General features: G+C 42.8%; 93 protein-coding genes and 2 tRNA genes (1 of these 95 running past the window's edge). 69 read left to right on the forward strand and 26 right to left on the reverse strand.

Annotated features, from left to right (window positions below; translation table 11 throughout):
* The first annotated feature begins 197 nt into the window (after positions 1 to 197).
* A complete protein-coding gene (gene dinB / locus IEY48_RS03235) occupies positions 198 to 1,277 on the forward strand; it encodes a DNA polymerase IV (protein ID WP_188917206.1) in 1,080 nt (359 codons plus the stop codon).
* A gap of 68 nt (positions 1,278 to 1,345) precedes the next feature.
* Here dinB and IEY48_RS03240 read toward each other — a convergent pair whose 3' ends face one another.
* Positions 1,346 to 2,809, reverse strand: coding sequence for an aminoacyl-histidine dipeptidase (locus IEY48_RS03240; RefSeq protein ID WP_188917208.1), 1,464 nt, complete (start codon positions 2,807 to 2,809; stop codon positions 1,346 to 1,348).
* Positions 2,810 to 2,972: 163 nt separating this feature from the next.
* Between IEY48_RS03240 and IEY48_RS03245 the strand changes: the two genes are divergently transcribed.
* The 4 genes from IEY48_RS03245 to IEY48_RS03260 all read left to right on the forward strand — a co-directional run bounded on the left by IEY48_RS03245 (position 2,973) and on the right by IEY48_RS03260 (position 9,240).
* Complete coding sequence (locus IEY48_RS03245; RefSeq protein ID WP_188917210.1) at positions 2,973 to 4,514, forward strand: M17 family metallopeptidase; 1,542 nt, start codon at positions 2,973 to 2,975, stop codon at positions 4,512 to 4,514.
* 870 nt (positions 4,515 to 5,384) lie between these two features.
* Positions 5,385 to 6,674, forward strand: a complete 1,290-nt coding sequence (locus tag IEY48_RS03250) for an NCS2 family permease (RefSeq protein WP_188917212.1) — start codon at positions 5,385 to 5,387, stop codon at positions 6,672 to 6,674.
* Positions 6,675 to 6,845: 171 nt separating this feature from the next.
* A complete protein-coding gene (proB, locus tag IEY48_RS03255; RefSeq protein WP_188917214.1) occupies positions 6,846 to 7,955 on the forward strand; it encodes a glutamate 5-kinase in 1,110 nt (369 codons plus the stop codon).
* Positions 7,956 to 7,965: 10 nt separating this feature from the next.
* Positions 7,966 to 9,240 (forward strand): glutamate-5-semialdehyde dehydrogenase, encoded by a 1,275-nt coding sequence (locus tag IEY48_RS03260; protein ID WP_188917216.1) that lies wholly within the window; start codon positions 7,966 to 7,968, stop codon positions 9,238 to 9,240.
* Positions 9,241 to 9,307: 67 nt separating this feature from the next.
* Here the strand turns inward: IEY48_RS03260 and IEY48_RS03265 are convergent, their stop codons facing one another.
* Positions 9,308 to 9,643: a hypothetical protein gene (locus IEY48_RS03265; RefSeq protein WP_188917218.1), complete on the reverse strand. Its 336-nt coding sequence runs from the start codon at positions 9,641 to 9,643 to the stop codon at positions 9,308 to 9,310.
* Positions 9,644 to 10,046: 403 nt separating this feature from the next.
* Between IEY48_RS03265 and dnaK the strand changes: the two genes are divergently transcribed.
* The 12 genes from dnaK (at position 10,047) to secF (ending at position 25,961) form a co-directional block, all read left to right on the forward strand.
* A complete protein-coding gene (gene dnaK / locus IEY48_RS03270) occupies positions 10,047 to 11,969 on the forward strand; it encodes a molecular chaperone DnaK (RefSeq protein WP_188917226.1) in 1,923 nt (640 codons plus the stop codon).
* A 111-nt stretch (positions 11,970 to 12,080) separates the two neighbouring features.
* Entirely contained in the window at positions 12,081 to 13,208 is a 1,128-nt protein-coding gene (gene dnaJ / locus IEY48_RS03275; RefSeq protein WP_188917228.1) for a molecular chaperone DnaJ, read from the forward strand.
* A 110-nt stretch (positions 13,209 to 13,318) separates the two neighbouring features.
* Entirely contained in the window at positions 13,319 to 14,551 is a 1,233-nt protein-coding gene (locus IEY48_RS03280) for a DEAD/DEAH box helicase (protein WP_188917230.1), read from the forward strand.
* A 97-nt stretch (positions 14,552 to 14,648) separates the two neighbouring features.
* Positions 14,649 to 15,455, forward strand: a complete 807-nt coding sequence (locus IEY48_RS03285) for a M48 family metallopeptidase (protein WP_188917446.1) — start codon at positions 14,649 to 14,651, stop codon at positions 15,453 to 15,455.
* Between the two features lie 81 nt (positions 15,456 to 15,536).
* Positions 15,537 to 16,154 (forward strand): BamJ family beta-barrel-assembly machinery protein, encoded by a 618-nt coding sequence (gene bamJ / locus IEY48_RS03290; RefSeq protein ID WP_188917233.1) that lies wholly within the window; start codon positions 15,537 to 15,539, stop codon positions 16,152 to 16,154.
* 73 nt (positions 16,155 to 16,227) lie between these two features.
* A complete protein-coding gene (gene dapB, locus IEY48_RS03295; protein WP_188917235.1) occupies positions 16,228 to 17,040 on the forward strand; it encodes a 4-hydroxy-tetrahydrodipicolinate reductase in 813 nt (270 codons plus the stop codon).
* Between the two features lie 173 nt (positions 17,041 to 17,213).
* Complete coding sequence (gene carA, locus IEY48_RS03300) at positions 17,214 to 18,371, forward strand: glutamine-hydrolyzing carbamoyl-phosphate synthase small subunit (protein WP_188917448.1); 1,158 nt, start codon at positions 17,214 to 17,216, stop codon at positions 18,369 to 18,371.
* A 22-nt stretch (positions 18,372 to 18,393) separates the two neighbouring features.
* Positions 18,394 to 21,615, forward strand: coding sequence for a carbamoyl-phosphate synthase large subunit (gene carB / locus IEY48_RS03305; protein WP_188917243.1), 3,222 nt, complete (start codon positions 18,394 to 18,396; stop codon positions 21,613 to 21,615).
* A gap of 226 nt (positions 21,616 to 21,841) precedes the next feature.
* Positions 21,842 to 22,318, forward strand: a complete 477-nt coding sequence (gene greA / locus IEY48_RS03310) for a transcription elongation factor GreA (protein ID WP_188917245.1) — start codon at positions 21,842 to 21,844, stop codon at positions 22,316 to 22,318.
* Positions 22,319 to 22,520: 202 nt separating this feature from the next.
* Complete coding sequence (locus tag IEY48_RS03315; RefSeq protein WP_188917247.1) at positions 22,521 to 23,069, forward strand: hypothetical protein; 549 nt, start codon at positions 22,521 to 22,523, stop codon at positions 23,067 to 23,069.
* Positions 23,070 to 23,209: 140 nt separating this feature from the next.
* Complete coding sequence (gene secD / locus IEY48_RS03320; RefSeq protein ID WP_188917249.1) at positions 23,210 to 25,033, forward strand: protein translocase subunit SecD; 1,824 nt, start codon at positions 23,210 to 23,212, stop codon at positions 25,031 to 25,033.
* A 4-nt stretch (positions 25,034 to 25,037) separates the two neighbouring features.
* Positions 25,038 to 25,961 (forward strand): protein translocase subunit SecF, encoded by a 924-nt coding sequence (gene secF / locus IEY48_RS03325; RefSeq protein WP_188917252.1) that lies wholly within the window; start codon positions 25,038 to 25,040, stop codon positions 25,959 to 25,961.
* A gap of 348 nt (positions 25,962 to 26,309) precedes the next feature.
* On the opposite strand, the gene yhbY is transcribed toward secF, so the two are convergent.
* A complete protein-coding gene (yhbY, locus tag IEY48_RS03330) occupies positions 26,310 to 26,609 on the reverse strand; it encodes a ribosome assembly RNA-binding protein YhbY (RefSeq protein ID WP_188917254.1) in 300 nt (99 codons plus the stop codon).
* Positions 26,610 to 26,699: 90 nt separating this feature from the next.
* On the opposite strand from yhbY, the gene rlmE reads away from it, so the two are divergent.
* The 14 genes from rlmE (at position 26,700) to rpsO (ending at position 39,843) form a co-directional block, all read left to right on the forward strand.
* Positions 26,700 to 27,329: a 23S rRNA (uridine(2552)-2'-O)-methyltransferase RlmE gene (rlmE, locus tag IEY48_RS03335; protein ID WP_188917256.1), complete on the forward strand. Its 630-nt coding sequence runs from the start codon at positions 26,700 to 26,702 to the stop codon at positions 27,327 to 27,329.
* Positions 27,330 to 27,374: 45 nt separating this feature from the next.
* Entirely contained in the window at positions 27,375 to 29,324 is a 1,950-nt protein-coding gene (gene ftsH, locus IEY48_RS03340) for an ATP-dependent zinc metalloprotease FtsH (RefSeq protein ID WP_188917258.1), read from the forward strand.
* A 69-nt stretch (positions 29,325 to 29,393) separates the two neighbouring features.
* Positions 29,394 to 30,227: a dihydropteroate synthase gene (gene folP / locus IEY48_RS03345; protein WP_188917260.1), complete on the forward strand. Its 834-nt coding sequence runs from the start codon at positions 29,394 to 29,396 to the stop codon at positions 30,225 to 30,227.
* Positions 30,228 to 30,305: 78 nt separating this feature from the next.
* On the forward strand, positions 30,306 to 31,643 hold the full coding sequence (gene glmM, locus IEY48_RS03350; protein ID WP_188917262.1) for a phosphoglucosamine mutase: 1,338 nt from the start codon (positions 30,306 to 30,308) through the stop codon (positions 31,641 to 31,643).
* A gap of 138 nt (positions 31,644 to 31,781) precedes the next feature.
* Entirely contained in the window at positions 31,782 to 32,564 is a 783-nt protein-coding gene (gene tpiA, locus IEY48_RS03355) for a triose-phosphate isomerase (protein ID WP_188917264.1), read from the forward strand.
* Positions 32,565 to 32,568: 4 nt separating this feature from the next.
* Positions 32,569 to 32,904, forward strand: a complete 336-nt coding sequence (gene secG, locus IEY48_RS03360) for a preprotein translocase subunit SecG (protein ID WP_188917266.1) — start codon at positions 32,569 to 32,571, stop codon at positions 32,902 to 32,904.
* 13 nt (positions 32,905 to 32,917) lie between these two features.
* A tRNA-Leu gene (locus IEY48_RS03365) sits at positions 32,918 to 33,004 on the forward strand.
* A gap of 82 nt (positions 33,005 to 33,086) precedes the next feature.
* Positions 33,087 to 33,162: transfer RNA gene (locus tag IEY48_RS03370), tRNA-Met, on the forward strand.
* 170 nt (positions 33,163 to 33,332) lie between these two features.
* Positions 33,333 to 33,788, forward strand: coding sequence for a ribosome maturation factor RimP (rimP, locus tag IEY48_RS03375; protein ID WP_188917268.1), 456 nt, complete (start codon positions 33,333 to 33,335; stop codon positions 33,786 to 33,788).
* A 31-nt stretch (positions 33,789 to 33,819) separates the two neighbouring features.
* The gene (nusA, locus tag IEY48_RS03380; RefSeq protein ID WP_188917270.1) at positions 33,820 to 35,319 is read left to right on the forward strand and encodes a transcription termination factor NusA; all 1,500 of its coding nucleotides are present in this window, start codon (positions 33,820 to 33,822) and stop codon (positions 35,317 to 35,319) included.
* Positions 35,320 to 35,344: 25 nt separating this feature from the next.
* Positions 35,345 to 37,996, forward strand: a complete 2,652-nt coding sequence (gene infB / locus IEY48_RS03385; protein ID WP_188917272.1) for a translation initiation factor IF-2 — start codon at positions 35,345 to 35,347, stop codon at positions 37,994 to 37,996.
* A gap of 65 nt (positions 37,997 to 38,061) precedes the next feature.
* Positions 38,062 to 38,493, forward strand: a complete 432-nt coding sequence (rbfA, locus tag IEY48_RS03390) for a 30S ribosome-binding factor RbfA (protein ID WP_188917274.1) — start codon at positions 38,062 to 38,064, stop codon at positions 38,491 to 38,493.
* Positions 38,493 to 39,440: a tRNA pseudouridine(55) synthase TruB gene (gene truB, locus IEY48_RS03395; protein WP_188917276.1), complete on the forward strand. Its 948-nt coding sequence runs from the start codon at positions 38,493 to 38,495 to the stop codon at positions 39,438 to 39,440. Before rbfA ends, truB begins: the two co-directional genes overlap by 1 nt.
* A 133-nt stretch (positions 39,441 to 39,573) precedes the next feature.
* Positions 39,574 to 39,843 (forward strand): 30S ribosomal protein S15, encoded by a 270-nt coding sequence (rpsO, locus tag IEY48_RS03400; RefSeq protein WP_188917278.1) that lies wholly within the window; start codon positions 39,574 to 39,576, stop codon positions 39,841 to 39,843.
* 185 nt (positions 39,844 to 40,028) lie between these two features.
* Here rpsO and IEY48_RS03405 read toward each other — a convergent pair whose 3' ends face one another.
* Positions 40,029 to 42,065, reverse strand: coding sequence for a putative bifunctional diguanylate cyclase/phosphodiesterase (locus tag IEY48_RS03405; protein WP_188917280.1), 2,037 nt, complete (start codon positions 42,063 to 42,065; stop codon positions 40,029 to 40,031).
* A gap of 397 nt (positions 42,066 to 42,462) precedes the next feature.
* Between IEY48_RS03405 and pnp the strand changes: the two genes are divergently transcribed.
* The 10 genes from pnp (at position 42,463) to deoD (ending at position 55,596) form a co-directional block, all read left to right on the forward strand.
* Positions 42,463 to 44,559, forward strand: a complete 2,097-nt coding sequence (gene pnp, locus IEY48_RS03410; protein ID WP_188917282.1) for a polyribonucleotide nucleotidyltransferase — start codon at positions 42,463 to 42,465, stop codon at positions 44,557 to 44,559.
* Positions 44,560 to 44,710: 151 nt separating this feature from the next.
* Positions 44,711 to 45,622: a lipoprotein NlpI gene (gene nlpI / locus IEY48_RS03415; RefSeq protein ID WP_188917284.1), complete on the forward strand. Its 912-nt coding sequence runs from the start codon at positions 44,711 to 44,713 to the stop codon at positions 45,620 to 45,622.
* Between the two features lie 76 nt (positions 45,623 to 45,698).
* Positions 45,699 to 47,279: a peptide chain release factor 3 gene (prfC, locus tag IEY48_RS03420; RefSeq protein WP_188917286.1), complete on the forward strand. Its 1,581-nt coding sequence runs from the start codon at positions 45,699 to 45,701 to the stop codon at positions 47,277 to 47,279.
* Positions 47,280 to 47,489: 210 nt separating this feature from the next.
* Positions 47,490 to 48,251, forward strand: coding sequence for a TatD family hydrolase (locus tag IEY48_RS03425; protein ID WP_188917288.1), 762 nt, complete (start codon positions 47,490 to 47,492; stop codon positions 48,249 to 48,251).
* A 177-nt stretch (positions 48,252 to 48,428) separates the two neighbouring features.
* Positions 48,429 to 49,688: a NupC/NupG family nucleoside CNT transporter gene (locus IEY48_RS03430; protein WP_188917290.1), complete on the forward strand. Its 1,260-nt coding sequence runs from the start codon at positions 48,429 to 48,431 to the stop codon at positions 49,686 to 49,688.
* Between the two features lie 357 nt (positions 49,689 to 50,045).
* The gene (locus tag IEY48_RS03435; protein WP_188917293.1) at positions 50,046 to 50,903 is read left to right on the forward strand and encodes a nucleoside-specific channel-forming Tsx family protein; all 858 of its coding nucleotides are present in this window, start codon (positions 50,046 to 50,048) and stop codon (positions 50,901 to 50,903) included.
* Positions 50,904 to 51,301: 398 nt separating this feature from the next.
* Positions 51,302 to 52,075: a deoxyribose-phosphate aldolase gene (gene deoC / locus IEY48_RS03440; RefSeq protein ID WP_188917294.1), complete on the forward strand. Its 774-nt coding sequence runs from the start codon at positions 51,302 to 51,304 to the stop codon at positions 52,073 to 52,075.
* A 146-nt stretch (positions 52,076 to 52,221) separates the two neighbouring features.
* Positions 52,222 to 53,553 (forward strand): thymidine phosphorylase, encoded by a 1,332-nt coding sequence (deoA, locus tag IEY48_RS03445; protein ID WP_188917296.1) that lies wholly within the window; start codon positions 52,222 to 52,224, stop codon positions 53,551 to 53,553.
* A gap of 11 nt (positions 53,554 to 53,564) precedes the next feature.
* Positions 53,565 to 54,782, forward strand: a complete 1,218-nt coding sequence (locus tag IEY48_RS03450; protein WP_188917298.1) for a phosphopentomutase — start codon at positions 53,565 to 53,567, stop codon at positions 54,780 to 54,782.
* A gap of 103 nt (positions 54,783 to 54,885) precedes the next feature.
* A complete protein-coding gene (gene deoD / locus IEY48_RS03455; RefSeq protein WP_188917300.1) occupies positions 54,886 to 55,596 on the forward strand; it encodes a purine-nucleoside phosphorylase in 711 nt (236 codons plus the stop codon).
* A gap of 65 nt (positions 55,597 to 55,661) precedes the next feature.
* Here the strand turns inward: deoD and IEY48_RS03460 are convergent, their stop codons facing one another.
* The gene (locus IEY48_RS03460; protein ID WP_188917302.1) at positions 55,662 to 56,348 is read right to left on the reverse strand and encodes an AhpA/YtjB family protein; all 687 of its coding nucleotides are present in this window, start codon (positions 56,346 to 56,348) and stop codon (positions 55,662 to 55,664) included.
* A 162-nt stretch (positions 56,349 to 56,510) separates the two neighbouring features.
* Here IEY48_RS03460 and serB point away from each other — a divergent pair, with 162 nt between their 5' ends.
* Positions 56,511 to 57,497: a phosphoserine phosphatase SerB gene (gene serB, locus IEY48_RS03465; RefSeq protein ID WP_188917303.1), complete on the forward strand. Its 987-nt coding sequence runs from the start codon at positions 56,511 to 56,513 to the stop codon at positions 57,495 to 57,497.
* A gap of 96 nt (positions 57,498 to 57,593) precedes the next feature.
* A complete protein-coding gene (locus tag IEY48_RS03470; RefSeq protein WP_188917450.1) occupies positions 57,594 to 58,502 on the forward strand; it encodes an alpha/beta fold hydrolase in 909 nt (302 codons plus the stop codon).
* 9 nt (positions 58,503 to 58,511) lie between these two features.
* Here the strand turns inward: IEY48_RS03470 and IEY48_RS03475 are convergent, their stop codons facing one another.
* Complete coding sequence (locus IEY48_RS03475; protein WP_188917305.1) at positions 58,512 to 60,905, reverse strand: PilZ domain-containing protein; 2,394 nt, start codon at positions 60,903 to 60,905, stop codon at positions 58,512 to 58,514.
* Between the two features lie 477 nt (positions 60,906 to 61,382).
* On the opposite strand from IEY48_RS03475, the gene radA reads away from it, so the two are divergent.
* Positions 61,383 to 62,762, forward strand: coding sequence for a DNA repair protein RadA (gene radA / locus IEY48_RS03480; protein ID WP_188917307.1), 1,380 nt, complete (start codon positions 61,383 to 61,385; stop codon positions 62,760 to 62,762).
* A gap of 133 nt (positions 62,763 to 62,895) precedes the next feature.
* Here the strand turns inward: radA and IEY48_RS03485 are convergent, their stop codons facing one another.
* From IEY48_RS03485 to ubiU, 4 genes are all read right to left on the reverse strand, one after another.
* Entirely contained in the window at positions 62,896 to 63,261 is a 366-nt protein-coding gene (locus IEY48_RS03485; RefSeq protein WP_188917309.1) for a PilZ domain-containing protein, read from the reverse strand.
* 169 nt (positions 63,262 to 63,430) lie between these two features.
* Positions 63,431 to 64,783, reverse strand: a complete 1,353-nt coding sequence (locus IEY48_RS03490) for a YjiH family protein (protein ID WP_373293689.1) — start codon at positions 64,781 to 64,783, stop codon at positions 63,431 to 63,433.
* Positions 64,784 to 65,219: 436 nt separating this feature from the next.
* Positions 65,220 to 66,155, reverse strand: coding sequence for a U32 family peptidase (locus IEY48_RS03495; protein WP_188917311.1), 936 nt, complete (start codon positions 66,153 to 66,155; stop codon positions 65,220 to 65,222).
* 8 nt (positions 66,156 to 66,163) lie between these two features.
* Positions 66,164 to 67,165, reverse strand: coding sequence for a ubiquinone anaerobic biosynthesis protein UbiU (ubiU, locus tag IEY48_RS03500; RefSeq protein WP_188917313.1), 1,002 nt, complete (start codon positions 67,163 to 67,165; stop codon positions 66,164 to 66,166).
* Positions 67,166 to 67,305: 140 nt separating this feature from the next.
* Between ubiU and ubiT the strand changes: the two genes are divergently transcribed.
* Positions 67,306 to 67,812 (forward strand): ubiquinone anaerobic biosynthesis accessory factor UbiT, encoded by a 507-nt coding sequence (ubiT, locus tag IEY48_RS03505; RefSeq protein WP_188917315.1) that lies wholly within the window; start codon positions 67,306 to 67,308, stop codon positions 67,810 to 67,812.
* Positions 67,813 to 67,872: 60 nt separating this feature from the next.
* On the opposite strand, the gene IEY48_RS03510 is transcribed toward ubiT, so the two are convergent.
* Together IEY48_RS03510 and trhP are read right to left on the reverse strand one after the other, a co-directional pair.
* Complete coding sequence (locus IEY48_RS03510) at positions 67,873 to 68,121, reverse strand: YfhL family 4Fe-4S dicluster ferredoxin (protein ID WP_188917317.1); 249 nt, start codon at positions 68,119 to 68,121, stop codon at positions 67,873 to 67,875.
* 6 nt (positions 68,122 to 68,127) lie between these two features.
* A complete protein-coding gene (gene trhP, locus IEY48_RS03515; RefSeq protein ID WP_188917319.1) occupies positions 68,128 to 69,492 on the reverse strand; it encodes a prephenate-dependent tRNA uridine(34) hydroxylase TrhP in 1,365 nt (454 codons plus the stop codon).
* Between the two features lie 249 nt (positions 69,493 to 69,741).
* Here trhP and IEY48_RS03520 point away from each other — a divergent pair, with 249 nt between their 5' ends.
* Complete coding sequence (locus IEY48_RS03520) at positions 69,742 to 70,584, forward strand: HDOD domain-containing protein (RefSeq protein WP_188917321.1); 843 nt, start codon at positions 69,742 to 69,744, stop codon at positions 70,582 to 70,584.
* 150 nt (positions 70,585 to 70,734) lie between these two features.
* Positions 70,735 to 72,216, forward strand: a complete 1,482-nt coding sequence (locus IEY48_RS03525; protein ID WP_188917323.1) for a putative bifunctional diguanylate cyclase/phosphodiesterase — start codon at positions 70,735 to 70,737, stop codon at positions 72,214 to 72,216.
* A 55-nt stretch (positions 72,217 to 72,271) separates the two neighbouring features.
* On the opposite strand, the gene IEY48_RS03530 is transcribed toward IEY48_RS03525, so the two are convergent.
* The 8 genes from IEY48_RS03530 to ettA form a co-directional block, all read right to left on the reverse strand.
* Complete coding sequence (locus IEY48_RS03530) at positions 72,272 to 72,712, reverse strand: thioesterase family protein (protein WP_283106150.1); 441 nt, start codon at positions 72,710 to 72,712, stop codon at positions 72,272 to 72,274.
* Positions 72,713 to 72,735: 23 nt separating this feature from the next.
* The gene (locus tag IEY48_RS03535; protein WP_188917325.1) at positions 72,736 to 73,548 is read right to left on the reverse strand and encodes a substrate-binding periplasmic protein; all 813 of its coding nucleotides are present in this window, start codon (positions 73,546 to 73,548) and stop codon (positions 72,736 to 72,738) included.
* A gap of 97 nt (positions 73,549 to 73,645) precedes the next feature.
* Positions 73,646 to 77,494, reverse strand: coding sequence for an EAL domain-containing protein (locus IEY48_RS03540; protein ID WP_188917327.1), 3,849 nt, complete (start codon positions 77,492 to 77,494; stop codon positions 73,646 to 73,648).
* 120 nt (positions 77,495 to 77,614) lie between these two features.
* Positions 77,615 to 78,088, reverse strand: coding sequence for a LabA-like NYN domain-containing protein (locus tag IEY48_RS03545; protein WP_188917329.1), 474 nt, complete (start codon positions 78,086 to 78,088; stop codon positions 77,615 to 77,617).
* A gap of 17 nt (positions 78,089 to 78,105) precedes the next feature.
* Entirely contained in the window at positions 78,106 to 81,210 is a 3,105-nt protein-coding gene (locus IEY48_RS03550) for a multidrug efflux RND transporter permease subunit (protein ID WP_188917331.1), read from the reverse strand.
* A complete protein-coding gene (locus IEY48_RS03555) occupies positions 81,210 to 82,313 on the reverse strand; it encodes an efflux RND transporter periplasmic adaptor subunit (protein ID WP_188917333.1) in 1,104 nt (367 codons plus the stop codon). The genes IEY48_RS03550 and IEY48_RS03555 overlap by 1 nt, the downstream gene beginning before the upstream one ends.
* Positions 82,314 to 82,517: 204 nt before the next feature.
* A complete protein-coding gene (locus IEY48_RS03560) occupies positions 82,518 to 83,753 on the reverse strand; it encodes a hypothetical protein (RefSeq protein WP_188917335.1) in 1,236 nt (411 codons plus the stop codon).
* A 321-nt stretch (positions 83,754 to 84,074) separates the two neighbouring features.
* On the reverse strand, positions 84,075 to 85,742 hold the full coding sequence (gene ettA, locus IEY48_RS03565; protein WP_188917337.1) for an energy-dependent translational throttle protein EttA: 1,668 nt from the start codon (positions 85,740 to 85,742) through the stop codon (positions 84,075 to 84,077).
* 263 nt (positions 85,743 to 86,005) lie between these two features.
* On the opposite strand from ettA, the gene glyA reads away from it, so the two are divergent.
* The 9 genes from glyA to IEY48_RS03610 all read left to right on the forward strand — a co-directional run bounded on the left by glyA (position 86,006) and on the right by IEY48_RS03610 (position 93,486).
* Positions 86,006 to 87,259, forward strand: coding sequence for a serine hydroxymethyltransferase (glyA, locus tag IEY48_RS03570; RefSeq protein ID WP_188917339.1), 1,254 nt, complete (start codon positions 86,006 to 86,008; stop codon positions 87,257 to 87,259).
* 107 nt (positions 87,260 to 87,366) lie between these two features.
* Positions 87,367 to 87,816, forward strand: coding sequence for a transcriptional regulator NrdR (gene nrdR, locus IEY48_RS03575; protein ID WP_188917341.1), 450 nt, complete (start codon positions 87,367 to 87,369; stop codon positions 87,814 to 87,816).
* 73 nt (positions 87,817 to 87,889) lie between these two features.
* Complete coding sequence (ribD, locus tag IEY48_RS03580; protein WP_188917343.1) at positions 87,890 to 89,032, forward strand: bifunctional diaminohydroxyphosphoribosylaminopyrimidine deaminase/5-amino-6-(5-phosphoribosylamino)uracil reductase RibD; 1,143 nt, start codon at positions 87,890 to 87,892, stop codon at positions 89,030 to 89,032.
* A 63-nt stretch (positions 89,033 to 89,095) separates the two neighbouring features.
* A complete protein-coding gene (locus tag IEY48_RS03585) occupies positions 89,096 to 89,752 on the forward strand; it encodes a riboflavin synthase (protein ID WP_188917345.1) in 657 nt (218 codons plus the stop codon).
* 63 nt (positions 89,753 to 89,815) lie between these two features.
* The gene (gene ribBA / locus IEY48_RS03590) at positions 89,816 to 90,919 is read left to right on the forward strand and encodes a bifunctional 3,4-dihydroxy-2-butanone-4-phosphate synthase/GTP cyclohydrolase II (protein ID WP_188917347.1); all 1,104 of its coding nucleotides are present in this window, start codon (positions 89,816 to 89,818) and stop codon (positions 90,917 to 90,919) included.
* Positions 90,920 to 91,042: 123 nt separating this feature from the next.
* Positions 91,043 to 91,519: a 6,7-dimethyl-8-ribityllumazine synthase gene (ribH, locus tag IEY48_RS03595; protein ID WP_188917349.1), complete on the forward strand. Its 477-nt coding sequence runs from the start codon at positions 91,043 to 91,045 to the stop codon at positions 91,517 to 91,519.
* Between the two features lie 13 nt (positions 91,520 to 91,532).
* Positions 91,533 to 91,937 carry a transcription antitermination factor NusB gene (gene nusB, locus IEY48_RS03600; protein WP_188917351.1) on the forward strand — a complete coding sequence of 135 codons (405 nt, stop codon included), beginning with the start codon at positions 91,533 to 91,535 and terminating at the stop codon, positions 91,935 to 91,937.
* A gap of 87 nt (positions 91,938 to 92,024) precedes the next feature.
* Complete coding sequence (gene thiL, locus IEY48_RS03605; RefSeq protein WP_188917354.1) at positions 92,025 to 92,981, forward strand: thiamine-phosphate kinase; 957 nt, start codon at positions 92,025 to 92,027, stop codon at positions 92,979 to 92,981.
* Positions 92,982 to 92,991: 10 nt separating this feature from the next.
* A complete protein-coding gene (locus IEY48_RS03610) occupies positions 92,992 to 93,486 on the forward strand; it encodes a phosphatidylglycerophosphatase A family protein (RefSeq protein WP_188917355.1) in 495 nt (164 codons plus the stop codon).
* Positions 93,487 to 93,696: 210 nt separating this feature from the next.
* Here the strand turns inward: IEY48_RS03610 and IEY48_RS03615 are convergent, their stop codons facing one another.
* The 6 genes from IEY48_RS03615 to barA form a co-directional block, all read right to left on the reverse strand.
* Positions 93,697 to 94,833 carry a hypothetical protein gene (locus IEY48_RS03615; protein ID WP_188917357.1) on the reverse strand — a complete coding sequence of 379 codons (1,137 nt, stop codon included), beginning with the start codon at positions 94,831 to 94,833 and terminating at the stop codon, positions 93,697 to 93,699.
* A gap of 67 nt (positions 94,834 to 94,900) precedes the next feature.
* Positions 94,901 to 96,559, reverse strand: a complete 1,659-nt coding sequence (gene recN, locus IEY48_RS03620) for a DNA repair protein RecN (protein WP_188917359.1) — start codon at positions 96,557 to 96,559, stop codon at positions 94,901 to 94,903.
* 128 nt (positions 96,560 to 96,687) lie between these two features.
* A complete protein-coding gene (locus IEY48_RS03625) occupies positions 96,688 to 97,656 on the reverse strand; it encodes an AEC family transporter (protein ID WP_188917361.1) in 969 nt (322 codons plus the stop codon).
* A gap of 185 nt (positions 97,657 to 97,841) precedes the next feature.
* Positions 97,842 to 98,015, reverse strand: a complete 174-nt coding sequence (locus IEY48_RS03630) for a DUF3319 domain-containing protein (RefSeq protein WP_188917363.1) — start codon at positions 98,013 to 98,015, stop codon at positions 97,842 to 97,844.
* A 114-nt stretch (positions 98,016 to 98,129) separates the two neighbouring features.
* Positions 98,130 to 98,729, reverse strand: coding sequence for a YjaG family protein (locus IEY48_RS03635; RefSeq protein WP_188917365.1), 600 nt, complete (start codon positions 98,727 to 98,729; stop codon positions 98,130 to 98,132).
* Positions 98,719 to 101,553: a two-component sensor histidine kinase BarA gene (barA, locus tag IEY48_RS03640; RefSeq protein ID WP_428847951.1), complete on the reverse strand. Its 2,835-nt coding sequence runs from the start codon at positions 101,551 to 101,553 to the stop codon at positions 98,719 to 98,721. Before barA ends, IEY48_RS03635 begins: the two co-directional genes overlap by 11 nt.
* A gap of 120 nt (positions 101,554 to 101,673) precedes the next feature.
* Between barA and rlmD the strand changes: the two genes are divergently transcribed.
* From rlmD to rpoS, 13 genes are all read left to right on the forward strand, one after another.
* Positions 101,674 to 103,041 (forward strand): 23S rRNA (uracil(1939)-C(5))-methyltransferase RlmD, encoded by a 1,368-nt coding sequence (gene rlmD / locus IEY48_RS03645; protein ID WP_188917369.1) that lies wholly within the window; start codon positions 101,674 to 101,676, stop codon positions 103,039 to 103,041.
* A gap of 183 nt (positions 103,042 to 103,224) precedes the next feature.
* Complete coding sequence (relA, locus tag IEY48_RS03650) at positions 103,225 to 105,432, forward strand: GTP diphosphokinase (protein WP_188917371.1); 2,208 nt, start codon at positions 103,225 to 103,227, stop codon at positions 105,430 to 105,432.
* A 93-nt stretch (positions 105,433 to 105,525) separates the two neighbouring features.
* The gene (mazG, locus tag IEY48_RS03655; RefSeq protein WP_188917373.1) at positions 105,526 to 106,347 is read left to right on the forward strand and encodes a nucleoside triphosphate pyrophosphohydrolase; all 822 of its coding nucleotides are present in this window, start codon (positions 105,526 to 105,528) and stop codon (positions 106,345 to 106,347) included.
* Between the two features lie 114 nt (positions 106,348 to 106,461).
* Positions 106,462 to 108,099 (forward strand): CTP synthase, encoded by a 1,638-nt coding sequence (gene pyrG / locus IEY48_RS03660; protein WP_188917375.1) that lies wholly within the window; start codon positions 106,462 to 106,464, stop codon positions 108,097 to 108,099.
* A 277-nt stretch (positions 108,100 to 108,376) separates the two neighbouring features.
* The gene (gene eno / locus IEY48_RS03665) at positions 108,377 to 109,678 is read left to right on the forward strand and encodes a phosphopyruvate hydratase (RefSeq protein WP_188917376.1); all 1,302 of its coding nucleotides are present in this window, start codon (positions 108,377 to 108,379) and stop codon (positions 109,676 to 109,678) included.
* 99 nt (positions 109,679 to 109,777) lie between these two features.
* Entirely contained in the window at positions 109,778 to 110,080 is a 303-nt protein-coding gene (gene ftsB / locus IEY48_RS03670) for a cell division protein FtsB (RefSeq protein WP_188917378.1), read from the forward strand.
* Positions 110,081 to 110,127: 47 nt separating this feature from the next.
* Positions 110,128 to 110,829 (forward strand): 2-C-methyl-D-erythritol 4-phosphate cytidylyltransferase, encoded by a 702-nt coding sequence (gene ispD / locus IEY48_RS03675; RefSeq protein WP_188917380.1) that lies wholly within the window; start codon positions 110,128 to 110,130, stop codon positions 110,827 to 110,829.
* Between the two features lie 36 nt (positions 110,830 to 110,865).
* A complete protein-coding gene (gene ispF / locus IEY48_RS03680) occupies positions 110,866 to 111,351 on the forward strand; it encodes a 2-C-methyl-D-erythritol 2,4-cyclodiphosphate synthase (RefSeq protein ID WP_188917382.1) in 486 nt (161 codons plus the stop codon).
* A 22-nt stretch (positions 111,352 to 111,373) separates the two neighbouring features.
* The gene (gene truD / locus IEY48_RS03685; RefSeq protein WP_188917384.1) at positions 111,374 to 112,471 is read left to right on the forward strand and encodes a tRNA pseudouridine(13) synthase TruD; all 1,098 of its coding nucleotides are present in this window, start codon (positions 111,374 to 111,376) and stop codon (positions 112,469 to 112,471) included.
* Between the two features lie 2 nt (positions 112,472 to 112,473).
* The gene (gene surE, locus IEY48_RS03690) at positions 112,474 to 113,223 is read left to right on the forward strand and encodes a 5'/3'-nucleotidase SurE (protein WP_188917386.1); all 750 of its coding nucleotides are present in this window, start codon (positions 112,474 to 112,476) and stop codon (positions 113,221 to 113,223) included.
* A complete protein-coding gene (locus IEY48_RS03695; RefSeq protein WP_188917456.1) occupies positions 113,220 to 113,855 on the forward strand; it encodes a protein-L-isoaspartate(D-aspartate) O-methyltransferase in 636 nt (211 codons plus the stop codon). The genes surE and IEY48_RS03695 overlap by 4 nt, the downstream gene beginning before the upstream one ends.
* A 244-nt stretch (positions 113,856 to 114,099) precedes the next feature.
* Positions 114,100 to 115,032 (forward strand): peptidoglycan DD-metalloendopeptidase family protein, encoded by a 933-nt coding sequence (locus tag IEY48_RS03700; protein ID WP_373293690.1) that lies wholly within the window; start codon positions 114,100 to 114,102, stop codon positions 115,030 to 115,032.
* A gap of 79 nt (positions 115,033 to 115,111) precedes the next feature.
* Positions 115,112 to 115,343 carry the 5' portion of an RNA polymerase sigma factor RpoS gene (gene rpoS, locus IEY48_RS03705; protein WP_188917390.1) on the forward strand. The gene runs 740 nt beyond the window's last position, so the window shows 232 of its 972 coding nt (coding positions 1-232); it begins with the start codon at positions 115,112 to 115,114; its stop codon lies off the right edge, out of view.

Below are 115,343 nucleotides of genomic sequence, written 5' to 3' on the forward strand. Positions count from 1 at the left end.
ATGATAGGACAGGGTATGTGTTCAGCAACTATGCTGAATGGAAGTATGCATGAGCCGTATACGAGGTCCGTACGTACGGTTCTGTGAGAGGGATGGGGCGGTGACGCCTCACCCTACTCGATGTTTCTGATCGATTGAATACTGTTTTTATATACAGTAATATGAAATCAGTTGAATTATTCAGTGATGGTTTAAGAATGCGTAAAATCATTCACATCGATATGGATTGTTACTTTGCTGCCGTTGAAATGCGCGATTTTCCGGAGTTACGAGGAAAGCCCATTGCCGTAGGTGGTAGAAGCGATCGCCGAGGCGTGATAAGTACCTGCAGTTATGAAGCACGCCAGTTTGGTGTGCGCAGTGCTATGTCGAGTTATCATGCTTTGCAACTGTGCCCGCAGCTAATTTTGGTGCCCGGACGGATGCATGTATATAAATTTGTGTCAGGGCAAATACGCGAAATTTTTCATCGTTATACCGATTTAGTCGAGCCTTTGTCATTGGATGAGGCTTACCTTGATGTCACCGATTGCACCGAACATAAAGGCAGTGCCACTTTAATTGCTAATGCAATACGCGATGAGATATTTGCCGTGACAGGTTTAACCGCATCTGCCGGTGTCGCGCCTATCAAGTTTTTAGCCAAAATTGCCTCAGATTTAAACAAGCCCAATGGGCAATATGTGATCACCCCTAACCAAATCAGTGACTTTGTTAAAGACTTACCGTTAAGCAAAATTCCCGGAGTGGGCAAAGTGACCTCGCAAAAGTTGGCTGATATCGGCTTAACAACGTGTTTTGATGTACAACAGTATCCGCAAGCCAAACTCATTGAGGCTTTTGGTAAGTTTGGTCATGTACTTATCGAGCGATCACAAGGGATTGATCATCGCCAAATTAGTCCGCACAGGGTTCGCAAATCGGTAGGCGTTGAAACCACCTTAGCCAAGGACATATTCACCCTAGAGCAATGTCATCAAGTACTGCCACAGCTTATCCAGGAGTTAAGTGCGCGGGTACAACGCAGCGCTAAAGATCGTATAGTGAACAAGCAAGTCGTCAAGCTCAAGTTTAATGACTTTAAACAAACCACCATTGAACAGCGCAGTGATGAGATATCGGTGAATGTGTTTTACCAACTGCTTGAACAAGCGTTATTACGTGCCGAAGGTCGTGGAATAAGGTTAATCGGTGTGAGTATAGGCTTAGCTGATATGACTGCGGCTAACAACAATGAGGCTGATGCCAATTTGACTCAGCTCGACTTAGCATTTTAGATTGCGCAGAAACAATAAAGGCGACATCAACGTCGCCTTTATTATTCAATTGAGTTATTTACGCATAATTAGGCATTTTTTGCTGGAATACGCGCTAGCACGGCTAATAATAATTCCCAGTATTGGCCAACAGTGGTGATGTTCACCATTTCATCAGGGCTGTGTGGGTAGCGAATGGTTGGTCCAATCGAGACCATATCCATTAGCGGATAAGGCTCTTTAAATAAACCACATTCAAGACCTGCGTGGATAACCATAATGGTCGGGTCTTTCTTATAAATATCATTATAAGTGTCACGCACAATGGCCATCACTGGTGAACTACTGTCAGGCTTCCAGCCCGGATAAGCACCACTTAAATCAATACTGGCACCAGCTAAGTTTGCCAATGCAGTGAGTGTACCGGCAATTTCTTCACGGCCAGAGTCGATTAATGAACGAATAAGGCATAACACTTCAACGCTCTCATCTTCGGTGCTAATCACACCAATATTAAGTGAGGTTTCAGTGACACCTTCCACTTCATCGCTCATGCGGATCACCCCGTTCGGGCTGGCATGAAGTAAATCGATTAAGGTGTTTTGTGCATCTTCGCCCATCACTTTTGCTGGTGCGGTAATTTCAGCTAAGGTCAGTAACATATCTGGGTCAGCAATGGCTAACTCTGCGCGCACTAATGCTTGAAAGCTTGCTATAGCCTCATTAAGCGCAGCAACATTTTCGCTTGGTAGCATAAATTCAATATTGGCTTCACGCGGTATGGCATTACGCAGTGAACCACCCGAGAAGCTGACTAACTCAAGTGCTAACTCGTCACTGTATTTAAACAAAAAACGGGCCAGTAATTTGTTGGCATTACCACGACCTAGGTGAATGTTCACCCCTGAGTGGCCGCCTTTTAAGCCCGACATAGTTAATGAGAAGCTCGCATTACTTTGCTCTGGAGCTTGCCATGACATAGGCACACTGATTTGTGCATCAACACCGCCAGCACACCCCATGTAGATTTCACCTTCTTGCTCTGAGTCGGTGTTAATCAGAATGTCGGCATCAAGGTAGCCGGCTTCTAAGCCAAAAGCACCGGTCATGCCTGCTTCTTCATCAATGGTAAGTAAGACTTCTAGTGGACCATGTTTAATGTCAGAGCAGCCAAGAACGGCTAACGCTGAAGACATGCCGATACCGTTGTCAGAGCCTAAAGTTGTGCCTCTGGCTTTAACCCAGTCACCATCAACATAGGCTTCGATTGGATCGGTTTCAAAATTATGCACTTTGTCGGCATTCTTTTGCGGCACCATATCAATGTGTGCTTGTAGCACCACGGTTTTGCAATTTTCCATGCCTGGCGTAGCAGGCTTACGAATAATTAAATTGCCTACTTTGTCTTCAACAACAGCAAGCCCTTGAGCTTTAGCCCATTGCTGGATATGTTGCGATAACGCCTGTTCATGTTTTGAAGGATGTGGAATAGCGCAAATTTGTTCAAACCATTGCCAAAGAGGCTGAGGATATAATTGAGTTAATGCAGTCACGAAACGCCCTCTATGAAGAATTCAGTCGGATACGACAGATGTAAGACTATTTTAACATATTCTGCGGTGTTACTTGATATTGCCACACCGATTTGCCAAGGTTTAGACCACAAATCTGTAAATAATTATGAACCAATAACGCTATTGTTGAATAAGGACTTTTATGACTCAAATAAATCAAACTGCGCAAGCATTTCAAGTGCCTTTCATTGATGTCACCAGTGACGAAGCCATTTTTGAAGGTGAAGGTTGGGATGCTGTGGTGGTTATTGCGCCGAGCCTTGCTGATATTAAGCAAGATGAAATTAATTTACTGGCAGCCCATGCTAGCCAAATTGATATGCGTGTTGGCCAAAGTGCCACTTTACTGTTTGCGCCAGGCCTAGCCGGTGGGCGTTTAATTATTTCACCAGTGGCAGATACTGATAATGCTTACCATGATGTACGTGTGTTTGCTAAAGCTGCGCGTGAGGGCATTGCTATTGCAAAAGCCGCAGGTGCGACTAAACCATTACTTGTAGTGCCAGCGGTAAGTGATACGCGCTTTCAAAATGCACAACAAGTTGCTGCATTAGCATGTGGGCAAGAGTTATGGCAACCACTAGAAGCGCGCGAAGCAAAGACATTAACCCCAAGCTTAACCGCTATAGGCCTGCTTAATAGCGCATCTCATAGCATGTTAATTAACGCAGCAGAATCAGGAAGAGTACTGGCGCGAGATCTTTGCGGCACCGAACCTGAGCGTATGTCTGCCATGGGCTTTGCCCAATATTGTGTGGATGCTTTTGCTGATAGCGGATTAGCGGTTTCTGTCATAGACCAGGTTGATCAGTTAACTACTGACTACCCGTTATTAAGCGCAGTGGGCCGAAGCTCGTTTGATGTTGCGCGCCATCACCCTCGAGTGGTGAAACTTGAATATGTCGGCGAGGGTACCATAACTAAGACCTTATTCTTTGCCGGTAAAGGGGTGGTTTACGATACGGGCGGCGCGGATATTAAAGTGGCTGGCTCAATGGCGGGTATGAGCCGTGATAAAGGCGGTGCCGCAGCTGTAGCAGGGTTGATGAAAGCATTATCCATTATTAAACCCAAAGGGGTAAAGGTCGTTGCGGAGCTTGGTTTGGTGAGAAACAGTATTGGTAGCGATGCCTTTGTAACAGATGAGATCATTACCAGTCATGCAGGCATGCGAGTGCGTATTGGCAATACCGATGCAGAAGGGCGTTTAGTGCTTGCCGATTTATTGTCGCATTTACGTATTCAAGCACAAAGCGCAATTAATCCTCAGTTGTTTTCGGTAGCAACATTAACGGGTCATGTTGTAAGGGCATATGGCGGTTATCCGGCATTAGTTGAAAATAGTGAGGCTAAAAACCAAGGTGTAGCAACGTTATTGGCCCAGACGGGTGAGCAATGGGGCGAGCCATTTGAAGTGTCACGCCTACGTCCTGAGGATTTTGCTAAAGTGGCAGATAAAAATGGTGCTGCTGATGTGGTGTCATCTAATAACGGTCCGTCATCCATTACTGCTCGAGGACATCAATATCCAGCAGCGTTTTTAATTAACGCATCGGGCTTAGGGCAAACGGCGTTGCCTTTTACCCATATTGATATTGCAGGTAGCGCTGTAGAGGGCGATCCTTTATATGGTAAGCCAACCGCTAGCCCGTTGGTTACTTTATTACAGTTTGCGGTCTTGTAGTTTTTTATGCTTTAAGTTGTTGTTTTTGTATGGGTAATGGTAATGCAAACAACTTTGCAACAATAGTTGTACATAGTTTTAATACGAAAGTTTGTAATAAAATCACTTTTAGAACGTTTTTTGTGAATTAAAGCAAATAATGCTTGTAATTAAATTACATTTTTGTATAATTCTTCTCGTCGACAAGCATTGTGATTGTCGACTCTAGTTAATCCAGGATGGATATAGCCTCCAAGGATCTGAGTGACAAGTTGTCTCAACGGATTTGAGAAATGTACGTTCCAAGGAACCGAGCCAAGCTTTACTAGGTTTATACAACTTAACTTTATTCAGGAGAAAGACTATGTCTTACACAGGTAACAGCAAAATTTATTGGCAAAACACTTGGTTTGCTGACGTAACCGTTTTACGTGGCGGTATATTCGCCATGAAACTTTAAGAATTGACCCTCTTAAAGTCGCTTTAATATCCATCAACCTTTTGTTCGTCTCGTTTGACGTTTTAGACAAGGTGGTAAATTAGTTAATTTATCGCCACATCACGTTAAGTGGTGCTAGCTTTCCTTTCCCCATATGGGATGCTTGTAACATGTCTGCCTACTCTTCTGAGTAGGCTTTTTTTTGCCTCAAATTTATTAATTCGCTGTATAAAAAACTGAAATCTTTGAATAAAAAAGCGGTTTATAGCTATCAGCGCGGTAAATAATTATAATCTCCCCCCTTAAAGTTGGCATAGCTTCACATTGTTGGTTTTATGATCCCGTTATACTGCTTTATTGTGTTGCGTGACAGCTTAATGACTTAGCTAACCCCACCTATTGCAATTAAAACAATTATTTAAATTTAACCCTTACCCAAGGAACCTTGTTCCATGTTAGAAAAATTATTTAAATTAAAACAAAACAACACCAGCCTAAAGCAAGAAGCTGTCGCCGGTTTAACCACGTTTTTAACCATGGCATACATCATTTTTGTTAACCCAATGATGTTAGCTGACGCCGGAATGGATCACGGTGCAGTATTTGTCGCAACCTGCTTAGCGGCTGCTGTGGGTTGTTTAATTATGGGATTATTAGCTAATTATCCTATCGCTCTAGCTCCAGGGATGGGATTAAATGCCTTTTTCACCTACACAGTAGTGGGTGAGATGGGTTATAGCTGGGAAACCGCATTAGGTGCGGTGTTTATGTCTGGCGTGTGCTTTTTGATTTTATCGTTAGTGAAAATCCGTGAGTGGATTGTCAACAGTATTCCAATGTCATTGCGTTTTGGTATTGCAGCCGGTATCGGTTTATTTTTAGCGTTAATTGGTTTAAAAAGTGCCGGTATTGTAGTGGCAAGCCCTGCAACCCTAGTCACTATGGGAGACATCACGTCTTTCCCTGCGATGATGGCAGCATTAGGCTTCTTTTTGATTATCGCTATGGTGCAACGCGGACTTAAAGCGGCGGTCATTTTCAGTATTTTGATTGTGACAGTTTTAGGCTTGTTATTTGGTGATGTGCAATATAACGGGCTGGTTTCAATGCCACCTTCAATTGCGCCAACCTTCATGAAAATGGACCTATCAAGCGTGCTTGAAGTGAGCATGTTGTCGGTTATTTTTGCCTTCTTATTTGTCGACTTGTTTGATACCTCTGGTACTTTGGTTGCCGTAGCTCAGCGTGGTGGTTTACTTGATGATAAAGGCCGTTTACCTCGCGTTAAGCGCGCGTTGACTGCCGACAGTGTTGCGACCATTACTGGCGCTGCACTAGGAACATCAACTACCACTAGTTATATTGAAAGTACTGCGGGTGTAAGTGCCGGCGGGCGTACCGGATTAACAGCCGTGGTTGTTGGTTTGTTGTTTATTGCGTCGCTGTTTATCTCACCATTGGCAGGAATGGTGCCTGCATACGCCACTGCCGGAACATTATTTTATGTCGCCATTCTAATGATGTCTGGTTTAGTGAACGTTGAGTGGGAAGATTTAACCGAAGCGGCGCCAGTTGTCGTAACATGTTTATTGATGCCATTAACCTTTTCGATTGCGAATGCGATTGGTTTTGGCTTTATCTCATATGCGGTAATTAAAATGATGACAGGTCGATTTAAAGATTTGAATTCAGGCGTATTGGTTGTAGCAGCGCTGTTTATTGCTAAATTTGCTTACAGTTAATGATCCGTTGATGAGTTGATTTATCAACAGTTGATCAACAAAAAGGGCCTTTGGGCCCTTTTTTGTTGTGCAATGATAAAAAAAGCCCAGTATTAGTGGCTTTCACTATGAATTAGTCACCGAATTGGGTATAAAAATAATTCGAATATTTTTAGTTAACTGAGTGACATAATGGGTTATCGCCGTGTAGTGGTTAAGTTAGGGACGAGTGTGTTGACATCGGGCAGTAAAAAGCTTGATAAAGCACACATGGTGGAATTAGCAAGGCAAATGACCCAGCTAATGCATGCGGGTGTTGAAGTCGTTTTATGCACATCGGGTGCAATAGCGGCTGGGCGCGAACACCTGCAATACCCCGTATTTCCCGACACTATGGCAAATAAACAATTATTGGCAGCAGTAGGCCAAAGTCAGTTAATTTTAGCCTGGTCACAACTCTTTAGTATTTACGGTTTACATGTGGGGCAGTTATTACTCACTCGCGCTGATCTGCATGATCGCGAACGCTATCTCAATGCGCGAGACACCTTAAATGCACTGCTAGCGAACAATATTATCCCGATTATTAATGAGAATGACGCGGTAGCCACTAATGAAATTAAGGTGGGTGATAATGACAATTTATCAGCCCGTGCAGCCTTATTATGTGACGCTGACTTATTGATTTTGCTAACCGATCAAAAAGGCTTATTTGACGCCGATCCGCGCACTAATCCAGATGCGCAATTGATTAAACAAGTGGTGAATATTGATGACAGTTTGCGCTTACTTGCGGGGGGGTCTGTATCGGGCCTAGGCACTGGGGGAATGGCGACTAAACTCGAAGCGGCTGATATTGCCCGTCGTGCTGGTATAGAAGTCGTCATCGCGTCGGGTCATCATCCTGATGTGATCACTAAAGTTGCAGACCGTGAATCTGTTGGTACTCATTTTAGTGCAATTGAAAACCCGCTAGAAAGCCGTAAGCAGTGGATTTTGGCTGGCCCTGCAACTCAAGGTAAGCTTGTCATCGATGCCGGCGCGTCTACCGCGGTGGTGGCCAATGGTCGCAGTTTATTGTCTAAAGGTATTGTTGCCGTTGAAGGTAAATTTGATCGCGGTGCCACGTTATTAATTATTGATCAGCAAGGTAAGGTGTTGGCCAAAGGCATGAGCCGTTATTGCGCCAATGACTTATCTAAAATTAGCGGTAAGCACTCAAATGATATAGAGCACTTACTGGGCTATGACTACGGAGATGCGGTCATTCATCGTAATGATATGGTCGTACTGAATAACTAAGGATAAGCATATGTCAGCCTCTGAAACAGAATATTTAACACAACTTGGCCAGCGTGCAAAAGCGGCAAGCTTTATTTTGGCCTCACTTTCCGCTAAACAAAAATCTGCTTTGTTGATGGAAATTTCTCATCAATTGGGTGAGCGTAAAGATGATATTTTACAGGCCAACGCCCAAGATGTGGCCAATGCCAAAGCGAATGGTTTAACCGACGCGATGATTGACCGCTTGATGTTGGATGAAGGCCGTCTCGCGGGCGTTATTGCCGATATCGACAATGTTATTGCACTTGCCGACCCTGTCGGTAATGAGTCTGAAAGCCGAGTGCTTGATAATGGCTTACGCCTTACACGTCGCAGTGTGCCATTGGGCGTCGTCGGGGTGATTTATGAAGCGCGCCCCAATGTGACTGTCGATATTGCCGTATTAGCCCTTAAAACCGGTAACGCAGTAATTTTGCGTGGTGGTAAAGAAACGATCACCTCAAACAAAGTGTTGAGCGAGGTGATACGTTCAGCACTCGCCATGCAGAAGTTGCCGCAAGATGCGGTGCAACTGATTGACTCGCCCGACAGAAGTATTGTTAGCGGTTTGCTGCGTTTAGATAAATATGTCGATATGATCATTCCACGTGGCGGCCAAAATTTGCAGCGCTTGTGTGCGGAACAATCAAGTATTCCGGTCATTTTAGGGGGGATAGGGATTTGCCACTTATTTGTCGATAAACACGCTGATTTAGTGCGTGCAATTGATGTTATCACGAATGCGAAAGTCCAGCGCCCGACGGTATGTAATGCATTAGATACCTTATTAGTACATCAGGATGTTGCTGCAGCATTTATTCCCAATATCGCCTCACATTTGCATTCGCTTGGTGTGCGTTTTCATGCCTGTGACAAAGCGGCAGGGCATTTAGATGGTTTGGGTTTTGATGTGACAGCGGCACATGATGAGTCATTTTCAACTGAGTGGTTATCGTTAACATTAGGCATTAAAGTTGTCAGTGATATCGATGTGGCTGTTGAGCATATTAGGCAATATTCAAGTGGTCACTCTGAGGCCATTTTAACCGATGATATACACGCCGCAGCACACTTTATGAACCAGGTAGACTCAGCGGCTGTGTATGTTAATGCCAGCACTCGGTTTACCGATGGTTCTCAATTTGGTTTAGGCGCCGAAGTGGCGGTGAGTACACAAAAATTGCATGCACGCGGCCCGATGGCGCTTGATGCATTAACCACTTACAAGTGGCTTGCCTGGGGAGATTATACCAGCAGGCCATAAATTATATTAATCATCACTTATAATAAGGGCGCCAATTAGCGCCCTTATTTTATGGTGCAATCACAGCTTATAAATTGTAAATAAGGTGGCTTGGGGCTGCAGGTAAGGTAAATCGCTCATAGGTGGTTAATAACCAAATAATGAAAAAAGCGCAGGTCATTAGAATGGCGACAATGCGAAAAGCTTGGGCGTATTCCATGACAAATGTGAAATAACGACGCTGAACAGAGTTTGTCATGATGGTTGCAATAAGGGCAAACACACATAAATACATTGCCGGGTATTGAGTACTACTTACCCCATAAAATTTCTCATAGGCCATGATTAAGCCTACAATCGTTAAGATAACAATGCGTATTTTACGTTCAGTACTGTCGCTAAAATTCCATCTTGGCAGTCCCATTGCCGATATCCCTCTATTTTACTTTCGTACTCAATTTATCGAAATATTGTTATAACACTTGATCGTGTTTTGTATCAAATATTTAGGTTGTTTTTTGTGCGTGTTAATCGTACGGCATTCGCGACCGTTAGTTGTGATTACGCCAGGTCTGCTGCAAAGGTAAACCCTATCATCTAGGTCTATTTTAGCCTGTATCTATATATATCAGCAAAATGGCATAAATTTTTTGATCTTGCCCTTGTATTTCACTTTGTTGTCCCAATATAGGTATCAAGGCTGATATGAGCGGCAAAACGTGAAAGGTAAGTTAACCAACTTAAAGGTTGAAAAGCACCAAGTTCACCCCCATATCAACATCAAATAACATATTTGTGACGACTAACGTCAATTTTTGGAGGACCCCATGGGCAAAATTATTGGTATCGACTTAGGCACGACAAACTCTTGTGTGGCTGTCCTTGATGGCGGCAAAGCACGCGTAATTGAAAACGCAGAGGGCGATCGTACAACTCCTTCTATCATCGCTTACACTGATGATGAAACTATTGTCGGCCAACCAGCAAAGCGTCAAGCAGTGACTAACCCTGCGAACACTTTCTTTGCAATTAAGCGTTTAATCGGTCGTCGTTTTAAAGATGACGAAGTTCAACGTGACGTAAACATCATGCCATTCAAAATTATCGCTGCAGATAATGGCGATGCTTGGGTTGAAGCGCACGGCAATAAAATGGCTCCACCACAAGTATCTGCTGAAATCTTGAAAAAGATGAAAAAGACTGCAGAAGACTTTTTAGGTGAAGAAGTCACTGAAGCGGTAATTACTGTTCCTGCTTACTTTAACGATTCACAACGTCAAGCAACTAAAGATGCTGGCCGTATTGCGGGTCTAGATGTTAAGCGTATTATCAACGAGCCAACAGCGGCTGCGTTAGCATACGGTATTGACAAGAAGCAAGGCGATAACATTGTTGCAGTATACGATTTAGGTGGTGGTACATTCGATATCTCTATCATTGAAATCGACAGCAACGATGGCGACCAAACATTTGAAGTATTAGCAACCAATGGTGACACTCACTTAGGTGGTGAAGACTTCGACAACCGTTTAATCAACTATTTAGCTGATGAATTCAAAAAAGACCAGGGCTTAGATCTACGTAAAGATCCGTTAGCAATGCAACGTTTGAAAGAAGCAGCTGAAAAAGCAAAAATCGAACTTTCAAGCACTAACCAAACTGAAGTAAACTTGCCTTACATCACTGCTGATGCAACAGGTCCTAAGCATTTAGTGGTTAAAATTACTCGTGCTAAGTTAGAGTCATTAGTAGAAGACCTAATTCAACGTTCTTTAGAGCCGTTAAAAGTCGCACTAGCTGATGCTGACTTATCAGTTTCAGACATCAACGAAGTGATTCTAGTTGGTGGCCAGACTCGTATGCCTAAAGTACAAGAAGCGGTAACTAACTTCTTCGGTAAAGAGCCACGTAAAGACGTAAACCCAGATGAAGCCGTAGCCGTAGGTGCTGCAATTCAAGCTGGTGTGCTTTCTGGTGAAGTGAAAGACGTACTACTACTTGACGTAACCCCGTTATCATTTGGTATCGAAACCATGGGTAGCGTAATGACTAAGCTTATCGAGAAGAACACCACTATCCCGACTAAAGCAAGCCAAACGTTCTCAACAGCAGACGACAACCAAAGTGCGGTAACGATTCACGTGCTTCAAGGTGAGCGTAAGCAAGCGAGCTACAACAAATCACTAGGTCAATTTAACCTAGAAGGGATTGAGCCTGCACCACGCGGTCAACCACAAATTGAAGTGGCTTTCGACATCGATGCAGACGGTATCTTAAAAGTATCTGCTACCGACAAGAAAACCGGTAAAGCACAAAACATCACCATTAAAGCTAACTCTGGTCTATCAGATGAAGAAGTAGAACAAATGGTACGTGATGCAGAAGCTCACGCTGATGAAGATGCGAAATTTGAAGAATTAGTGCAAGCACGTAACCAAGCTGATGGCTTAGTACATGCAACTAAGAAACAAGTTGAAGAAGCGGGTGACGATTTACCTAGCGACGAAAAAGAGAAGATTGAAGCTGCTATTACTGAATTAGAAACTGCTATCAAAGGCAAAGATAAAGAAGCAATGGATACAGCGACTCAAGCTCTTATTGAAGCGTCTGCTAAGTTAATGGAAATTGCCCAAGCTAAAGCACAAGCTCAAGGTGGCGCAGAAGGTCAAGCACAAGATGCCGGCCAATCAAAACCTGCTGATGATGTTGTTGATGCTGAGTTCGAAGAAGTAAAAGACGACAAGAAGTAATTAACAATTTCAGTTAGTTACCATTGAAGCGGGCGTTGGGGTTATCCTCACACGCCCGTTTGTATAAATTAAGTTTAGCGACTTACTCATACCTTCGAGAAACAGAACACTATGTCAAAGCGTGATTATTATGAAGTTCTTGGTGTCTCACGTGACACCAGCGAACGCGAAATTAAAAAAGCGTATAAGCGCTTAGCGATGAAGTTTCACCCTGACCGTAACCCGGGTGATAAAGCCGCTGAAACCAGCTTTAAAGAAATTAAAGAAGCGTACGAAATTTTAACCGACAGCGACAAAAAAGCCGCTTACGATCAATTTGGCCACGCAGGCGTTGATCCTAACCGGGGTGGACATGGCGGTGGCCAAGGTGATTTTGGCGATATTTTTGGTGATGTATTTGGTGACATTTTTGGTGGTGGACGTCGTGGCGGCCAACGTCAAGCAGCACGCGGCAGCGACTTACGTTACAACTTAGAGTTATCGTTAGAAGAAGCCGTCCGTGGCTTAACGAAAGAATTACGTATTCCAACACTGGCAACTTGTGATTTATGTGATGGTAGCGGTGCTAAAAAAGGCACTTCTGCAACCACATGTGGCACCTGTCATGGCCAAGGCCAGGTACAAATGCGCCAGGGTTTCTTTGCGGTGCAGCAAGCCTGTCCTACCTGTCATGGTCGCGGTAAAATTATCAAAGACCCATGCGGTAAGTGTCATGGCGAAGGCCGTGTTGAAAAGAGCAAAACACTGTCTGTTAAGATTCCTGCTGGTGTTGACACCGGAGACCGTATTCGTCTTTCTGGTGAAGGCGAAGCCGGTGAGTTTGGCGCACCTCCAGGCGATTTATACGTTCAGGTGAGTGTGCGTGAACACGCCATCTTTACCCGTGATGCCAACAATTTATACTGCGAAGTGCCGATTTCATTCAGTAAAGCGGCTCTGGGCGGCGAAATTGAAGTGCCAACACTTGATGGTAAAGTGAGCCTTAAAATTCCAACAGAAACCCAAACTGGACGTATGTTCCGTTTACGCGGCAAAGGTGTTAAGTCGGTCCGCAGTCACGCAGTAGGTGATTTACTGTGTAAAGTGGTCATGGAAACACCGGTGAACTTAAACGAGAAACAAAAAGAGTTGTTGCGTGAGTTTGAAGCCACATTAACTGGCGAATCAAAAAAGCACAGCCCAAAAGCTGAAGGTTTTTTTGATGGGGTTAAAAAGTTCTTTCAGGACTTAAACAGTTAATTACGTTAATTAGTACCTCTTTTAAAGGCTGTTTACTGTGGTAAGCAGCCTTTTTTATTGGCGTGTACAATAAGTCATCTTCGGTTTGTAGTCATTATTAGGCGTTATCCATGTTATTTTCTGATCTCTCACTCAGCTCGGCGCTATTGCAAGCTTTGCCAGCAATGATTACTGCACCAAGTCGGGTTCAGCAGTTGGCCATTCCTGCCATATTGAATGGCCAGGATGTGTTGGCTTTAGCGCAAACGGGTAGCGGTAAAACTTATGCTTATGGCTTGCCTATTTTACAGCGAATTAGCCAGACTTCAGCATTAAGTTTGGCTGCAGTGGTGATTGTGCCGACCAGAGAGTTAGCCCAACAAGTTGCCCAAAACTTGCAACCCTTAGCACAATCGCTTGGCTTACGTGTTGAGCATGCGTGTGGCGGTGAAGCGATTGAATGTCAAATAGAGCGATTAACCACTCCTGCCAAAATATTGGTGGCGACCCCCGGACGTTTATTAGCATTAGCTCAACAAGGTGTGGTGACGTTTAGCCAAGTGCAAAGTGTGGTGTTAGATGAGGCCGATAGGTTACTGGATATGGGGTTTATTAATGATATTAATACGCTTATCTCCATGATGCCTGTGGGACAAAGATTGTTATTGTCGGCTACCATGCCAGCTGTATTAAATGAATTGGCTCAGCAAATCCTGTCTACCACTCATAAGCGTATTGAAGCTCAGGTACTCAATAGTGCGGTTGATGATATTGCGCAAATCGTCTATCACGTCAATAAAGGCAGCAAAGCGCAAGCGTTGATTCATTTGGTACAAGTTAATCAATGGCAACAAGTATTAGTGTTTGTTAATGCTAAAGCCGATGCTGATGCATTGTGTAAAAAATTGCTTAAAGCAGGTGTCAAAGCGGCGGCGCTTCATGGGGACAAAGAGCAAGCGCTGCGCAGTCAAACACTTCAACAATTCAAATCGGGACCGCTTAATGTATTAGTGGCTACCGATGTGTTGGCTCGTGGTATTCATATTGATGCACTACCTGTGGTGATTAATTTTGATTTACCCTCACAAGCGGCTGTGTATGTGCACCGTATTGGCCGCACTGCGCGGGCAGGATTAACTGGGGTCGCACTGTCATTGGTGAGTCACTCAGAGATGGCTTACCTAGAAGCCATTAACACATTAACCATCCAAGCTTTGCCATTACATGAACTTGTTGGTTTTGCCGTTACAGATAAGCCTTTGAGCGGCAGTAGTAAACGTGCCCCACGTGATAAACAAGCTAACCGCCGCACCATGAATAAACGCAGTGCGAGTGATTTCGTTAAACGAAAGTCGACACGCTAGTCTAGCATGAGCAAGTAATGCATTCGCTAATGGGATGAGTATAAAATTAGTTAGATCATGGATTATGTTTAACGACTTAATGTAAAAGGAAGAGATGATGAAAGCTGTTGCACTAACCTTATTGGCTGCTACGTTATTGTCAGGTTGTGTTAATAACCAATCGCCGACTGGACGTGGGCAAACCTTGTTGTTTTCTGATGCGCAAATGCAGCAAATGGGCGCACAGTCGTTTGAGACCATGAAGCAAAGTGAAAAAATCAGTCAAAATAAAGCTCAGACTGATTATGTTAATTGTATCGCCGAGCGCATTGTGGCGGTGTTGCCCGATCAATCTCAGCAATGGAATGTGGTGCTTTTTGAGTCTGACCAAATCAATGCCTTTGCGCTGCCTGGTGGCCATATTGGGGTGTATACCGGCTTATTAAACGTGGCGGCCGATCAAGACCAGCTTGCGACGGTAATGGGCCATGAAGTGGCTCACGTGTTAGCGCAACATGGTAACGAGCAAGTGTCGCGCGCGCAGTTAACCGGTCTGGGCATGCAAGTTGCCGATGCGGCAATTGGTGCCTCTGGAGTAGCCAATAAAGATTTATACATGGCCGCACTGGGGTTAGGGGCCAATGTCGGGATCATTTTACCCTTTGGTCGTAGCCAAGAGTCAGAAGCCGACATCGTCGGGTTAGAGTTAATGGCTAAAGCGGGTTTTAACCCTGAAAAAAGTATTACTTTGTGGCAAAATATGGCTAAAGCAGGTGGTGATCAAGGGCCCGAGTTATTGTCTACGCATCCATCTCATAGTCATCGTATCGAAGACTTACAAGCGGCACAAAATCAAGTGATGCCACTTTATACACAGGCAAGAAAACAGTCTTTGACTGAGTGTAAAATTGCTCAAGTTAAATAATGTTTTTTGCCAACATGAGAGTAAATTATTGTGATAAACTCTCGTGCGAATTTTTAATGAATTATTGAGAGAAATTTAATTATGTCAGATTTGTTCAGCACGATGGAACAGCATGCAAGCTACGGTGTAGGTCGTCAAATGGGCGAGCAACTAGCTGCAAATTCTTTTGAAGGTATTGATATTCCTGCTGTCCAAGCTGGTCTTGCTGATGCATTTGCCGGTAAAGAAAGCCAAGTCACAATGGAAGAGCTACAAGTTGCTTTCACTGAAATCAGCCGTCGTCTACAAGAAGCTCAAGAAGTTGCTGCTGCAGCGGCTACTGCTGAAGGTGATGCATTCTTAGCTGAAAACGCAACACGTGATGGCGTAACTGTAACTGAGTCTGGTCTTCAATATGAAGTATTAGTACAAGGTGACGGCGAAAAGCCAACATACGATTCTACTGTGCGTACTCACTACCACGGTACTTTCCTTAATGGTGACGTGTTCGACAGTTCAGTGACTCGTGGTCAGCCTGCAGAATTTCCAGTATCTGGCGTAATTGCTGGTTGGACTGAAGCATTACAGTTAATGCCTGTAGGCACTAAGCTTAAATTATATGTACCACATCACTTAGCTTACGGTGAACGTGGCGCGGGTGCTTCAATCCCGCCATACTCGGCTTTGGTATTCGAAGTTGAGTTGTTAGACATTATCTAACAACACTAAAAACGCCTAAGTTAACTTAGGCGTTTTTGTATAAGCTGTTTTCAGTCAACACTGGGAGATATTTATGACTGCTAAAGTGAGAATTGCTGTAGTGGGTGCCAGTGGCCGTATGGGCCGTACTTTGATTGAGTCTGCTAAACAGCAACAAGTGATTAAACTGGGTGCCGCCATTGATAGAGTGGGCTCAAGCTTAATTGGTGTTGATGCTGGCGAACTTGCTGGTGTGGGTACCATGAATGTGGCTATCACTGATTCACTGGATAGCGTGGTAGATGATTTTGATGTGTTGATTGACTTCACCTCTCCTGAGGCGTCAATTGTTCACCTTGATTGGTGCGCTAAAAATCATAAAGCCATAGTGATCGGCACCACGGGTTTTAATCATGCTCAGAAAGAGCAAATTAATGCCTATGCTGAACAAGTTCCTGTTGTGTTAGCACCTAACATGTCTGTGGGTGTTAATGTGATGTGGAAGCTGCTTGAATTAGCCACACAAGTTATGGGTGATTATACCGATATCGAAATAATCGAAGCGCATCACCGCCATAAAAAGGACGCGCCTTCGGGTACGGCTTTAAAAATGGGTGAGGTGATTGCTGATGTGTTAGGTCGCGATTTAGAGCAATGTGCAGTGTATGGCCGTGAAGGTATCACTGGTGAGCGTGACCCTAATACCATAGGTTTTGCAACCGTTCGTGCTGGCGATATTGTGGGGGAACACACCGCAATGTTCGCAGATATAGGCGAAAGGTTAGAGATTACCCATAAAGCATCGAGTCGGATGACTTTTGCAAATGGGGCAATGAGAGCGGCTTATTGGCTCTCCGATCAAAATGCAGGTCTATACGACATGCAGCAAGTGCTTGGGTTACATTAACAATTAAAAACACCATTTATTGGTGTTTTTTTTTGAAAACAATCCCGCACAACATAGACGTTATTACCAATTTCTTATATAATCGACAGAATTTGTCAAAATTTCGTATTAAAGCGGAAGTTGGTATTTTAGCGCAAAATAAAAACTCATAATTTCAGTGGCTTGGCTCTTTTCTGGAGGTCGCGTTGACACAGTCTGCCTTACTCGTACTCGAAGATGGAACCGTTTTCTCTGGCACCGCTATTGGTGCTACCGGTATCTCTGTTGGTGAAGTGGTATTTAATACTTCAATGACAGGTTATCAAGAGATTCTGACGGATCCTTCATATTCACGCCAAATAGTAACATTAACCTACCCACATATCGGTAACACGGGTACCAATGATGAAGACACCGAATCGGATGCGGTTCATGCGTGTGGCTTAATCATTCGTGATTTACCGCTTTTGGCGAGTAATTTCCGCAATCAACAATCATTAAGCGATTATTTAACAGCGAATAATGTGGTTGGTATTGCTGATATAGATACTCGCAAGCTCACTCGAATTCTGCGTGAAAAAGGGGCTCAAGCCGGTTGTATTATGGTTGGAGACCTAGACGAAGCAAAAGCCTTGGCGGATGCAAAAGCATTCCCTGGCTTGAAAGGCATGGATTTAGCCAAAGAAGTCACTACCGATAAAGCCTATCAATGGCGCAAAGGTAGCTGGAAATTAGTCGGTGGTTTACCGTCTGATACGCCAGAGTCTGAGCTTAAATACAAAGTTGTGGCTTACGATTATGGTGTAAAACGTAATATTTTACGCATGCTTGTTGACCGCGGTTGTGACGTGACTGTTGTGCCAGCAAAAACTTCTGCTGCAGAAGTCCTGGCGATGAACCCTGATGGGGTGTTTTTATCAAACGGCCCAGGTGATCCAGAACCATGTGACTATGCCATTGAAGCTATTCAGCAAATCTTAAAAACTGATACGCCGGTATTTGGTATTTGTTTAGGCCATCAGTTACTTGCTTTAGCTTCAGGTGCAAAAACCTTAAAAATGAAATTTGGTCACCATGGTGCAAACCATCCTGTGAGCAATATTGAGCAAGGCAATGTAATGATTACCAGCCAAAACCACGGTTTTGCTGCTGACGAAGCGACATTACCTGCCAACATTAAGGTCACGCACAAATCGTTATTTGATGGTTCACTTCAAGGTATTCACTTAACCGATAAGCCAGCGTTTAGTTTCCAGGGTCACCCTGAAGCAAGCCCAGGCCCAAATGATGCCGCGCCACTGTTCGATCATTTCATCGAGCTTATTGAACAATATCGTCAGCACGTTAAGTAATTATCTGGGAGAAGACGACGCAATGCCAAAACGTACAGATATTAAAAGTATTCTTATCCTAGGCGCCGGCCCGATTGTCATTGGTCAGGCGTGTGAGTTCGACTATTCAGGTGCGCAAGCCTGTAAAGCCCTTCATGAAGAAGGCTACCGAGTCATTCTGGTGAACTCTAACCCAGCCACCATTATGACTGATCCAGAAATGGCCGATGCAACATATATCGAGCCAATTCATTGGGAAGTGGTACGTAACATTATTGCTAAAGAACGTCCAGATGCGATCCTACCGACGATGGGTGGACAAACTGCATTAAACTGTGCGCTTAAGCTTGAAGAAATGGGCGTACTTAAAGAGTTTGACGTTGAAATGATTGGTGCGACAGCTGACGCTATTGATAAAGCTGAAGACCGAAGCCGTTTTGACACTGCAATGAAAGCCATTGGCTTAGAATGTCCACGTGCTGGCATCGCACACACAATGGAAGAAGCCTACGGCGTATTAGACATGGTGGGTTTCCCATGTATTATCCGTCCATCTTTCACCATGGGTGGTAGTGGCGGTGGTATTGCTTACAACAAAGAAGAGTTTGAAGAGATTTGTTCTCAAGGCTTAGATTTGTCGCCAACCAACGAATTATTGATTGATGAATCATTAATTGGTTGGAAAGAATACGAAATGGAAGTGGTTCGTGACCGCAACGATAACTGTATTATCGTGTGTGCAATAGAAAACTTTGACCCAATGGGTGTGCACACCGGTGATTCGATTACCGTCGCTCCTGCGCAAACCTTAACCGACAAAGAATACCAGCTTATGCGTAATGCTTCTTTAGCAGTACTGCGTGAAATTGGTGTTGAAACGGGCGGTTCAAACGTTCAGTTTGGTATTTGCCCTAATACTGGCCGTATGGTGATCATTGAGATGAACCCGCGTGTATCGCGCTCATCTGCATTAGCCTCTAAAGCCACGGGTTTCCCTATTGCAAAAATTGCCGCCAAGTTAGCGGTGGGTTTCACATTAGATGAACTTAGCAACGACATTACTGGTGGTAAAACGCCTGCATCGTTTGAGCCTGCCATTGATTACGTTGTAACCAAAGTACCGCGCTTTAACTTTGAAAAGTTTGCCGGTGCCAATGACCGTTTAACCACGCAAATGAAATCGGTTGGCGAAGTGATGGCCATTGGCCGTACTTTCCAAGAATCGTTACAAAAAGCGCTTCGGGGCCTTGAAGTTGGTCGCAATGGTTTTGACTCAATCGTTGATTATAAGTCTACAGAAGGCTTACAGCGCATTCGTCATGAGCTTAAAGAGCCTGGATGTGACCGTATTTGGTATATAGCTGATGCATTCCGTGCAGGGTTATCGCGCGATGAAATCTTCAAGTTGACCAATATTGATCACTGGTTCCTCATTCAAATTGAAGACCTGATTGCTGATGAAGCCAAAGTGGCTGAGTTAGGTATGTCAGGCTTGAATGAAGCCATTTTACGTAAGTTAAAGCGTAAAGGTTTTGCTGATGCGCGTCTTGCTGATGTGCTAGGTGTTAGCGATGCTGAAGTGCGTAAACTACGTCACCGTCATGAAATCTTCCCTGTATATAAGCGTGTAGATACTTGTGCTGCTGAGTTTTCAACCGACACAGCTTACATGTACTCAACGTACGAAGAAGAATGTGAAGCAAACCCATCAAACCGCGACAAAATCATGGTGTTAGGTGGCGGTCCAAACCGTATTGGCCAGGGTATTGAGTTTGATTATTGCTGTGTACATGCTGCATTAGCTTTACGTGAAGACGGTTACGAAACCATTATGGTTAACTGTAACCCAGAAACCGTATCAACCGATTACGACACGTCTGACCGCTTGTACTTTGAGCCGGTAACCTTAGAAGACGTACTTGAAATTGTACGTATTGAAAAGCCAAAAGGTGTGATTGTGCAATACGGTGGCCAAACGCCATTAAAACTTGCTCGTGACCTTGAAGCGGCTGGCGTACCGATTATTGGAACTAGCCCTGATGCAATTGACCGTGCAGAAGACCGCGAACGTTTCCAACAAGCGATTCAACGTTTAAACATGATTCAACCACAAAACGCGACTGTAACAACAGTTGAAAGTGCTGTGATTGAAGCTGAAAATATTGGTTATCCGTTAGTGGTTCGTCCATCTTATGTATTGGGCGGCCGTGCGATGGAAATCGTTTACGACCAACAAGATTTGTTACGCTACTTCAACGAAGCCGTTAAAGTGTCTAACGCATCACCTGTATTGCTTGACCACTTCCTAGACGATGCGATTGAAGTGGATATCGATGCTGTGTGTGACGGTGAAACAGTGGTTGTTGGTGCAATCATGGAACACATTGAGCAAGCGGGTGTTCACTCTGGTGACTCTGGTTGTTCATTACCGCCTTATACCTTGAGTGCAGATATCCAAGCAAGAATGCGTGAACAAGTGTCTAAACTTGCGTTTGAGCTGGGTGTTGTTGGCTTGATGAACGTCCAGTTTGCAGTGAAAGATAACGAAATCTACATGATTGAAGTTAACCCTCGTGCTGCACGTACCGTACCGTTTGTCTCTAAAGCCACAGGCGTACCATTAGCTAAAATTGCAGCACGTGTTATGGCTGGCCAAAGCTTAAAAGCGCAAAACTTCACGAGTGAAGTTATCCCACCGTATTTCTCGGTTAAAGAAGTGGTTTTACCGTTTAATAAATTCCCAGGTGTTGACCCATTATTAGGGCCTGAAATGCGCTCTACTGGTGAGGTGATGGGTGTGGGCGATACGTTTGCCGAAGCGTATGCAAAAGCACAACTTGGCGCGACGTCTGAAGTGCCAAAATCGGGCCGTGCATTATTATCTGTGCGTAACAGTGATAAAAAACGTGTTGCAGATTTAGCCTCTAAGTTGATTGAATTGGGTTACGAAATCGATGCGACTCACGGCACTGCCATTATCTTGGGCGAAGCAGGTATTAATCCTCGCTTGGTCAACAAGGTACATGAAGGCCGTCCGCACATTTTGGACCGCATCAAAAACGGTGAATACACTTATATCGTCAATACCACTGAAGGTCGTCAAGCCATTGAAGACTCGCGTCAAATTCGCCGCGGTGCATTGCGTTATAAAGTGAACTATACCACCACACTCAACGCAGCATTTGCAACTTGCCTCGCGCACGCTGCCGATGACCGCGTAAAAGTGAGTTCGGTACAAGAGCTGCATAAGCGTATTGTTGGTTAAACCATAAAGCGTTACTAAAAGGTCGCCATATGGCGACCTTTTTTATGACATTTTGGTGATGGATCACTAGCAAGTCGGTAAAAGCTTAGGTAAGCTGTGAGCAATCATCGAAGAGATGCATCCCAAAGACGCAGCCAAACTCGATTGCGTATTTCCAATAGAATTTTCACTGTGTTGGCATTAGCTAACACGGGATGCTTTTGTTTTTAAAGGAGACAAAGACATTATGAGTAAGGTTCCAATGACAGTGGTTGGTGCGGATCAACTACGTAAAGAATTAGAAATTTTAAAGTTTGATCGCCGCCCTAAAATTACTGAAGCCATTGCATCAGCACGTGAATTAGGTGATTTAAAAGAAAATGCTGAATATCACGCAGCCCGCGAAGAGCAAGGCATTTGTGAAGCGCGTATCCGTGATATTGAAGGTAAGCTTTCAAATGCACAAATTATCGACGTAACAACAATGGAAAACACTGGTCGAGTGATATTTGGCACCACAGTGACCATTTTAAATGTCGATACAGATGCTGAAATGACTTACCGCATCGTGGGTGACGATGAAGCTGATATTAAACAAAATTTGATTTCAGTGAACTCACCTATTGCCCGCGGTTTGATTGGCAAAAGTGAAGGTGATGAAGTGTCTATCACCACTCCAGGTGGGTTAACAGATTACGACATCGTGTCTGTTGAGTATATTTAAGCCGTTATTTGGTTTGGACGATGAGATATCGTTAAAGCAATAATTAAAAAGCATTTATCTTTTAAGGTAAGTGCTTTTTTTATAAGCAAGATGTAAAAGATTTAATTTGCCTGTTACCAATAGTGCCGATACTATCTTAGGTAATGCTTGATTAGGGCTATTGGCTTAATTAAGGTCAATTGATATAGGTTACAAGGCGGTTATGACGTTTCCTTGGGTGCGTATAGTATTAATGCTGGTTATTGTAGGGTTGAGTTCATTCTTCCTGATCAATAGTCGTGTATTAATTTTACCGTCATCGCACTCTAGCACCCCACAACTAAGCTCTATCAGCTCACCAGTTTGTACTGCCATCCTTAATTGCGAGCCGACAAGCCTCAAGCAATCTACTGATGTCACTCAGGTAAGCTCAGTAGCAGTGATTGATATTAATGCCTCGCGACTTGGCTATGTTGGAAAGAACAGCCTTAACCCTGATATCACTCCCGTAACCGGCCCAAACGACATTCATTATGTGCCAACTTATTCGGCGCGTTATATTAATCTTGCTCAGCATCAAGCTGATGACGTTAATCCCAATTATGTATTAGCTTATGAGTTTGTTTCTCCGCCGATCCCAAGCTTGGAAATTGGCTATCAAATTAACTTCAGTCCGCAATTAGACTGGGTGTTATCTACGGCATCTGGTCCTTCTCGAATGTCCGCATGGAAAGAATCGAATCAACTCTTCGTGCTCGCTCATACCTGCTAGAACCTCCTTTCTTTGACTACAAATTTTATTAGCTAGGCTAATGGATTTCATTGCGAACAGATAATAGCCTTATGCTATATATCGTTTGCTATGCATTTTTTATCGTGAAGATTTGTCACGGTGTAGTGAGAGCAAGTGTTATGACATCAATATCAAAAAATAAACCGTTAAATAAGCAACTCAACAAATACGCTCAGTGGAAATACTGGGTGCTAATCGTTACGTTAATCATCCTGTTTTTAAGTGCTTTACCATCTTGGTATGGCGAAGATGCAGCAGTGCAGCTATCGACCAAATCCCCTAATACTATTTCGTCTGAACAGGTGTATCAGGTATTAAGTCACGCTGGGATCAGCAGTAAACGAATAGATCAACAGCAGCAAAATGTGTTGGTTGTGTTACAACAAGCTGATCAGCAAACCCAGGCTAAAAACATTTTGTCAGAATCATTTGCCGATCGCGCGCAAATCACATTGGCATTAGCGCCAGCGGCCCCAAATTGGTTATTAAAGATGGGCTTTGAACCCATCAAATTAGGTTTGGATTTACGTGGCGGTGTGCAATTTTTGCTCGATGTCGATCTGGATTTAGTATTTAAAAATCATGCGACGATGGTGAGTGACTCGGTAAAGCAATTTGTACGTAAGGAACACATTAGCACTGTGTTGGTACGTCAAGGTGATGGCGCAGAAGTGACGATTGAGACAACGCAAACCGACGCGAAAAGGCTGATAAGGCAGTTTATTGCCGAGCAATACCCCTTGTGGCAGGTCTCAGGGCATCAAGACATGCTGGTTGTTACATTGAATGAAAGTGAGCAAGTAAAGCTGACTAACCTTACAGTGCAACAAAACTTACAAATTATGCGCAGCCGAATTGAAGAACTCGGTATTACCGAAGCTTTGGTGCAACGCCAGGGCGAAAATCGTATACGCATCGAGTTACCTGGAGTGCAAGACCCTGCAACAGCTAAAAATGTCATTGGCGCGACAGCAAGCTTAGCATTCTACCCGGTAGCAGAAACCGGGTCAGTAAATGCCATCGTGCTGAAAGATGAAAGCGGTCAACCGGTTTATGTTGCTCGCAAGCCCGTATTAGGTGGCGATCATATTGTTGATGCTCGTGCCGCTGTGGGTGACTTTGGTATGTCAAAAGTGAATATCAGTTTAGATTCCGCCGGTGGCAAGCTAATGTCGGACTTTTCCCGTGACAATATTGGCAAACCCATGGCGACAGCGTATAGCGAATATAGCCGTAATGAAAAAGGCCAGGCGCAACAAACCACCAAGATTATTAGCGTTGCTACCATTCAAAGTCAGTTAGGTAATCAATTTGAAATTACTGGAGCGGGTTCTCACCAAGAAGCGCAACAATTAGCACTATTGCTTCGCGCAGGGTCAATGACTGCGCCAGTGACCATTGTAGAAGAGCGAACCATTGGGCCAAGTTTAGGTGCTGAAAACATTGCTAATGGTTTTGCCGCATTGGCATTAGGCATGGCGATCACCTTGTTATTTATGGCGTGTTGGTATCGCCGCTTAGGGTGGGTAGCTAACGTGGCATTGATGGCTAACATGGTGATGTTGTTTGGCTTATTGGGGTTAATTCCTGGCGCGGTTTTGACGCTACCTGGTATTGCGGGGTTAGTGCTTACTGTCGGTATGGCGGTTGATACTAATGTGCTTATTTTTGAACGTATTAAAGATAAATTAGCTGAAGGGCGAAGTTTTGCTAATGCAATTGATAACGGCTTTAACAGTGCGTTTTCAACCATTTTTGATGCCAACTTCACCACAATGATCACTGCAGTGGTGTTGTTTTCAATAGGTAATGGCCCTATCCAAGGCTTTGCTTTAACGCTGGGGTTAGGCTTATTAACCAGTATGTTTACCGGCATTTTTGCGTCTAGGGCAATCATTAATTTAGTGTATGGCCGTGACACTCGTCGCGCGATTAAGGTGTAATCACATGAACAATAATCAACAGAAACAATCAGCAAATAAGTTACAACGCTTAACTCAATGGCGTTATGCATCAAGTATTATTTCAATCGTGTTGATGCTGTTGTCATTAACCGTTATTGGCGTAAAGGGGTTTAATTGGGGCCTAGATTTTACCGGTGGCGTGGTGACCGAGATTCAAATAAATAAGCGTATTACCGCCAGTGAAATTCAACCACTAATGACCGCCGCCTACCACCAAGAAGTGAGTGTGATTTCTGCCAGTGAACCAGGGCGCTGGGTATTACGCTATGCCGACATCCCTGATGAAAACAAGCGCCCTGAATTACAGCAAGTCCTAGCGCCTTTAGCGTCTGAGTTGACGGTACTGAATAGCAGTATAGTGGGACCGCAAGTGGGGCAAGAGCTCATTGAGCAAGGTAGTTTAGCGTTGTTAGTGGCAATGCTCTGTATTATGGGGTATTTAAGTTACCGGTTTGAATGGCGTCTTGCATCTGGGGCCTTATTTGCGCTAGTACACGATGTGGTATTCGTATTAGCCTTTTTTGCCTTAAGCCAAATGGAATTTAATTTAACAGTATTGGCAGCCATTTTAGCGATTTTGGGTTACTCGCTAAATGATTCCATTATTATTGCCGATAGAATCCGCGAACAACTCATCGCAAAACCGCAATGGAGTGCATCTGATATTAACAATTTGGCGGTTCAATCTACTTTTTCTCGCACTATGGTGACATCAGGGACGACATTGTTAACTGTGGTTGCGTTATGGATGATGGGCGGCTCACCACTTGAGGGGTTTTCGATTGCGATGTTTATTGGGATTCTAACTGGGACTTGGTCATCGATTTCTGTAGGGGCGACACTACCTGAGTTTTTAGGGCTTAAAGCAGAGCATTATATTGTTGAACCTTTACCTGATACACCCTAGGGCCTGCTGACCTTTGCTGGTTAAATTTTGTTCGAGTTAAAAACGTTTTAATCGAGACGAATGGATTGATGCCTAGTCATCTAAGCAACCCTTTATTCACAAAGATGCATTCAACAAAGAGTAAAACGTTTTTAGCCGAACCCTTCGGGCAACGTTTGTTGGCCATTTTTACTGCGTTATCGACTTTTTATGTAGAATAACTACACCTCGAAGTCTCTGCCTTGTACAAATGGTCAACAATTCGCTGCAAAAACAACCTCGAAAGATCAACAGACCCTAGACATATTTAGTTAATCTTTATTTATAAAAAAGCCGCTGAAATCAGCGGCTTTTTTATTGAAAATTGTGTTACTTTGCTTTTGGCAAGGCAATCTTCATTTCAGGTGAATGACGGAAGATAACGAGTACATGACCAATAAGTTGCACTTTCGCAGACTGGGTTTCACGTACAATGGCGTCAACGATGGCATTTTTAAGCTCTCTGTCGGCAGAGGCTACTTTCACTTTAATCAATTCATGATGAGTAAGAGCGCTATCAATTTCAGCCAGAACACCTTCAGTCAGTCCGTTGCCACCAAGCAGCACCACTGGCTTTAGACTGTGCGCCAGACCTTTTAAATGCTGTTTTTGTTTGGTTGTTAAGTTCATTTGTACCAACTTTTGCTGAGTTACTGTTGAAAAACCGGTATTCTACCCTTATATAAAGCTTATGTAACTCTGAATCGTTGCGGAATTTAAATGGTAACCAAAAAACGTACGGCGAGTTCTGCTCGTTGGATGCAAGAACACTTTGATGATCACTATGTGAAGTTGGCGCAAAAGCGCGGACTTCGTTCACGTGCGGCATTTAAGTTAGAAGAACTTCAGCAAAAAGATAATTTAATTAAAACCGGCATGACGGTTGTTGATTTAGGCGCCGCTCCTGGTGGCTGGTCACAAGTTGCGGTGAAATTAGCAGGTGAAAAAGGTAAAGTTATTGCGTGTGATATTTTACCAATGGATCCGATTGTGGGTGTTGATTTTCTTCAGGGTGATTTTAGAGAAGACAAAGTATTACAAGCATTGCTTGACCGAGTAGGGCAAGATAAAGTGGATGTGGTACTATCAGATATGGCACCGAACATGAGTGGTTCGGATGCTGTAGACCAACCTAGGGCTATGTATTTAGTGGAATTAGCACTAGATATGTGTCATCAAGTGTTGGCGCCTAATGGCTGTTTTGCTGTTAAGGTCTTTCAGGGGGAGGGCTTTGACGAGTACATGAAAACAGTCAAAGAGGCATTCAAAGTAGTAAAAACCCGTAAACCAGACTCCTCTAGAGCTCGCTCTCGAGAAGTCTATCTAGTGGCGACTGGTTACAAGTTGTAGTAGTCTAACGTTAATAATCGCAGGACTGTTAAGAGGTCTAGTAATTTGAGTGACATGGCAAAAAATTTAATACTCTGGGTTGTCATCGCTGTTGTGTTGATGTCAGTGTTTCAGGGTTATTCCCCCTCTTCTTCGAATTCGCAGAAGATGGATTATTCCGCCTTTTTGGACAATGTTCGAAATGGTCAAATTAACACGGTCGAAGTTAAAAGCGACCAAAGAACGATTGAAGGTACCAAGCGTACCGGCGAGAAGTTCACCACAATCATGCCTATGTATGATCAAGATTTAATTAACGATCTTGACCGTAAAGGCATCACCATGAAGGGTCAAGAAGCTGAAGAGTCTAGCTTCCTAACCCAAATCTTTATTTCATGGTTCCCTATGTTACTGCTGATTGGTGTATGGATATTTTTCATGCGACAAATGCAAGGCGGTGGCGGTAAGGGCGCAATGTCGTTTGGTAAAAGTAAAGCCAAACTGATGAGCGAAGATCAAATCAAAACCACCTTTGCTGACGTTGCGGGCTGTGATGAAGCAAAAGAAGAAGTAAAAGAGTTGGTTGATTACTTACGTGATCCAACTAAGTTCCAAAAATTAGGCGGCCGTATTCCTACGGGCGTGTTAATGGTGGGACCTCCAGGTACGGGTAAAACCTTGCTTGCTAAAGCGATTGCTGGCGAGTCAAAAGTTCCTTTCTTTACTATTTCTGGTTCAGATTTCGTGGAAATGTTTGTTGGTGTTGGTGCATCTCGTGTGCGTGACATGTTTGAACAAGCTAAAAAATCAGCGCCTTGTATTATCTTTATTGACGAAATTGACGCAGTGGGTCGCCAACGTGGTGCCGGTGTTGGTGGTGGTCATGATGAGCGTGAACAGACATTAAACCAGATGTTGGTTGAAATGGATGGCTTTGAAGGTAACGAAGGTATTATCGTTATTGCAGCGACCAACCGTCCAGACGTATTAGACTCTGCATTACTTCGTCCAGGTCGTTTTGACCGTCAAGTGGTTGTAGGCTTACCGGATGTACGTGGTCGTGAGCAGATTTTAAAAGTGCACATGCGTAAAGTGCCACTATCTGACGATGTTAAAGCCAGTGTTATTGCCCGTGGTACTCCTGGGTTCTCTGGTGCTGATTTAGCCAACTTGGTTAACGAAGCCGCACTTTTTGCTGCACGTGGCAACCGCCGTGTTGTTGGCATGGAAGAGTTTGAGCGCGCTAAAGATAAAATCATGATGGGTGCTGAGCGCCGCTCGATGGTGATGTCTGAGTCTGAAAAAGAAATGACCGCTTACCATGAAGCTGGCCACGCAATTGTAGGATGTTTGGTTCCTGAGCATGATCCTGTGCATAAGGTGACCATTATCCCTCGCGGCCGTGCGTTGGGTGTGACCTTCTTCTTACCTGAAGCAGATGCCATTAGCCAAAGTCGTCGCAAGCTAGAGTCACAAATTTCGGTTGCTTATGGCGGACGTTTAGCAGAAGAGCTTATTTATGGTAGTGACAAAGTGTCTACCGGTGCTTCTCAAGACATCAAATACGCGACATCAATTGCGCGTAATATGGTCACTCAATGGGGCTTTTCAGACAAATTAGGTCCATTATTGTACGCCGAAGAAGACAACGAAGTGTTCTTAGGTCGCAGTATGGGTAAATCTAAAGCCATGTCAGGTGATACTGCATCGCTTATTGATTCTGAAATCAAAGTCTTTATCGATAAAAACTATCAACGCGCGCAAACTATGTTGACTGACAACATGGATATTTTACACGCGATGAAAGATGCTTTGATGAAATACGAAACGATTGATTCATTGCAGATTGAAGATTTAATGAATCGTCGTGAAGTGCGTATGCCAGCCGATTGGCAAAAAGATGATTCTTCTGATGACCAAGGTGGTGGAAATAGCGCGCCTAAAGTTGAAGAAGAAAAGCCTGAAGAGGCACCAAAGGCTGATATTAATGATGCAGATGAATCACCTGCTAAATAAATATACAAGCTAATAAAGAAAACCCCGAAAGGGGTTTTCTTGTTTTTAATCTTATTTTAGGACATCCCTGTGTTTCAATTAACTCATGCCAATAAAACCCTCGACTTATCAGCTCCTGTTGTTATGGGGATCGTCAATATGACACCTGATTCATTTTCTGACGGTGGTGCTTATAGCGGTTTTGAACAAGCTTGTCGCCATGTTGACCATATGGTTGAGCAAGGTGCGCGAGTGATTGATGTGGGTGGTGAGTCGACTCGTCCTGGTGCTGAAGAAGTCTCTGTGAAAGAGGAGCTCGCTCGAGTGCTGCCGATTATTGAATACACTGCTAAAACGCATGATGTGTGGATTTCAATTGATACCAGCAAACCAGAAGTGATGGAAGCCGCTGTAAATGCCGGTGCTAACTTAATCAACGATGTAAGAGCATTGCAAGTGCCTGGTGCGTTAGCCATGGCGGCATCGCTTGATGTGCCGATTTGCTTAATGCACATGCAAGGCGAACCACAAACCATGCAAGATGCACCTAAGTATGATGATGTTGTGGATGAAGTAGCCGCATTTTTTGAATTAAGAATTGCTTATTGTGAGGCTGCTGGTATTGAGCGTGAGCGATTAATCCTTGATCCAGGCTTTGGCTTTGGTAAAACTTTAGCGCATAATTATCGCCTACTAGCCATGTTGCCGACATTACATGAATTTCATTTACCCGTACTTGTCGGTTTATCACGTAAAAGCATGATAGGTCATTTACTGGGACGCGATACCGACCAACGCCTGGCCGGTAGTCTTGCTGGTGCACTAATTGCAGCACAACAAGGTGCGCAGATTATTCGAGTTCATGATGTTGCTGAAACCGTCGATGCGCTTAAAGTGATGTCTGCCACCATGGAACAGCTATAAATGAATGTTTGAGCTCATACCATTCATATAAAAACATAATAATATTAATCACAAAGTGAATCACTTAAGTGGGGACATGTGAAACAAAGACAATTTTTTGGAACCGACGGTATTCGCGGTAAAGTTGGGGCTGGCAAGATGACCCCAGAACTGGCATTAAAGTTAGGTTGGGCGGCAGGACGAGTACTATCTCGCAGTGGCACTCAAAAAGTGATTATTGGTAAAGACACGCGGATTTCTGGGTACTTATTTGAGTCAGCGTTAGAAGCCGGGTTATCTGCTGCAGGTTTAAATGTGTTGTTACTTGGGCCTATGCCTACACCCGCTGTGGCGTATTTAACCCGAACCTTTAGAGCAGAAGCTGGGGTTGTTATCAGTGCATCGCATAACCCTTACTACGATAATGGTATTAAGTTTTTCTCAACCGATGGCAGTAAACTCGATGACGCCATTGAGCTTGAAATCGAAGCAGAACTTGAAAAGCCATTAGTGTGTGTCGAATCGCACCTATTGGGTAAAGCACGTCGAATTGATGATGCTGCGGGTCGTTACATTGAATATTGTAAAGGTAACTTTCCGGCTGATCAGACCCTTGAAGGCTTAAAAATTGTTGTCGATTGTGCCCATGGCGCAACTTACCATATTGCCCCAAATGTATTTCGCGAATTAGGCGCTGATGTTGTCGCAATTGGTGATAAACCTGATGGTTTAAACATTAACGACAAAGTTGGCGCTACATCAATGGCCAAAATTTGTGAAACAGTATTAGCTGAAAAAGCCGATTTAGGTATTGCCCTTGATGGTGACGGCGATCGCATAATGATGGTAAATAATCGTGGTGAAGTCATAGATGGCGATCAAATACTGTATATTTTAGCGGTAGATGCGCAAAAACGTGGTATTTTAAAAGGCGGTGTTGTGGGTACCCTTATGTCAAATTTAGGGTTAGACTTAGCACTGCAAGCACTTGATATTCCATTTGTTCGTTCAAAAGTGGGTGACCGATATGTCATGGAAATGCTTAAACAGCATGATTGGCGTATTGGTGGTGAAAACTCTGGTCACATACTCAATCTCGATCATGGTACAACCGGTGACGGTATTGTTGCTGGCATTTTAGTGCTCGCAGCAATGCGAAGACAGCAAGCATCGCTTGAGCAACTGACCGAAGCCATGAAAATGTTACCGCAAGTGTTGGTCAATGTTCGCTTTGAAGGAACGACTAACCCACTTGATAGCAATGTGGTTAAAGCTGCACAAACTGATGTTGAAAAGCAATTAGGCGCCCGTGGTCGAGTATTACTGCGTAAATCGGGTACTGAACCGTTAATCCGTGTAATGGTAGAAGGTGATGACCATTCACAAGTGTTAGCGCATGCAAATCGCATCGCAGAGGCTGTAAAAGCAGCATGTTAATTATTTGAATATTCAGTAACGTAGTTGCGCGCTCAAAAAGTAGACGCTTCGACAAGTAAACTGAAATATTCCCCTTTTACCTATTGTAACTTGATAAGTGGTTCGCTATTATTCACGCCGCTTTCAGAGGAGACCGTGATGGCACTCAGACGTCCTATGGTAGCTGGCAACTGGAAAATGAATGGCAATTCAGCATTAGCTGAAGAGTTATTCAAGAAATTTGCTACTAAGCTCCAAAATGATTCAGCTGAAGTGGTTTTATGCCCGCCTTCAATTTATCTTGAAAGTGTTAGGCAACTGCTTGAAGCCAATAAGCAAACCTTAGATGGAGCGCTTGTTAGAATGGGCGCGCAAAATCTTAGTCAACATGATTTTGGTGCGTACACCGGTGAGATTTCCGGGCAAATGCTAAAAGATTCAGGATGTCGATATGTGATTATCGGCCATTCCGAACGTCGCCGTATGTACGGAGAGACGAGTAATATTGTGGCAGAGAAGTTTGCTGCAGCACAAAAAAATGGTCTTACACCAATACTGTGTGTTGGCGAATCTGGACCGGCTCGTGAAGCAAGACGCACCTTTGAGGTGATTGCTGAAGAGCTTGATATAGTAATTGAAAAAAACGGTACCATGGCTTTTGATAACGCAATTATCGCCTACGAACCTTTATGGGCAGTAGGAACCGGTAAAAGCGCTACACCAGAGCAGGCACAAGAAGTTCATGCGTTTATTCGCAGTCGCCTCTCTGAAGTGTCTCCATTTATTGGAGAGAACATCAGGATTCTTTACGGTGGTAGTGTTACCCCCAATAATGCGGCAGATATCTTTGCCCAACCCGATGTTGATGGTGGTCTGATTGGCGGTGCAAGTTTGAACTCAACTGAGTTTTTAAGTTTATGTACCATAGCGATGAGCGCGTAATAATATGTACGAAGTTCTTATAGTTGTATACTTGGTGGTTGCATTAGGTCTAGTAGGCCTAATTTTAATCCAACAAGGAAAGGGTGCCGATATGGGCGCGTCTTTCGGAGCCGGTGCTTCAGGCACTTTATTTGGCTCAGGTGGTTCAGGTAACTTCCTGACCCGTTCGACTGCTGTTTTAGCGATTGCGTTTTTCGCATTAAGCTTAGTGATTGGTAACTTAAGTGCTAACCATACACAGCAGAACGATCAATGGAACGATTTAGGTTCAGCAGCAGAGCAAATCATTGATGAAGCGCCTGTGCAAACCGAACAGTCAGAAACTAAAATTCCTGACTAGTAAACCAGGTGTCGCCGAGGTGGTGGAATTGGTAGACGCGCAGCCTTGAGGTGGCTGTGTCCTAACGGACGTGCGGGTTCAAGTCCCGCTCTCGGCACCAAATTTTAACTAACAAACCAAGGATTGTGTTTGATTAGTTATTGCAAGATATGACGTAAATCAATATACTTGCATGCAGTTGACGCGGGGTGGAGCAGTTGGTAGCTCGTCGGGCTCATAACCCGAAGGTCGTCGGTTCAAGTCCGGCCCCCGCAACCAGCTCCTTGCGATTTATTTTCACATTGAAATTAAATCGCAATTTACAGGTTCTATAATAAAATGACCTCGTGATTACGGGGTTTTTTGTTATATGGACTTTTAAATATCCGTGTTTTTGACGGATTGCTCTGGGGCTTTTAGCCCTTTTTTTGTTTTTTTGGGGGTCATTTTTGGCAACAATAGAATCCAAACTAGTTGAATTATTAACGGTTCCAGTTGAAGCTTCAGGCTTTCAGCTGTGGGGTGTTGAATATGTTCAGGCTGGTCGTCATTCAATTCTTCGTGTGTTTATTGATCACGAGAATGGCATCAACATTGAAGATTGTGCCGAGGCCAGTCGTCAAGTCAGTGCAGTTATGGATGTTGAAGACCCCATTTCTACAGAATACACATTAGAAGTTTCTTCACCTGGGGTAGATAGACCGCTATTTACTGCAGCGCAGTATGCCGCTTACATCGGTGAAGATGCGAAAGTACAGTTGACTATGCCTGTTGCGGGTAGTCGAAATTTAAAAGGCGTCATCACTAGTGTTGATGGGCAAATGCTCACCATCAAAGTTGATGGTAAAGACTTGATTGTTGCTTTGGATAACATCCGTAAAGGCAACATTATCGCTAAGTTTTGATAGTTTCAGGTGAAGAACGAGGCAAGACCAAATGAATAAAGAGATCCTGCTAGTCGCAGAAGCGGTTTCCAATGAGAAAGGCGTTCCGCGCGAGAAAATTTTTGAAGCGCTAGAAATCGCATTAGCTACTGCTACCAAGAAAAAATACGAAGGTGATATTGAAGTTCGTGTTGCGATTGATCGTAAAACCGGTCACTACGACACGTTCCGTCGTTGGATGGTTGTTGATGACCAGGGTGAAGCGTTAGAAAACCCATACAGCGAAATCACCCTTGAAGCTGCACGTTTTGAAGAGCCTGGTATTGAAGTCGGTGAGTTTATTGAAGATCAAATCGACTCAGTTGCTTTCGACCGTATTACCACACAAACCGCTAAGCAAGTTATCGTACAAAAGGTACGTGAAGCTGAGCGTGCTCAAATCGTTGAACAATTTATTGAACGCGAAGGCGAAATCGTCACTGGTGTTGTTAAGAAAAGCACCCGCGAAAGCGTGGTTGTCGATTTAGGTAATAACGCTGATGGCGTATTATTTAAAGAAGACTTAATCAGCCGTGAATCATTCCGCCCTGGTGACCGTGTGCGTGCATTATTGTACTCAGTACGTCCAGAAGCGCGTGGTGCTCAGTTATTTTTAACTCGCAGCAAGCCTGATATGTTAATCGAGCTGTTCCGTGTTGAAGTACCTGAAATTTACGACGAAATGATTGAAGTGATGGGTGCTGCTCGTGATCCAGGTGCTCGCGCTAAGATTGCGGTTAAATCAAATGACCGTCGCATTGACCCAATTGGTGCGTGTGTTGGTATGCGTGGTGCACGTGTTCAGGCAGTGTCAAACGAATTAGGTGGCGAACGTGTTGATATCGTGATGTGGGATGATAATCCTGCTCAATATGTGATCAATGCCATGGCGCCAGCCGACGTTGCGTCTATTATTGTGGACGAAGACAACCACTCAATGGACATTGCTGTTGAAGCAGACAGTTTAGCTCAAGCAATTGGTCGTAACGGCCAAAACGTACGTTTAGCGACTCAACTAACGGGTTGGGAACTTAACGTAATGACAGTAGAAGACATGAACAAGAAGCACCAAGCAGAAAGCGCTAAGGTGATTGACCTGTTTGTTGCTTCGCTAGATGTAGATACAGATTTTGCGAGCGTATTGGCTGATGAAGGCTTTACTTCACTCGAAGAGATTGCTTATGTGCCAGAATCTGAACTACTCGCAATAGAAGGCTTTGACGAAGGAATCGTCGCGGCATTACGTGAACGTGCAAAAGCGGCTATCTCAACAAGAGCATTAGCCACTGAAGAAGCGTTAGATGGTGCAGAGCCAAGTGATGATTTATTAGCATTGGAAGGATTAGAAAGACATTTAGCTTATGTTCTCGCGAGCAAAGGTGTAGTGACTTTAGAAGACTTGGCCGAGCAAGGTATTGACGATTTAATTGATATTGAAGAATTAACAGAAGAAAAAGCAGGTGAGCTTATTATGGCTGCCCGCAACATCTGTTGGTTTGGCGAAGAAGCATAAGTCGATCAACAGGGGGATTTAATTGATGGCAGATACAAGTGTAGAAAAATTAGCAGCAGAAGTGGGAAAGCCGGTTGATCGTCTAATCGAGCAGTTCTCAGATGCTGGTATTAAAAAGCAACAAAATGACACCGTTTCAGAGCAAGAAAAGCAGCAGCTTTTAGATTATCTGAAAAAACAGCACGGTGCAGATTCTGCGCCGACCAAAATGACGCTTCAGCGTAAAACTGTGTCAACATTAAGTGTTGCCAGTACTGGCGGTCAGTCTAAAGACGTGAAAGTTGAAGTCCGTAAAAAACGTACTTTTGTTAAGCGTGATGATGCTGAATTAGCAAAACAAGCCGAGTTAGAAGCCCAAGCCAAAGCGAAAGCAGAAGCCGAAGCTAAGGCAAAAGCTGAGGCTGAAGCAAAAGCAGCAGCAGAAGCTAAAGCCAAAGCAGAAGCAGAAGCGAAGAAAAAAGCAGAAGCAGAAGCCAAAGTGAAATCAGAAAAACCGAAAGCAGAGCCTAAAGCGCCTAAAGCAGCCGATCCTGAAACAGCGGCAGCAAAAGCAGAAGCTGAGCGTTTAAAAGCGACCCAAGAAGCGGTATTAACCGAAAAGCAGAAAGAAGAAGCAGCTCAAGCGGCAGAAAAAGCCCGCAAACTAGCTGAAGAAAACTCGAAGCGTTGGGCTGAAGAAGAACGTCAACGTTTAGATGCTGAGAAGAACAGCGATCACCACATCACAACGTCTAAAGTTGCTCGTGCAGCAGAAGATAGTTCAGATGCTGATGATGAAAAACGTGGCCGTCGTGCGCGTAACAAAAACAACAATAAGAAACGTGGCGGTAAAGACTCACGAGACGGTCGCGAAAGACACATGCGTAACCGCAGTACTGCACCGCAATCTATGGCTCATGGTTTTAACAAGCCTGCAGCAGCAGTGTCTCGCGATGTTCGCATTGGTGAAACCGTAACCGTATCTGAACTTGCCCATTTAATGGCGATTAAAGCCACTGAAATCATCAAACAAATGATGAAAATGGGGTCAATGGTAACGATTAACCAAGTACTTGACCAAGAAACTGCCCAAATGGTTGCAGAAGAAATGGGTCATAAAGTGGTATTAATTCGTGAAAACGAACTAGAACACCAAGTACTACAAGACCGTGATGATAACGTTATTTTAGAATCACGTGCACCAGTTGTTACTATTATGGGTCACGTTGACCATGGTAAAACGTCACTACTTGACTACATTCGTCGTGCAAAAGTTGCCGATGGCGAAGCCGGTGGTATTACCCAGCACATTGGTGCATACCACGTTGAAACTGACAATGGCATGATCACCTTCCTTGATACTCCTGGTCACGCTGCGTTTACCTCAATGCGTGCTCGTGGTGCTAAGGCCACCGATATTGTTATTTTGGTTGTTGCTGCAGATGACGGCGTAATGCCACAAACCATCGAAGCGATCCAACATGCTAAAGCCGGTAACGTGCCATTAATCGTAGCGGTTAACAAAATGGATAAGCCAGAAGCTGATCCTGACCGCGTTAAGAGCGAACTTTCTCAGCATGGTGTTATGTCTGAAGATTGGGGTGGAGACAACATGTTTGTCCACTTGTCAGCCAAAACAGGTGACGGTGTTGATGAGCTGTTAGAAGGCATCTTATTACAAGCTGAAGTATTAGAGCTTAAAGCCGTTCGCGATACGATGGCTGCTGGTGTAGTGATTGAATCACAGCTTGATAAAGGCCGTGGTCCAGTAGCGACCATTCTTGTTCAGGAAGGTACTTTACGCCAAGGCGATATCGTTTTATGTGGTTTAGAGTACGGTAAAATCCGTGCAATGAAAGACGAAAACGGTAGAGCTATTACTGAAGCTGGTCCATCTATTCCAGTTGAGATTTTAGGTCTTTCTGGTGTGCCTTCAGCAGGTGATGAAGCGACTGTTGTACGTGATGAGCGTAAAGCACGTGAAGTTGCACTATATCGTCAAGGTAAATTCCGTGATGTTAAGTTAGCTCGTCAGCAGAAGTCTAAACTTGAAAACATGTTTGCCAACATGGAAGAAGGTGAAGTACAAGAGCTTAACATTGTACTTAAAGCGGACGTACAAGGCTCACTAGAAGCAATTTGTGATTCATTAACTAAACTGTCTACAGACGAAGTTAAAGTGAACATCATTGCTCGCGGTGTGGGTGCACTAACCGAAACTGACGCAACGCTTGCAGCTGCATCAAATGCTATTCTTGTGGGCTTTAACGTTCGTGCTGATGCACAAGCGCGTAAGACCATTGAAGCAGAAAGTGTTGACCTACGTTATTACAGCATCATCTATAATCTAATTGATGAAGTACGTGCTGCAATGACAGGTATGTTAGCGCCTGAGTTCAAACAAGAGATTATTGGTCTTGCTGAAGTTCGTGACGTGTTTAAGTCGCCTAAACTGGGTGCTATTGCCGGTTGTATGGTTACCGAAGGTCTGGTTAAGCGCAGCGCGCCAATCCGTGTACTACGTGAAAACGTGGTTATCTTCGAAGGTGAACTTGAATCATTACGTCGCTTTAAAGACGATGCACAAGAAGTCCGTAACGGTATGGAATGTGGTATCGGCGTGAAGAACTACAATGACGTTCGTGTAGGAGACCAGATTGAGGTCTTCGAAACAGTCGAGATAGCTCGCACCTTATAAGAACCAAAAAAGGGCGGCATTAGCCGCCCTTTTTGATTGTATACCCAACGTTATGGCATATCATCATGGCAAAAGAATTTAGTCGTACTCGCCGTATCGCCCAACAACTCCAGCAAGAGCTTGCAATGGTGTTACAGCGCGATATGAAAGATCCACGTATAGGCTTTGTTACTGTAAACGACGTAGACGTTTCACGTGACTTAAGCTATGCGAAAGTGTTTGTGACCTTCTTTGAAGAAGATAACGAACTTGTTCAACAAAAAGTTGATGCGCTAAGCGCTGCAGCACCTTATATTCGCACGTTAGTGGCTGGACGTATGAAATTACGTGTTATGCCTGAACTGCGCTTTGTTTATGACAGTTCATTAGTGGAAGGCATGCGAATGTCTAACCTAGTCACTCAAGTCATTAATAAAGATAAAGCCAAGCAACAACAATTTGATCCACAGGCACCAGAAAGCAGCGAGTCTGTTGACGGTGACAAGGAGCAAGATTAATGGCTCGTCGCCCTAAAGGTCGCTTCATCGACGGAATCGTGTTACTCGATAAAGACACTGGCATGAGTTCTAATTTTGCTTTGCAACGGGTTAAGCGCATCTTTAATGCGAATAAAGCCGGACATACAGGTGCACTTGATCCATTAGCCACCGGGATGTTACCGATTTGCTTAGGCGAGGCGACTAAGTTTTCTCAACATTTATTAGATGCTGATAAACGTTACCTTGTTACAGCAAAACTGGGTGAGCGCACTGACACCAGTGACTCAGACGGTGAAGTAGTGCAAACGCGCCCAGTTGAATTTACTCAGGCTCTTCTAGATGAAAAGCTTGAGTTTTTTCGTGGCACGACCCAACAAATTCCGTCAATGTATTCTGCGTTAAAATACCAAGGTCAGCCTTTGTATAAATATGCGCGTGAAGGCATTGAGGTACCGCGTGAATCGCGTCCTATAACGGTATTTGAGCTTAATTTCATCAAGCTTGAAGGTGATGAGTTAACCTTAGACATACATTGTTCTAAAGGCACTTACATCCGAACTATCATTGATGATTTAGGTGAAATGCTTGGTTGTGGTGCGCATGTGATTATGTTGCGCCGCACTCAAGTTGCAGACTACCCCTATGAGAAAATGGTCAGTTTAGCAGAGCTAGAAGCATTATTGGCTCAGGCTCAAGAGCAAGAGATTGCGCCTAAAGCCTTACTCGATCCTTTGTTGTTGCCTATGGATACCGCCGTGGCTAATTTCCCTGAAATTAACCTGCCTGATGCCATGCTCTATTACGTTATGCAAGGCCAAGCGATTCAAGCTGCGGGTTTAAAACCTGATTGTTTAGTTCGCATTACGATAGGTGATGAACATAAGTTTGTTGGTATCGGTATAATGAATGACGATGGTTTACTAGCACCTAAGCGTCTTATTGTGATGCATGAAAATACACAGTAAGCGTAACAGCACAAATAGATCGGTTTTTTGCGTTTTTTTATTGCGGTTGCAGGCTAATCTAGTTATTATACTGCGCTCGCTCTGGCTGAGTTAGTGATCGGCTAGAGATACATTTACTTTTTTGGAGATACACATGTCACTAAGTGCTGAAGCAAAAGCAAAAATTTTAGCTGAGTTTGGTCGCGGCGAAAACGATTCAGGTTCAACTGAAGTTCAAGTAGCTTTGTTAACTGCTCAAATTAACCACCTTCAAGGTCACTTTAAAGAGCACATCCATGATCACCACTCACGTCGTGGTCTATTACGCATGGTTAGCGCTCGTCGTAAGCTTACTGCTTACTTAAAGCGTACTGATGCAGCTCGTTATGCTGATCTAATCAAGAAGTTAGGTTTACGTCGTTAATTCGATGTGTTGCTTAGTCTAACTAAGCGGCAAACCGTAAAAAAGGAGGCTTATGGCCTCCTTTTTTATTGTCTACAATTTAATGTCAGTTTAAAGTCAGTTTAATGTCAGGTAATTCCCATATTACCTTTCTGGTAGTTGCAATCATAATGATTAGAGTACGCAACACATTAGATTCGATGAGATTATACCTGCAGAATCTTGGCCGTTTTGGCTGAAATAAACTGTTGCTCAAATTCTTCTAACGGTAATGGTTCACTAAAAAAGAATCCTTGGCCGATAACACAGTTATTGTCTTTGAGCCACTGTAGTTGTTCATCGTTTTCAATACCCTCAGCCACAATAGATAAGTCTAATTGTTGCCCGAGCATCAAAATAGTAGATGCTATCGCACTGTCTTTTGGCAAGTCGCTCACAAAGGCTCTGTCGATTTTCATGGTCGTAATAGGTAAGTGGCGTAAATATGATAACGAAGAATAACCCGTACCAAAATCGTCAACGGCGATACCAAATCCGGCCGTTTTAAGTTGTTCAAGTTTAATAATGGCCTGTTCTACATCGTTCATTAATGACGTTTCTGTGATTTCAACCTCGAGTAATTCAGGGCTAATTTGGTAACGAATGGCCAATTGCTTAATATCAGGAACTAAACTGGCGTCAGCAAACTGTTGTGATGCGACATTCACAGCAATGGGAATGGCATAATTGTATTTACGTTGCCACTCGCGGATAACTTTACAACTTTGCTCAATGACCCAGCGTCCGATAGGTATGATAATGCCTGTTTCTTCGGCTACGGGGATAAACGACATTGGGCTTATCAAACGGCCATCTTTTTGCCAACGTATTAACGCTTCACAGCCAACCACTTTGTGAGTATTCAAATCAAACTTAGGTTGAAAATACAGTAAAAACTCATTGTTTTTTAAGGCATCGTGTAATGAGGCTTCTGTGCGAAGTCTCACTGCTGCACGCTCGGTCATTTGTTGCTTAAAGAAGGACCATTGGTTTGAACCCGCGGCTTTTGCACTGTACATCGCAATGTCAGCGTGGCGGATCAAATCTTCTGCGGTATCTCCATCTTCCGGGTATATCGATATGCCTATTGATGCTGCAGGGTGGATTGCATGTTCATTTAATTGTATTGGTGCATTTAATTGAATCAATAATTTATCGACGAAGTCGGCGGCTTGAACAGGGGTTTGGATTTCATCGGCCAAAATCACAAACTCATCACCACCAAGGCGCGCCACACTGCCTCTATCGCCAACCACACGTTCTAATATGCGTGCAATACGGGCCAAAAACTGATCGCCAAGAGCATGGCCGAGCGAGTCATTAACGTTTTTGAAGCGGTCTAAATCGATAAATAATAAGCTGAAGTTACGTTTGTGTACCCGTGAGCGTTGAATGGTGACATTTAAGGTTTCGAGCAATAAGGTGCGATTAGGCAAACCGGTTAGCGGATCTCGGGTAGCCATTTTGCGTAATTTGTTCTGGGTTTGGCTAAACTGCAATAATATTTGGTTGAACTTACTGGTGACCAAGCCTAATTCATCATCTTTATGGGCTGGCGCCATGGGTAGCAAATTCTCATCCGGTGAATCTGGATCAATCTTGTCAATCGCCTCACTGATTTGGGCTATCGGTTGGGTCAAAAAGCGATGAAACACTACGGTCAGTACTAATGTGAGTAGTAATGCTCTGGCTAAGGTGGCAATTAATCCAAGTTGAAGCTGACCAAACAGTTTGTTGGTCAATTTTTGAGTATCGTAAAAAATAGTTAAGGTGCCAATAAGCTGTTGTTGTTGATTGCTTTCAAAGTAAAAAGGGCGATACAAAGGTCGCGAGGTTTCTTTTAAATCGCCAAATAATCGTTGGCTTAAACTTTCATACGCGCCGAATGATTTACTGGCTTGATTAGCCGTAGAGACAAACCGCGAACCATCATCAAGTTCAATCACAGCAGAGCCGACATTATCGACTTTTATGATCCCCTGGAGTGTTTGACTAGCGAGTTTGTCATCGAGTGACCAAACCGCATTGGTGGTGGTTTGCTCAACAGAGTTGAGTAGCTCTTGTTGTGCATCAGCTAATTGATTTTTGGTTGAGATAACTTGAATGGCGATTTCGACAATAAAAATGGCAATTGCAAAAAACAAAGCGGTAAATACCACTAAGTTTGTCTGTTTCCATGTTAAGGACTTGAAACTGGCGTTCATTTAGGATTCCATGTCGCGTAAGTGACTAATTTATTTTATTTAATTTGCGCTGCTTAGAATGCTGTAAACACAAATGAGATTAAGCTATCGTATCGTCCATTTTATAATCGATGGTATCCTTTACCTGAAATAATGGATGCTCATTATTGTACTAACTTTAGTCAAATTGGCCACTGTTGTCATTAACAATGTCGCTAAAACCTGCGCTGGAATAACTTATTCGTAACAAATGTCGAACTATATCTAACAAATCGATGCTTAATGTAAGGTTCTTCTGTAGGAAAATGATTATTTTAAATATTTTTCATTCTGTATATCGCGTCTATTTAACTATTCAAAGTATTTGAAGTATACTTATGCGCGTAATTAAAGGTCATTAAATTAAGGAATGGGTCAAGTGAATCCAATTGTAAAGAGTTTTGAGTATGGTCAACATACCGTCACCTTAGAAACAGGTGTCATTGCACGTCAGGCAAATGCTGCAGTTTTAGCAAGCATGGGCGATACCACAGTATTAGTTACCGTAGTGGGTAAAAAAGAAGCTGATTTAAGCCGCGACTTTTTCCCGTTAACCGTTAACTATCAAGAAAAAACATACGCAGCAGGTAAAATTCCTGGTGGTTTTTTCAAGCGTGAAGGTCGTCCATCAGAAGATGAAACTCTGATTGCCCGTCTTATCGACCGTCCAATTCGTCCTTTATTCCCTAACGGTTTTAAAAACGAAGTTCAAGTGATCATCACTGTGGTTTCTGTTGATCCACAAATTGAGCCAGATATTATTTCAATGATTGGTACCTCAGCTGCGTTAGCAATTTCAGGTATTCCTTTCAATGGGCCTCTTGGTGCTGCTCGTGTTGGTTATATTAATAACGAATACGTGCTTAACCCAAGTGTAGAGCAACTGGCTACTAGTGAATTAAACCTAGTTGTTGCGGGTACTCAAGCTGCAGTATTAATGGTTGAGTCAGAAGCTAAGTCACTTGCTGAAGAAATCATGTTAGGCGCTGTGACTTATGGTCACGACCAACAACAAGTTGTGGTTAACGCGATTAGCGAATTTAAAGCTGAAGCGGGTAAGCCTACATGGGATTGGACTGCTCCAGTTCAAGACCAAGACTTAGTTGCTAAAATCAAAGATCTTGCTGAAGCAGGATTAACTGAAGCTTATCAAATTGAAGTTAAACAAGACCGTTATGTTCAAGTCGGTGTTGTTAAAGCTGCGGCAAAAGCAGCACTAGTTGCTGAGAATGCTGATGTTGATTTACGTGAAGTAGACAACTTATTAGGTAGCTTAGAAAAGAAAGTTGTTCGTGGTCGTATTATCAGTGGCAAGCCACGTATCGACGGTCGTGAACCAGACATGATCCGTGCGCTTAACGTACTTGCAGGTGTGTTACCTCGCACACACGGTAGCGCATTATTTACCCGTGGTGAGACTCAGGCATTAGTGACTTGTACTCTAGGTACAGAACGTGATGCACAGAAAATTGACAGCATCATGGGTGAGCGTACTAACCGCTTTATGCTTCATTATAACTTCCCTCCGTATTCTGTTGGTGAAACAGGTATGGTTGGCTCACCTAAGCGCCGCGAAATCGGTCATGGTAAGTTAGCATGGCGTGGTATGAATGCTGTTATGCCTTCAGCTGAAGAATTTCCATACAGCGTTCGCGTAGTATCTGAAATCACTGAATCAAACGGTTCAAGCTCTATGGCTTCTGTTTGTGGTACTTCATTAGCATTAATGGATGCGGGTGTACCAATTAAGTCATCTGTAGCTGGTATTGCAATGGGTCTAGTGAAAGAAGGCGACGATTTCGTTGTACTTTCTGACATTTTAGGTGATGAAGATCACTTAGGTGACATGGACTTTAAAGTCGCCGGTACTCGTGATGGTATCACTGCATTGCAGATGGATATCAAAATTGAAGGTATCACCAAAGAAATCATGGATATTGCATTACAACAGGCATATGGCGCTCGCGTTCATATTCTTAATGTAATGGACCAAGCGATTGGTTCGCACCGTGATGATATTTCTGATCACGCGCCACGCATTACGACTATCAAGATTAATCCTGAAAAAATTCGTGATGTTATCGGTAAAGGTGGTGCGGTTATTCGTGCTCTTACTGAAGAAACTGGTACTACGATTGAACTTGATGACGATGGCACAGTCAAAATTGCATCGTCTAACGGTGAAGCAACTAAAGAAGCGATTCGTCGTATTGAAGAAATCACTGCTGAAGTTGAAGTGGGCCGTATTTACAATGGTAAAGTTATCCGTATCGTCGATTTCGGTGCGTTTGTTAACATTCTTCCTGGTAAAGACGGTTTAGTACACATCTCGCAAATTAGTGATGAGCGTGTAGCTAATGTGTCAGATCACCTACAAATGAACCAAGAAGTTGCTGTTAAGGTAATGGAAGTGGATCGTCAAGGTCGCGTAAGATTGTCAATTAAAGAAGCTCAGACTAAGGAAACTGCTGAGTAATTTAATTTAACGTGTTAAGCGACTTAAAAAAGGAGATCATATGATCTCCTTTTTTTATGTTTATTAAAAATAATCTGTATGAGTCCATAGCTCTTAGATAAGCAGATTGCTATGATATTGAATATAAATAAAACCTGATAAGGTAATACGAATGGAATGTAAACTACGCACCACAGTCATTGCCGTTGCTGTCGGTGCAAGTATGTTGTTGTCAGGCTGTGCTGCAACGCAAGGTTCAAGTGACGATGTTGCTGGGCAAATGATTGTTGCGCCAGTAATGCCTGACTATAAAATGGAAGTGACCCTCGCTAAGCTAAATGAAGTGTTAGCAACAATGGAGCTCACTGATGAACAACGTGCACGTTTTCATTACGACCGCGGGGTCATTTATGACAGCGTTGGTTTACGTTTATTAGGTCGAATTGATTTTCACCAAGCCATTAAGCTTCAGCCTGATTTAGCCGATGCATATAATTTTTTAGGTATTTATTACACCCAGGAAGGCGAGTTTGAAAGTGCCTATGAAGCCTTTGACGGTGTATTGGAATTATCACCAGGTTACGATTATGCCTACCTTAATCGTGGCATCGCCTTGTACTATGGTGAACGCTATCAATTAGCGATAGAAGATATGCAAGCATTCTTTGAGCGAGACCCAACTGATGGTTATCGGGTGCTATGGCTTTATTTAATGTCATCTGCGGTTGATAACACACAGGCATTAGCGGATTTAGCATTACAACGTCAACAGTTAAAGAATCAGGACTGGGCGAGTGTTTTGGTTGATTTTTATTTAGGGAAAATGAATCAAGAGCAAGTGTTTGCCGCGGCAAAAGTGGGTTTGTCACAGCCTAAAGAATATGCTGAGCGTTTATGTGAAGCGTATTTCTATTTAGCAAAACACGCAGCAGCACAAGGGCAATACCAACAAGCCGCTAATTTTTACCGGTTAACATTAGCGACAAATATTTACGATTTTGTTGAACATCGTTACGCCAGAATCGAATTGGCAAAAATGAAAAACATGATCCAAAAGTCAGTAGCATTATCTGCTGAAGGTTAAACCGTACTTTGCCTAGCCAATTCTGTCGATAGGCGCTATAATTTGCGCCTTTTTTAGCGGCTAGTGCAAGGTTAACATGTCAGGCAACAACGTTGAGGTCGACAAGCGTCGTACCTTCGCCATCATTTCGCACCCCGATGCGGGTAAAACCACCATCACCGAAAAAGTACTTTTATTCGGACAGGCTTTACAAAAAGCCGGTACCGTTAAAGGTAAAAAGTCTGGGCAGCATGCTAAGTCAGACTGGATGGAAATGGAAAAAGATCGTGGTATCTCTATCACAACTTCTGTTATGCAATTTCCTTACGGTGGCGCACTCGTCAATTTACTTGATACGCCTGGTCACGAAGACTTTTCGGAAGATACTTACCGCACACTGACCGCAGTAGACTCTTGTTTGATGGTTATTGACTCCGCTAAAGGTGTAGAAGACAGAACCATTAAACTGATGGAAGTGACGCGATTACGTGACACTCCGATTGTGACGTTCATGAACAAATGTGACCGTGACATTCGTGATCCTATTGAGCTAATGGATGAAGTTGAAGACATTTTAAAAATGGCCTGTGCACCGATTACCTGGCCAATCGGCTCAGGTAAAGAATTTAAAGGTGTTTACCACATACTGCGTGATGAAGTGATCTTGTATCAAAGTGGTATAGGTCATACCATCCAAGAAAAACGTATTATTAAAGGGTTAAACAACCCAGAACTTGATAAAGAGTTAGGCGCTTATGCCGCAGAGATCCGTGATGAAATGGAGCTGGTTGCAGGTGCCTCTCATGAGTTTGACCAAGAAGCATTTTTAAAAGGTGAACTCACACCAGTATACTTTGGTACTGCATTAGGTAACTTTGGTGTTGACCATATTCTTGATGGCATCGTTGAGTGGGCACCAAAGCCACTACCGCGTGAAACGGATGCCCGTCAAGTGCAACCGAACGAAGATAAATTCTCTGGGTTTATCTTTAAAATCCAAGCCAACATGGATCCTAAGCACCGTGACCGTGTAGCCTTTATGCGTATTTGCTCTGGTCGCTATGAGCAAGGCATGAAAATGCACCATGTGCGTATTGGTAAAGATGTCAATGTGAGTGATGCATTGACCTTTATGGCGGGTGACCGTAATCGTGCCGAAGCTGCATACCCTGGTGATATTATTGGTTTGCATAACCACGGTACTATGCGTATTGGCGATACCTTTACTCAAGGTGAAAAGATTCGTTTCACTGGCGTGCCTAACTTTGCGCCAGAAATGTTCCGTCGTATTCGTTTAAAAGACCCTTTAAAACAAAAGCAGTTACTCAAAGGCTTAGTGCAATTATCAGAAGAGGGGGCTGTGCAGGTATTTAGGCCGATTGACTCAAATGATTTAATTGTGGGTGCTGTTGGTGTGCTGCAGTTTGAAGTGGTTGTTGGACGCTTAAAAAGCGAATATAACGTTGAAGCGATTTACGAAGGTATTAGTGTAAGTACTGCACGTTGGGTGTACTGCAAAGATGAGCGTAAACTTGAAGAGTTTCGTCGAAAATGCAGCCCTAACCTTGCACTAGATGGTGGTGATAACTTAACTTATATCGCGCCAACAATGGTTAATTTAAACCTCTCGATGGAGCGTTATCCTGACATTGAGTTTGCTAAGACCCGCGAACATTAATTGTTAATCGATATGTTGTTTTAATGTTAACAAGGTGGCTTTAGCCACCTTTTTTTATTGTTTTTTAAGTGGCTTATCACAGTATCAATGGCATCTTTCTGCGTCTAAATGACGTGTTTGTGTAGAGGTTCGTATCAAAGAGCGTGTGCTTGATACTATATTGTTACCTATTGTTGGTGAAATAGGTGCCATTTACTAAGTAGGTGATTAATGATCGATACCCATGCACATCTTGATATGCCTGAGTTTGATGCTGATAGAACTGAGTTGGTCGAAGCGATGTCTGCCCATGGCATTACCTCTGCTATTATTCCTGGTGTGGCTGTGGACGCTTGGGAAAAGCAGCTGAATATAGCAGAAAAGTATCAATGGTATTTTTCGCTAGGGATTCATCCTTGGTATATACCAGATGACATTGATGATGCCATTTGTAAGCTAGATGCCAAGTTGACGCAATATCGACAAAATAAGCATTTAGTTGCCGTGGGCGAATGTGGTTTAGACAAATTACATAATTGGTCTGATAAGCAATTGTTAATATTAGAGAAGCAATTAGAGCTTGCACAAAAATATCAATTGCCAGTGATTTTACATGCAGTAAAAGCGCATCAAGAATTATTAGGGTTGCTACGTAAAGCCAAGTTGAGCCGAGGAGGTGTGGTACATGGCTTTTACGGAAACAGTATTGTGGCTCAACAATATATCGATCTCGGCTTTAAATTAGGGATTGGTGGTTTATTGCTCAACCCTAGTGCCAAAAAGCTTCGACAGGCGGTGACTGACTTGCCGTTAAATCACTTTTTATTAGAAACCGATTCACCCAGTATGAGTCCGTTCGATGAAGTGAATCAACGTAATACTCCTTTAACATTAACCAGAATTGTGTCCGAAATCTCATTTTTAAAGAAAACTGAAACTGTCTGTATATTAGAACAGTTGAATAAAAATACTATGCAACTGTTTGAGCTTTAATTGTTTTTTTTAAAACGAATTGCGTAAATTTGAGTTTTATTACCTAAGGGGTTGAAATTAAACTCTAAAAAGTTGATCAAAACGACGCTTTTCGTTTCACGCTCAGTTATAATCATCAACGGAAATTAGGTGAGTTAACAACATTCAAAAAAACTGTTAACAAAAGGGTGATGATTAATGGATATTTTAATGAGTTTAGTAGGGGTGGTCACCCTACTTGCGATAGGTTTCTTACTATCAAACAATAAAAAAGCAATTAGTGTACGTACCGTAGGTGGTGCTTTAGCAATTCAAGCATTCTTCGCGGGTTTCGTATTATATGTTCCAATCGGTAAAGATATTCTGAAAGGTGTTTCTGACGCGGTATCAAGTGTAATTAGTTATGCACAAAGTGGTATTAGCTTCTTATTTGGTGATTTAGCTAACTTTAAAGTTGGTTTTATTTTTGCCATTAACGTATTACCAGTCATTGTATTTTTCTCTTCTTTAATTGCAGTGCTTTACTACTTAGGCATCATGCAGTGGATCATCCGTATTATCGGTGGTGGTTTACAAAAAGCATTAGGTACTAGCCGTACAGAGTCTATGTCTGCTACAGCCAACATCTTTGTTGGTCAAACAGAAGCTCCTCTAGTTGTTCGTCCGTTCATTGCCACAATGACTCAGTCTGAATTATTCGCCATCATGGTGGGTGGTTTAGCCTCAATCGCTGGTTCTGTACTAGCGGGTTACGCGCAAATGGGTGTACCTATTCAATACCTAGTTGCAGCGTCATTCATGGCAGCACCAGGTGGTCTATTAATGGCCAAACTGATGCACCCTGAAACAGAAACTGCTATTAACGAAATGGATGAGTTACCAGAAGATCCTGATAAGCCAGCTAACGTATTAGACGCTGCTGCAGGTGGTGCTTCATCTGGTATGAGCCTAGCGTTAAACGTTGGTGCAATGTTGATTGCATTCGTTGGCTTAATTGCCATGATCAACGGCATCATCGGTGGCGTAACAGGTTGGTTTGGTCTAGAGGGTATTACTCTAGAACTTATCCTTGGTTATATCTTCATGCCTTTAGCATTCTTAATCGGTGTACCTTGGAACGAAGCATTAGTTGCAGGTTCTTTCATCGGTCAAAAGATTGTTGTAAACGAATTCGTTGCTTACTTAAACTTTGCTCCATACCTAAAAGATGTTGCTGATGGCGGTATCTTAGTTGAAGCAACACAAGCGGTAATGACTGATCGTACTAAAGCGATTATCTCATTTGCACTGTGTGGATTCGCTAACTTATCTTCTATTGCAATCTTACTAGGTGGTTTAGGTGCTATGGCTCCTTCACGTCGCCATGACCTTGCAAAATTAGGTATCCGTGCTGTTATCGCTGGTTCATTAGCTAACTTAATGAGCGCGACATTAGCCGGTTTATTCTTAGCTATCTAAGTTAAGAGTCTTGATAGGAGGTTTTCTCCTATCACACTGGGTCTTTACACTTATAACGATAGAGACCCAGTGTAATAAGAACGTTGTTATTGATTTTTGTGTTAATCCACCATTTCCGATGTGACACGACAACTGATTGATTGCTGCGAAAGAGGATGTTTTAAAACCGCTAGTCAGATTCAATATGTGTTGTTATCAATATGTTTAATTATGTAGCGATATTGTTCACAGAATAGAATTTTGTATTCGTTTTTTATCGATTATTTGTTGTGATTTTTAGCATTAACGGTAAAATACGATTGATTAAAAAGAAGTGCTATCCAAGAAGATAGTTTAATAATATACATGGGGTTGATGATGAAAAATGTAAAAATGTTAGCTTTAGCGGGTGCAACAGTTGCTGCTATTTCTGGTAATGCTTTTGCTGCAGACCGTACAGACCTTCACGCTAGTGATTACAAGTGGTTACAGTTTAATGCTATGTACTCTATCGGTGAAAAGCCAGAAAATCCAGCTGCTGGTGATCAACACAACTACCTAGAAATGGAGTTCGGTGGTCGTTCTGGTGTTGTTGATTTATATGGCTATGTAGATGTATTCAATTTAGCGACCGAAACAACTGATAATGGTGACAAAAACCCAGGTTCAGAAACTAGTAAACTATACATGAAGTTTGCTCCACGCTTCTCTATCGATGCTATTACTGGTAAAGATTTATCTTTTGGCCCAGTTCAAGAAGTTTACTTCTCTACACTTTTCAGTTGGGATGGTCTTAACGGCGAAGGCGTTAATAATACCTACTGGGGTGTGGGTGCTGATGTAAACGTACCTTGGTTAGGCAAAACGGGTATGAACCTTTATGGTTTATATGATATGAATAACCATAAATGGAACGGTTATCAGTTCTCAGCTAACTGGTTCAAGCCTTTCTACTTCTTTGAAAATAAGAGCTTCTTGTCATTCCAAGGTTACATTGATTATCAATTTGGCGCTGATGAATCTTACTGGCCAATAGAAGAAAACGGTCCATTAGTTAAAGGGCTTTCTGATAGCGGCGGAAATATCTTCTTTGGTCTATACTGGCACTCAGATCGTTACGCTCTAGGTTATGGTCTAAAAGGCTTTAAAGATGTTTACACCATTACTGATGGCGGTGCAACCGGTCTTGATTCTACAGGTTGGTCACACTATCTTTCTGCAACTTACAAGTTCTAATACTTGCTAACGTTGTTGTATTGGAGCCGCAAATTGCGGCTCCAAATTTAAAAATAAAATTACCCAAGATTGAAATTTTTATCTAAAATTATTGTTTAACAACCGTGGTTTTATATAAAGGTTTGTATCCTACAAATTGTTTACAATGTTTGTGTTTTCGCGCGCTAAAATGGATTTTTCGCGGAATGGTTGAAGCAAATATCTTTGTTTTATCTTTTCCGGTCTTCAAGGATTCAAGTCGTGGTACTCGTTATCAGATTGAATACTTAGGTTAGTAAATATCACCTAGATTTACTGGCAATACTGAAGGCCCGGCCATAATAATAATCATATGCCTGCTACCTAGTGTTGCCTGAATAAAAATTTATCTACTTTGATTTTTCGTTTGGAGAGCAATTATGACTGATTTAAAAAAAGCGGCGCAACTTGGCATTTCTTTAATGGATTTAACCACATTAAATGACGATGACACCGATCAAAAAGTGATCGACTTGTGCCACAAAGCTAAATCACCCGCTGGCAATACTGCCGCTATCTGTATTTACCCACGTTTTATTCCTATTGCGCGTAAAACGCTAAATGAGCTTGATTGTGAAGATATCAAAATTGCCACAGTAACTAACTTCCCACACGGTAACGATGATATTGCGATTGCGGTATTAGAAACTCGTGCAGCTGTTGCTTACGGTGCTGATGAAGTGGATGTGGTATTCCCATATCGCGCCTTAATGGAAGGTAATGAAACAGTTGGTTTTGAGCTTGTTAAAGCCTGTAAAGAAGAATGTGGCGATGCTGCCATTCTTAAGGTCATCATTGAGTCTGGTGAGTTAAAAGACCCTGCGCTAATCCGTAAAGCATCAGAAATATCAATTGACGCAGGTGCTGACTTCATCAAAACATCAACGGGTAAAGTACCGGTTAATGCCACATTAGAAGCCGCTGAAATTATGTTAACCGTTATCAGCGAAAAAGACCGTAACGTTGGCTTTAAGCCAGCCGGTGGTGTACGCGATGCAGCACAAACCGCTGAATTTTTAGGGTTAGCTGCGCGCATCTTAGGCGATGATTGGGTGACTCCTCAAACATTCCGTTTTGGTGCATCAAGCCTATTAAATAGCTTATTGCACACATTAGAGTTGTCAGACGCGCCTAAATCGACATCAGGTTACTAATGGCAATGGCCTAGCAGTGTTCTGCTAGGCTTTATCTTCACTTTAGATGACGCACTAACGCATCATTTAAAGACACTATCATACGATAGTATTCCTATATTAATGGCGATCCTAAAGGTGATGGGTTGCCTAAAAGGGGACGTATTATGTTTCTTGCTCAAGAGATTATCCGTAAAAAACGCAATGGCGAAGCACTAAGCACAGCCGAAATCCAATTCTTTGTAAATGGCATTACTCACAATACCGTATCTGAAGGTCAGATTGCGGCTTTTGGTATGGCGGTTTATTTCCAGGACATGAATATGGATGAACGTATCGCACTGACCAGTGCCATGCGTGATTCTGGCACTGTATTAAATTGGGATGCATTACGTGTAGACGGTCCCATCATTGATAAGCACAGTACCGGTGGCGTAGGTGATGTTATTAGCCTGATGCTTGGCCCTATGGCTGCAGCTTGTGGTGGTTATGTCCCCATGATTTCTGGACGTGGCTTAGGCCATACCGGTGGTACACTCGATAAATTTGATGCAATTCCTGGTTACCAAACCGAGCCATCTAGTGAATTATTTCGCAAAGTGGTAAAAGAAGCTGGTGTGGCTATTATCGGCCAAACTGGCGATCTCGTGCCTGCTGATAAACGCTTTTATTCTATTCGCGATAACACGGCTACCGTTGAGTCTATTGGGCTTATCACCGCCTCTATTTTATCGAAAAAACTGGCCGCAGGTCTTGATGCGTTAGCCATGGATGTCAAAGTCGGTAGCGGTGCATTTATGCCTACTTACGAAGCATCTGAAGAATTAGCTCGCAGTATTACAGCCGTTGCCAATGGTGCGGGCACTAAAACCACAGCATTACTAACAGACATGAACCAAGTATTGGCCTCTTGTGCCGGTAATGCGGTTGAAGTGCGTGAAGCCATTCAGTTTTTAACCGGCCAATACCGTAACCCACGTTTATATGCAGTCACTATGGGTTTATGTGCTGAAATGCTTGTTTTGGGCGGTATAGCACAAAACGAAGCTGATGCTCGTAATAAACTAAATACTGTATTAGATAATGGTAAAGCGGCTGAGGCATTTGCTAAAATGGTCTCTGGTTTAGGCGGTCCAACTGATTTTGTTGAGGCTTATGACAAGTATCTGCCTCATGCGAAGATTATTCGTCCAGTTTATGCCAATACTTCCGGCTTTGCTTACCAAATGGATACCCGCGAGCTTGGTTTAGCCGTTGTCACGTTAGGTGGCGGACGTCGTAAACCGGGTGATGCGCTTGATTATAGTGTCGGATTAACTCAAGTTTGCGCACTGGGTCAAGAAGTTAACCAAGATGTTCCGTTAGCGATGATCCATGCTCAATCTGAAGATGCATTTGCTGAAGCTGCAGCAGCAGTTCAACAAGCAATTGTGATTAGTGATAACGCGCCTGAAAAGACGCCTGAAATATATCGCTACATTCGCGCTTCAGATTTATAAAGGAAAACACAATGAAACGTACTTTTATTTTAATGCTAGATTCTTTTGGCCTGGGTGCTGCCACCGATGCTGAAAAGTTTGGTGATGTCGGTTCTGATACTTTTGGTCACATTGCTCAGGCGTGTGCAGAAGGTAAGGCTGATGTGGGTCGTCAGGGGCCTTTAACGTTACCTAATTTAGCCAAGTTAGGTCTAGGCCATGCAGGCTTTGAGAGCACGGGTAAATTTGCTGATGGCTTTAACGCTGATGTTGAAGTGATTGGTGCTTATGGTCATGCCGACGAGCTCAGTTCTGGTAAAGATACCCCAAGTGGTCACTGGGAAATGGCGGGTGTACCTGTTCTGTATGAATGGGGTTACTTCAGTGACTTAAGCAACTCTTTCCCAAAAGAGCTGACAGATAAAATTCTTAAACGTGCTGGTTTAGACGGCTTTTTAGGTAACTGTCATGCATCTGGTACCCAAATTCTTGAAGAACTTGGCGAAGAGCACATGAAAACAGGTAAACCTATTTTCTACACCTCTGCTGACTCGGTATTTCAAGTGGCTTGCCATGAAGAAACATTCGGCATCGAAAACCTGTACAACTTATGTAAAATTGCGCGCGAAGAACTCGAGCCTTATAACATTGGTCGTGTTATTGCGCGTCCTTTTGTCGGGACTGGCCCTGCTGATTTCGCTCGTACCGGTAATCGTCATGATTACGCGGTATTACCCCCAGCACCAACCATCCTAGATAAGATGAAAGAAGCCGGCGGTGAAGTGGTCAGTATTGGTAAAATTGCTGATATTTATGCTCATAGCGGTATTACACAAAAGTTCAAAGCGACAGGTCTTGAAGAGTTATTCGACGAAACCTTAGCGCAAATAAAACGCGCAGGTGATAACACCATCGTGTTTACCAACTTTGTTGATTTCGACTCTCATTATGGCCATCGTCGTGACACAGCTGGTTATGCTAAAGCATTAGAGTACTTTGATTCTCGTTTACCTGAACTTTTTGCGATTTTACAGCCAGACGATTTAGTGGTACTTACTGCCGATCACGGTTGCGATCCAACTTGGGTAGGGACTGAACACACTCGTGAACGTGTGCCTGTATTAGCTTACGGAGCAGGTTTACCGGCAGGTTCATTAGGCCGTCGTCAGTCATTTGCTGATATTGGTCAGTCGATTGCAAGCTACTTTAAGCTAGAACCAATGAATTATGGTGAATCTTTTATTAATTAGTCACATTTTCAAACGACGGTTCTATATATAGTTCAATGTGTTTGCTAAACTGTCGATATTATTAAAGCAAGACCAAATAAAATAGAAACATAGGGGTTATAACATGGCTACACCACATATTAATGCTGTAGAAGGTGCTTTTGCTGAAACTGTACTGTTTCCAGGCGATCCATTACGCGCAAAATACATTGCTGAAACATTTTTAGAAAATGTTGAGCAAGTAACAGATGTTCGTAACATGCTAGGTTTTACGGGTACCTATAAAGGTAAGCGTATTTCTGTAATGGGCAGCGGCATGGGTATCCCATCTTGTTCAATTTATGCACATGAGCTGATCAAAGATTACGGTGTTAAAAACCTAATCCGTGTTGGTACTTGTGGCGCAATTAGCACTGACGTAAAAGTACGTGACGTGATCATTGGCATGGGTGCTTGTACTGACTCTAGAGTGAACCGTTTACGCTTTAAAGATAGCGATTTTGCAGCAATTGCAGACTATAGCTTATTAAGCGCAGTAGTTGATTCTGCTAAAACTCACGGCACTAAAATCCGTGTAGGTAACGTTTTCTCAGCTGACCTATTTTACACACCAGATCCTGAAATGTTTGACGTGATGGAAAAAATGGGTGTATTAGGCGTTGAAATGGAAGCCGCTGGTTTATACGGTGTTGCACATGAGTTAGGTGCTAAAGCATTATGTGTAGTGACTGTATCTGACCATATCCGTACGGGTGAAAAAACCACTTCTGATGAGCGTCAAACTACCTTCAACGACATGATCGTGATGACTTTAGATGCTGCATTAACGCTGTAATCTATAACGATATAGTAAAAAGGGGTGCTCACTGAGCGCCCCTTTTCTGTTTCTCATTATGTACTTCAAGTGAATGGCTTTTTATCAACAGTATCATTTCCCGTTTGCGCAGACTCTGCAAGCAAGGCGACTTTCTTTGGTTTTTTACGCAGTTTAGCCCGTGTTTTACGGCGATCAAAATCGGCTCGCTTAAATGATAGTGAACGAGAAAGCAGCAAACCAATAAAGCCGGCAACGATTAGCATCATTTGCTGCAGCTCCATGTTTTGTTCGTGCAAAATCTTAATCTCGTCAAAAAAGATATCCAGGTTTAGGCGAACTTCTACATAACCCAGATTATTGTCATCTTGAATCACATTTTCGATTAATGGTGGGTAAGGTTTTAATAAGCCTTTTAATGCTTCTGAATCCGCTTCTAATTGCTCAAATGACACACTTTGAGCGAAGGCGAGTCTAACGCCTTGCGAGTTATAAATATTCACTGACATGACTTTAGGGTCAGCGGCTAAAGCTGACGCTAACCATTGAAGTTGTTCGTCATTTTGTAAATACATAGCCGGAGCTGCACCATTAGCAGCTTGTTGTGCCAGTAAGCGGGCCATCACTTTAGTTTGCGAGTTAAGTAAGTTTTGACCATTTCGCAAACTGGCTTGCCATAAATGTATCAGACCAAAAATCAGTGATATAGCGATAATAATTTGTATTATCCGGCTGAATTTTTGTCTTTTCTTAAGACCTTTAACAAAAATCACTTTAATCCTCAGTGTTTTTTCTATTTAATTGAAGGCTGTTTTGGGTTGTCTAATGATGTAGATAAGGCACAGCGATAATTCAATTATAGAAAATCATCAAAAAGCTATACTAATCGAAATTTTTGTCAGTAGATAGTCGTAACATACCAAGAGGCCGGGTTGATGCAACAAACGCATGATAATGTTTTACTTAATTGGTTATTTTCAGAGACTTGTGAGACTTATCAACATCAAGGCCGTATTTTATACCGCTATGAAGAGTCTGAATATGTATTGGAATTGCAATCTCATTTGCCTTACCGATGCCGGGTTATTTTTAGTGTTGAAGCAACTGCGGATATTGAATCCTGGCTAGCGTTGATACCCTCGGGGGCCCATATTGCCGAGCTTAAGAGGCAAAACGATTTACGCGGGTTTGAGGTTGCCACTCAAAGTGTGAGTGATGAATGGATAATGTCTTTTCCGCAACAGGTCAGCGCTGAAATCGTGCTTGTACAACAACCTTTGGCGCAGCTTAATGTGGCAGGTTTATTAGTGATGGACATGGACTCAACAGCAATAACAATTGAGTGCATTGATGAATTGGCCGCCATGGCTGGCGTTGGAAAAGATGTTGCGGCAGTCACTGCCCGAGCGATGCGTGGCGAGCTAGATTTTGAGGCATCGCTTAGAGAGCGTGTGGCCAAATTAGCGGGCGCAGATGCGAGTATTATCCAGTCGCTATGTGACTCTTTACCATTAATGCCAGGGATTGAGTCTATGATTGCTGAGCTTAAGTCGCATCAATGGAAATTGGTGGTGGCCTCTGGTGGTTTTACGCCTTTTGTCGGTCATTTAAAACAGTTGCTCGATTTAGATGCTGCCTATGCTAATGAATTAGTGATTAAAGAGGGCAAACTCATTGGTGAAGTCACGGGTGAGGTTGTTGATGCACAATATAAGGCCAATGTGATTGCAAAAAGTGCAAAGCAATGGTCAATAGCGGCAGGTCAGTGTGTTGCCATTGGTGATGGCGCAAATGATATTCCAATGATCCAAGCGGCCGACCTTGGTTTGGCATTTCATGCAAAACCTAAACTTGTTGCGGCGGCTGATGCAGCGATTCAACGCTTAGATTTACGTGCTTTAGTGTTTTGTTTACAAGCTTAAAATTTATTATTTACGTTAATTTTTAACGTTTTTACTCTAGGTATTTCATGGCAGTAATGATAGCTTAACCTCACGATTGATTTAATATTGCCTATTTTGACGACTGCCATTTTACAACATTCATTGTTTATTCCTTATCGTGAAGGTCACCTTCACGTAAGGCATATTCATCCGCAAGCTCCCCATGGGGCGACGATCCCCATTTTGATGCTGCATGGCGCCATGTCTAACGGTCGCGTTTTCTACAGTGAGTCTGGGCGTGGCTTAGCGTGTTTTTTAGCTAATGCAGGTTTTGACGTATATGTTATGGATACGGCTGGGCGAGGCTTAAGCGAGCCGAAAATTCACCGTGATTTTGCATTAGGCCAAGGTGAAGTTATTCGAGAACAACTTCCGTTAGTGCAGCAATTTATATTGCAACGTCATCCACTCGTTAGCCAGGTACATTGGTGTGCTCATTCCTGGGGCGGAGTATTAATGGCCAGTAGTTTGGCGCGTTTTGCTGAGTTACAAACCAGTGTCGCATCTTTGCTGACATTTGGCTCTAAACGAACCATCAAAGTCAGGTCGCTTAAGAAGTGGTTAATGGTCGATTTTTTTTGGAATCGCTTGGCGCCTTATCTTGTGCAAAGGCAAGGTTATCTAGATGCCAACCGTTTACGTGTCGGCATGGACAACGAAAGTCGCGCCTCGTTATTACAAACGATTGACTGGGTAAAAGGCGAGTGGGTCGATCACGATGATGACTTTGATTATGCGAGCGCAGCAAGGCAAACCCAATGGCCTACTAGCTGGTTTATTGCGGGTAAAAACGACCGTGTATTAGGTAACCCGTCTGATGTGCGCGATATGATTGCCGAATGTGGTTTTAAACAAGTGAAATATACTCTACTGTCTAAAGCGCAGGGAAACTTATTTGATTATGACCACGCAGGTATGTTAACCAATAAACAAGCTGAACAAGATCATTTTGTCGCGATTAAGCAGTGGTATTTAGCCTTATAAGACGAGTAGTTACTTAGGTTTACTAACCATAAGTAGGCTGGGGTAACGTATTTCGACTTCGGCGGTAATATCGAGTAATTCACCAGAACCGATGACTTTCCAGAGCTGTTCTTCAAGCTGTTTTGCGCGGTGACTGGCATGAATATGGATATATTCTAATTCGCGGCGAATATAACTCATGTCAGGTTTGTCTGTGGCGCCACGATACACTCGCAGTGCCATAAAACGACCCACTTTTTTGCTTTGTTGAATAAATTTAATTTGATTGTCTTTGCCACCTAATTCCGATTTAAGCACACACTTAATTTGCACAGACCCCCTTGCTTGGCGGGTGAGCTGAATAAATACTTCAAAAAAGTCCATGTCGTGGCTAGGTTTCATGGATTTGATAGGATCAATGATTTGTTGTTTTAAGACGTTGTTATCAAGTAAAGGTCGTAAATTATATTGCAGTACTTTGTCTGAGTCTTGGGCAAACAAATGGCTGATTTCATCTGTGGTCGTGCCAATGCCAATGTAGGCCATTTGTGCTGATTTAACCGTTTTTTCAATAAAATAAGGCACCCCCGGCAGCTGACGCATAAACAAGTTTTTAAGTCCGTCGGCTAACTCTTTAAGCTGTCCCTCATTATCAGATAACTGCTCTAGCTTTTGTTTATTATGTGCAATCAGTTTATTTAAAAACTCAACCCCGTCATGTGGTGTGTGCCCTATCAGTGCACTTAAATGCAATGCTTGGCCGTTCATGCGGCTGCGAATAAGTTGATAGGGTAAATGAGTTAAATTAGCTTTGCCTGAGGCGGCTTGTAAGCGAGGAAAAGACAACAAAACTTGAGCCGGTTCGGTAAAGTCGACGCTTTCTTCTAAAATAAGCTGTAAGCCACGGCTAGAAATATCATGGGTAACGCCATTGGTTTTTTTATCACCTTGTTGAATTGTCACAAGGGTTTTAAACGCAAAGCGTGCCTCGTGGCGGCGCTCACTAAAAGGCATCGATACTTTTTTAATGCTGTGTTGCTTAACTTTGGCCTGCGCAAAAATCTTTAAGCCATTGACGTCGGCTTTATTAAACCAGCCTTGGTAGTCTTTACGTGCATTTTCATTGGTCAGGTCGATCAATTGCAGCGTGTGGCTAAATTGGGCTAATTGTTGTTCTGTTAGGGCACTGTAACGTGCATCATCACCTGGTAGTGTTGATGTTTTGTAGTTTTTGCTGTGATCGACGGTTTGCGCAACAACTTTAAATACCCGCCAACTCGCTTTGGTTGAAGCAAAACCTAAAAATAAATGTAAATTTTTGGTGGCTTTTAACTCCGCCAATGACGCCGAGTAAAAATGCAATTTCCCTTGTGCGTGGTGAGTAAATGAAAACAGCAAACAGTGGTCAATGTCATTGGTATTTTTTAAGATTTGAGTTAATCGTCGGTTATTTAAAAAGTTAGGTAACTGACTGATCTCATTCTCATCTTGAAAATAGTGTTGTATTGGTTGATTACCGCGCCCTAATAGCTCATAAGCAATATGTGGTATGTCGTTTTTGACACTAATATACAAAGGGAGGTGGGTTAACAGGGGTAAGTAGTGCCGCTCATAACCTAGTCCAGTAGCGGTAACAATGACATCATTCACATCCACTTTGTAACGAAACTTAAAGCTTCTAATCACCTTGCTAATGACTTTGTCGAGCGCTTCACCACCACCAAGGCGTTTAAGCCTTAAAATCGCATTGCCGTCTTTATTTTGGATATCAACAATTTGATAATCAACGCCATGCTGAAGATCATCAACAAAAAACTCTTCGCTCAGTTCAAGTAATTTGAGTTTAATTGGCTTATCTTGATCTAAATGATGTTTTAAGGGGAGCTTTATCCGGGCCCCGCCAACAGAAAGATCCAAGGTAACGCCATTAGCTTCTGGTATTCCCGGCTGATTCACCGCAATACGAATGCTGTAATTCATTCGCTCTTCACAGCGGTTAAAGTAACTGCCAAGCACTACACCAGGGACTAAATAAGGGTTTTCTTCTGAGATAATCTCTTCAGGTTCAATATTGCGAAGCTTTAAACGGCGTAATTTATGTGCTTTAACCACTTGTTCGTAAACACCAAGTGTATATTTATTACGGTATAAAGGCAGGGCATTAATGAGCGACTCTTTAGCTGGTTCGTCAAGAAAGTGCCTTTGGTTGGCAATGACGACTTCTTCACACGGTAATTCTGTTTTGTCACGTAAATCAATAATACGAGTACATTGCGATGAAATTCGATTTAATTCCATTTTGAGTAGGAATCGGGTTGAGTTTGATTCATCCACAGTCAACTGCTCGAAGATGTCCTGAAAATCAGGTTCCATCAACAAGGGCTTGAGTTGTTCAATTAATGCACTGTGATTATCTAAACTCATTTCATTTATCGTTATATTGGCTTATTGTGAGTCTGGCTAATATTTATCGGCAAGAACATGCTGTTCTTTATAATATTTTTCATAATTATGCATGACCAATCTACAATTGGTAAGCTAATATGATGCAAAAGTAAATGAATAAAAGTCATCAACAAGTCTGAGTGTGAAATTAATATAGATTTCATCACGCTGTACCACATGATTATAAATGGTTGTTTTTGCTTTTATCGCTTAAGCGTATTCAGTGTGAACAAGATTGCTATTTTTGGCAAGGTTCAAACAATATATCTTCGCTATAAACTTCATTTAATTGATTATTTATATACGTTATCTCAGTTTTTGTCTCGGTAGTGCAGTGATAGGATAATAGTCTGGATCTTATTACTGGCTTATCGTGCCACGGTTAATCGCGACGCAAAATCAACCTTAAGTTAAATTTTAAAATACTAAACATTAGAGTAAATGATAGGAAGTAACATGGCTAAAGCTCCAAAAATGGCATTTGTGTGTGACGATTGTGGTATGGATTATCCGCGTTGGCAGGGACAATGTCGTTGTGGTGCCTGGAATACCTTAGTTGAGGTGCGCCTATCTGCCGCTAAAACGTCAGCATCTCGTCCTGCGGTATTAGGTTATGCCGGTGCGGCAGGTGGTGGGGCCAAAAAACTTAATGACGTCGAGTCCGTTGAAGCTGAAAAAAGGCTGACGGGTATAGGCGAGTTAGACAGGGTACTCAGTGGCGGCTTGACGACAGGTTCGGTCAATATCATTTCTGGCGATCCAGGGGCGGGTAAAACCACTTTACTGTCAGATCTTGTTGCGCGGATGTCGCAGTCGACAGCATCGTTATACTGTACTGCAGAAGAGTCTTTATCTCAGTTTAAAAACCGCGTAAATCGCTTAAAACTGAATTATAACGAAGACAATTTATACTTGTTATCAGAAACCAGTGTTGAATCTATTATCGAGGAGTTAGAAGCAAAACAAATTAAGTTTGCGGTGATTGACTCAATTCAAGCGGTGGTAACCGAAAATGCCAATGGCAGCCCAGGTTCGCCTTCGCAAGTTAAAACAGCGGCGCAAGCGTTTACCCAATATTGTAAAAAAAAAAACGTCACTATGTTTATCATTGCACATGTGAATAAAAATAATGAAATTGCAGGGCCGCAAACTTTGGTGCACATTGTCGATTCGTTATTGCATATTGATACCAATGACGGCCAAATCCGTACTTTAAGGGCCAATAAAAACCGTTTTGGTGATGTTGATACCGTGGGTATTTTCCGCATGAGCGAGCGTGGTATGGTGAGTGTTGATAACCCCAGTGAGATATTTTTATCTGGCTCTACAACGGACTCACCTGGCTCTACCATTACCTGTATCCGTAAAGGTAACCGTAATTTATTATTAGAGATCCAATGTTTAACCACCGAAACTGAGTCAGAGTTTCCACAGCGAGTGTGCGTGGGGCTCAACATGAACCGGATTAAAATGTTAACTGGGATTCTACGTAAACATACCAAAACGAAGATTTTCCATGATACGTTTTTTAATATTGTCGGTGGTTTAAAAATTGATGAGTCTGAAACCTGTATCGATTTAGCCTTAGTGACGGCATTATTGAGCAGTTTAAACGATTTTGTGGTGCCAAGAACGACCTGCATTATGGGAGAACTGAGCTTAAATGGTGATGTAAGGCCTATCGACAGCGGCGTGCCGAGAGTCAAAGAGGCGGCGCAACATGGTTTTACTGAGATATTTATTCCGTTTCGTAATTACCATAAATCAATGGAAGGCTTAGGCGTTAAAATTACCCCTGTAAAAACGATTCATGAGTTACTTGAGCTGATAAATTAGTTTTTGTCCTGATCTGAAAAGGCAAACCACTAGGTTTGCCTTTTTCATTTTATACGCAACAAAAATAATTAACGATAACGTCTAAGGATAACACCCCCAGTATAAGTCCCCCAGTATAAGCCCTCACTATTTCTTATGGTGCAGGTGTCATTAGTGAGGATAGCTCACGGTCGAGTAATTCGGCATCGCCCATGTTCAATTCAATAATTCGGCGTAAATGGGTAATGCTATCAACATCGATATGGGTACACTTTAACCCAAGGTGTTCGTGGGTTTTGTGCACGATAGCGGCTTCCATTTGCAGCTCAATGTCAGACTCTGGCAGTACGAATGCCAGTGTTAGAATCGTATTGAGTTGCCCTGTATAACCTTCTGGTAACTCAACGAGTGCCCCATTAAGGCTTAAATCTAAAATCTTGGTACGCCAAGTTTGCTCCGTTTGCGCTAAATGAGCGCTGGCAGCAAAAAAGATACGAGAAAATTTGCGTCTGTCATCCATTGAGTACCCTTAATGCGTTTAATGATAACGAGTTATCGCTCGTCACCATTGAGTATGTTGTTATTGCTTAAGCATACTCGAAATTTATTTTTTTCGCTGAGTTTTTAAGCTAAAAAAGGAGCGCATTGCGCTCCTTATGGGGTAAGTCACAAATATAGCCAGTATTGATTTATATGAGCAAATGGCCCATGAGCGCAATAACAGGCAGCGTGACCAATGTCCGCAAGATAAAGATGACAAACAGCTCAAAAAAGTTAACTGGAATTTTGCTGCCAATCAATAAAGCACCCACTTCACTCATGTAAATTAACTGCGTTACTGATAACGCGGCAATCACAAAACGGGTTAAATCTGACTCAATTGAGCTGGCTAAAATAGAAGGGATAAACATATCAGCAAAACCAACCACGATGGTTTTAGACGCTTCACTCGCTTCAGGAATTTGCAGCAGTTCTAGTAGTGGAATAAATGGCATACCAAGGTAGTTAAACAATGGTGTGTGCTCTGCCAATACTAATGCCACGGTACCAATGGCCATGACAACCGGTATCACCCCAAATATCATGTCAACAACGTTTTTAACGCCTTCAACTAATACCTGCTTAACGCCACCAGCGGCTGCTGCACGTTGCATTGCTTGTTCAAATCCCCAAGACATAACGCCGTGATTTTCAGGTACGCTTTCGTCATCTTCATGACGTGGTGTGTTGTCGATATAAGTGTCTTTTTTCCATGACAGCGGCGGTAACTTCGGTACAACAATCGCTGCGACAATACCGGCTAAACAGACGGTTAAGTAAAATGGCACAAATAAGTGTTCAAGTTTGACTTGCGAAATAACCACTAAGCTAAATGTTATCGATACCGCTGAGAATGTGGTACCAATAACCGCCGCTTCTCTTTCGGTATAAAAGCGGGTTTCATATTGCTTGTTGGTCATTAAAATGCCAACGCTACCATCACCTAACCATGAAGCCATACAGTCAATGGCACTGCGCCCTGGTAAGTTAAAAATGGGTCGCATAATTTTGGTTAATAAGGTGCCAAAAAACTCCAACAAACCAAAGTTAAGTAATAATGGTAAAAGCATCCCAGCAAAAATAAACACTGAAAATAATACCGGCACTAAGTCATTTAATACTAAGCCGCCCGTAGCCGAAGAGGTGATTGCCTCTGGCCCGATTTGCAAATAAACCAAGACGATAAATATCGCCCCTAGCACCCGAGTGGTGAGCCAAAACAGATTGACTTTTAATAGGGTACGCAAGAAATGATTTTTGCGAATAAATTGCGGGTTAAGCAGTTTGGTCAGTACAGAAGCGAAGGCCATAAACACAACGATGGCGGTTACGATTAACTGAATCGTACTGCCCATTTCAGCTTGCAATGCTTTTGAAACGATAGCGATCGGAATGGTGATCGCACCGTCAATGCTGATAGGGGTCATAAATAGCAGTAGACCAATCAGAGACGGAATAATAAAAGTCAGTATTGTTTTAAGACTATGTTTTTTTTGTGTCACGTTAACTACACCTTTACGTATGTGCTTTTTGAGTGAGCAAGTCGTACTTGCCAACTACCGAACATGGACATCATAGTGAATGTCCATTCAGTTGTATATTTTTGGAAGGCAAGGTTACCCCCTTATCTGCCGTATGTAAAACGATAACTGTGCCGAATAGTTATTAGATAAATGTGGGTAGATATACGCGGTGTATTTTTGTGTCTTAGATCATACAAAACATAAAGCAATCATGATGTTAAGTCTTTGTGTTGTATTTGTTTGTTAAGTGTTTGTTTAAGACGGGGCAAGAGGATTAAGCTGAAGCGATGAGCAATACACTGTCAGCCTAGTTGCATTGTTTGGTCAGTTTTGCGCGCGATAACAACGTCGTCGCGCGGCTGGTTATTAGATTGTTGTTGAGCCCAAAGTTATTTGTATCAGTGTTGTTGAGCAATCAAGGTGCTAATTGCGCTGATTCAGTGTACTGCATGCCGGGTTGTCCTAACCAATAACCATTACAATGATGCTGATCGCTGGCAGGTGTAAACGGTTGAAGCTTCGTCGGCAATTCGCCCGCTTGGTTAACATCACTTGCGGTTAAGTTCGCTAATAATGCAGCAAGCTCATGGCCTAAATTCACATCTGCAAGTTTGCTGGGTGAAATTCGCCAATAATCCACGCCCATAGTGATCATCTCAGGGATTTGGTTAATTAAATTAACTTGTGCCGCAGATTGGGTTTGAATGCCATTTAATCTTAATAACGGTTGTGATTCCTGGGTTTGGGCCAGTAAACCTTTACTGTGACGCTGGCAAATTGTTTGACACTTATCTTTGGGTAGTTGGTAGTGTTTTGCGGTAAAGCAACGAGCTGAATGCGCTAATGGCATATACCCGTGGCCCAATACTTCAATTTCGAATGACGGTTTTTGATCGGTATTGATGACCGCTTGTAGCCAATCTTTTGATAGCTCGCAAGGCATGACAAAGCGGTACATGCCTTTTTGATGCAATAAGTCCAAACTGGCTCGATTGTAATTATTTATGGTGGGTCCACAAACAAAAGGCACTTTGGCTTGATGGGCGTAAAACACCGCTGCCATATCGTTAGCTTCAATGCTAAAGTCGCCGTTATCAATCGCGCGTTTTAATTCATTAAGTTCCGATTGAGCTTCAATCAAGGCCATTGTCGATAAAACAACGTGCTTACCGTGAGCCTTTAACATATTGGCGAGGTCTAAATAGTCGCTGAACTTAAGCTCTCGGCGACGGCCACACACGGTTTCCCCAAGGTAAACTGTGTCGATATTGCTGTTGGCCACCTGTTGGTAAAATTGTTCAACATCAGCTTTAGACCAGCAATAGCTGATGGGGGCGAGTGAGATTTTCATAGTAACCCTTATTGCCATTGGCGCTCGTAAGCACCTAATGTGGTGATTTGTCCTTCAGACACTTTGGCTAAAGCCTGTGACCATTGTGGTTGCTCGGCAAATGAATCTGGTGCGGCAAGGTAAGTGTCTATCGCTTTGCGCCATACTTGAGTCACTTGAGTGACATAAGCTGGACTGCGTTGGCGACCTTCAATTTTGAGTGATGCCACACCTGCTTTGGCCAAATCAGGTAGCAGGCTTAAGGTATTTAAGCTGGTGGGAGATTCTAATAAATATTTGGCGTCTTGCTCGTGCTCTGCCACATAACGACCTTTACAGACCACTGGATAACCTAATTGTTGGCTGGCGTCCGCTTTATCAATCAACACATCATTTAAGCGAGTGAGTTTGTCTGCGCCGCTATCTTGCCAACGCACGTGGTTGGCCGGCGAGCATGAACCGCCAGTATTAGGTGATTGTCCTGTAACATAAGATGATAAATGGCAGCGACCTTCAGCCATAATACACAAACTGCCAAAGGCAAATACTTCTAAATCTACTGGGCTGACTTTGGCTAAATCTCTGACTTGCTTGATTGACAGCACTCGAGGCAGTACAGCACGCTCTATATTAAATGCTTCTTTATAAAACGACAGTGCCCCTAAGTTGGTCGCACTGGCCTGCACTGATAAATGTAATGGTAAATGCGGATAATGCTGGTGGGCATAACTTAATAATGATAAATCGGCCACGATAAGTGCATCCATACCTAATTGTGCCGCAATATCGACAGCCTGATACCAGCGATGTTCTTGTCCTGGTTTTGGGAAGGTATTTAGGGTTAAAAACACTTTACGCCCTTGGCTGTGAGCGAGTTTAGTTGCTTGGGTGAGTTGTGTTACTGAAAAGTTTAACCCGGCAAATGACCTGGCATTCGTGTCATCTTTTAGCCCCAAATAGACTGCATCGGCGCCAGCATTTAAGGCAGCTTTTAAAGAGGTGAGGTTGCCAGCTGGGCATAAGAGTTCCATGTCACTGTTCTCATTTTTTTTAAAGAACAGGAGTGTAAATGTGATTGAGTTAACATGAATTGATTTAAAACAGGTTTCGTTGCATAAATTGCCAGTAAACTCACTTGATTAAATGCTCTGTTTGCAAGTAGGAACCCTTCATGGCTCAAGTATTACAACAACGTATGTCTGAACATATTTTACAGTTTGCACCTCAATTTAGTCGCCGTTCATTAGCGATAATGCCTGAAAAGCTTAAAATAACCCTGATTAATCAATTATTAAATTTAGTGTTGGCAGAGCAAATCAATGCGGGCGAATTAGCTTTTTTAGCTGATAAATGGGTAGGGATTTGCGTTGATGATATTGATTTACAATTTCAAGTGAGTGTTGATACCAAGCTACGCGTTATGCCGATGACTAAACCGAATGTGATTTTTAGCGCCAATGTGCCTGAACTCTTGTTAGTGGCGGCAGCTAAAGAAGATCCAGATACGTTGTTTTTTCAACGTAAGCTGCGTATTGAAGGTGATACCGAATTAGGCCTTGAAGTGAAAAACATGCTGTTATCAATTGAGCTTGATGCGCTGCCAAAGCCGGTTAGGGTTAGCGTGGATAAGCTCGCGAGTATGTTACAAGCTTTGACTCAAGGTTCAGACACTAAATAATGAGCAATCGTGCGAATAAAAACGGCGCTTTAAGCGCCGTTTTTAATTAGATTCATTCAGTTATCGCCCTGTAATTATGGCGTATTTAACTAATAATTCATCATGTGATTCAATATGCTGCGGGTCAGGGTCAATACAGTCAATTGGACAAACCGACACGCAGGTGGGTTTGTCATAATGGCCTACACATTCTGTGCATAGTGCCGGATCGATTTCGTAAATCTCGTCACCCATGGTGATGGCCTCATTAGGGCACTCGGGCTCGCACATATCGCAGTTGATACAACTGTCATCGATGATTAATGCCATAAATTATTAACCTGGTTGATGAGGGTTTCGTGTATCCACTCCCTCGGGTAAATTGCGCATTAGCATGGCTCGTTCAACATTGATATTTTGCGGAATATCCATAAACACAAAATGACCAGAACCTAAAGCCGCGTCTATCTGTTCACCTTTGCGATTGACTAATGATGCAATAGAGATAACAAAATTGCCTTCGGTTGTCATCACTTCAACACTATCACCCACAGAGAATTTATTTTTAACGTCAATCTCGGCTCGCCCTTCAGCGTTGCGTTTACCGGTAAACTCACCCACAAATTGTTGATTGTTACTTACAGAGTGACCATATTCGTAATTTTGATATTCGTCATGCACATGACGACGCAAAAAGCCTTCGGTATAGCCACGATGAGCTAAACCTTCAAGGTTATTCATTAAGGTGCGGTCAAAGTCTTTACCTGCAACAGCATCTTCAATGGCTTGACGATAAAGCTGAGCGGTACGAGCGACATAATAAAAAGACTTGGTACGCCCTTCAATTTTTAATGAATCAACACCCATACGGGTTAAACGGTCGACATGTTGAATCGCCCGTAAATCTTTTGAATTCATAATATAAGTGCCGTGCTCATCTTCAAATGCTGGCATGTATTCGCCAGGACGGCCAGCTTCTTGTAATAATACAATCTCGCTACTAGGCTTGCCTGCCCCTAATGTTGGTGTCTCAATTTGCACTTCTGGGGGAAGGGCAATAACGTCACCGGTTTCGGTTTGCTGTGCTTGGTGCACATCATACTTCCAACGACAGGCATTAGTGCAAGTGCCTTGGTTAGGGTCACGTTTATTAATGTATCCCGATAATAAGCAGCGGCCAGAATACGCCATGCAAAGTGCACCGTGAACAAACACTTCAAGTTCAATGTCTGGACAACGTTGGCGGATTTCTTCAATTTCATCTAATGATAATTCACGCGATAAAATGACGCGTTTAATCCCTTGTTGTTGCCAAAACTTTACCGACGCCCAGTTAATGGCATTGGCCTGTACAGACAAATGCACCACTTGTTCAGGAAACGCCTCTCGTACCATCATAATTAACCCAGGGTCAGACATAATGACCGCGTCGGGCTTCATGGCAATCACGGGTTCCATATCTTTAATATAGGTTTTCAGTTTGGCATTATGCGGCGCAATATTACTGACAACATACAGTTTTTTGCCTAAAGCATGGGCTTCTTCTATCCCTGTGGCGAGGTTTTCCATTTTAAAATCATTATTTCTCACCCGTAAGCTGTAGCGAGGTTGGCCGGCATAAACAGCATCGGCACCATAAGCAAAGGCATAACGCATATTTTTAAGCGTGCCAGCAGGCGATAATAATTCAGGTTTAAACATAGTTTTCTCGGCCTAGAACAAGGTTGACATCTTCAGGGGGCGCAAGCTTACTTAAGGACATTAGTGAGAACAAATATAGCCGCAGGATTTGTGAGATGGGTTGTACTTTTGATGGCCGATTAAGGTTCAATGCGCTGCAATCATTAAAAATGCACAATTAATTGAGCTTGCTGTTTTTGAGTCATCGCAAACTGAATGTGTTTGGGTATATAATCTTGGTACTTGTGAATTTTATTTTATGGAGAGCGCATGTCTACCGAACATCAACTCTTGGTTGGATTATTAAAAAAGCTTAAAGACGATGCGTTGGTGTTACCAACCTTGCCAGAAGTGGCCATGCGAGTTCAAGAGGTGGTGGCGCGTAAAGATTCAAGTCTCAAGCAGGTTGGTGATGTTATCGGCCAGGATGCGGCAATTTCAGCACGAATCATTAAAGTGGCTAACAGCGCATTATACTCTCGCGGCAATAAAGCCGAGAGCATTAGTGCCGCCGTTAACCGCATTGGTTTAGTGCAAATTAAATCTATTACTACCTCAGTGGCCATGGAGCAGTTGTTTATTTCGACCAACGAAATGGTTTGGGAAGTGATGGATGAAGTATGGAAAACATCAATTGAAGTGACGGCTTCTTCCTGTGCGATGCTAGAAATATACAACAAGCGCAATCCGACAAAACGCCTCGATCGTGACACCTTAACGCTGGCCGGATTAGTGCATAATATTGGTGCGCTCCCTGTGCTAACCGAAGCGGAGATCCACCCTGAGCTTTGCAGTAAAATTGAACAGTTACGCAGTCTTGTGCGCAAAATGCAAGGGCCAATCGGCCGCGCTGTATTAAAAACATGGGACTTTGCCCCAGAGGTGATGGAAGTGGTTGAACGTTGGGCTGACTTGCATTACATGCCTGAAAAAGTCACTTATTTAGACTTTATTCGCTCGGCGGCGTTTTATACTGGTGAATTACGAGCAGGTGAAGAGTTAGATGAACGTTTAGGGGTATTTGCTCAACGCGGGTTACCTGTCACGCCAGAAGACTTAGCCAGTGATGAGTTCATTGATATGTATCATTCTATTAAGCAAAGCTACGAGTAACGGTGCTTGGCGTGGTGTATGCGTGGGGTGCTATTGGCTTGCCGTCAATAGCACTTTAGTCGATAAATGATAATAGCTTCTAGGTTGATGATAAATGATGGTATATCCTGAAGATGACTAATAGAACACTTTATTAATGATGATATGTTAATGGACAATTTGCTGCTCATTTTGTTGTGCTTGACCGGAGTAATAGCCGCTATTATTGGGGTTATGCATTTACGTCAACATCGCGCCCTGCAGCAATTGACCCATGCTCTGCAATTACAAATGCTCAACCAAGATTCATTTACCTTTGATACATCATCTTCCTCGTTAAAACCCCTGACTTCTGTCCTTAATCAGATATACCAATCTAGCCTGTTTAGCACCGAACGAGATAAGTTAACCGGATTAACTAATCGGGTCGGCTTTAAGCGTAAAATGCTCGCTAAAATGCCTGTGTCAGAGGGCATGCTAGTGCTGGTGGACATTAAGCAATTTCGATTTGTGAATGACTTATTTGGTTTTATATTTGGCGACAAACTCCTTAAAGCGTTTGCTAAACGCATCGAAAACGTAACCCATAAACCACAATTTATTGCCAGAATGAATGGCAATGAGTTTCTATTGTTTTTCCCTAATGAGTTAACCTTAACTGAACTGTTAGCCATTAAAAACGATTTGCAACAGCCTTTTGAAATAGAACAACAACCCATCAGTATCAAAATACAGTTGGGGATATTATCACTTAGTGCGCACCATGCTGACGTGAGTTTGATGTTAAGGCGCCTCGATTTGGCACTGAAAAAAGCCAAGCAATTAAAACAGCCTATTGCTTTTTATGATCAAGATGACGACAAAGCTCAATACCGTGAATTATTGATTATTAATGGGCTCCCTAACGGCTTAAAACACAATCAATTGTATATGGTATTCCAACCAAAACTTGATATTGAAAGTGGTCAGTGCCAACAAGTAGAAGCGTTAATTCGCTGGCACCACGAAGGGCTAGGGGCTATTTCACCCAATGAGTTTATTCCACTGGCTGAGCAAACAGGCATGATTGATTTATTAAGTGCCTGGGTATTAGACGCCGTTGTCGCCCAACAAGCTAAATGGCGAGAGAAGGGGATTTACGTCAAGGTGGCGTTAAACTTGTCATCAACCGACCTCGATAATCCTAACTTAGCCAATGATGTTGCCAGTAAGCTTGCTAAATACTTGGTACCTGCTGAATGTATCATGATTGAAATTACCGAAAGTGCGTTAATGGTGTCGCTAGAACAAACCATAGTGACATTAAATCAGCTGCGCGACATAGGGGTTAAAATTGCCATTGATGACTTTGGTACCGGCCATTCATCGTTAGCTTACTTACGCTTTTTACCGGTTGATGAAGTTAAAATCGACAAAGCTTTTTTAGATGAGTTTGAAACAACCCACGCCGCCAAACAAATTGTTAAAACCAGTATTGAGCTAGCTAAAAGCTTAGGTTTTGAAGTGACGGTAGAAGGGGTAGAGTCTAAGTCGGTGTTAGACACGTTACGCACCTATGGCGTTGATACGATTCAAGGTGACTATTTTGCCAAGCCTGCCACCGCACAAGAGTTTGAACACATCTACCCGCAGCTTAATCATCTATCTGCCTAATCATTTAGCCTTTAAGCTATTTGGCCGGATGACTAAAATGTTGCCGCGGTAAATTCTATTCCATTCCCACTGATAACTGAGTGATTAACGCTGGTGGCATTGCAGCTAACTGACGCTTTTGGTTCATGCATACCATCTCAATCGTGGCCGTGACAGCCGCTTTAGTGGCGTTAGGTCGCCAAATGGACTGTTTCCACACGGTACGGTATTTACTTTCGAAGTAAAATTGCGTGCGCACATCAATGATATCTGCAAATTCAACCCCGTCATGACACACCATGTCGGTACGATACACCGCAAAGCCTAATTGTTGCTGTTGCCATATCTGATGCAATATTTCTGCGCCAATAACATGCTCTCGCGCGCGCTCAAAATATTTTAAAAAATTGGGGTGATACACCACACCAGAAAAGTCAGTATCTTCATAATAAATTTGTACACTAAAGTGATGTTCAGGGCTGTAATGAGGTATGGCTGGTAACGTGTTAGAACTCATTGTGGGTTAACCTTGGTAAATAATTAATCTAGCGGAACCAATAACTGCTGATAGTGGCCTTGTTGCTTTAATGTTTGTAACCCTTTGTCGAGTAGCTTACTCCATTGCTCCGCTTGTGGATCTTGCTTTGAAAATGCGACAAATATTTCACTGGTGTGGTTATTGAATTCGGCATTAATGTCGTTGCCTACACCCATTTGTTCAATATACACATCAGCTACCATGTCAAACATGATGGCGCTGTCAATACGGCCAACCAGTAATAAATTAATCAATTGGCGTTGGCTGTTAACGTGAACAATGTGTAACTGGCGCTTTTCAATCAGTTGAATAAAATCATCACCGTATTCATAGCCATCAATAACCCCAATCACACTGCCTATGGGTAAGTGCCATTTATCATTGACGCTGGCGGGGTGCGATTTAGCAAAGAAAAAAGAGGCATTGACGGTAAATAAGGGCTCCAGACCAAATACAAAGCGTTTAAGTGTGCTTTGTTCTTTAGTGACATTAAAGACGCCATTAACAGAGCCGCGATCGGTCATCACCAATCCGCGAGTATAAGGTACTACGATCGTTGAAACAGCCACATCAACTTGTTTAAAGGCTTGGTGAATTAAATGATGGGAAATACCGCGGCCAAATTCATCGGCAAAAGGAGGCCAGCCGTCTTCTGCGGCTAAGGTGACTTTGAGTTGTTCAGAATAGGCCATAGTGGGCAGCGTCAACATGCAACAAAGCATCACAGTGGCCGCTATTTTTTTTGGCAGTTTGTGAGAGAAGTTGTACGCTGAAAATAGAGCCAATAGGACGTTTTTAAAAGCGGTGACCAGCATATATTCCTTTATTGAATAATCCATTTGTTTCACTGAGATCATAGCATTATTATTGAGAAAGGGATATTTCAATGCTATCGACAAACCCCCGCCAGGCTTAACCCGTTGGGTTTGCTAGTTCTAACTGATCGTTCATAATATAACTTTGTTTGAGTAAGCTTTGTGTCGCCAGCGCATTAAGCGCAGGGCTGAATAAAAAACCTTGCACAATTTTACATTGGTAATGCCTAAGCTTAACCAATTGAGCGTGTGTTTCTACCCCTTCGGCAATGACATCTAACTGCAACTCGTTACCTAATTTAATAATATTTTTCAGTACAATATTACTGGTTTCTATCGGCAACATAGAGTGAATAAAGGCTTTATCTATTTTTAAGGTATCGATAGGAAACTGAGTTAAATAGTTTAATGAAGAGTAGCCTTTACCAAAGTCATCAAGTGCGATGCGTACTTTAAGCTGCTTCAATTGGAATAGCACAGCCTTTGCTGCTTTGATATCGGTAATTAATAATGACTCTGTGATTTCAAGCTCTAACATGTGAGCAGGAAATTGACTTTGCTGTAATATCAGCGCGATGTCTTCAACGATAGTAGGCTGTGATAATTGCAGTGGCGATATATTGACCGAAATATTGCCCTGAAGAATACCTTGCTGGTGCCATTGATACCCTTGATGACAAGCTTGGGTCAGTACCCATAATCCGATATCGATAATTAATCCGCTGTCTTCTGCCTGGTCAATAAAGCGCGTAGGAGAAACCAAACCATCGGTAGGATGTTGCCAACGAATAAGGGCTTCGAGTCCCAATATACTTTGAGTGTGGACACAGCATTTTGGCTGGTAATGCACCACTAACTGGTTTTCTGGAAGGGCATTGTTAAGCTGGTTTTTAATTAATACTCGCTCCAATAGCGCCGTAGACAGTTTTTCGTTGAAAAAATAACTGCCATTACGACCATTTTGTTTAGCAGCATACATAGCCGTATCGGCATGCTTTAATAATGTTTTTGCGTCTTTACCGTCATTTGGATAACAGGCAACACCAATACTGGCAGAACTGTTTAACCAAAACTCATTGATTTGATAACCCGCGTTTAGTGAGCTTCGGATCCGTTCGATAATATTGACTAAATCTTGGTTAAGTCTATTTTCATCTGGTTCATATTGAATAATTAACGCAAACTCATCGCCACCTAAGCGGGCTAGTACATCTTGATGCTTTAAGCAGTGTTGTAAGCGTTTAGCCACTTGGATAATGAGTTCATCACCAATGTCGTGCCCCATAGAATCATTGACTTCTTTAAAATGATCTAAATCGATAAACACGACCGCTGCGGTTTGGTTGGGGGTGCTGATTAACCTTGATAACTGCTGATTAAAATAAAAGCGATTAGCTAATCCGGTTAAGCTGTCGTAATTGGCGCGGTTACTGAGTTCTTTAATTTGTTTAAATCGAGACAGCACAAATAACATCAACATTAAACAAACGGTAATGGCTAAGGCTATTAACGCATAAAACCACCAGGCTTGATTGATACTAAAAGCAAACTCTGCTTGTTGTGGGCTCCAGATCCCATCGCTATTCGTGCTTTGTACTTTAAAGGTGTAGTCACCGGCGGGGAGGTTAGTGTACATCGCATTGTGTTGTTGGGTGGTAATCCAGTCGTCATCAAAGCCTTCCAGCATAAAGCGATATTGATTGCGCTCTGGTGCGGTGAAATCTAATGACGCAAATGAAAACTGAATCATATTGTTATCATAATCAACTGTAACAGCATCAACGTTGTTATTGTTGTTGATATTGACATAAGATTTATTGGCGATATTGGCCGCGGTAATATGCACTGGCGGAATAAAATGATTTTGACTAATCGCGGTAATATCAATCTGAATGACACCTTTATTAGAACCTATCACAAGTTGATTGCCAATCAGGTCTATCGCCGCTTCGTTAAAAATTAAATTACTATGATTAATCGCACTTGGGTAATGGGTGATGGTGCCTGTGCGGCTTGCATACTGCGTTAACATTTGGCGGCTGGTAATCCATAAATTACCTTGTTCATCTCCGGTAACGGCCTTCAGGCGATTATCCGTTAGGCCGTCTTTGCGGGTAATATATTCAATATTGTATGGAGTTTCATCTTTTTTTGTTGGGGTGATTTTTGCTAAACTAAGCCCTTGAGTCGTGGCCCAAATAACACCTTGTTCGTCTTGGTAAATACCACTTATTCGAATATTTTCGCGGTCATTGCCTAGGCTTAAATGTGTGGTTTTGTCGCTATTTGAGTCGATAATAAAAATGCCATTAGTGGTGGCAAGCCATAATTCTCCAGTATCAATAATAATCGCATCAAAGGTGAAATTACCGCCAGAGGTGTAGAGGTTTTCATTATCATTAAAATAATGTTTTAGTATGCCTTCTGATGGACTAAATAACATTACCCCAGCATTTAAATAACCGGTTATCCAAACGTTGCCTTTATTGTCTGGGGTGACTGTGTAAAAGTCGGTTTGAGGAAAACCATGTGGGTTACCAGGGGCATTACTATAGTGAGTAACGTGTAGGCTTTTAGCATCGAAATAACTTAATCCTTTATCATGTGAAGCCCAAACGTTATTCGCTGCGTCAACTTGTACATTCCAAATACTGCTTGTTAATGTATTATCGGACTCGTTGGTCAAAGGGGATAATGTGGCTGTTTTTTTCTCTAAGTCGATAGTATCTAAGCCATTATTGGATGCCACCCAAACATGATGCTGTTTGTTGACTGAAAGAGCAAAGACATTTTCTCCTGATAGCTCAGAGTCATTTGCTAGCGGTTTATACATACGACTGGCTTGTTTTAAAGGGCTGTAATACCCCACACCTTGAGTTGACGCAAACCACACGAGACCAGATGAATCAATAAACACATCATCAATAAAGTCGCTTGGCAGAGAGTGCTCATTAAATGCTTGAGATGTAATCCAATCAAATTGACCTGAAGCTATCGAAAGCACCCCGACACCTTTATTGGTGCTTACCCAGATGGTTTGTGGATTTTCAATGGCAATATTAGTGACATAATTACTGATTATGTCACCTTGTTGTGGGTGAGCTTGAGCATAGTAGTGCTGGTAGCTATTATTGTTAGGGTTAAAACGGATTAAGCCATAATTTTGTGTACCAAACCAAATTAAGCCATTGTCGGCCACTTCACTGCTGAGTATGTAGTCGTTAAATAACGTCTTGGCAGTAATAGGCGTAGATGCTTGATTACTGTTATTGTCGGCCATATTAGGCTCAAATAAGTGCAATGCTTGAGTGTTTGGTTCTAACACGGCTAAGCCGAAATCAGTGCCTACCCATAACCGCTGTTGTTGGTCAGCGACAATACTATAAATTGAGGTTTCTACGGCAGTCTTTTGTTGGTTGAGATATAAGGGGATCGAAATGAATTGAGCCGAACTGGCCGATTTAAATTGTAACCCGCTGCCGGTACCCACCCATAAATTATTACTTGAGTCTTGGTAGAGTTTCGTTATCCAATTGGTATTTTGAGCAAATGGTTCAAGGTTTAACGGGTAAATGCTTAATTGATCATCGAGGGTTAATCGATTTAAACCATCCTCGGTAGCAAACCAAATATTTCCTTGGCTATCTTCTATGACATCGGTAACAAAGTTATTGGAAATATGTCTTTTAGAACCAGGTGAAAATTGAAAGTGAATAAACGCTTGGCCATCATATCGGCTTACTCCTGAATCAGTCGCAAACCATAAAAAACCATTTTTTTGCTGGTAGATTTTATTGATTAGCGTTGATGGTAAACCATCAGCGATATTTAAGCGTTCAATTTGATATTGATTAGCAGCGACACTGAATACAATGGAAAGTGAGATTATAATTCCGCTAACTGTTCCACATAGGTAACGTATTAAATTGTGAAAAGAGAAAACCATTAAATACCTTATCTTCAGTAACGATGAGTTGTTAAATTAATTCACTTACTCATACAATATGAAATATTGTAAAAAAACTGTCGATAAGTTGTATATCAAATAAGCCTTAGGCGCAAATCATTACAGCAATAATGTGTTGTCTATAGGTGTAAATTGTTGGCATTGATCGCTGAGTGATTTGGCAGTTAGCTGCTCGACACTGATCACGTGGGTATAGCATTGGCTGCTTTGGTTGATTTTTTTCAACAATAAATCAAAGTCACCGTCGCCAGACAGCAATATCACTTCATCAACCGTTGGGGCTATATCGAGCATGTCGATAGTAATACCCACATCCCAATCGCCTTTGGCTGAACCATCACTTCGTTGAATATAAGGCTTGGTCTTTACCGTAAACCCAATATGTTTTAGTGCATCTTGAAACTTTATTTGTCCGTCATCGGCTGGGGCTATCGCATAAGCGATAGCATGACTAATGTGACCGCGCTTTGTTAACTGTTGATACAGTGCGCGGTAATTAAATGAGCGGCCAAAGCCTTGTTTACAGGTGTAATAAATATTTTGTACGTCTACAAATACGGCAATGTTAGTCATTATCACACCTGTGTTAATTAAGGTTGTTGTGCCGTTTGTGCGGCAATGGCGTCATTCAATTGGGCTTCAACATACCCGGGTGAGTGCGTTGAAACTGAGATTAAGCGGTACATTGCTGGGATCACCAATAAGGTCACAAAAGTAGCAAATGCCATGCCGGAGAATATCACAGTTCCGACTGCAATACGGCTTTCGCTGCCAGCACCTGTTGACATAATCAACGGAATTGCGCCAATTAAGGTAGTAAAGGCGGTCATTAAAATGGGGCGTAAGCGACGTGCAGATGCATCAATAATGGCGGTGTTGAGCGCGAAGCCGCGATCGCGCAACTGATTGGCAAATTCAACAATTAAAATGCCGTTTTTAGTCACCATGCCGATTAACATGATCATACCAATTTGACTGTAAATGTTCATACCTTGATTGGTGAGCGCTAGGCCAATAAAGCCACCAAAAATCCCCATCGGTACTGTAAACATCACCACGGCGGGGTTAATAAAGCTTTCAAATTGGGCCGCTAATACCAAGTAAGCAATTAATAAGGCAAGGGCAAATACTACCAATACCCCGCTTTGATTTTCTTTAAAGTCCTTTGACTCGCCAGTATAAGCAATTGAAATATCGGTAGGTAATATTTCAATTGCGCGTTGCTCTAAATAGTCTAGGGCTTCACCAAGTGTGTAGCCATCACCTAAGTTTGCTTTGATGGTTATCGACTTTTGTTTATTGGTATGGCTTAAGCGTTGTGGTGAGGCAATTTCTTCTACATGGGTCACCGTGTCTAGGGTGATGAGCTCGCCCCTTGCGCTTCTAAAGTAAATTTTACTGAGGTCGCTAACACTATTAAAACTGTTTTCGTCGCCGCGAAGGTACACATCGTATTCTTCACCTCGTTCCACAAAGGTGGTTTCGCTGAGACCACCTAGCATTATTTCAAGGGTGGTTGATATTTCAGAGACGCTGATGCCTAATTCGGCGGCGCGCTGTTTATCCACTGTAACCACAAGCTCGGGCGTGGTTTCAGCATAATCTAAATCGGCACCTTCTAGCATGGGGCTGGCATCGGCTTCTTGCTGTAAAATTTGCGCCCATTTAAACAGTTCAGTGTAGTCAGAGCCGCCAAGCACAAATTCAACGGGTTCACTCGATCTGCCTCTAAACCCTGGCAACATTGGGCGTACCATTACATCAGGAATATCTTTTAAGGTTTGGCTAATTAACCCTAATGCTTGTTTAGCATCGATGTTGCGTTCGGCCCAATCTTCTAGCTGAATAATCGCAAAGCCAGTTTGATCGCCTGCGCGACCACCAAAGGCGGGAGCTTCTACGCTAAATGATTTCACAACGCCCTGACCCAATAATGGTAATAAGCGGCTTTCTACAATGTCCATGTTGGCAACCATACGGTTATAACTGGTGCCTTCAGCGCCTTTGATAAAGGCAAAAAGTACCCCTCGGTCTTCTTGCGGTGAAAGTTGCGATGGCACTTGTTGCATTAAAAAGTAACTGCCGGCAATACACGATAAAATAACGACAGGCGCCGCGACACGCCATGCTAGCGCCAAACTAACCATACGACGATAATTGTGTTCTAACCGAGAAAATCCCCGGTCGACCCATTGATTAAAGCGGTTTTTATTCACATTGGCTTTGAGTAATTTGCTGCCCATCACTGGCGTGAGTGTCAGCGCAATAAGTGATGAAAATATCACTGACATGGCTAACATTACTGAAAACTCAGTAAATAATAGGCCAACCATGCCATCCATAAATGAAATAGGTAAAAAGACCATCACCAGTACTAGCGTGGTTGAAATGACCGCAAAGCCCACTTCTCGTGTTCCTTTGTAAGCGGCCAATATGGGTTGCTCGCCTTTTTCGATATGATGGAAAATATTCTCAACCACCACAATTGCATCGTCGACCACTAAACCAATGGCCAAAATTAATGCCATAAGTGTTAATAAGTTAATGGTGTAGCCTAGGCTGTAAGCTGCCATAAAGGCTGCAATTAAAGACACCGGAACGGTAACTGCAGGGATTAACGTAGCCCTCACTTGTCCGATAAAGATATACAGCACCAACACAACCAGCACCCCAGTAATCAGCAGCGTGTTGTATACCTCGCTGATTGAGCGGTCGATAAATACGTTGGCATCGTAGTCGACCACTAAATGGGTTCCTGTGGGTAAGAAGCCTTGTACCTTGTCGACCTCTTGCTGCACCCGTCTTGAAATCTCTAAAGGATTAGCGTCTGACTGCGGCACAATGCCTAAGCTGAGGTTTACGATACCGTTACTTTTAAAGGTGGAGTCTTCGTTTTTGGCACCAATGAATACATTGGCGACATCTTTAAGGTATATCGCAGTACCATCTGATGCGGTGTGTACCACAAGGTATTCAAAATCTTCAGGGCTAAAATATAAACGTTTGGTGCGCACTGACATGACCGTGGTGTCGTTACGTACCTCACCGCCTGGTGTTTCAAGGTTTTCGGTATTAAGGGCATTGATAATATCGCTGGTGGTTACATTTCTGCCTGCCATCAGTTGTGGCTTTAATTGCACATACATTACCTTGTACAAACCGCCTGAAATATTGACTGAACTGACACCGGTGATCAGGCTGAATCTGTCTTCTAAAACACGCTGGGCGTAGTCAGTCAATTGAGTACGGTCCATGGTTTCAGAGCTTAAATTAACATAAATCGACGGTTCTCCAGTGCCGTTATCTTTAGACACAATGGGATCGTCGGCTTCATCAGGTAAGCGGCGTTGCGCTTTGGCCACGGCATCACGAACGTCACTGACACCTTCGGTTAAATTCCAACCGAGTTCAAACTCAATCGAAATACGCGACATACCATTACGTGTGGTTGAGGTGATTTCATCAATGCCACTGATCCCGGTGAGTTCATCCTCGAGCGTTTTGGTGATTTTACTTTCCATAATGGTGGCCGAAGCGCCACTGTATGTTGTCATTACGGTAACAACAGGGTTTTGCACATCTGGCATTTCACGTACGGCCAGTTTAGAGAATGACACTATACCAAATACGCAAAGGAGCAAGCTGAGTACAATAGCGACAATAGGGCGCTTAACTGCAGTATCACTTAGCCACATTATTTATGCTCCTGAGCTGACAATACTTGCGTGTTGTTTTGTGCCGTTTTTATCGATTTACTCAGGTCATTCACTTTAATCCCGTCGCGCATATTCACGAGTCCTTGCACTACGATGTTGTCGCCAATATTGACGCCAGACTCAATCAATACCTCATCTTTGATCCTTGCGCCTAATACGACTTCTTTACGCTGGGCGACATTGTCTTGGTTTATAACGTAAACGAATCGTTTAGTGCCCGAATATTCAAGCGCTTGTACTGGAACGATAGGAGCTGAAACACTCGGAAATGTTAACGTTGCAGACATCATCATGCCGGGTTTTAGTTGGCCATTTTTATTATCGAACTGGCTACGAATGTTGAGGTTAAGGGTTTGCGTGTTTACTCTTGGATCAATTGCAATGATGTTGCCGGTAAAGGTGGTGTCTGCCCATGCTCTGCTACTGGCATTAACCGGCATACCTGTGCTCAAAAGTGACAAGTATTGTTCTGGCACTTGTAAATCTAATTGCAGTATTGATAAATCATCTAACGACAGTAACTCTTCATTCATACTGACCATTTTGCCTCGGCTAAAATTGACTAAGCCGGTATTGCCGCTAAAAGGGGCGGTTACTGTGTGATAGGCTAAATCGGTTTGTGCTGATTGCAGGCGGGCGAGGGCAATGTCGACACTGGCTTTTTGGGCTTCAATTTCGGTTTGGGTAATGGCGTTAACGTTGATAAGTTTTAAAAACTCGTTGAGTTTACGGACTTCATCTTTGTGGTAAGCCTGCGCCTCTAATACATTGGCTTTCGCTTTGCTGTTATCAAGAGTGAGTAGGGTTTGCCCTTTGCTCACATGTTGATTTGAGCTCACTTTAATGGAATCAATTTTTCCACCAACTTGCGGTGCAATCATCACTGAATCGGTGGCGACAAGTTTACCAATAAGTGTGACTGACTGTGATAACTCATGTTGTTCAACATTTGCTGTCATAACGGGGATGATTTTTTCAACCCGTTGAGGCTTTGACGCAGCAAAAACATTGGTACTTAATACGCTGCTGGTGACGATCACAAAGGCTGCTGAAAACGTATTTAAGCCGAGTTTCTTAATCATGTTGGGAATTCTCTATAAACAATGCGCAGGACACGCAAATTGTGAATTAGCATATGGCCATATTGTAATTATGTTTTGTAAAATTTATCGTAAAGTAATGTAAAGCTTTTGGTTTTGTTTGTAACAAGGCACTTAGTTTTATTTAGTGCAACAAAAAAGCCATATCGAATGATATGGCTTTAAGGTTTAGCAAAGTGTTAAGGCTTACTTTTCGATAGGCTCGTTGGTAAACTCAATATTTTGCTTTTTAGTGGCAGGTGAAACACCCATAAAGTATTCGTAGCCTTTGTCTGAAGAGGTCTTTTTAGCGTCTTCATCACTGAGCTTAATACTGGTTTGGTCAGAAAACAGCGTGTACTTCGCTTTAGGTTTGTCTGCTGGTTTTGGTGTTGCTTTTGCCGTTGGCTTAAGGATCCCTTTTGGAAGCTCTGCCACGACTGATGGCGTTTGGCTACTTGGCGCTGTTGCTGTTTTAACATTGCTGAACTTGTAGTTAAATACGCCGTTACCTTCAATGTTTTCAACACTGGATTGGTCTTGGTCTTGGTAAGAGGCCAAAATGCCATGCTTGCCTAATGGAATTTCGTGGAACAGCTTTTTACCGGTACCGACTTTTACGCCGTTAACAAACCAATCTGCTGGCACGTTACTGACTAATGTCACCATGGCCGATTTTAAGCCTAGTTGTTCATTAAGCATTTCATCGATTTTGTTGTTATAAGATGGCTTGAACTTCATGGCCACTTTATATTGTAAACCGCCTTTCATGTTCATGTTGGCGTCGATGACTTCGTAAGAAAGCAGCACACTTTTATCATTTAAAAAGGGTGATTCATTACGGGTACTGCTTAAAATACTGCTTTTTGACTCTTTTAAACAATCAGCAATAGTTTGGTATTTAGAACACTCAGTCGAACCATTGATATTAATTGGTAGAGTGCTGCTTGATTTTGATAGGTCAGCAATTAAGCGGTTAGTAATATCAGTTTTAAGCTTAAATAACTGCTGGCTTTTAGTCGCACGTTGTTTATTGATGGATTCGTATTCTGACAGGATTTGCTCTTTTTCATCTTCAAGGCGTTTACTGTCTTGTTCTGCTTTTAGGGTTAACTCATCAACCAAAGTGACAGATTCTTCAATTTGCTTGTAAGTGTTTGGCAAGGTTATCTTTGTGCGGATAGCCTCTGGTAACCCTTCGATTAATTCATCATAACGTTGCTGTTCTGATGCGATGGTTTTTTTAAGACCTTCAACGTCGTAGGCTTTCTTGTTAAGTTGAGAGAATTTGTCATTCACATTGATCAGCAGACTGTCGATATCATACTCGGTTTCGATTTGGTTAAGCGTCTGTTTTTCTGATTTGGTGATGACTTCGAGTGCCGCAAATGAATTACTTGCGTATAAGCACAATAAAGCAAGGCTAATTGAACCGTATCTCACTGATCTCTCCATTATATTTCTCTACAAGCTGGAACCATCGACACTCTGTAATGCGCTGAGTGTAATCAGCAAAGAGCAAAATAATCCGTTAATATTTTATAATACTTAAGTTATTTTGCCTTTACAAACAGATTGTGGTGCTTAGCTCACAATAAATTGACAAAATTTTGACACATGCAGATATAGCTACGAGTTTATATTGAAAATTTACAAATATAAACGGAAATAAACCGGTATAAAACAAAACAGAGACCGAAGTCTCTGTTTTACACACAATTGTTACTTATAAAGAATCAAGCGTTGTTTATAAAGAAACAAACGTTACTTGTTAATACGTTTATATTTTAACCGATGCGGTTCAACGACATCGGTGCCCATTGTATTTTTAAGCCAGCTTGAATATTCAGTGTAGTTGCCTTCATAGAAGTTCACTTGGCCTTCATCACGGTAGTCTAAAATATGAGTCGCGATACGGTCGAGGAACCAACGGTCATGGGAAATAACCATGGCGCATCCAGGAAATTCAAGTAACGCTTCTTCTAATGCTCGTAACGTTTCAACATCTAAGTCGTTGGTTGGCTCATCGAGTAATAATACGTTACCGCCAGCTTGTAAGAGTTTAGCTAAGTGAACACGGTTTCGCTCACCACCGGATAATGTACCAATGATTTTTTGCTGATCGCCACCACGGAAGTTAAAGCGGCCTACATAAGCGCGACTTGGGACTTCGGTATTGTTGATGCGCATGATATCAAGGCCACCTGAGATTTCTTGCCAGACGGTATTTTTATCATTCATAGAGTCACGGAACTGCTCAACCGATGCAATTTGCACTGAGTCGCCAACAGAAATACTGCCGCTGTCTGGCTGCTCTGCACCTGAAATCATTTTAAATAATGTTGATTTACCTGCGCCGTTAGCACCGATAATGCCGACAATCGCACCTTTAGGTACGGTAAAACTAAGGTTATCGATTAATACTCGGTCACCGTAAGACTTAGTGAGATTATTAACTTCGATAACCTTGTCACCTAAACGAGGTCCTGGTGGAATAAACAACTCGTTAGTTTCGTTCCGCTTTTGATAGTCATTGGTGTTCAACTCTTCAAAACGCGCCATACGGGCTTTGCCTTTTGATTGACGGCCTTTAGCACCCTGGCGAACCCATTCTAATTCTTTAGCAATGGTTTTCTGGCGCGCGCTTTCTGTAGATGATTCTTGCTGTAAACGTGCATCTTTTTGCTCGAGCCAAGACGAGTAGTTACCTTCCCACGGAATACCTTCACCGCGGTCAAGCTCTAAAATCCAACCGGCTGCGTTATCTAAGAAGTAACGGTCATGGGTAATGGCCACGACGGTACCGTTATACTCTTGTAAAAAATGCTCTAACCACGCCACTGACTCAGCGTCTAAGTGGTTGGTTGGTTCATCAAGTAACAGCATTTCTGGTTTTTCAAGAAGCAGACGACAAATTGCGACACGGCGACGTTCACCACCCGATAGCACTTCAATTTTGGCATCCCACTCAGGTAAACGCAGCGCATTGGCGGCACGTTCTAGAATATGTTCAAGGTTATGCGCATCTTGCGATTGAATAATCGCTTCTAATTCACCTTGTTCTTTTGCCAGCGCATCAAAGTCAGCGTCTGGTTCTGCATAGGCGGCATATACTTCATCTAAACGGGTTAAGGCATTTTTGGCTTCGCTTACCGCTTCTTCGATGGCTTCGCGCACAGTTTGTTGTTCATTTAAGCGCGGCTCTTGCGGTAAATAACCAATTTTAAGCCCCGGCATTGGGCGAGCTTCACCTTCAATTTCGGTGTCAAGACCAGCCATAATACGCAATAAGGTTGATTTACCTGAGCCATTTAAGCCAAGTACACCAATTTTTGCGCCAGGGAAAAAGCTTAACGAAATGTCTTTTAAAATTTGCTTTTTAGGTGGAACAATCTTGCCCACACGAAGCATGCTATATACAAATTGAGCCATGTTTATTCAGTCTAATTGTCAACAATGATGCAGATAATTCTACTGTATTCTTTGCGTAACTCAACTGTCGTTTGCAGGTTTTCTGTTGTGGCTTTATTTATGCGTACAGGGCCAAGGAGGTTGGTAGTGTATTAGCTCTTCAACATGAATCGTTTTGTATTGAGAACACAGTGAATTTCATGTTGTTTATACTGTGAATAATTATCGTTGCAGAGTAGAATACCGCGCAACCTTACTATATAGATAATGATGTTGGAGCTACCATGTTGAAAAAAGCGATGAATATTGCGGATTACGATCCAGAATTATTTAAAGCCATTGAAGATGAAACTTGTCGTCAAGAAGAGCACATCGAATTGATTGCGTCTGAAAACTATACCAGTCCACGTGTGATGGAAGCGCAAGGTTCTCAGTTAACAAACAAGTATGCTGAAGGTTATCCAGGTAAGCGTTACTATGGTGGGTGTGAGTATGTTGATGTTGTTGAAACATTAGCCATCGAACGTGCAAAAGAATTATTTGGTGCCACTTACGCTAACGTGCAACCACATTCTGGTTCACAAGCAAACAGTGCAGTATTCATGGCGTTATTACAGCCAGGTGACACAGTGTTAGGCATGAACCTAGCGCACGGTGGCCATTTAACACACGGTTCTCCAGTTAACTTTTCTGGCAAACTTTACAACATCATTCCTTACGGTATCGACGAGTCTGGTAAAATTGACTATGACGAAATGGAACGCTTAGCGGTTGAACATAAGCCTAAGATGATGATTGGCGGTTTCTCTGCTTACTCAGGTATTGTTGACTGGGCTAAAATGCGTGAAATTGCAGACAAAATTGGTGCTTACCTATTTGTTGACATGGCACACGTTGCAGGTTTAATTGCTGCTGGTGTGTATCCTACGCCAGTACCACATGCTCATGTTGTTACCTCTACTACGCATAAAACATTAGCTGGCCCTCGTGGCGGCATTATTATTTCTGCAGCTGACGATGAAGACTTATACAAAAAGTTAAACTCTGCGGTATTCCCTGGCGGCCAGGGTGGTCCATTAATGCATGTTATCGCCGGTAAAGCGGTCGCATTTAAAGAAGCATTAGAGCCAGAATTTAAAGTATACCAGCAGCAAGTCGTTAAAAACGCTAAAGCCATGGTTGAAGTGTTTTTAGCCCGTGGTTATAAAATCGTTTCTGGCGGTACTGAAAACCACTTAATGTTGGTTGACTTAATCGGTCGCGACTTAACCGGTAAAGAAGCCGACGCGGCTTTAGGCAGTGCCAACATTACGGTTAACAAAAACTCTGTGCCTAACGATCCACGTTCACCATTTGTGACATCGGGTATCCGTATCGGTTCACCAGCCATTACTCGCCGTGGTTTTAAAGAAGCTGAAGCGAAAGAGCTGACAACTTGGATTTGTGACATTTTAGATGATGCATCTAACACTGATGTCATTGAGCGCGTTAAAGGCCAAGTATTGGCATTGTGTGCTAAGTTCCCTGTATACGGTTAATCATGTTTGTTTTGGCGTTGAGGTTTAGGTTAACCTTGCGCCACAAATAGGATAAACTTTAATGGCCGCTAATTTTAGCGGCCATTTTGTTTTCTGCAGGAGGTTCAATGCATTGCCCTTTTTGTAGCGCGACCGATACCAAAGTCATCGATTCTCGTTTAGTGGCCGACGGTCACCAAGTACGTCGTCGCCGGGAATGTACCGAATGTCATGAACGTTTTACGACCTTTGAAGGCGCTGAGTTAGTGATGCCTCGGGTGATAAAACGCGATGGCACCAGACAACCCTTTGATGAAGAAAAACTGCGCGGCGGCATGCTGCGTGCAGTTGAAAAACGTCCGGTATCAATTGATGAAATCGAACAGGCGCTGAGTAAAATTAAATCCACTTTACGCGCCACTGGCGAGCGTGAAGTCGACTCTGAAATGATTGGTAATTTGATGATGGAGCAATTAATGAGCTTAGATAAAGTGGCTTATATTCGCTTTGCTTCAGTTTATCGTGCATTTGAAGATGTGTCTCAATTTGGCGAAGCAATCGCTAAATTACAAAAATAATCACTACCTCAGGCCATGATTACCCATTGTTATAAATGACAAATGCTTTATGGCATTCAAAGAGAGTTCAACCATGTCTAACTGGTCTAGCGTCGATATTGAAATGATGAGCCGAGCCATTATGCTGGCAGAACGAGGCCGCTATACCACAAGGCCTAATCCTTGTGTGGGTTGCGTTATTGTCAAGCAGGGACAGATTATCGGTGAAGGGTATCATCAACGTGCTGGGCAAGGGCATGCTGAGGTTAACGCACTTAAGATGATCCAAGATCAAGGATTATCAGCTCAAGGCGCTACAGCATATGTGACTTTAGAACCGTGTAGTCATTATGGCCGAACCCCGCCGTGTGCATTGGGGCTTATTAATGCCAACGTCGCGAGAGTGGTTGTGGCTGTGACCGATGCCAACCCGGAAGTGTCTGGGCGTGGTATTGCCATGCTTGAAGAGGCGGGTATTGAGGTTGATGTCGGCTTATTAACAGAACAAGCTTATGGATTAAACCTTGGGTTTATGAAGCGGATGAAAACCGGTTTACCCTGGGTGACGGTAAAAGTGGCATCTAGCCTTGACGGCAAAACAGCCTTGTCTAATGGCGTGTCTAAATGGATTACCGGTACTGCTGCACGCGCAGATGTGCAAAAATACCGCGCAAGCCACTGTGCATTAATCACCGGTGTTGAAACGGTTTTGGTCGATGACCCAAGTTTAAATGTGCGTTTTGAATCATTGGGCGAGTTAACCACTCGCCATACTCCTGATGAGATTTTTCAGCCACTCAGAGTGGTATTAGATAGCCGTGCAAGATTAACCGCAATTCAGCAACTTTTTACCATTGAAAGCCCGATTTTATTGGTATCAGGCTGTGATTATCCGCCAGAGGTTAAAGCGGCTTTTCCTGCTCATGTGTCATTTTTAATTCTAGAGTGTGATTCGTCGGGTAGAATCCCGTTGCTGGCCTTGTTAACGTATTTGGGCAACACGGCCAACTCAGTATTAGTCGAGGCCGGGGCTACGTTGGCAGGGGCATTTGTGGCTCAAGGACTGGTGGATGATATTGTGCTTTACCAAGCGCCTAAAATCCTTGGTAGTCATGGTCGTAGTATGCTGCAGCTTCCTAATTACAGTGCGATGGAGCAAACACCTGCCTTGCAGTTAATCGACGAGCGAAACGTAGGGCAAGATAAGCGTTATATCCTTAGATATCAAACCAATTAATATGCTGTTGCAAACTGTAAAATCTGAGCGACAGCAAAGAATAAAAATCAAAAGTGAGTCATTATGTTTACTGGGATAATCGAAGCCCTTGGCACATTACGTAAAATTGATCGTAAAGGTAACGATATACGCCTAACGGTTGCGAGTGGAAAGTTAGATTTAGCCGACGTTAAATTGGGCGACAGTATTGCAACCAATGGCGTTTGCTTAACAGTAGTTGAATGCCTGGCAGATGGTTATGTTGCCGATATTTCAGCTGAAACTGTCGCGCTAACCGGTTTCAGTCGTTATCAAGTTGGCCAAAAAGTAAACCTTGAAAAAGCTGTCACAGCGACGACAAGATTAGGTGGCCATATGGTTAGCGGTCATGTTGATGGTATCGCTAAAGTTGAGCAATGTGCTTATCGAGGCAAGGCGTTAGAGTTTTGGTTGTCGGCTCCAGCGTCTCTGAGCCGTTATATCGCCCATAAAGGCTCTATCACCATCGATGGTGTGAGCTTAACGGTCAACGAAGTCGATGGAACGCGATTTCGGTTAACGATTGTGCCTCATACTGCTGGCGAAACCACCTTAGTAGAGTTAAAGGTTGGCGATAACGTTAATATTGAAGTGGATTTAATCGCCCGTTATTTAGAGCGGTTAATGCAACCAGAAGCAAACCCTGAACCGACTTCAGGAGTGACAATGGAGCTGCTCGCTAAATCGGGTTTTTTACGCTAATGACATATAAAAATTGTACCCAACATATTCAAATAATATAAATCGATAAATAAAGGTCTGACAATGGCGCTACACAGCATAGAAGAAATCATTGAAGATATTCGTCAAGGTAAAATGGTTATTTTGATGGATGATGAAGACAGAGAGAATGAAGGCGACTTGATCATAGCGGCTGACAAGGTCACCCCAGCAGCAATTAATTTTATGGCAACCTATGGGCGCGGACTTATTTGCCAAACGATGACCAAAGAACGTTGTATTCAATTAAATTTACCGTTAATGGTCACCAATAATAACGCTCAGTTTTCAACTAACTTTACTGTGTCGATTGAAGCGGCTACAGGAGTAACAACCGGTATTTCTGCTCACGATCGCGCGGTAACCGTACAAGCGGCTGTCGCGAAAGATGCTAAAGCGTCTGATTTAGTGCAACCTGGTCACATATTTCCGTTAATGGCGCAAGAAGGTGGGGTATTAACGCGCGCGGGTCACACTGAAGCCGGCTGCGATTTAGCACGTTTAGCAGGCTGTGAGCCATCGGGCGTGATTGTTGAAATTTTAAATGAAGACGGCACCATGGCCCGTCGTCCAGATTTAGAGATTTTCAGCGAAAAACACGGGATTAAGATGGGCACCATTGCTGATCTTATTGAATACCGCAATACCAATGAAACCACGGTAGTACGTGAAGCGACCTGCAAATTACCGACTCGTTTTGGTGAATTTACCATGGTTACCTTTAGAGACACTATCGATAATCAACTACACTATGCAATGGTTAAAGATGAAGTAAAGCCAAACTGTTTGGTACGTGTTCATTTACAAAACACCTTTAACGATTTATTGCATTCTGAGCGCGATCAAAAACGCAGCTGGCCGTTAGAACAAGCCATGGAGCGAATAGCTGCCGATGGCGGTGTATTGGTGTTATTAGGTAATAATGAACACCCAAGCGAGTTACTTGCAAAAGTAAAAGCGTTTGAAGCTGAAGATAATGGTGAGTCACCAGCTTCAGCAATGTGGCAAGGTACGTCACGCCAAGTCGGTGTCGGCTCACAAATCCTAGCCAGTTTAGGTGTCACAACCATGCGCCTATTAAGTTCGCCAAAACGTTATCATTCGTTGTCGGGCTTTGGTTTAGAAGTCACTGATTATATAGGTGAATAAATCGAGTAATCGGTAAATTTAACAATTTCACTAATTGCATAGCGCTCAGGGCTAATGGCTGTGATATCATAGCGCCTCTTTTTGCCCCGAGCCGGGTGCTTTAGCTAATTTAGGTAAGATAGAATGAACGTAGTTCAAGGTAATATCGAAGCGAAAAATGCCAAAGTGGCGATCGTAATATCGCGATTCAATAGTTTTTTAGTTGAAAGTCTGCTTGACGGTGCAATAGACACATTAAAGCGTTTCGGTCAGGTAAGCGACGACAACATTACTGTTGTGCGTGTTCCTGGCGCAGTTGAATTGCCACTTGCAGCAAAGCGTGTTGCAGCAAGCGGAAAATTCGACGGAATCATTGCACTTGGTGCTGTGATCCGTGGCGGAACTCCTCATTTTGATTTTGTTGCCGGTGAATGTAACAAAGGTCTAGCTCAAGTTGCTTTAGACTATGACCTACCTGTTTCATTTGGTGTATTAACAACCGATACCATTGAACAAGCTATTGAGCGTTCAGGTACTAAAGCAGGTAACAAAGGTGGCGAAGCTGCCCTTGGTTTACTTGAAATGGTTAATGTACTGCAACAACTAGAACAACAGCTGTAATAGTAGGAAAAGTATGAAACCTTCAGAGCGCCGTAAGGCCCGCCGTTTAGCCGTTCAAGCCATTTACTCATGGCAGTTGAGCAAAAACAATGTTGCTGACGTAGAACATGAGTTTTTAACTGAACAGAACACTGACGGTGTAGATGTTGCTTATTTTCGTGAATTATTATCAGGTGTGGCGTCTAAAACCTCACAGATTGATGATTTACTAAAGCCACATTTAGATCGTGATTTTGAAGATGTTTCACCAGTAGAGAAAGCCATTGTACGTTTGGCAACTTACGAGTTGACCTTCCGTAAAGATGTGCCGTTTAAAGTGGCCATTAACGAAGGTATCGAATTAGCAAAAGCATTCGGTGCAGATGACAGTCACAAGTTTGTAAACGGCTTGCTTGATAAATTAGTGAAACACAAGTAACACCAGAACGGTATCTTCGGATGCCGTTTTTCATATCTATTAATTGTTTCTAAATTAAGGTGGTCGGTTTACCGTACCAAACTGAATGTGAAAGAATTTCAACTCATTGAACATTACTTCCGCAATAAAGGCCAAAAAAGACGCGATGTTGAACTTAGCATTGGCGACGATTGTGCTTTAGTGAATCCGGCAGAAAATAAATCGATTGCAATATCTTGTGACACGTTAGTCGAAAACGTTCACTTTTTAGCTGACATTCCAGCCCATGCTTTAGGTTATAAAGCACTGGCGGTAAATCTATCCGATTTAGCTGCAATGGGCGCAGAGCCTGCGTGGTTTACCTTAGCAATTACTTTACCGAGTGTTGAGGCGCAATGGCTAGAACGCTTTAGTGACGGTTTATTTGAAATTGCCGAATATTACGGTATTGCGTTAATTGGTGGCGACACTACGCGTGGGCCTCGCAGTATCACTATCACCATTAATGGCCAGGTGATAAAAGGCAGTGCGCTAACTCGCGGCGGGGCTAACAATGGTGATTGGATTTATGTCACCGGCACGCTGGGGGATTCCGCTTTGGGTTTAGATATTTTGCGCGGCGCTAAAATCGTCAACACCGAAGATAAAGAATACCTGATTAACCGTCATTACTATCCCACGCCACGTGTGTTAGCCGGACAAGCTTTGCGTAATTTAGCCACCAGTGCTATCGATTTATCAGATGGGTTGGTGTCTGATATTCAGCATGTGCTTAAGGCTTCAAAAGTGGGCGCGATTATCGATGTTAGTCAAATCCCTTTATCATCATCCATTAAAGTAAACTTAAGCCGTGAAGAGGCGCTGAGTTATGCATTAACGGGCGGTGAAGACTATGAGTTATTATTTACTGTGCCTGAGTCTCAGCGCGGGGCGATTGATACAGCATTGATCCATGCTGGGGTTAAATTTGTCAAAATTGGTCAAATTTGTGCCGGTGATAAACTCAAGTTAGTTGACGATGGTGAACCGTTTGTTCCGGTATCGCGTGGTTTTGAACACTTTTAAATGACGGCTTATGAAACTACTGACTCAAGATAAATTCGTGCTCAAACTGTCGCTTACTAACCCAATCCATTTTTTAGCATTAGGTTTTGGCAGTGGTAAAGCCGCCAAAGCACCCGGCACCTTTGGCACTTTAGCTGCGGTGCCTTTAGTGCTACTAATGCAACAGTTAAGTTTAACGCCTTACTTGCTGATCAGTGTGCTTTGTATGCTGGCTGGTTTTTACATTTGTGACAAAGCTGCAAAAGACATGGGCGTTCATGATCACGGTGCCATAGTGTGGGATGAAGTGGTTGGCTTAATGATCACCATGATCGCCGCGCCTGCAGGTTTTGTCTGGTTAGTGCTTGGTTTTGTATTGTTTCGCTTTTTTGACATCATTAAGCCTTGGCCTATCCGCTGGCTTGATGCCAAAGTTCACGGTGGTTTTGGGATTATGATAGACGATGTCTTAGCAGGTATATTTGCATTAATGGGTGTGCAACTAGCGGTTTATTATTTAACCTGAGCTCGGGGTGAAGGATGAGATTATACTATTTAAAATCAGCATGTTAACCCACCTCGCTTTCAAGTTTGTCATTTGTTACGCTTGAAAAGCGTTTATTATTTCGAGTTGAGGTTACTTAACCTAACTCTGACTTATGGTTATTGATAATTACACAATAAAAAAGAGCACCAAGTGCTCTTTTTTATTAAGTTTTTTATTATTGATTTTTTGCTATTGAGTCATGATTAACTTGCTGCGTAGCTGTTCTATTTCATTATTCATATTGACGATGCGCAACTTAAGATCGGTTTCATAAAAAGTGCAGCTTAATACTTTACCAATCGGGTTGTAACGTAATTGCCATAACTGCAGCAAACTATTGTCGTTATCACAATATTCTGGTTGTATAAGTGTAACCGATGCATCTGTTGATACGGGCTTTTTAACCATGTTAACGAAATATTCAGCCCGCAAGTTATCATCATCAATGGTTTTAATAAACATTTTAGCTAACCATTGCTCGTAAAAAGGTGCGCTCTCTTGTTGAGCCTCTATTTCCATTTGCTGCATGATGTTTCGACCAAAAAGCCATTCACCTGAAAATAGTCGCTCAAAGTCACTTTGTGTTAATACAAAGGGCGATTGCCACGTGCTAATTTTTTTCGAAAACTCTTTGCTTTCAGGGGTAATAGAGCTAGCCAAGTTTAATTGTAGCTTGAGCATGTTATGAGCAATGGTATGGCTCATTAACGAGCGAGAAGAGTGATACACATTATTCCAAAAATGAGCATCTCTATCTAAGAATGTTGTAACGCTATCAATATCTATGTTACTTACTGTTGCGTTAACGCCTTTTACCGCTGCCAGTATGCTTAAATCTCTAAGTTGAAAAAGCTTACTCCAGTGGATTTGCTTCTGAAGTGTCAGAGATTGATCACTTTCTTGCCAAAAAGGCATGCTTAATAAAGTATTGTATTGCCCTATCTGTGCATTGTATGCGCTGATAACATCCTTAATATCATTATCGTTATCATTAATAAATTGATTACATGTGGTGATGTCAGTTTGATAACAAGCGGTTTTAAACCCACGTGTTAACTCAACCTCTTCAGTGCTCAGGGTTAACAATGACTTTTGTTCAAGCGATGTATTATCTTCAGTTGTGCCAACGATAGTTTTGGCATATTCAAACCCGTTTGCGTCCGATACAACGGGTTGTTGCTGTAACCAGCTTTCAACTAATAGTGTATTTGGAGACTTGGTTCTGTCAGACGCGTTTATTGCCACTAAGCAAACAACACCAAATACCAATAAGCTGCTTATTATCCCAACCAGCACACCAATCGTTTTTAACACTGTCATCATCATTTTTTATCCGCAAAGTCCATTTAACACAATGATAACATGCCGCTTAACTTTTGATAAGTGATGACCTTTACTGCAATAACTCGCGAGCATTAGCTAAGGTGTTTTCAGTAATCACGTCACCACCTAATAAACGCGCCAGTTCATTTACGCGCTGATCTTTATCTAATGCCTGCATGCTTGTTTCGGTACTGCCAGCTTTATTAAACTTATTTACAAACATGTGTTGATGGCCATTACCAGCTACTTGCGGTAAGTGGGTCACACACAATACTTGAGTCGATTCGCCAAGGCTACGGAGCATTCTGCCGACAACCGATGCGGTCGGGCCTGAAATACCCACATCAACTTCATCAAATATTAGTGTTGGAGTGGCAACTTTTTTAGCGGTGATTACCTGAATACCTAAACCTATGCGTGATAATTCACCGCCTGAAGCGACTTTCGAGATGGCTTGTAATGGTTGGCCAGGGTTGGTTGTTACCATAAACTCAATATTGTCGCAGCCATTAACTGCAATATTGGCAGGGTCATGATTGACTTGGATACTAAATTTACCCTTAGGCATGTTGAGTTCATGAATCGAGTGTGTCACTAATTTATCTAGCTCTTTGGCATAACGACTGCGACTTTGACTGAGCTTTTGTGCATTGGTTAAATAGGCCTTTTGGCTGGCCTCAAGCTGCATTCTTATTTCATCCAGTTTGCTTTCATCACCAGCAAGCTCGGCCAACTCTGCCACCAACTCTTGATGATGTAATGCGAGCTTGTCTGGGCTAACATGATGCTTGCGAGCGAGTTGCATTGCGGTTGATAAGCGTTTTTCAAGAAAGGCAAAATGTTCCGGATCGAGTTCTAGGCGACTTAAATAGCTTTCGATTTCACTGGCACTTTCTTGAACCTGGATAAGTGCTTCATTTAACATGGTGCTAATGGGCGCAAGCGAGTCATCATATCCTTGTAACGTGTCTGCAATGCTGGTCACTTTATTGAGCAGTGATTCAATGTTGCCCTCATCGCTTTCGGTCAGTAAGTGCAAACCCGCCTGGCAACGTTCAATTAAATCGGTGCCATTAGCTAAACGCTTGTGCTCTTGTTCTATTTCATCAAACTCTTCTAAGCCTAGGTTAAACTCGTTTAACTCTTCGACCTGATATTGCAGCAACTGTTGGCGAGAGATACGCTCATGCTGTGCTTGTTCAAGTTGTTTTAGTTGGTTTTCTACCTGTTTGCAACGCTGGTAACTGGCACTAACACTATCAAGGAGTAATTTGTGGTTGGCGTAACTGTCGAGCAAATTCAATTGGTGCTCGCTTTTGAGCATTGCATGATGGGCATGCTGCCCGTGAATGCCAATGAGCAACTGGCCAATGGCTTTTAATTGTGTCACGGGTACGGGATTGCCATTGATATAGGCACGAGACCGGCCATCACTATTGATGGTACGGCGCAGTATGCATTCATCTTCAGCGTCAAGATCATTATCTTCAAGCCAGCGTTTAGCTAAAGGTACATCGTGCAGGGTAAAACGAGCGCTGACTTCTGTTTTACTGGCACCAGGCCTGACGGTATTAGCATCGCTGCGATTACCTAAACATAACCCCAGAGCATCGATGGCAATCGATTTACCAGCACCGGTTTCACCGGTGATGCTTGTCATACCGGCTTTAAAGTCGAGTTCTAAAAAACGTACGATAGCAAAATTGTTAATGCTGAGTTGGCAAAGCATAATGAATTCCTGTCAATGAAACCACCAAACCACTGTATTGATAAACAGTATATACTGATTTTTTATACAGTAAAGTGGTTGACTAAAAATTATCTCTGCTTAATTGTTGAGCTGTAATTGACTGATGATTAACCATACGTTTTTAATAGGGTTTCTATTATCGGTAAACTTAAAAAGGTCATTAAGGTGCCGTAGAGGATCCCTTGTGCACTGACATTAGCATGTACCTGGTAACGCTCAGCAAGTAAGTAAACACTTGCTGCCGTGGGTAAAGATGCTAATAACACTCCCATGATTAACCATTGTGGCGTGACACCAAATACCTTTAGTAGGGCGTATGCAATAAGAGGCTGAACCACAAGTTTTAACAAATTAATGCCGTTTAATTCGACAATTAATCCCGCGCTAAACAATTTTCTGCCACTTTGTAGACGCAAGGCTTTAACGAGTACCATGCCGATAGCAAACAGGGCGCAAGGGCTTGAGGTATTGCCTATTTGGTGCAGCATCAAAGAGATACTAGAGGGCAGGGTAATATGACAAGCCGACAACGTGATACCTATTGCGCTTCCTACAACAATGGGGTTTTTACCCAGTGCACTTGCCATAATTAATATGGCAGGTTCGGTTGATTGTTTACTGCGGCTCGCAAGCTCAATTGACACCAGCGCGAAGGCAAACATAATCACCGATAATAAGCTCGCTATGGCTGCGGCTACTAAGGCCATTTTATTTCCTGGAAACATTAAACTCATCAGCGGGATACCGATAAAAGCGGTATTTCCAAATGTAGAATTTAACGCGCGCATTGCTGCGACAGCTTGTTGTTTAGGGGCTTGCCACAATGACAGTAATACCACTACTGAGTAGGTGATGACCATGGCTAGACTAAACCCTGCAATAAAGCCCCATTGGGCAATATCTTCAATCGGTGTTTCTGCTAAAACAATCAATAAAATCGCCGGGAATGCGACGTAGTAAACAAATTGATTGAGAATGACATCAGTATCTGCAGGCAAGATTCTGATTTTTTGAAATAAGCCGCCTAGCACCATGATGGCAAAAACAGCAATAAGCGGGGTAAGAATACTAGACATCCCTCGCGTTTCCTTCGCAAAATGATAGAGGTATCACTTTACTGCTTTTGCCTGTCGTGATGCAATTAGACTAATGATAAAGATGATATTTTTTAATGAGATCAGCATTTAATTAGGGCTGAGAACCCGTTTGTTGGCATCGGTATTTTACCTTGGCCATATACTGTGGTTTATCATTTGCGGGGTTATTTAGTGACTTTGGGCGGCGGTAAGATGCCAAGTTCTGTAAAAAAATGCACTTGCCTTCTTAATTCAAACAATGAACCAACACGAACTTGACTGCCAATCACTAAGGTCCAATTATCTGTTTTACCGTCAGGGTTGGTAAAGGTGTAACCTTGGTAAAAAATCTTTTTCATTGACGATTACTCTATAAAGCCTGAATTGCTTCAGGCTGTTTAGATGACAACAGATTGAGTGCTGTGGTTATTATTGCGGTTTTAGTTGTTAGGGCTAAAGTGGCCTAAAACGGATCATTGTATGCTGATGCCAATATTCGATACACCCGCTTCAATAATGTCTTTGCGTAAGCCTTTGACTAATTCGCTGTTGATATCTGGATTGGCCTCGATAATATCAAGTAGCATGCCTTGAAGCTCTTTCTCTTCTTCCATGACTGGATGTGAAAACACAAATTCATCGAGTTCTTCATCCATTAACGACTCATCGCTAATGGCTTCAATATAGTTAGCAACAGTACTTGATGACAATTTGCTGATGTTAGTGATGTCTTCCTCAATTTTGCTGTTAATTGCACTCATTAGGGTTGCAATGGCAACTGCTGCATCCATTGCTGGATACGCTCCGTAGGCTTCAAAATCACTTGGGTCTGGGGTGTTGTCATCAAGACGCTGTAAGTGCACCTCAATATTGAATTTAATTTTTTTGTCGTACTGGCTTTGCCATAGCAACTCTAATGCGGTGCTTAATACCTGTGGCTCACCGAATTCGCAGACTTCGGAAAACAGCTGATAATTAGGTAACATGCGTTGACATAAGGCAAGTGCAAAAAGTTGCTTTTGTGGTAAAGAAAGTGCTTTAAGGCGTTTAAAAAAGCCGGTTTTACTGGTCATTAGGTATATCCACTGATAGCTGGTTTATCACTTGATTTGCCGCTGATTCTACCTTAGTTAACTCATCAAGTAACTCTAGTATTTCAGGTTCTAAATCATCGATGTCAATTTTGTGCTTTAATCCCGACTCAATGTCTTGGCAAAGCTTTTGGGTTGTTGGCACTCCGCAGTAGCAGGTTGCACCATGCAGTTTATGCACTGCTTGTAATAATGTGCTGCTGTCACGTTCGTTCAATGCGTTGGTGATGGTCTCGACGGTTTCAGGTAATGAGCTGACAAGCATTTTTAGCATGTCTAATGCTAAATCAGGTTTTTGGTTTGCCTGGGTTAGGCATAAATCCCAATTGAGTACTTGGGTATCAAAGTGAGTAAATTGGGGTTTAGCAATCCAACGACTGATCACACCTTTTAATGACACTTCATCGATAGGTTTTGGTAAGAACCCATCCATTCCACTGGCTAAAATATTTTCTCGCTCTTCAGCTATTGCATGGGCGGTGACAGCAATAATTGGCGTATGGCGATTAAGTGACTGTGCACGTATATGCTGGGTTGCCGTTATCCCGTCAGTGCCTGGCATTTGGATATCCATAAAGATCAAGTCAAATGCGTGTGCTTTGGCTTGTGCTATAGCTTCTTTGCCATTATTAACCGTGACAACATTGGCGACCAATTCTTTTAATAAAGTATCGATGAGTTTTAAGTTAGCGATGTTGTCATCAACCGCTAAAACAGAGGCATTGAGTCGTTTAGGAGCATCAATTTGAGTTGGCTCTGGCAAGTTGACTAATGTCGTCGGTGTTGGCGGATAAATTAAGTGATGCGCGAGGGTAAAATCACTTACAGGAGTGTTAAGTAGTACATCAGCATTGGCTTTGAGTACATTGATAATCACATCTTGGTTAAGACAATCATGCAAGATGACCAGGCAGTCTGTATGCTGGCGTGCTTGCTGTAATAATTCAATAAAGGCGGCGTTGTCTGCAAAGCCATGACAACTCATGATGATGTAATCAAATTTGCTGTTTTGGCTTTTGAGCACTGATGTCAGGTTATCTGAGTTAGCCACATTGGTTAAAATAAGCTGCCACGACACCAAACGGCGGTTAAGCATGTCGCGAGTTAATTCACGTGGCTCATACAGCAATACAGATTTATGCTGAAGAATTTCAACAGGGATCACTTCACCAATTTCAAATTGGCTGATCCCAAGAGGTAAAATAAACCAGAAGTTTGAACCTTTATTTGGCGCTGAGGTAAACCCAATTTGCCCACCCATTTGATTAATGAGGCGCTTGGTGATGACTAAACCTAACCCGGTACCGCCAAAGCGGCGTGAAATGGATGAGTCTGCCTGGCCAAAAGCCTGGAATAAATATTCTTGTTGGCTTTCATCGATGCCAATGCCGGTATCGATAACTTCGCAGCGCAGGGTGATGTTGTCTTCATCTTGACCCACAAGGTGAATTTTAAGGATCACGCTGCCAATATCGGTAAATTTGATAGCGTTTCCAACCAGGTTGGTAATGATCTGGCTCACGCGCATGGCATCGCCACTGACACTCTCGGGGACATTTTCATCAATGTCGATAACCAGCTCTAGACCTTTCTCCTGGGCACTACCGGCAATAATGGTTAAGGTTTCTGTTAGTGTCTCGCGCAGCGCAAAAGGCATTTTTTCGAGCACCATTTTACCGGCTTCGAGTTTAGAGAAGTCGAGGATGTCGTTAATAATACCCAGTAAGTTACTCGCGCTTCGCTCAATGGTTTTAATGTAATCGAGTTGGCTTGTGTGCAGAGGGGTTTTAAGTAGCTGCCTTGCAAAGCCAATGACTCCGTTAAGCGGTGTGCGTAACTCATGGGACATATTGGCCAAGAATTCAGATTTAATGCGGCTGGCTTCTAAAGCGCGCTTTTTGGCTAAATCTAACTCTACGTTTTGAATTTCGATTTGCTCTAATGTTTCGCGTAAATCGGAGGTGGCCTGGTCAATGTTTTGTTGCATTTCATCGTGGTATTCAGACAATGAACTCGCCATGGCATTAATACCACGTTTTAATAAATCCAATTCACCAATTAAGTTACCTTCAAGGCGGGTGTCGAGTTTACCTTCACGGATTTTTGCCACCACCCGCACCATTTCAGTAATGGGATGGTTAACATGCTTCACCAAACGGAAGGTGAAAAATAAGTTAAACTGTACACCAATTAACACAATAATAAAGGCGGCAATAGCGGCTCTATGCTGTTCAAGAAGAGCATGCTCTTTGTTCAACAACACCGAGATATAACCTAAGATTTGTTCTTGTTGGCTGTTATAAATTGGTTCTATGAGGTGCTGTGTGATGGGCTGGGTATCACTATCTTTTGAGCGATTCAAGCTACTCACTAACGATGCTTCATAACCGGTATGTGAAATAATAGGCACTCTAATGACCATGGTGTCATCAATGGTTTCGTGCTCCGTGCCAATCAATTGAGTTAGACGCTGCTTATAACGCATGGTTTCAAAATCTTTATGATAATGCGAGGTCACAAACAGTTGGTTTTCGGCATCAAATACGGCAATAGAATGGATGAGTGATGCGTTGTTTATTTGCGAAGCTGCCAGTAAGCGTTTGGTTGATTCACGGTCTTGATTAATGATGCCGAATTCGCTGGCAATGGCTAAAGGCTCAACAATATTGCTGCCTTTGACGATTAAGGTGTCTTCCAATTCATAAAAGCGGTTTATCGTGAAATAACTTCCAAGTAGAATACCCACTACAATTGTGGGCGCTAACGCAAGTACCAGAACCCAAGAACGTAGGCTGTATTTGGTCATATTGTTGGCACTTTTCATGGCAGTTAGGTGTGTTCCTGATGCTAAATCGCTACTATTGCGTCTAGACTGCCAGAAATAGCGCACTCTTGACTAGTTTTTTATTCGACATCTGAGGCCGAAATGGCACAATTTTTCAAAGAAAAACCGAACAAATCTAAACAATTATCTGCCAAGCTTTCATTAGACATCACCCAGTTAGATCATTTAGGTGCCGGAATTGCCCAGCATCAAGGTAAAGTTGTGTTTGTCGCAGGGGCGTTGCCAGGCGAACGTGCCACGGTGCAGCTCGTTGAGCAAAAGAAAAGTTATGCCAAAGCTAAACTTATCAAAATTGATAGTCCAGCCACTAGCCGTATTAAAGCCCATTGCCCGCATTATGTGCAATGCGGGGGCTGCGATTTACAACATATGGACACACAGGCACAACGCGAACATAAACAAACTGCGTTAGTTGACCTTATTGCTAAGTTATCCAGTGCTGAGGCTGTAGCTGAAAACCTTGTTACCACGCCTATTGTTGATGATGCTTGGCATTATCGGCGCCGAGCTAGGTTGGCGACAGTATTTGACAAAAACACCCAACGTTTACAGTTGGGGTTTCGGTCTGCAAACAGCAATAAAGTTGTTGAAATTAACCAATGTCCAGTGCTTGCTGCGCCGTTGTCTGAACTTATCACGCCGCTGGCGGTTAATTTAAATCAGCTAAAAGCAAAAGCCAGTTTAGGGCATGTTGAATTAACCCAAGCTGACAATGGCCATTTTGCCGTGTTGAGGGTCACTAAAACCTTACCTAATTCTGATTTACGTTGGTTAAGTGGTTTTGCCGAAAAGCATCAACTTCATTTATTGTTGCAAGATGACGCCGGCCAGCTAACTCAGGTTTATCCAGCTCTGTCATCTGATGAAGATAAAGTGACATTACCGTTTTACCTTTTAGCAGATAACAGCGTTCGTTGCTCATTCACGCCGGGTAATTTTGTTCAGGTGAATGGCGTGATAAATCAAGCTATGGTTGAACAAGCGATTGACTGGCTCGATCCTCAAGCCGGCGAGCGGATCCTTGATTTGTTTTGCGGCGTCGGTAACTTTAGTTTGCCGTTAGCGAAAAAAGCGGCGCAAGTGATTGCCGTTGAAGGTGTAGCAGAAATGGTTGAGCAGGCCAAACAGAATGCACTCGATAATCAATTAACGAATGTGAGCTTTTACCATGCTGACTTAAGTGCCGATTTATCTGAGCAAATCTGGCTGGGTAAAATTGATAAATTGTTACTTGATCCTGCTAGAGCTGGCGCTTACGAAAGTCTGCAATGGTTGCAAAAAATGCAACCTAAAAAGGTGGTTTATGTGTCGTGTAATCCGGCAAGTTTAGCCCGCGACAGTAGTGTATTATTAGCCAATGGTTATCGAATTGCTAAAGTAGGTTTAGTTGATATGTTTCCTCAAACGCATCATATTGAGGCGATGGTCTTATTTGAGCTAGGTAAATAAGTGTCAGCTTTTTCAGTATTATCAACTGGTATGCTATAAAATTGTTCAACTAACCATGTTTGAATTGACAAACGTGCCTAGGGCTTCAAGATAGCGTATTCAGTTGTAGTTTTTACCTCATTTTACCTTGAATCAGTGAAGTGAAGGTGGGTATCAGTCGGTCATGCGGCTAAGGAAGGGTTCATGGTATCTGTTCGCGAAGCACATTTTAATACGCAAGCATTCCAATTAGATGAGTGGGTCGCCCGTTATATTGACGACAAAGACGATGCTCAAATATTATTATCGTTGATCCAGCAAGTTGAGGCCTTACCGGTCAAAAACAAACTGGCGCACACCGAGTTGCTTGCGCGTGCCCGTGAAATGATCGAAATTTTAGCGCCACTGAACATGGACATTGAAACCCTGCAAGCGGCCGTGTTGTTTTTAATGCATGAAGCTGGCGTGTTAAGTGATGAGCAATTAGCTGAAAAGTACGGCGACAATTTAGCAAAGCTGGTGGCCAGCGTGGTCACCATGAATGCCATTGGCGCACTTAAAGTCAGCGAAAACTCACGTGATGCCGAACCACAAATCGACAATATTCGTAAAATGTTACTGGCGATGGTTGAAGACGTACGCGCAGTAGTGATTAAACTTGCCGAGCGCGTGTGTTTATTGCGCGCGGTGAAAAATGCCGATGAAGAAACACGGGTGCTATTAGCCCGTGAAATTGCCGACATATACGCCCCCTTAGCTAACCGTTTAGGTATTGGTCAGCTTAAATGGGAGCTTGAAGATATTTCGTTCCGCTACTTACACCCAATGGTATATAAAGACATCGCGAAACAGCTTGATGGTAAACGTGTTGACCGTGAAGTGTTTATCGACAAGTTTGTTACCCAGTTACAGCAACGGTTAGATAACGATGATATCCGCGCCAAAGTCTATGGCCGCCCCAAACATATTTACAGCATTTGGCGTAAAATGAAGGGCAAAGATCTTAAGTTTGATGAATTATTTGACGTAAGAGCTGTGCGCATCGTGACTGAACGCTTACAAGATTGTTATGGCGCGTTAGGCGTTGTGCATGATTTATGGCACCACATTCCGCGCGAGTTTGACGATTACGTCGCCAACCCTAAACCGAACGGTTATCAATCCATTCATACCGTCGTGGTGGGCCCTGAAGGCAAAACCGTCGAAATTCAAATTCGTACTGAAGCCATGCATCAAGATTCTGAACTTGGTGTGGCTGCGCACTGGAAGTACAAAGAAGGTGCGGGTAACGCCAAACAAACCGGCTACGAAGAAAAAATTAACTGGCTACGTAAAATTTTACAGTGGCAAGAAGATGTGGCCGAAAGTGGCAACTTGGTAGATGAAGTCCGCAGTCAGGTATTTGAAGACCGAGTTTATGTATTTACCCCTAACGGTGAGGTTGTCGACTTACCTTTAGGCTCTACCGTGCTCGACTTTGCTTATTACATTCACTCACAAGTGGGGCATAAATGTATTGGTGCTAAAGTGGATGGCCGTATTGTGCCGTTTACTTACCAGGTTGAAACCGGTGAGCGCATTGAAATTATTACGTCAAAAACGCCTAACCCAAAACGCGATTGGTTAAATCCTAACTTGGGATACATTAAGTCGTCTCGTTCTCGCTCTAAAATTCAACATTGGTTTAAACAGCAAGATCGCGACAAAAATATTGCTGCCGGTAAAGAAATGCTCGAGTCAGAGTTATCCCGCGTTGGCTTAAAAATTAAAGATGCGACTGTGGCAGTTGAACGTTTTAACCTTAATACTATGGACGATATGTTAGCGGCCATTGGTGGTGGAGATTTACGCTTAAACCAAGTGGTCAACTTTACCGAAACCAAAGTCCGAAAAGTTGAAGATACCGACGAAGATTTAGTTGAAGACATTCTTAAAAAGGCCTCTAACAAACCGAAAAAATCTAGTAAAGGTCAGGTTGAAGTTAACGGTGTGGGCAACTTAATGAGCCACATTGCCCGTTGTTGTCAGCCGGTACCGGGTGATGAGATTTTTGGTTATATCACCATGGGTCGTGGTATTTCTGTGCACCGAAGTGATTGCGAGCAGGTTAAAGAGTTAATGCGGGCACACCCTGAACGCAGTGTCGATGTGATTTGGGGCGAAAACTACTCTGGTGGTTACCGTATTCGAGTACGAGTATTATCCCATGATCGCAGTGGCTTATTACGCGACTTAACCACAGTACTGGCTGCTGAAAAGTCGAACGTAATGGCCATGAGCTCATCATCGGACGTGAAAACCCAAACCGCAACCGTAGAGCTTGAACTTGAGCTCTATAATCTCGATGGTTTATCACGCATCATTGCTAAATTATCGCAAGTTGACGGTGTGATTGAGTCTCGTAGGCTGTAAAACAGTAAGATTTAATAACATACTCTGCGTAAAGGCACCTTAATCTAGGTGCCTTTTTAATTAAAGTGCCGTTCAATTTAGAGGATAAACAAGGTGGCAAACATTCAATCGCTATTGGACATTATGAAGCAATTACGCGATCCGCAAACGGGGTGCCCGTGGGATCTTGCCCAAGACTTTGCCACCATAGTGCCTTTTACTCTAGAAGAAGCCTATGAGGTGGTCGATACCATAGAGCGCAAAGCATGGCAGGAATTACCCGATGAATTGGGCGATTTGTTGTTTCAAGTGGTGTTTTATTGTCAATTAGGCCAGGAGCAAGGCATGTTTGACTTTGCCACGGTTGTCGAGCGTATTAGCGATAAATTAACCCGGCGCCATCCACATGTGTTTGCGCAGGCTGATGGCCAAATCAGTGATCCTATTACCAATACCCAAGAGTTAAGCCAAGCCTGGGACACATTAAAAGCCAATGAGCGTCAGCAAAAGCAGCTTCATTCAGCATTAGACGATATTCCGCAAGCGTTACCGGCATTATCTCGCGCACGTAAAATTCAACATCGGGTAGCCAAAGTCGGCTTTGACTGGGCCGAACTTGAACCTGTGGTAGCCAAAATACACGAAGAAATCGATGAAGTGTTGGTGGAGGTAAACAAAAGCCATGACGACCCAGCTTACTCGCAAAATCATATTCAAGATGAGATGGGGGATTTATTATTTTCTGTGGTCAATTTAGCCAGGCATTTAAAGGTCGACCCAGAACAAGCGCTTCGCCAAGCTAATAACAAATTTGAGCGCAGATTTAGAGGCGTTGAGCATTATGTTGCCGACAGCGGAAAAGCCATCGAACAGCATACATTAAGTGAGTTAGATGGTTACTGGGACAAGGTAAAGCAAGACGAAAAGGCAAATTAAGCTAAAATTAGCGTGTTTAAGTTTGTCGAATCGAAGTGGCTTTGATATACTATCGCCCCGTCCTAGTGCTTTCTTACAAGCACGTATTTTCCAACACATTTTCTCAGGTTCAGCATGACTACAAGGTATATCTTCGTTACTGGTGGCGTTGTTTCATCACTAGGTAAAGGCATTGCAGCAGCTTCGCTAGCAGCAATTTTAGAGGCGCGTGGCCTCAATGTAACCATTATGAAACTGGACCCATACATTAACGTCGATCCAGGTACGATGAGCCCAACTCAGCACGGTGAAGTATTCGTGACTGAAGATGGCGCTGAAACCGACCTCGACTTAGGTCACTATGAACGTTTCATTCGCACTAAAATGAACCGCCGTAATAACTTTACTACAGGCCGTATTTATGAAGAAGTACTTCGTAAAGAGCGTCGTGGTGATTATTTAGGTGCAACCATTCAGGTTATTCCGCATATTACCAATGCGATTAAAGAAAAAGTGCTTGAAGGTGGCGAAGGTCATGACGTCGCAATCGTAGAGATTGGTGGTACGGTAGGTGATATCGAATCATTGCCTTTCCTTGAGTCTATTCGTCAACTTGGTGCTGAGCTAGGACGCGACCGCACATTATTTATGCATTTAACTTTAGTGCCATTTTTGGGTGCTGCAGGTGAAATCAAAACCAAGCCAACGCAGCATTCTGTAAAAGAGTTGCGTTCAATTGGTATCGCGCCAGACGTATTGGTTTGTCGTGGCGACCGTGCAATTCCTGCCAACGAAAAATCTAAAATCTCGTTATTCTGTAACGTAGAAGAACGCGCAGTTATTTCACTAAAAGACGTCGACAGCATCTACAAAATCCCTGCGTTATTACGCTCACAAGGGTTAGATGAGTTAGTGATCAAGCGTTTCCATTTAGATTGTAACGAAGCCGATTTATCTGAGTGGGAAAATGTTATTTATCAAGAAGCCAATCCAAACGGTGAAGTCACCATTGGTATGGTCGGTAAATACATCGAACTACCCGATGCTTATAAGTCTGTTAACGAAGCATTAAAGCATGCGGGCTTAAAAAACCGTGTGACAGTGAATATTAAGTACATTGATTCACAAACTGTTGAAGCTAAAGGTGAAGAAGTGTTGCAAGGCCTAGACGGTATTTTAGTACCGGGCGGCTTTGGTGAGCGTGGCGTTGAAGGCAAAATCTTTGCTGCACAATTTGCCCGTGAAAACAACTTACCTTATTTTGGCATTTGTTTAGGTATGCAAGTGGCGTTGATTGAGTTTGCTCGACATGTGGCCGGCTTAGAAGATGCCCATTCAACCGAGTTTAACCCTAACTCTCCACATCCTGTGGTTGGCTTAATCACTGAGTGGATTAACGAAGAAGGTGATGTTGAAAAACGTCATGAGTCTTCTGATTTAGGTGGCACAATGCGTTTAGGTGCACAATTATGTCACTTAAAAGAAGGCACTAAGGCAGCAACGGCATACAACTCAACAAGTTGTGTTGAACGTCACCGTCACCGCTATGAAGTGAACAACAACTACATTGAGCGTCTTGAAAAAGCCGGATTAGTGTTCAGTGGTTTGTCTTCAGACCGTAAATTAATTGAAATGATCGAATTGCCAAATCACCCTTGGTTTGTTGCTGGTCAATTCCACCCAGAATTCACCTCAACCCCGCGTGATGGTCATCCATTATTTGAAGGGTTTATTGCTGCTTCTTCAGCGTACCAAAAACGCGATATCAGCTAAATTTGAAACAGCCGTTAATGTTGATGCATTAACGGCTTTTTTGTCTATGATGTATGCGTAAGATCAAATAATCGTCAATCTGATGCCTTACAGTGGTTAAAACTAAGTTGAAGCTAAATCCAATTCGATTTATCCTAAGCGCAGATAAAATAAAATTACCAAACTGAAAGTTAAATACCAATAAATCGACAGCTTTAACGAATATAGTGGTTTTATTGGTATTGGCTTTTAACTTTTATATAAATTTTTTAATTTACTGACACAGTACGAGGAAATTATGGCTAACATTCTTAAAGTGATTGGTCGCGAGATTATGGATTCGCGTGGCAACCCAACCGTAGAAGCAGAAGTGCATTTAGAAGGCGGTTTTGTGGGTATGGCTGCTGCACCCTCTGGCGCATCAACCGGTAGTCGTGAAGCATTAGAACTACGTGACGGCGACAAAGCACGTTATTTAGGTAAAGGTGTACTAAAAGCGGTTGCCGCTGTAAACGGTCCAATTGCAGAAGCCCTTAAAGGTAAAGATGCATTAGACCAGGCAGCACTTGATCAAATCATGATTGATCTAGACGGCACAGAGAACAAAGCTAAGTTTGGGGCGAACGCAATCCTAGCGGTTTCTCTTGCAGCAGCTAAAGCGGCCGCAGCTGCTAAAAACGTGCCTTTATACGCACACATTGCAGATTTAAACGGTACACCAGGTGTTTACTCTATGCCACTTCCTATGATGAACATCATCAATGGTGGTGAGCATGCTGACAACAGTGTTGATATCCAAGAGTTTATGATCCAACCCGTTGGCGCACCAAACTTCCGTGAAGCATTACGTATGGGCGCTGAAGTGTTCCATAGTTTAGCAAAAGTATTAAAAGCACAAGGTCACTCAACAGCCGTTGGTGATGAAGGTGGTTTTGCACCAAACCTTGAGTCAAATGCAGCAGCACTAGCGGCAATTAAAGTCGCTGTAGCTAATGCCGGTTACGAGCTAGGTAAAGACATTACCTTAGCACTAGACTGTGCAGCATCTGAATTCTACGACAAAGAAGCCAATATTTATCACCTAAAAGGTGAGGGAAAAAAGTTCACTTCAGAAGAGTTTAACCACTTCTTAGCTGATCTTGCTAACCAGTACCCAATCGTATCGATTGAAGATGGTCTAGACGAATCAGATTGGGATGGTTTTGCGCATCAAACTAAATTGTTAGGTGACAAAATTCAGTTAGTTGGCGACGATTTATTCGTCACCAACACAAAAATCCTTAAGCGTGGTATCGACAACGGTATTGCAAACTCTATCCTAATTAAATTCAACCAAATTGGTTCATTAACTGAAACCTTGGCTGCAATTAAAATGGCTAAAGATGCTGGCTTTACCGCAGTGATTTCACACCGTAGCGGCGAAACTGAAGATTCAACCATTGCTGATTTAGCTGTCGGTACTGCTGCTGGCCAAATCAAAACGGGTTCATTAAGCCGTAGTGACCGTGTTGCTAAATACAACCAATTACTTCGTATTGAAGAAGCGTTAGGTGCAAAAGCACCATTTAACGGCCTTAAAGAAGTGAAAGGTCAAGCATAATTTTTTGCTTTAGTTTAAAAAGGCCACCACTCGGTGGCCTTTTTTGTTGTACTATAACCAACAGACATTTTAGGGGTTAATACAGCGTAACTTGATATTATGAAACGACTAATATTATTAATGATAGGTTTATTGGCAATTTTGCAATATCGGCTGTGGCTAGGCGATAACAATTTATCAGAGTATGTCGTGCTGCAAGCCCAGATTGACGCCCAGCAACAAAGCAACCAAAAGCTGGTGGCCCGCAATCAAATCCTTAAAGAAGAAATCATCGATCTAAAAAGTGGCACCGAAGCCATTGAAGAGCGTGCTCGTAACGAACTTGGCATGGTCAAAGACGGTGAGACTTTTTACCGCGTGGTGGGCAGTGAGCTGCGCGAGCAACAACCGTTTAACCCATAAAATCATTCGCTTTAACTACGCCATAATAACGATAACAATGGTCTACTATGCAAAACAACTCTGATTCTATTATTGCGATTGTGCCAGCTGCAGGTATCGGTAGTCGTATGGCGGCTGATAAACCTAAGCAATATTTACAACTCGGCCAACAAACCATTTTAGCGCACACTCTCGATGTTTTATTATCACACCCACAGATCGCCCAAGTGGTTATCGCGCTTCATCCACAAGACCAGTACTTTCAGCATTTAGCCCAGTCTAAACACCCTAAATTGACCCAAGTTATAGGTGGGGGAGAACGGGCAGACTCTGTATTGGCGGCCCTGAACATGGCCAAGACCATTAACCCAACAGCCTGGGCATTGGTTCACGATGCTGCCAGACCTTGTTTGTGCCATAGCGATATCGATAAGCTGCTAGAATCACAGTCACGCTTTCCTCAAGGGGCGATTTTAGCCGCTCCGGTACGTGATACCATGAAGCGCAGTGACGCCAGTGGCATTATCACTAATACGGTTGAAAGAGCATTATTATGGCATGCATTAACGCCACAATATTTTCCTATCGACACGTTACAGGCTAACCTTGCTAATGCCCTTAAAGCTAACGTCAATATTACCGACGAGGCTAGTGCAATGGAGTGGGCAGGTGTTATGCCCGGCTTGGTGACAGGCCGTGTTGATAATATTAAAGTCACTCACCCTGATGATTTACAGCTTGCTCAACTGTTTATGTCGCAAGCACAATAACCACATTGTAAAGATAACTTCGCCGCAAGGATTAACATGAATATACGTATTGGCCATGGTTTTGATGTACATAAGTTTGGTGGCGATAAACCACTTATTTTAGGTGGTGTTGTTGTTCCTTATGACACTGGGTTAATTGCTCATTCTGATGGCGATGTGGTTTTACATGCTGTGAGCGACGCTATTCTAGGGGCGATGGCATTAGGCGATATTGGCAAACATTTTCCTGACACTGATGTTAATTTTGCAGGGGCTGATAGCCGGGCGCTTTTAAAGCATTGTTATCAATTGGCCGTTGAGAAACAGTTTGTCATTGGCAATCTTGATGTCACTGTGATTGCCCAGGCTCCTAAGATGGCGCCACATATTGAGGCAATACGTCAATGTTTAAGTGACGATTTACAAACCGAACTCGACAATATAAATGTCAAAGCGACCACCACTGAAAAGCTGGGTTTTACCGGACGTAAAGAAGGTATAGCTGTAGAAGCTGTCGTACTGATGGTAAGTCAATCGCGTTAATCACATAGAGAATGCTAGTTAGATGAATGAATTACATTACCTGTTAGGTAAACCTTCAAGCCAAGCCGATTTACGAACTCACAATAGTGATTTTATTGTCAAAGAAATTTTGCCTTTTACCCCTACGGGTGAAGGTGAACATCATATGCTGCATATCCAAAAAAATGGCTTGAACACCGTCTATGTCGCTGAAGTGATTGCCAAGTTTGCTAAAGTGCACCCCAAAGAAGTGACCTATGCTGGGCAAAAAGATAAAAATGCCGTTACTGAACAGTGGTTTGGTGTACGTATTCCTGGCAAAGAAACGCCCGAGTGGACTCAATTAAATAACGATAAACTCACGGTGCTATCAAGTAGTCGTCACAGCAAAAAACTGCGAATTGGTGCACTGCTTGGTAATCGTTTTGTCCTTACCTTGCGCAATATTACTGATGTTGCTGACGTTGAATCTCGATTGCAGCAGATTGCCGCCGCCGGAGTACCAAACTATTTTGGCGAACAACGCTTTGGTCATGATGGTAAAAACTTAGTGATGGGACGCCAGATGTTAAATGGTGGCCGTAATGTTAAAGATCGTAACAAACGCAGCATGTATTTATCAGCTGTGCGCTCAAACATATTTAACCTCGTGGTATCACACCGTTTAGCCACACATCAAACACAAACGATAGTGGGTGATTGTGTGATGCTTGCGGGCAGTAAAAGCTATTTTACCGTCGATGCCTGGGACGATGTGCTTAATAAACGCTTAGCTGAAAAAGACATCCAATTATCTGCACCACTTTGGGGCCGCGGTAACCCACTGGCAAAAGATGCTGCTTTTGAGCTAGAAATGACGCCATTAACAGATTATTCAGACGATTTATCTGGGCTTGAAAATGCTGGTTTATCACAAGAAAGACGGCCTTTGTTGCTTGAGCCTCAAGGAATGAAATGGCACTTTGACGCAGATGTCCTTACGCTTGAGTTTATGTTGCCCGCTGGCAGTTATGCTACCTCGGTACTGCGCGAACTTGCTAACTATCAAGATGTCCAAGAACAACAAAGAAAAGTCATGATAGCTGAGCAACAAGCACAACGTTTAGCACAATCTGAATCAACCTCTCAAAAAGAGTCATAACGATGATAAATATTTTGGTCAGTAATGATGATGGCGTTCATGCTCCTGGCATTATCGCGTTAACTCAAGCGTTGAGTGAGTTTGCTCAAGTGTTGACTGTCGCGCCTGACCGAAACTGTTCTGGGGCGAGCAACTCTTTAACCTTGACTAATCCATTAAGAATTAATAACTTAGATAATGGTTATATTTCAGTCAATGGTACACCTACTGACTGTGTCCATTTAGCCATTAGACAGTTATGTCAGCATGAGCCTGATATTGTGGTTTCTGGTATTAATGCTGGAGCGAATATGGGGGATGATACTTTGTATTCTGGTACCGTGGCCGCGGCGATGGAAGGGCGCTTTTTAGGCTTACCCGCTATCGCAATTTCGTTAGTCGGTAAATCGTTAACTCATTATGACAGTGCAGCGATTTATGCTGCAAAAATAGTTAAGGGCTTGCTGGCACACCCCGTTAATAGCGATCAAATTTTAAATGTAAATGTACCTGATTTGCCTTTAGAACAAATTAAAGGCATTAAAGTGACACGTTTAGGAGCAAGGCATAAAGCCGAGGGTATGATTAAAACCCAAGACCCTGCTGGCAGAGACATCTACTGGCTTGGCCCGGTGGGCAGTGAGCAAGATGCTGGCGAAGGTACCGATTTTGGCGCAATAGCAGCAGGTTATGTCTCAATCACGCCTTTAACCGTAGACTTAACAGCTTACAATCAATTAAACGGATTAGCTGAGTGGATAACAAAAATATGACCCACGTTGCATCAACATCAGCAGTGAATTTAGCAAAAAAATTGTCTGATGCAGGCATCCGCCACCCAGCAGTATTACAAGCGGTGGCCACCACGCCGCGAGAGTTATTTCTTGACGGTGCATTAGCACATAAAGCCTATGAAAATACTGCGTTACCGATAGGCCAGGGGCAAACGATTTCGCAGCCTTATATCGTAGCGCGTATGACCGAATTGCTCTTGCAACACAATCCGCAAAAAGTACTCGAAATTGGCACTGGCTCGGGATATCAAGCTGCAGTACTGGCGTCACTCATTCCTGAGCTGTGTACTATAGAGCGAATAAAAGCGTTGCAAATTCAAGCTAGGCAACGATTAAAACGCTTAGACTTGCACAATGTATCGTTTAAATATGGTGACGGCTGGCAGGGGTGGCCTAATCGTGGCCCTTTTGATGGCATCATGGTGACTGCAGCGGCTGCGTCTGTGCCTCAAGCCTTGCTTGAGCAGTTAGCTGATAACGGCGTATTAATTATTCCAGTAGGTGAGGATACTCAGCAGCTGCTTAAGATTACGCGTACAGGGCATGAGTTTCACTCCGAAATAGTAGAAGCCGTTAAATTTGTGCCATTAATCAATGGTGATTTAGCGTAACATTGTTAGGTTAATTGTTGTTTAAAGCCATTACTCGTGAGTTGTGGCGATGATATGTAAAGTAGAGTTTATGACTATCTAAGTAAGTAATAACACTGTGTTAAAACAAAAAATAACACTAAAAACTTAGTGAAACGTCTTTTTTGTTGTGTTGTATCAAAGCTTGTTGCAAGGTATTGCTTAGTGTTAAACGTGCTAGCTCACACTTTCACCTTATTCTTGTGTATTTCCTAAAGGACTTAGTTTGATGAAAACCGGTTGGCCAAATTGTTTGGTCTTAGCAATTATGCTGACAGGATGTAGTTTTCAAGCTGATCGTCCTGCGCCGGTTGATAGTTTATCATCAAGTCAATATGCTCCTCGTTACCACAAAGGTTCGTTAAAAAGCCATCAATACCAGGTCAAGAAGGGCGATACCCTGTATTCGATAGCGTGGGGTGCTGGGCGTAATTTTGTTGAGCTGGCGCGTGAGAATAATTTACAAGCCCCTTATACGATTTATCCAGGGCAAATGCTTAATTTGGTCTTGGCAAAGAAAACAGTATCGTCGAGCCAAAAATCTTCACAATCTTATGTGCCTGCAGTGCAAACAAATGCTGCCACGGTACCTTATTCTACACCCCCCAGCCGTTCTGAAAATAAAACAATCGTTTCAAACTCTTCGGCAAACTCAAGTGCAGCGCCTGTTTTAAACAGAACGAAAAAAGATCTTGATCACAATAAAAAGCCTGCGTATTCTGTAACAACTACCCAACAAAATGTTAACCAAAGTGCAATCGGTGCCACCGCCAACTTGCCAAAACAAGTTCAGCAATGGCATTGGCCAGTGAGAGGTCGAATTATTGGATATTTTTCGACATCGGAACAAGGCAATCAAGGTATTAAAATTGCTGGTAATCGCGGTGATATTATTAAAGCCGCTGCTGATGGAAGGGTCGTGTACGCGGGCAATGCGTTACGGGGATATGGCAACTTAGTGATTATTAAACATAATGATGATTTTTTAAGTGCTTATGCTCATACAGACACGATAATGGTTAAAGAAAAGCAATATGTTAGCGCAGGGCAAACAGTTGCAAAAATGGGCAGTACCGGGACAAACCAAGTCATGCTTCATTTTGAAGTACGTTATCACGGTAAGTCAGTAAACCCATTACGATATCTACCTAAACAGTAATAGTTTAGCAACATAAATAACGGAGGATAGGCGAGTGCAGTAGATTACATACCACAAAATTAGGTTTGGGAGAGCAATTATGAGCCGCAAAAAAAGTACTGCTTCAGCAGAACAACTTGTCGATCTAGCTAAACAACCACAAGAGGTTGCAGCCAATAATGGCGATTTGGTGCAGCAACTCGATATCGAAGAAAAGGTCCAAGATGATCTTCAAAAAAATCTCGACGCCACTCAACTATATTTAGGTGAAATTGGTTTTTCTCCGCTGCTAACAGCTGAAGAAGAAGTCTATTTTTCACGTAAATCTCTTA

Source organism: Shewanella saliphila, assembly GCF_014648295.1.
Classification (GTDB): Bacteria; Pseudomonadota; Gammaproteobacteria; order Enterobacterales; family Shewanellaceae; genus Shewanella; species Shewanella saliphila.

Excerpts from the sequence above, each read along its gene's own strand:
- dinB (WP_188917206.1), top strand. The coding sequence starts at position 198 with ATGCGTAAAATCATTCACATCGATATGGATTGTTACTTTGCTGCCGTT.
- IEY48_RS03245 (WP_188917210.1), top strand. The coding sequence starts at position 2,973 with ATGACTCAAATAAATCAAACTGCGCAAGCATTTCAAGTGCCTTTCATT.
- IEY48_RS03250 (WP_188917212.1), top strand. The coding sequence starts at position 5,385 with ATGTTAGAAAAATTATTTAAATTAAAACAAAACAACACCAGCCTAAAG.
- proB (WP_188917214.1), top strand. The coding sequence starts at position 6,846 with ATGGGTTATCGCCGTGTAGTGGTTAAGTTAGGGACGAGTGTGTTGACA.
- IEY48_RS03260 (WP_188917216.1), top strand. The coding sequence starts at position 7,966 with ATGTCAGCCTCTGAAACAGAATATTTAACACAACTTGGCCAGCGTGCA.
- IEY48_RS03265 (WP_188917218.1), bottom strand. The coding sequence starts at position 9,643 with ATGGGACTGCCAAGATGGAATTTTAGCGACAGTACTGAACGTAAAATA.
- dnaK (WP_188917226.1), top strand. The coding sequence starts at position 10,047 with ATGGGCAAAATTATTGGTATCGACTTAGGCACGACAAACTCTTGTGTG.
- dnaJ (WP_188917228.1), top strand. The coding sequence starts at position 12,081 with ATGTCAAAGCGTGATTATTATGAAGTTCTTGGTGTCTCACGTGACACC.
- IEY48_RS03280 (WP_188917230.1), top strand. The coding sequence starts at position 13,319 with ATGTTATTTTCTGATCTCTCACTCAGCTCGGCGCTATTGCAAGCTTTG.
- IEY48_RS03285 (WP_188917446.1), top strand. The coding sequence starts at position 14,649 with ATGAAAGCTGTTGCACTAACCTTATTGGCTGCTACGTTATTGTCAGGT.
- bamJ (WP_188917233.1), top strand. The coding sequence starts at position 15,537 with ATGTCAGATTTGTTCAGCACGATGGAACAGCATGCAAGCTACGGTGTA.
- dapB (WP_188917235.1), top strand. The coding sequence starts at position 16,228 with ATGACTGCTAAAGTGAGAATTGCTGTAGTGGGTGCCAGTGGCCGTATG.
- carB (WP_188917243.1), top strand. The coding sequence starts at position 18,394 with ATGCCAAAACGTACAGATATTAAAAGTATTCTTATCCTAGGCGCCGGC.
- greA (WP_188917245.1), top strand. The coding sequence starts at position 21,842 with ATGAGTAAGGTTCCAATGACAGTGGTTGGTGCGGATCAACTACGTAAA.
- IEY48_RS03315 (WP_188917247.1), top strand. The coding sequence starts at position 22,521 with ATGACGTTTCCTTGGGTGCGTATAGTATTAATGCTGGTTATTGTAGGG.
- secD (WP_188917249.1), top strand. The coding sequence starts at position 23,210 with ATGACATCAATATCAAAAAATAAACCGTTAAATAAGCAACTCAACAAA.
- secF (WP_188917252.1), top strand. The coding sequence starts at position 25,038 with ATGAACAATAATCAACAGAAACAATCAGCAAATAAGTTACAACGCTTA.
- yhbY (WP_188917254.1), bottom strand. The coding sequence starts at position 26,609 with ATGAACTTAACAACCAAACAAAAACAGCATTTAAAAGGTCTGGCGCAC.
- rlmE (WP_188917256.1), top strand. The coding sequence starts at position 26,700 with ATGGTAACCAAAAAACGTACGGCGAGTTCTGCTCGTTGGATGCAAGAA.
- tpiA (WP_188917264.1), top strand. The coding sequence starts at position 31,782 with ATGGCACTCAGACGTCCTATGGTAGCTGGCAACTGGAAAATGAATGGC.
- secG (WP_188917266.1), top strand. The coding sequence starts at position 32,569 with ATGTACGAAGTTCTTATAGTTGTATACTTGGTGGTTGCATTAGGTCTA.
- nusA (WP_188917270.1), top strand. The coding sequence starts at position 33,820 with ATGAATAAAGAGATCCTGCTAGTCGCAGAAGCGGTTTCCAATGAGAAA.
- infB (WP_188917272.1), top strand. The coding sequence starts at position 35,345 with ATGGCAGATACAAGTGTAGAAAAATTAGCAGCAGAAGTGGGAAAGCCG.
- rbfA (WP_188917274.1), top strand. The coding sequence starts at position 38,062 with ATGGCAAAAGAATTTAGTCGTACTCGCCGTATCGCCCAACAACTCCAG.
- truB (WP_188917276.1), top strand. The coding sequence starts at position 38,493 with ATGGCTCGTCGCCCTAAAGGTCGCTTCATCGACGGAATCGTGTTACTC.
- rpsO (WP_188917278.1), top strand. The coding sequence starts at position 39,574 with ATGTCACTAAGTGCTGAAGCAAAAGCAAAAATTTTAGCTGAGTTTGGT.
- IEY48_RS03405 (WP_188917280.1), bottom strand. The coding sequence starts at position 42,065 with ATGAACGCCAGTTTCAAGTCCTTAACATGGAAACAGACAAACTTAGTG.
- nlpI (WP_188917284.1), top strand. The coding sequence starts at position 44,711 with ATGGAATGTAAACTACGCACCACAGTCATTGCCGTTGCTGTCGGTGCA.
- prfC (WP_188917286.1), top strand. The coding sequence starts at position 45,699 with ATGTCAGGCAACAACGTTGAGGTCGACAAGCGTCGTACCTTCGCCATC.
- IEY48_RS03425 (WP_188917288.1), top strand. The coding sequence starts at position 47,490 with ATGATCGATACCCATGCACATCTTGATATGCCTGAGTTTGATGCTGAT.
- IEY48_RS03430 (WP_188917290.1), top strand. The coding sequence starts at position 48,429 with ATGGATATTTTAATGAGTTTAGTAGGGGTGGTCACCCTACTTGCGATA.
- IEY48_RS03435 (WP_188917293.1), top strand. The coding sequence starts at position 50,046 with ATGAAAAATGTAAAAATGTTAGCTTTAGCGGGTGCAACAGTTGCTGCT.
- deoC (WP_188917294.1), top strand. The coding sequence starts at position 51,302 with ATGACTGATTTAAAAAAAGCGGCGCAACTTGGCATTTCTTTAATGGAT.
- deoA (WP_188917296.1), top strand. The coding sequence starts at position 52,222 with ATGTTTCTTGCTCAAGAGATTATCCGTAAAAAACGCAATGGCGAAGCA.
- IEY48_RS03450 (WP_188917298.1), top strand. The coding sequence starts at position 53,565 with ATGAAACGTACTTTTATTTTAATGCTAGATTCTTTTGGCCTGGGTGCT.
- deoD (WP_188917300.1), top strand. The coding sequence starts at position 54,886 with ATGGCTACACCACATATTAATGCTGTAGAAGGTGCTTTTGCTGAAACT.
- serB (WP_188917303.1), top strand. The coding sequence starts at position 56,511 with ATGCAACAAACGCATGATAATGTTTTACTTAATTGGTTATTTTCAGAG.
- IEY48_RS03475 (WP_188917305.1), bottom strand. The coding sequence starts at position 60,905 with ATGAGTTTAGATAATCACAGTGCATTAATTGAACAACTCAAGCCCTTG.
- radA (WP_188917307.1), top strand. The coding sequence starts at position 61,383 with ATGGCTAAAGCTCCAAAAATGGCATTTGTGTGTGACGATTGTGGTATG.
- IEY48_RS03485 (WP_188917309.1), bottom strand. The coding sequence starts at position 63,261 with ATGGATGACAGACGCAAATTTTCTCGTATCTTTTTTGCTGCCAGCGCT.
- IEY48_RS03495 (WP_188917311.1), bottom strand. The coding sequence starts at position 66,155 with ATGAAAATCTCACTCGCCCCCATCAGCTATTGCTGGTCTAAAGCTGAT.
- ubiU (WP_188917313.1), bottom strand. The coding sequence starts at position 67,165 with ATGGAACTCTTATGCCCAGCTGGCAACCTCACCTCTTTAAAAGCTGCC.
- ubiT (WP_188917315.1), top strand. The coding sequence starts at position 67,306 with ATGGCTCAAGTATTACAACAACGTATGTCTGAACATATTTTACAGTTT.
- IEY48_RS03510 (WP_188917317.1), bottom strand. The coding sequence starts at position 68,121 with ATGGCATTAATCATCGATGACAGTTGTATCAACTGCGATATGTGCGAG.
- trhP (WP_188917319.1), bottom strand. The coding sequence starts at position 69,492 with ATGTTTAAACCTGAATTATTATCGCCTGCTGGCACGCTTAAAAATATG.
- IEY48_RS03520 (WP_188917321.1), top strand. The coding sequence starts at position 69,742 with ATGTCTACCGAACATCAACTCTTGGTTGGATTATTAAAAAAGCTTAAA.
- IEY48_RS03525 (WP_188917323.1), top strand. The coding sequence starts at position 70,735 with ATGGACAATTTGCTGCTCATTTTGTTGTGCTTGACCGGAGTAATAGCC.
- IEY48_RS03530 (WP_283106150.1), bottom strand. The coding sequence starts at position 72,712 with ATGAGTTCTAACACGTTACCAGCCATACCTCATTACAGCCCTGAACAT.
- IEY48_RS03535 (WP_188917325.1), bottom strand. The coding sequence starts at position 73,548 with ATGCTGGTCACCGCTTTTAAAAACGTCCTATTGGCTCTATTTTCAGCG.
- IEY48_RS03540 (WP_188917327.1), bottom strand. The coding sequence starts at position 77,494 with ATGGTTTTCTCTTTTCACAATTTAATACGTTACCTATGTGGAACAGTT.
- IEY48_RS03545 (WP_188917329.1), bottom strand. The coding sequence starts at position 78,088 with ATGACTAACATTGCCGTATTTGTAGACGTACAAAATATTTATTACACC.
- IEY48_RS03550 (WP_188917331.1), bottom strand. The coding sequence starts at position 81,210 with ATGTGGCTAAGTGATACTGCAGTTAAGCGCCCTATTGTCGCTATTGTA.
- IEY48_RS03555 (WP_188917333.1), bottom strand. The coding sequence starts at position 82,313 with ATGATTAAGAAACTCGGCTTAAATACGTTTTCAGCAGCCTTTGTGATC.
- ettA (WP_188917337.1), bottom strand. The coding sequence starts at position 85,742 with ATGGCTCAATTTGTATATAGCATGCTTCGTGTGGGCAAGATTGTTCCA.
- glyA (WP_188917339.1), top strand. The coding sequence starts at position 86,006 with ATGTTGAAAAAAGCGATGAATATTGCGGATTACGATCCAGAATTATTT.
- nrdR (WP_188917341.1), top strand. The coding sequence starts at position 87,367 with ATGCATTGCCCTTTTTGTAGCGCGACCGATACCAAAGTCATCGATTCT.
- ribD (WP_188917343.1), top strand. The coding sequence starts at position 87,890 with ATGTCTAACTGGTCTAGCGTCGATATTGAAATGATGAGCCGAGCCATT.
- IEY48_RS03585 (WP_188917345.1), top strand. The coding sequence starts at position 89,096 with ATGTTTACTGGGATAATCGAAGCCCTTGGCACATTACGTAAAATTGAT.
- ribBA (WP_188917347.1), top strand. The coding sequence starts at position 89,816 with ATGGCGCTACACAGCATAGAAGAAATCATTGAAGATATTCGTCAAGGT.
- ribH (WP_188917349.1), top strand. The coding sequence starts at position 91,043 with ATGAACGTAGTTCAAGGTAATATCGAAGCGAAAAATGCCAAAGTGGCG.
- nusB (WP_188917351.1), top strand. The coding sequence starts at position 91,533 with ATGAAACCTTCAGAGCGCCGTAAGGCCCGCCGTTTAGCCGTTCAAGCC.
- IEY48_RS03610 (WP_188917355.1), top strand. The coding sequence starts at position 92,992 with ATGAAACTACTGACTCAAGATAAATTCGTGCTCAAACTGTCGCTTACT.
- IEY48_RS03615 (WP_188917357.1), bottom strand. The coding sequence starts at position 94,833 with ATGATGATGACAGTGTTAAAAACGATTGGTGTGCTGGTTGGGATAATA.
- recN (WP_188917359.1), bottom strand. The coding sequence starts at position 96,559 with ATGCTTTGCCAACTCAGCATTAACAATTTTGCTATCGTACGTTTTTTA.
- IEY48_RS03625 (WP_188917361.1), bottom strand. The coding sequence starts at position 97,656 with ATGTCTAGTATTCTTACCCCGCTTATTGCTGTTTTTGCCATCATGGTG.
- IEY48_RS03630 (WP_188917363.1), bottom strand. The coding sequence starts at position 98,015 with ATGAAAAAGATTTTTTACCAAGGTTACACCTTTACCAACCCTGACGGT.
- IEY48_RS03635 (WP_188917365.1), bottom strand. The coding sequence starts at position 98,729 with ATGACCAGTAAAACCGGCTTTTTTAAACGCCTTAAAGCACTTTCTTTA.
- barA (WP_428847951.1), bottom strand. The coding sequence starts at position 101,553 with ATGACCAAATACAGCCTACGTTCTTGGGTTCTGGTACTTGCGTTAGCG.
- rlmD (WP_188917369.1), top strand. The coding sequence starts at position 101,674 with ATGGCACAATTTTTCAAAGAAAAACCGAACAAATCTAAACAATTATCT.
- relA (WP_188917371.1), top strand. The coding sequence starts at position 103,225 with ATGGTATCTGTTCGCGAAGCACATTTTAATACGCAAGCATTCCAATTA.
- pyrG (WP_188917375.1), top strand. The coding sequence starts at position 106,462 with ATGACTACAAGGTATATCTTCGTTACTGGTGGCGTTGTTTCATCACTA.
- eno (WP_188917376.1), top strand. The coding sequence starts at position 108,377 with ATGGCTAACATTCTTAAAGTGATTGGTCGCGAGATTATGGATTCGCGT.
- ftsB (WP_188917378.1), top strand. The coding sequence starts at position 109,778 with ATGAAACGACTAATATTATTAATGATAGGTTTATTGGCAATTTTGCAA.
- ispD (WP_188917380.1), top strand. The coding sequence starts at position 110,128 with ATGCAAAACAACTCTGATTCTATTATTGCGATTGTGCCAGCTGCAGGT.
- ispF (WP_188917382.1), top strand. The coding sequence starts at position 110,866 with ATGAATATACGTATTGGCCATGGTTTTGATGTACATAAGTTTGGTGGC.
- truD (WP_188917384.1), top strand. The coding sequence starts at position 111,374 with ATGAATGAATTACATTACCTGTTAGGTAAACCTTCAAGCCAAGCCGAT.
- surE (WP_188917386.1), top strand. The coding sequence starts at position 112,474 with ATGATAAATATTTTGGTCAGTAATGATGATGGCGTTCATGCTCCTGGC.
- IEY48_RS03695 (WP_188917456.1), top strand. The coding sequence starts at position 113,220 with ATGACCCACGTTGCATCAACATCAGCAGTGAATTTAGCAAAAAAATTG.